This window comes from Vibrio methylphosphonaticus (assembly GCF_023634655.1).
In the GTDB taxonomy this organism is placed as follows: domain Bacteria; phylum Pseudomonadota; class Gammaproteobacteria; order Enterobacterales; family Vibrionaceae; genus Vibrio; species Vibrio methylphosphonaticus.
The window spans coordinates 57672-173014 of the sequence record NZ_JAMKMS010000002.1 but is presented as its reverse complement, the minus strand read 5'-3'; the positions used below and the strand labels follow the sequence as shown (position 1 = coordinate 173014).

The 115343-nt window shown below is 44.1% G+C and carries 104 protein-coding genes, 1 pseudogene and 1 riboswitch (2 of these 106 cut by a window edge); of the genes and pseudogenes, 56 read left to right on the top strand and 49 right to left on the bottom strand.

The genetic code is table 11. From position 1 onward, the window contains the following. Positions 1 to 2093, top strand: the 3' portion of a protein-coding gene (locus tag M9196_RS03125) for an HD domain-containing phosphohydrolase (RefSeq protein ID WP_250616069.1). 1081 nt of this gene lie to the left of the window's left edge; only the last 2093 of its 3174 coding nucleotides appear in the window; its start codon lies off the left edge, out of view; it ends in the stop codon at positions 2091 to 2093. 167 nt (positions 2094 to 2260) lie between these two features. Here M9196_RS03125 and M9196_RS03120 read toward each other — a convergent pair whose 3' ends face one another. The 3 genes from M9196_RS03120 to M9196_RS03110 all read right to left on the bottom strand — a co-directional run bounded on the left by M9196_RS03120 (position 2261) and on the right by M9196_RS03110 (position 4947). After that, entirely contained in the window at positions 2261 to 2926 is a 666-nt protein-coding gene (locus tag M9196_RS03120; RefSeq protein ID WP_250616274.1) for a 3-oxoacid CoA-transferase subunit B, read from the bottom strand. A 55-nt stretch (positions 2927 to 2981) separates the two neighbouring features. Beyond that, the gene (locus tag M9196_RS03115) at positions 2982 to 3638 is read right to left on the bottom strand and encodes a CoA transferase subunit A (RefSeq protein WP_250616068.1); all 657 of its coding nucleotides are present in this window, start codon (positions 3636 to 3638) and stop codon (positions 2982 to 2984) included. 97 nt (positions 3639 to 3735) lie between these two features. Next, positions 3736 to 4947, bottom strand: a complete 1212-nt coding sequence (locus tag M9196_RS03110; protein ID WP_250616067.1) for an acetyl-CoA C-acetyltransferase — start codon at positions 4945 to 4947, stop codon at positions 3736 to 3738. 226 nt (positions 4948 to 5173) lie between these two features. Here M9196_RS03110 and M9196_RS03105 point away from each other — a divergent pair, with 226 nt between their 5' ends. Together M9196_RS03105 and M9196_RS03100 are read left to right on the top strand one after the other, a co-directional pair. Further along, positions 5174 to 6052 carry a TIM barrel protein gene (locus M9196_RS03105; protein ID WP_250616066.1) on the top strand — a complete coding sequence of 293 codons (879 nt, stop codon included), beginning with the start codon at positions 5174 to 5176 and terminating at the stop codon, positions 6050 to 6052. A gap of 54 nt (positions 6053 to 6106) precedes the next feature. Beyond that, positions 6107 to 6853, top strand: a complete 747-nt coding sequence (locus M9196_RS03100) for a sulfite exporter TauE/SafE family protein (RefSeq protein ID WP_250616065.1) — start codon at positions 6107 to 6109, stop codon at positions 6851 to 6853. A 31-nt stretch (positions 6854 to 6884) separates the two neighbouring features. On the opposite strand, the gene M9196_RS03095 is transcribed toward M9196_RS03100, so the two are convergent. From M9196_RS03095 to hutC, 7 genes are all read right to left on the bottom strand, one after another. Further along, a complete protein-coding gene (locus tag M9196_RS03095; protein ID WP_250616064.1) occupies positions 6885 to 7508 on the bottom strand; it encodes an HAD family hydrolase in 624 nt (207 codons plus the stop codon). Positions 7509 to 7653: 145 nt separating this feature from the next. After that, positions 7654 to 8196, bottom strand: coding sequence for an outer membrane beta-barrel protein (locus M9196_RS03090; RefSeq protein ID WP_250616063.1), 543 nt, complete (start codon positions 8194 to 8196; stop codon positions 7654 to 7656). A 274-nt stretch (positions 8197 to 8470) separates the two neighbouring features. Continuing rightward, the gene (gene hutH, locus M9196_RS03085; protein ID WP_250616062.1) at positions 8471 to 10003 is read right to left on the bottom strand and encodes a histidine ammonia-lyase; all 1533 of its coding nucleotides are present in this window, start codon (positions 10001 to 10003) and stop codon (positions 8471 to 8473) included. 10 nt (positions 10004 to 10013) lie between these two features. Then, positions 10014 to 11723 (bottom strand): urocanate hydratase, encoded by a 1710-nt coding sequence (gene hutU / locus M9196_RS03080; RefSeq protein ID WP_250616061.1) that lies wholly within the window; start codon positions 11721 to 11723, stop codon positions 10014 to 10016. Between the two features lie 206 nt (positions 11724 to 11929). Further along, positions 11930 to 12961: a formimidoylglutamase gene (hutG, locus tag M9196_RS03075; protein ID WP_250616060.1), complete on the bottom strand. Its 1032-nt coding sequence runs from the start codon at positions 12959 to 12961 to the stop codon at positions 11930 to 11932. Beyond that, the gene (hutI, locus tag M9196_RS03070; RefSeq protein ID WP_250616059.1) at positions 12951 to 14171 is read right to left on the bottom strand and encodes an imidazolonepropionase; all 1221 of its coding nucleotides are present in this window, start codon (positions 14169 to 14171) and stop codon (positions 12951 to 12953) included. Before hutI ends, hutG begins: the two co-directional genes overlap by 11 nt. Before the next feature lie 233 nt (positions 14172 to 14404). Continuing rightward, complete coding sequence (hutC, locus tag M9196_RS03065) at positions 14405 to 15115, bottom strand: histidine utilization repressor (RefSeq protein WP_250616058.1); 711 nt, start codon at positions 15113 to 15115, stop codon at positions 14405 to 14407. 311 nt (positions 15116 to 15426) lie between these two features. Here hutC and M9196_RS03060 point away from each other — a divergent pair, with 311 nt between their 5' ends. Beyond that, a complete protein-coding gene (locus M9196_RS03060) occupies positions 15427 to 16041 on the top strand; it encodes a fumarylacetoacetate hydrolase family protein (protein WP_250616057.1) in 615 nt (204 codons plus the stop codon). Positions 16042 to 16050: 9 nt separating this feature from the next. Here M9196_RS03060 and M9196_RS23460 read toward each other — a convergent pair whose 3' ends face one another. After that, a complete protein-coding gene (locus M9196_RS23460) occupies positions 16051 to 16185 on the bottom strand; it encodes a hypothetical protein (protein ID WP_284677072.1) in 135 nt (44 codons plus the stop codon). 105 nt (positions 16186 to 16290) lie between these two features. Between M9196_RS23460 and M9196_RS03055 the strand changes: the two genes are divergently transcribed. Continuing rightward, positions 16291 to 16557 (top strand): DUF5062 family protein, encoded by a 267-nt coding sequence (locus tag M9196_RS03055; protein ID WP_250616056.1) that lies wholly within the window; start codon positions 16291 to 16293, stop codon positions 16555 to 16557. A gap of 2 nt (positions 16558 to 16559) precedes the next feature. Here the strand turns inward: M9196_RS03055 and M9196_RS03050 are convergent, their stop codons facing one another. Next, positions 16560 to 17438, bottom strand: a complete 879-nt coding sequence (locus M9196_RS03050; RefSeq protein WP_284677071.1) for a DMT family transporter — start codon at positions 17436 to 17438, stop codon at positions 16560 to 16562. Between the two features lie 429 nt (positions 17439 to 17867). On the opposite strand from M9196_RS03050, the gene M9196_RS03045 reads away from it, so the two are divergent. The 5 genes from M9196_RS03045 to M9196_RS03025 all read left to right on the top strand — a co-directional run bounded on the left by M9196_RS03045 (position 17868) and on the right by M9196_RS03025 (position 23553). After that, entirely contained in the window at positions 17868 to 18461 is a 594-nt protein-coding gene (locus M9196_RS03045; protein ID WP_250616055.1) for a GNAT family N-acetyltransferase, read from the top strand. Between the two features lie 649 nt (positions 18462 to 19110). Next, entirely contained in the window at positions 19111 to 20283 is a 1173-nt protein-coding gene (gene coxB, locus M9196_RS03040; RefSeq protein ID WP_455152723.1) for a cytochrome c oxidase subunit II, read from the top strand. Then, positions 20283 to 21950: a cytochrome c oxidase subunit I gene (gene ctaD, locus M9196_RS03035; protein ID WP_250616054.1), complete on the top strand. Its 1668-nt coding sequence runs from the start codon at positions 20283 to 20285 to the stop codon at positions 21948 to 21950. The genes coxB and ctaD overlap by 1 nt, the downstream gene beginning before the upstream one ends. An 81-nt stretch (positions 21951 to 22031) precedes the next feature. Beyond that, positions 22032 to 22679, top strand: a complete 648-nt coding sequence (locus M9196_RS03030; RefSeq protein WP_250616271.1) for a cytochrome c oxidase assembly protein — start codon at positions 22032 to 22034, stop codon at positions 22677 to 22679. Next, positions 22672 to 23553 carry a cytochrome c oxidase subunit 3 gene (locus M9196_RS03025; RefSeq protein WP_250616053.1) on the top strand — a complete coding sequence of 294 codons (882 nt, stop codon included), beginning with the start codon at positions 22672 to 22674 and terminating at the stop codon, positions 23551 to 23553. The genes M9196_RS03030 and M9196_RS03025 overlap by 8 nt, the downstream gene beginning before the upstream one ends. A 69-nt stretch (positions 23554 to 23622) precedes the next feature. Here M9196_RS03025 and M9196_RS03020 read toward each other — a convergent pair whose 3' ends face one another. Further along, positions 23623 to 23847, bottom strand: coding sequence for a DUF2909 domain-containing protein (locus M9196_RS03020; RefSeq protein ID WP_250616052.1), 225 nt, complete (start codon positions 23845 to 23847; stop codon positions 23623 to 23625). A gap of 13 nt (positions 23848 to 23860) precedes the next feature. On the opposite strand from M9196_RS03020, the gene M9196_RS03015 reads away from it, so the two are divergent. The 4 genes from M9196_RS03015 to cyoE all read left to right on the top strand — a co-directional run bounded on the left by M9196_RS03015 (position 23861) and on the right by cyoE (position 27562). Further along, on the top strand, positions 23861 to 24649 hold the full coding sequence (locus tag M9196_RS03015) for an SURF1 family protein (RefSeq protein WP_250616051.1): 789 nt from the start codon (positions 23861 to 23863) through the stop codon (positions 24647 to 24649). Beyond that, positions 24646 to 25266: a hypothetical protein gene (locus M9196_RS03010; RefSeq protein ID WP_250616050.1), complete on the top strand. Its 621-nt coding sequence runs from the start codon at positions 24646 to 24648 to the stop codon at positions 25264 to 25266. The genes M9196_RS03015 and M9196_RS03010 overlap by 4 nt, the downstream gene beginning before the upstream one ends. 89 nt (positions 25267 to 25355) lie before the next feature. Then, on the top strand, positions 25356 to 26549 hold the full coding sequence (locus M9196_RS03005) for a COX15/CtaA family protein (protein ID WP_250616049.1): 1194 nt from the start codon (positions 25356 to 25358) through the stop codon (positions 26547 to 26549). After that, positions 26546 to 27562 (top strand): heme o synthase, encoded by a 1017-nt coding sequence (cyoE, locus tag M9196_RS03000; protein ID WP_250616048.1) that lies wholly within the window; start codon positions 26546 to 26548, stop codon positions 27560 to 27562. Before M9196_RS03005 ends, cyoE begins: the two co-directional genes overlap by 4 nt. 83 nt (positions 27563 to 27645) lie before the next feature. Here cyoE and M9196_RS02995 read toward each other — a convergent pair whose 3' ends face one another. From M9196_RS02995 to M9196_RS02980, 4 genes are read right to left on the bottom strand one after another with little or no spacing between them, the layout of a single operon-like run. Then, positions 27646 to 28557, bottom strand: coding sequence for an amino acid ABC transporter permease (locus tag M9196_RS02995; RefSeq protein WP_250616047.1), 912 nt, complete (start codon positions 28555 to 28557; stop codon positions 27646 to 27648). Between the two features lie 3 nt (positions 28558 to 28560). After that, on the bottom strand, positions 28561 to 29385 hold the full coding sequence (locus M9196_RS02990; RefSeq protein WP_250616046.1) for a transporter substrate-binding domain-containing protein: 825 nt from the start codon (positions 29383 to 29385) through the stop codon (positions 28561 to 28563). 27 nt (positions 29386 to 29412) lie between these two features. After that, a complete protein-coding gene (locus M9196_RS02985) occupies positions 29413 to 30234 on the bottom strand; it encodes an amino acid ABC transporter permease (RefSeq protein WP_250616270.1) in 822 nt (273 codons plus the stop codon). Continuing rightward, on the bottom strand, positions 30234 to 30956 hold the full coding sequence (locus M9196_RS02980; RefSeq protein WP_250616045.1) for an amino acid ABC transporter ATP-binding protein: 723 nt from the start codon (positions 30954 to 30956) through the stop codon (positions 30234 to 30236). Before M9196_RS02980 ends, M9196_RS02985 begins: the two co-directional genes overlap by 1 nt. A 298-nt stretch (positions 30957 to 31254) precedes the next feature. Between M9196_RS02980 and hcp the strand changes: the two genes are divergently transcribed. Both hcp and M9196_RS02970 read left to right on the top strand, forming a co-directional pair. Further along, positions 31255 to 32916 (top strand): hydroxylamine reductase, encoded by a 1662-nt coding sequence (gene hcp, locus M9196_RS02975; protein WP_250616044.1) that lies wholly within the window; start codon positions 31255 to 31257, stop codon positions 32914 to 32916. A gap of 92 nt (positions 32917 to 33008) precedes the next feature. After that, positions 33009 to 34055: a hybrid-cluster NAD(P)-dependent oxidoreductase gene (locus M9196_RS02970; protein WP_250616043.1), complete on the top strand. Its 1047-nt coding sequence runs from the start codon at positions 33009 to 33011 to the stop codon at positions 34053 to 34055. 91 nt (positions 34056 to 34146) lie between these two features. Here M9196_RS02970 and M9196_RS02965 read toward each other — a convergent pair whose 3' ends face one another. Together M9196_RS02965 and M9196_RS02960 are read right to left on the bottom strand one after the other, a co-directional pair. Continuing rightward, the gene (locus M9196_RS02965; RefSeq protein WP_250616042.1) at positions 34147 to 34494 is read right to left on the bottom strand and encodes a hypothetical protein; all 348 of its coding nucleotides are present in this window, start codon (positions 34492 to 34494) and stop codon (positions 34147 to 34149) included. 182 nt (positions 34495 to 34676) lie between these two features. Further along, complete coding sequence (locus M9196_RS02960; RefSeq protein WP_250616041.1) at positions 34677 to 35567, bottom strand: LysR family transcriptional regulator; 891 nt, start codon at positions 35565 to 35567, stop codon at positions 34677 to 34679. Between the two features lie 87 nt (positions 35568 to 35654). Between M9196_RS02960 and M9196_RS02955 the strand changes: the two genes are divergently transcribed. Beyond that, a complete protein-coding gene (locus M9196_RS02955) occupies positions 35655 to 36872 on the top strand; it encodes a multidrug effflux MFS transporter (protein WP_250616040.1) in 1218 nt (405 codons plus the stop codon). 10 nt (positions 36873 to 36882) lie between these two features. Here M9196_RS02955 and mtgA read toward each other — a convergent pair whose 3' ends face one another. Continuing rightward, a complete protein-coding gene (mtgA, locus tag M9196_RS02950; RefSeq protein WP_250616039.1) occupies positions 36883 to 37548 on the bottom strand; it encodes a monofunctional biosynthetic peptidoglycan transglycosylase in 666 nt (221 codons plus the stop codon). A gap of 176 nt (positions 37549 to 37724) precedes the next feature. Here mtgA and M9196_RS02945 point away from each other — a divergent pair, with 176 nt between their 5' ends. Continuing rightward, complete coding sequence (locus M9196_RS02945; protein ID WP_250616038.1) at positions 37725 to 38405, top strand: lipid-binding SYLF domain-containing protein; 681 nt, start codon at positions 37725 to 37727, stop codon at positions 38403 to 38405. A 93-nt stretch (positions 38406 to 38498) separates the two neighbouring features. On the opposite strand, the gene M9196_RS02940 is transcribed toward M9196_RS02945, so the two are convergent. Further along, positions 38499 to 39845: an MATE family efflux transporter gene (locus M9196_RS02940; RefSeq protein WP_250616269.1), complete on the bottom strand. Its 1347-nt coding sequence runs from the start codon at positions 39843 to 39845 to the stop codon at positions 38499 to 38501. A gap of 100 nt (positions 39846 to 39945) precedes the next feature. Here M9196_RS02940 and M9196_RS02935 point away from each other — a divergent pair, with 100 nt between their 5' ends. Together M9196_RS02935 and M9196_RS02930 are read left to right on the top strand one after the other, a co-directional pair. Then, positions 39946 to 40914, top strand: a complete 969-nt coding sequence (locus M9196_RS02935) for a LysR family transcriptional regulator (protein WP_250616037.1) — start codon at positions 39946 to 39948, stop codon at positions 40912 to 40914. A 107-nt stretch (positions 40915 to 41021) separates the two neighbouring features. Continuing rightward, on the top strand, positions 41022 to 41264 hold the full coding sequence (locus M9196_RS02930; protein ID WP_250616036.1) for a hypothetical protein: 243 nt from the start codon (positions 41022 to 41024) through the stop codon (positions 41262 to 41264). A gap of 212 nt (positions 41265 to 41476) precedes the next feature. On the opposite strand, the gene M9196_RS02925 is transcribed toward M9196_RS02930, so the two are convergent. Then, positions 41477 to 41656 carry a hypothetical protein gene (locus M9196_RS02925; protein ID WP_250616035.1) on the bottom strand — a complete coding sequence of 60 codons (180 nt, stop codon included), beginning with the start codon at positions 41654 to 41656 and terminating at the stop codon, positions 41477 to 41479. 444 nt (positions 41657 to 42100) lie between these two features. Continuing rightward, complete coding sequence (locus M9196_RS02920; RefSeq protein WP_250616034.1) at positions 42101 to 43819, bottom strand: ArnT family glycosyltransferase; 1719 nt, start codon at positions 43817 to 43819, stop codon at positions 42101 to 42103. A 310-nt stretch (positions 43820 to 44129) separates the two neighbouring features. After that, positions 44130 to 44193, top strand: a riboswitch (Fluoride riboswitch). Between the two features lie 99 nt (positions 44194 to 44292). On the opposite strand from M9196_RS02920, the gene M9196_RS02915 reads away from it, so the two are divergent. After that, entirely contained in the window at positions 44293 to 44985 is a 693-nt protein-coding gene (locus M9196_RS02915) for an iron-sulfur cluster assembly scaffold protein (protein WP_250616033.1), read from the top strand. A gap of 15 nt (positions 44986 to 45000) precedes the next feature. Next, positions 45001 to 45975 (top strand): GGGtGRT protein, encoded by a 975-nt coding sequence (locus M9196_RS02910; protein ID WP_250616032.1) that lies wholly within the window; start codon positions 45001 to 45003, stop codon positions 45973 to 45975. A 124-nt stretch (positions 45976 to 46099) separates the two neighbouring features. Here M9196_RS02910 and M9196_RS02905 read toward each other — a convergent pair whose 3' ends face one another. Both M9196_RS02905 and M9196_RS02900 read right to left on the bottom strand, forming a co-directional pair. Further along, positions 46100 to 48286: a putative bifunctional diguanylate cyclase/phosphodiesterase gene (locus M9196_RS02905; protein WP_250616031.1), complete on the bottom strand. Its 2187-nt coding sequence runs from the start codon at positions 48284 to 48286 to the stop codon at positions 46100 to 46102. Then, the gene (locus tag M9196_RS02900) at positions 48286 to 48468 is read right to left on the bottom strand and encodes a hypothetical protein (protein ID WP_250616030.1); all 183 of its coding nucleotides are present in this window, start codon (positions 48466 to 48468) and stop codon (positions 48286 to 48288) included. Before M9196_RS02900 ends, M9196_RS02905 begins: the two co-directional genes overlap by 1 nt. A gap of 392 nt (positions 48469 to 48860) precedes the next feature. Here M9196_RS02900 and M9196_RS02895 point away from each other — a divergent pair, with 392 nt between their 5' ends. Beyond that, on the top strand, positions 48861 to 49568 hold the full coding sequence (locus M9196_RS02895; RefSeq protein ID WP_250616029.1) for a hypothetical protein: 708 nt from the start codon (positions 48861 to 48863) through the stop codon (positions 49566 to 49568). A gap of 199 nt (positions 49569 to 49767) precedes the next feature. Here the strand turns inward: M9196_RS02895 and M9196_RS02890 are convergent, their stop codons facing one another. From M9196_RS02890 to napF, 6 genes are all read right to left on the bottom strand, one after another. Further along, complete coding sequence (locus M9196_RS02890; protein WP_250616028.1) at positions 49768 to 49902, bottom strand: TIGR02808 family protein; 135 nt, start codon at positions 49900 to 49902, stop codon at positions 49768 to 49770. A gap of 10 nt (positions 49903 to 49912) precedes the next feature. Beyond that, a complete protein-coding gene (locus M9196_RS02885) occupies positions 49913 to 50491 on the bottom strand; it encodes a NapC/NirT family cytochrome c (RefSeq protein WP_250616027.1) in 579 nt (192 codons plus the stop codon). Between the two features lie 25 nt (positions 50492 to 50516). Next, positions 50517 to 50978, bottom strand: a complete 462-nt coding sequence (locus tag M9196_RS02880) for a nitrate reductase cytochrome c-type subunit (RefSeq protein ID WP_250616026.1) — start codon at positions 50976 to 50978, stop codon at positions 50517 to 50519. Between the two features lie 83 nt (positions 50979 to 51061). Beyond that, complete coding sequence (napA, locus tag M9196_RS02875; RefSeq protein WP_250616025.1) at positions 51062 to 53551, bottom strand: periplasmic nitrate reductase subunit alpha; 2490 nt, start codon at positions 53549 to 53551, stop codon at positions 51062 to 51064. Next, positions 53548 to 53856, bottom strand: a complete 309-nt coding sequence (locus tag M9196_RS02870) for a chaperone NapD (RefSeq protein WP_250616024.1) — start codon at positions 53854 to 53856, stop codon at positions 53548 to 53550. The genes napA and M9196_RS02870 overlap by 4 nt, the downstream gene beginning before the upstream one ends. A 21-nt stretch (positions 53857 to 53877) precedes the next feature. Then, the gene (napF, locus tag M9196_RS02865; RefSeq protein ID WP_250616023.1) at positions 53878 to 54357 is read right to left on the bottom strand and encodes a ferredoxin-type protein NapF; all 480 of its coding nucleotides are present in this window, start codon (positions 54355 to 54357) and stop codon (positions 53878 to 53880) included. 257 nt (positions 54358 to 54614) lie between these two features. Between napF and narQ the strand changes: the two genes are divergently transcribed. Next, on the top strand, positions 54615 to 56333 hold the full coding sequence (gene narQ, locus M9196_RS02860; protein WP_250616022.1) for a nitrate/nitrite two-component system sensor histidine kinase NarQ: 1719 nt from the start codon (positions 54615 to 54617) through the stop codon (positions 56331 to 56333). Further along, positions 56326 to 56958, top strand: a complete 633-nt coding sequence (locus M9196_RS02855) for a response regulator (protein WP_250616021.1) — start codon at positions 56326 to 56328, stop codon at positions 56956 to 56958. The genes narQ and M9196_RS02855 overlap by 8 nt, the downstream gene beginning before the upstream one ends. A 192-nt stretch (positions 56959 to 57150) precedes the next feature. On the opposite strand, the gene M9196_RS02850 is transcribed toward M9196_RS02855, so the two are convergent. Next, a complete protein-coding gene (locus tag M9196_RS02850; RefSeq protein ID WP_250616020.1) occupies positions 57151 to 59022 on the bottom strand; it encodes a methyl-accepting chemotaxis protein in 1872 nt (623 codons plus the stop codon). Positions 59023 to 59355: 333 nt separating this feature from the next. Between M9196_RS02850 and M9196_RS02845 the strand changes: the two genes are divergently transcribed. From M9196_RS02845 to M9196_RS02820, 6 genes are all read left to right on the top strand, one after another. Continuing rightward, on the top strand, positions 59356 to 60048 hold the full coding sequence (locus tag M9196_RS02845; RefSeq protein ID WP_250616019.1) for an aspartate/glutamate racemase family protein: 693 nt from the start codon (positions 59356 to 59358) through the stop codon (positions 60046 to 60048). A 272-nt stretch (positions 60049 to 60320) separates the two neighbouring features. Further along, on the top strand, positions 60321 to 61721 hold the full coding sequence (locus M9196_RS02840) for a sensor domain-containing diguanylate cyclase (RefSeq protein WP_250616018.1): 1401 nt from the start codon (positions 60321 to 60323) through the stop codon (positions 61719 to 61721). Between the two features lie 148 nt (positions 61722 to 61869). Further along, entirely contained in the window at positions 61870 to 62484 is a 615-nt protein-coding gene (locus M9196_RS02835; protein ID WP_250616017.1) for a LysE family translocator, read from the top strand. A 147-nt stretch (positions 62485 to 62631) separates the two neighbouring features. Further along, on the top strand, positions 62632 to 63348 hold the full coding sequence (locus tag M9196_RS02830; RefSeq protein ID WP_250616016.1) for a hypothetical protein: 717 nt from the start codon (positions 62632 to 62634) through the stop codon (positions 63346 to 63348). 94 nt (positions 63349 to 63442) lie between these two features. Beyond that, positions 63443 to 64513, top strand: coding sequence for a polyamine ABC transporter substrate-binding protein (locus tag M9196_RS02825; protein WP_250616015.1), 1071 nt, complete (start codon positions 63443 to 63445; stop codon positions 64511 to 64513). A 116-nt stretch (positions 64514 to 64629) separates the two neighbouring features. Then, positions 64630 to 66942, top strand: a complete 2313-nt coding sequence (locus tag M9196_RS02820; protein ID WP_250616014.1) for an EAL domain-containing protein — start codon at positions 64630 to 64632, stop codon at positions 66940 to 66942. A gap of 20 nt (positions 66943 to 66962) precedes the next feature. Here M9196_RS02820 and M9196_RS02815 read toward each other — a convergent pair whose 3' ends face one another. The 4 genes from M9196_RS02815 to tal form a co-directional block, all read right to left on the bottom strand. Next, positions 66963 to 68024: a diguanylate cyclase domain-containing protein gene (locus M9196_RS02815; RefSeq protein ID WP_250616013.1), complete on the bottom strand. Its 1062-nt coding sequence runs from the start codon at positions 68022 to 68024 to the stop codon at positions 66963 to 66965. A 4-nt stretch (positions 68025 to 68028) separates the two neighbouring features. After that, positions 68029 to 68481: a hypothetical protein gene (locus M9196_RS02810; protein WP_250616012.1), complete on the bottom strand. Its 453-nt coding sequence runs from the start codon at positions 68479 to 68481 to the stop codon at positions 68029 to 68031. Between the two features lie 327 nt (positions 68482 to 68808). After that, positions 68809 to 70815 carry a transketolase gene (tkt, locus tag M9196_RS02805; protein ID WP_250616011.1) on the bottom strand — a complete coding sequence of 669 codons (2007 nt, stop codon included), beginning with the start codon at positions 70813 to 70815 and terminating at the stop codon, positions 68809 to 68811. An 86-nt stretch (positions 70816 to 70901) separates the two neighbouring features. Further along, entirely contained in the window at positions 70902 to 71852 is a 951-nt protein-coding gene (gene tal / locus M9196_RS02800; RefSeq protein WP_009845571.1) for a transaldolase, read from the bottom strand. A gap of 459 nt (positions 71853 to 72311) precedes the next feature. Here tal and M9196_RS02795 point away from each other — a divergent pair, with 459 nt between their 5' ends. Continuing rightward, positions 72312 to 73325 (top strand): sugar-binding transcriptional regulator, encoded by a 1014-nt coding sequence (locus M9196_RS02795; RefSeq protein ID WP_250616010.1) that lies wholly within the window; start codon positions 72312 to 72314, stop codon positions 73323 to 73325. Between the two features lie 15 nt (positions 73326 to 73340). Here the strand turns inward: M9196_RS02795 and M9196_RS02790 are convergent, their stop codons facing one another. From M9196_RS02790 to moeA, 5 genes are all read right to left on the bottom strand, one after another. Then, positions 73341 to 74231, bottom strand: coding sequence for a LysR family transcriptional regulator (locus tag M9196_RS02790; protein WP_250616009.1), 891 nt, complete (start codon positions 74229 to 74231; stop codon positions 73341 to 73343). Between the two features lie 152 nt (positions 74232 to 74383). Continuing rightward, entirely contained in the window at positions 74384 to 75217 is an 834-nt protein-coding gene (locus tag M9196_RS02785; protein WP_250616008.1) for a sulfurtransferase, read from the bottom strand. 13 nt (positions 75218 to 75230) lie between these two features. After that, positions 75231 to 75539, bottom strand: a complete 309-nt coding sequence (locus tag M9196_RS02780) for a hypothetical protein (protein WP_250616007.1) — start codon at positions 75537 to 75539, stop codon at positions 75231 to 75233. Between the two features lie 82 nt (positions 75540 to 75621). Next, positions 75622 to 76371 carry a molybdopterin-synthase adenylyltransferase MoeB gene (moeB, locus tag M9196_RS02775; protein ID WP_250616006.1) on the bottom strand — a complete coding sequence of 250 codons (750 nt, stop codon included), beginning with the start codon at positions 76369 to 76371 and terminating at the stop codon, positions 75622 to 75624. A 9-nt stretch (positions 76372 to 76380) separates the two neighbouring features. Then, entirely contained in the window at positions 76381 to 77616 is a 1236-nt protein-coding gene (moeA, locus tag M9196_RS02770) for a molybdopterin molybdotransferase MoeA (RefSeq protein WP_250616005.1), read from the bottom strand. A gap of 174 nt (positions 77617 to 77790) precedes the next feature. On the opposite strand from moeA, the gene folE reads away from it, so the two are divergent. Then, entirely contained in the window at positions 77791 to 78444 is a 654-nt protein-coding gene (gene folE, locus M9196_RS02765; protein ID WP_250616004.1) for a GTP cyclohydrolase I FolE, read from the top strand. Between the two features lie 481 nt (positions 78445 to 78925). After that, positions 78926 to 80698, top strand: coding sequence for a hybrid sensor histidine kinase/response regulator (locus M9196_RS02760; RefSeq protein ID WP_319946318.1), 1773 nt, complete (start codon positions 78926 to 78928; stop codon positions 80696 to 80698). A gap of 236 nt (positions 80699 to 80934) precedes the next feature. Here the strand turns inward: M9196_RS02760 and cqsA are convergent, their stop codons facing one another. The 3 genes from cqsA to clcA all read right to left on the bottom strand — a co-directional run bounded on the left by cqsA (position 80935) and on the right by clcA (position 84810). After that, entirely contained in the window at positions 80935 to 82116 is a 1182-nt protein-coding gene (gene cqsA / locus M9196_RS02755) for an alpha-hydroxyketone-type quorum-sensing autoinducer synthase (RefSeq protein WP_250616002.1), read from the bottom strand. 214 nt (positions 82117 to 82330) lie between these two features. Beyond that, positions 82331 to 83299: a TDT family transporter gene (locus tag M9196_RS02750; RefSeq protein ID WP_250616001.1), complete on the bottom strand. Its 969-nt coding sequence runs from the start codon at positions 83297 to 83299 to the stop codon at positions 82331 to 82333. Between the two features lie 110 nt (positions 83300 to 83409). Next, positions 83410 to 84810, bottom strand: coding sequence for a H(+)/Cl(-) exchange transporter ClcA (gene clcA / locus M9196_RS02745; RefSeq protein WP_250616000.1), 1401 nt, complete (start codon positions 84808 to 84810; stop codon positions 83410 to 83412). 537 nt (positions 84811 to 85347) lie between these two features. Here clcA and M9196_RS02740 point away from each other — a divergent pair. After that, positions 85348 to 86343, top strand: a complete 996-nt coding sequence (locus M9196_RS02740) for a CobW family GTP-binding protein (protein ID WP_250615999.1) — start codon at positions 85348 to 85350, stop codon at positions 86341 to 86343. A gap of 250 nt (positions 86344 to 86593) precedes the next feature. Here M9196_RS02740 and M9196_RS02735 read toward each other — a convergent pair whose 3' ends face one another. Further along, positions 86594 to 87541 carry a LysR family transcriptional regulator gene (locus M9196_RS02735; protein WP_250615998.1) on the bottom strand — a complete coding sequence of 316 codons (948 nt, stop codon included), beginning with the start codon at positions 87539 to 87541 and terminating at the stop codon, positions 86594 to 86596. Between the two features lie 263 nt (positions 87542 to 87804). Here M9196_RS02735 and gltS point away from each other — a divergent pair, with 263 nt between their 5' ends. The 10 genes from gltS (at position 87805) to M9196_RS02685 (ending at position 98854) form a co-directional block, all read left to right on the top strand. After that, positions 87805 to 89031, top strand: coding sequence for a sodium/glutamate symporter (gltS, locus tag M9196_RS02730; RefSeq protein ID WP_250615997.1), 1227 nt, complete (start codon positions 87805 to 87807; stop codon positions 89029 to 89031). A gap of 109 nt (positions 89032 to 89140) precedes the next feature. Beyond that, positions 89141 to 89824 carry a type 1 glutamine amidotransferase domain-containing protein gene (locus M9196_RS02725; protein ID WP_250615996.1) on the top strand — a complete coding sequence of 228 codons (684 nt, stop codon included), beginning with the start codon at positions 89141 to 89143 and terminating at the stop codon, positions 89822 to 89824. Between the two features lie 241 nt (positions 89825 to 90065). Further along, positions 90066 to 90629: a sugar O-acetyltransferase gene (locus M9196_RS02720; RefSeq protein WP_250615995.1), complete on the top strand. Its 564-nt coding sequence runs from the start codon at positions 90066 to 90068 to the stop codon at positions 90627 to 90629. 202 nt (positions 90630 to 90831) lie between these two features. Then, positions 90832 to 92469, top strand: a complete 1638-nt coding sequence (locus tag M9196_RS02715; protein ID WP_250615994.1) for a sensor domain-containing protein — start codon at positions 90832 to 90834, stop codon at positions 92467 to 92469. Positions 92470 to 92700: 231 nt separating this feature from the next. Next, entirely contained in the window at positions 92701 to 93120 is a 420-nt protein-coding gene (rbsD, locus tag M9196_RS02710) for a D-ribose pyranase (protein ID WP_250615993.1), read from the top strand. Positions 93121 to 93152: 32 nt separating this feature from the next. Further along, complete coding sequence (gene rbsA / locus M9196_RS02705) at positions 93153 to 94658, top strand: ribose ABC transporter ATP-binding protein RbsA (protein WP_250615992.1); 1506 nt, start codon at positions 93153 to 93155, stop codon at positions 94656 to 94658. Beyond that, positions 94655 to 95635 (top strand): ribose ABC transporter permease, encoded by a 981-nt coding sequence (gene rbsC / locus M9196_RS02700; protein WP_250615991.1) that lies wholly within the window; start codon positions 94655 to 94657, stop codon positions 95633 to 95635. The genes rbsA and rbsC overlap by 4 nt, the downstream gene beginning before the upstream one ends. A gap of 160 nt (positions 95636 to 95795) precedes the next feature. Beyond that, positions 95796 to 96674 carry a ribose ABC transporter substrate-binding protein RbsB gene (gene rbsB / locus M9196_RS02695; protein WP_250615990.1) on the top strand — a complete coding sequence of 293 codons (879 nt, stop codon included), beginning with the start codon at positions 95796 to 95798 and terminating at the stop codon, positions 96672 to 96674. A gap of 239 nt (positions 96675 to 96913) precedes the next feature. Further along, positions 96914 to 97834, top strand: a complete 921-nt coding sequence (gene rbsK, locus M9196_RS02690) for a ribokinase (protein ID WP_250615989.1) — start codon at positions 96914 to 96916, stop codon at positions 97832 to 97834. Positions 97835 to 97852: 18 nt separating this feature from the next. Beyond that, entirely contained in the window at positions 97853 to 98854 is a 1002-nt protein-coding gene (locus M9196_RS02685; protein ID WP_250615988.1) for a substrate-binding domain-containing protein, read from the top strand. 177 nt (positions 98855 to 99031) lie between these two features. On the opposite strand, the gene M9196_RS02680 is transcribed toward M9196_RS02685, so the two are convergent. Together M9196_RS02680 and M9196_RS02675 are read right to left on the bottom strand one after the other, a co-directional pair. After that, the gene (locus tag M9196_RS02680; protein ID WP_250615987.1) at positions 99032 to 100174 is read right to left on the bottom strand and encodes an iron-containing alcohol dehydrogenase; all 1143 of its coding nucleotides are present in this window, start codon (positions 100172 to 100174) and stop codon (positions 99032 to 99034) included. Between the two features lie 183 nt (positions 100175 to 100357). Beyond that, on the bottom strand, positions 100358 to 100966 hold the full coding sequence (locus tag M9196_RS02675; RefSeq protein WP_250615986.1) for a hypothetical protein: 609 nt from the start codon (positions 100964 to 100966) through the stop codon (positions 100358 to 100360). Positions 100967 to 101504: 538 nt separating this feature from the next. Here M9196_RS02675 and M9196_RS02670 point away from each other — a divergent pair. Continuing rightward, positions 101505 to 103085: a BCCT family transporter gene (locus tag M9196_RS02670; protein ID WP_250615985.1), complete on the top strand. Its 1581-nt coding sequence runs from the start codon at positions 101505 to 101507 to the stop codon at positions 103083 to 103085. Positions 103086 to 103201: 116 nt separating this feature from the next. Here the strand turns inward: M9196_RS02670 and M9196_RS02665 are convergent, their stop codons facing one another. Both M9196_RS02665 and M9196_RS02660 read right to left on the bottom strand, forming a co-directional pair. Continuing rightward, a complete protein-coding gene (locus tag M9196_RS02665; RefSeq protein WP_250615984.1) occupies positions 103202 to 103834 on the bottom strand; it encodes a response regulator in 633 nt (210 codons plus the stop codon). A 2-nt stretch (positions 103835 to 103836) separates the two neighbouring features. Next, the gene (locus tag M9196_RS02660) at positions 103837 to 105210 is read right to left on the bottom strand and encodes a sensor histidine kinase (protein WP_250615983.1); all 1374 of its coding nucleotides are present in this window, start codon (positions 105208 to 105210) and stop codon (positions 103837 to 103839) included. Between the two features lie 666 nt (positions 105211 to 105876). Here M9196_RS02660 and M9196_RS02655 point away from each other — a divergent pair. The 10 genes and pseudogenes from M9196_RS02655 to M9196_RS02610 all read left to right on the top strand — a co-directional run. Continuing rightward, complete coding sequence (locus M9196_RS02655) at positions 105877 to 106272, top strand: ATP synthase subunit I (protein ID WP_250615982.1); 396 nt, start codon at positions 105877 to 105879, stop codon at positions 106270 to 106272. Beyond that, positions 106272 to 107042 (top strand): F0F1 ATP synthase subunit A, encoded by a 771-nt coding sequence (gene atpB, locus M9196_RS02650; RefSeq protein WP_250615981.1) that lies wholly within the window; start codon positions 106272 to 106274, stop codon positions 107040 to 107042. Before M9196_RS02655 ends, atpB begins: the two co-directional genes overlap by 1 nt. 115 nt (positions 107043 to 107157) lie before the next feature. Beyond that, the gene (gene atpE / locus M9196_RS02645; protein WP_005306237.1) at positions 107158 to 107394 is read left to right on the top strand and encodes a F0F1 ATP synthase subunit C; all 237 of its coding nucleotides are present in this window, start codon (positions 107158 to 107160) and stop codon (positions 107392 to 107394) included. 42 nt (positions 107395 to 107436) lie between these two features. Then, a complete protein-coding gene (locus M9196_RS02640) occupies positions 107437 to 107907 on the top strand; it encodes a F0F1 ATP synthase subunit B (protein ID WP_250615980.1) in 471 nt (156 codons plus the stop codon). A gap of 11 nt (positions 107908 to 107918) precedes the next feature. Further along, on the top strand, positions 107919 to 108461 hold the full coding sequence (locus tag M9196_RS02635) for a F0F1 ATP synthase subunit delta (RefSeq protein ID WP_250615979.1): 543 nt from the start codon (positions 107919 to 107921) through the stop codon (positions 108459 to 108461). A gap of 12 nt (positions 108462 to 108473) precedes the next feature. After that, positions 108474 to 110012: a F0F1 ATP synthase subunit alpha gene (atpA, locus tag M9196_RS02630; protein WP_250615978.1), complete on the top strand. Its 1539-nt coding sequence runs from the start codon at positions 108474 to 108476 to the stop codon at positions 110010 to 110012. Positions 110013 to 110038: 26 nt separating this feature from the next. Continuing rightward, the gene (gene atpG / locus M9196_RS02625) at positions 110039 to 110893 is read left to right on the top strand and encodes a F0F1 ATP synthase subunit gamma (RefSeq protein WP_250615977.1); all 855 of its coding nucleotides are present in this window, start codon (positions 110039 to 110041) and stop codon (positions 110891 to 110893) included. 20 nt (positions 110894 to 110913) lie between these two features. Further along, complete coding sequence (gene atpD, locus M9196_RS02620; protein ID WP_250615976.1) at positions 110914 to 112299, top strand: F0F1 ATP synthase subunit beta; 1386 nt, start codon at positions 110914 to 110916, stop codon at positions 112297 to 112299. 12 nt (positions 112300 to 112311) lie between these two features. Further along, positions 112312 to 112755 (top strand): F0F1 ATP synthase subunit epsilon, encoded by a 444-nt coding sequence (locus M9196_RS02615; protein ID WP_250615975.1) that lies wholly within the window; start codon positions 112312 to 112314, stop codon positions 112753 to 112755. 593 nt (positions 112756 to 113348) lie between these two features. Then, a pseudogene (locus tag M9196_RS02610) lies at positions 113349 to 115343 on the top strand (chitinase C-terminal domain-containing protein) (its annotated part continues 336 nt past the right edge of the window); the annotation flags it as partial.

Here is a 115343-nt window from a genome sequence, read left to right as displayed (position 1 = left end):
AGCAGCGGGGAAGCGTTGTTGATGACACGAAAGGTATTTATACACTTTCTATTTATGAACTGCCATTTTCCGTGGTAACCAAAATGGGATCCGAGAGCATTGCTCACTATACAGAGTTGGAAGGGAAGAAGGTCGCCATACTTGCTGGGTGGTCGATATCTCCTACATTAAGGCAAGATTTTCCAAATATTGAGCTTATTGAATTTGACTCGCTGCAAGCGGCGTTTGACTCCGTTGAGAACGGAGATTGTTTTGCGGTGATAGATTCAAAGCCAGTCCTTTCGTTTATTTTGGATAGACTATTTTACACCGATCTAAAGGTTAACGAAAACTTGAAAGACTTGAGTGAAAAGTACTCAATGGATTTTCATATTGTCGTCAATCGCGAGCTCGCTGATCTTGTGCCAATACTTGACCTGGCGATAAATAATATTACTCAAGCGCAGAGATTGGCTCTCGCAGGCAAGTGGTTTCATAGTAAAGGGGAGAAAAGCGATAATACTGTGCCATATACCGAGCTTTATGAACTGGTACAGTCTTCAACGTTGAGCGATGACATCATGATGATGACCTTAAATGGTGAAGAGAAGCACGTCTATCTAAAAGAGATCGAGACAGGGAAGCACTACTCTGAGTATTTTGCTGTTGTCATACCTGAGCGAGAGATCTTTGAGACGGTTCGATCTCGAGTGATTACCTCTATATTTATTACCTTGTTGTTAATGTGTTTAACGCTACCGCTTACGTGGGTGTTTGGGGCACCTATTGTCAGACCGATTAAGCAGTTGATCGTAGAGGCCGAAAAGATACAGGATAGGCATTATGAAGAGGTGGCGGTTGTTAACACGCCAATAAAAGAAGTGTGGGAATTGTCGGTTGCCATTAAAGATATGGCTAAAGAGCTAAAGCAACATGAAAAGACGCAAGAAGAGTTCGTAGAATCTTTTATTAAGCTGATTGCACAAGCTATTGATGACAAGTCACCATACACAGGGGGACATTGTCATCGTGTTCCGGAATTGGGCATATTGTTAGCGGACGCGGCTGAGAAATCTCAACTTAGCCATTTCGCACAGTTTAGATTTGAAAATGATGATGCAAAACGGGAGTTTCGTATCGCGGCATGGTTGCATGACTGCGGTAAAATAACCACGCCTGAACATATTGTCGATAAAGGCACCAAGCTTGAAGCGAACTACAACCGTATTCATGAGATTCGTACCCGTTTTGAAGTACTCTGGCGTGATGCTGAAATTGCAGCGTTACAACAGCGATTAAGTGGTCATCACAATACCGAACAAATCGAGTCTGAGTTGTATGAAGTTCAGCAGAAACTTAAGCAAGATTTCGAGTTTGTTGCTAACGCTAACGTCGGCGGTGAGTTTATGAGCGAGGAAAAAGTGGCGCGAATTAGGGAGATTGCGTCAACGGTTTGGGTGCGCCATTTTGATGACACGATAGGTTTGTCGCCTGCAGAGGAGAGCAATAGGGGAGAGGGCGCATCACTTCCATTTGAAGAGAGGCTTCTTTCTGATAAGCCTGAACATATTATTAAACGTGAGCAACCTATTTCGTTTGACCCTAAACATCAGATAGACATGATAGTCCCCGAACATCTATACAATCTTGGTGAAGTGTATAATTTAACGATTACACGCGGCACATTAACCGCTGAAGACCGATTTAAGATTAATGAGCACATGATAGGCACCATAAAAATCTTAGAGAGTATCCCTTTCCCTCAAGAACTCAGTCGTGTGCCACGGTATGCCTCAACTCATCATGAAACCATGAAGGGGACAGGATACCCAAGAAAACTCAAAGGTGAAGAGCTGTCGATACCTGAGAGGATTTTGGTTGTTTCCGATATATTCGAAGCACTAACCGCAAGTGATCGCCCATATAAGACGGCGAAGCCGATCAGTGTGGCGGTTGATATTATGTATAAAATGGCATTGGACGAGCACATAGATATAGAAACATTCAAGCTGCTGTTAAGTAGTAACGCTTATCTCATATACGCACAGAAGTACCTGAAGCCAGAGCAGATTGATGTCGTCGATGTCGCGAAGTATTTTCCTGACTTGGAATAGTGGTAGGGAACAGAGGAACGAATAGTTTCTAGTTAAATAAAAAAGCCCATACTGCCGACTTTTTCAAGCTGGTCAATATGGGCAACAATGACGTGGAGCGTCATAACGGTTTATAACGTTATAGCAGTACGTAGCGTAATTACGGTTGCTAACGTAATAAGCTACCGCTAGGGCTGCGGCATAATAGGTAACGGATTGGGGATCACAAGTGTTGCTTCTGTAGCTTGCTGGACTTCCTCTGGGCTGTAACCTGGGGCTATTTCGGTCAATATCATTTGTGAGCCGCAAATAGTAATAACGCCCATTTCTGTGACAACCATATCCACTTGATTGAGAGCGGTTAATGGCAATGAGCAGGTTTTTAGTAGCTTATGTTTACCTTTTGCTGTGTGTTCCATTGCCACAATGACTTTCTTAGTACCGACGACCAAATCCATCGCACCGCCCATGCCTGGGACCATTTTTCCAGGTATGATCCAGTTCGCGAGGTTCCCTTGCTCATCAACTTGCAATGCGCCCAGCACGGTGACGTCCACATGCCCACCACGAATAATGGTAAAAGAGTCTGCACTATCAAAATAGCTGGCACCGATACTTGCGGTAATGGGTTGACCACCGGCATTGACTAAATCGGCGTCACGATTACGTTCATTAGCGATGGCATCAATGCCCAGTAAACCATTTTCCGATTGAAGAAGCAGCTCAATATCGCTATTGATTTCGTTAGCGACAAGTGAGGGCAAACCAATCCCTAAATTGACCACATCGCCATCGTTTAACTCTTGTGCAACGCGCCAGGCTATGTTTCGGCGAATGGCGGCTTTATCAGTAATTTTTCACCGATAGGGGCGTTACCATAAAGTGACAGAGTTGAGAGGAAATTCGTCATTATTTTGCCTCCGTTTGATAAACATAATCGACGTAAAGTCCTGGAGTGTGGACACTTTCCGGCTCTATATCGCCAAGCGGCACCAAAGATTCGGCTTCAACAATGACGAGATCAGCGGCGGTTGCCATTAATGGGTTAAAATTTTGCGTTGTCTTGTTGTAGAAAACGTTGCCTTTTACGTCCACACGCGAACCCCGAATAAAGGCGAGATCGGCACGTAGTGGTTTTTCTAACAAGTAATCTTTCCCATCTATGTTGAGGACTTGCTTTCCTTCCGCCACCATGGTGCCTAAGCCTGTAGGGGTGAGAATTCCGCCTAATCCTGCGCCTCCCGCTCGAATACGCTCCGCTAACGTGCCTTGAGGAACAAGCTCAACGTCTAATGTGCCAGCGTTCATTTGGTTGCCAGTTTCTGGGTTTGTCCCTATGTGAGAGGCAAAGAGTTTTTTAATACGCTTGGCTGCAATTAAGCGACCTGAACCAGATGTTTGCGTGCCTGTATCGGTGGAGATTAGCGTGATGTCTTTAATGTTGTGCTCAAGTAACAGGTCGATAAGACCTTCTGGTGCACCATTTGCCATAAAACCACCAATCATGATGGTCATGCCATCATGCAGTTTTTCGGCAATGTCGTTGGCGGTGATTTTCTTTCTCATAATTTGCCCTTATACAGAGTTGGCTTAGCACTAGGCGTTGTTAGCGTAATTTCTTGTTATCATTTTATTCTTATTTACAAGGTTAAGAAGTGGGCCGCTAAGCAACACATCGCTTAACGATCACGGCGGTACCCATTCCTCCACCAATACAAAGTGACGCAAGTCCATAGTCTTTGTCTTGACCTTCTAGCTCATACACGAGGCTGACCAAAATTCGGATACCGGATGCACCGAGTGGATGGCCTAATGCAATGGCGCCACCATTATGGTTGGTGCGGTCGAGAATCCAGCTTTGGTCGACATTGTGTTGTTCAGCTAATTGCTTGGTCACACCAAGCGCTTGAGCGGCAAAGGCTTCGTTGAGCTCAAAAACCTCGATGTCTTGCAGTGATAACGCGGTTCTTTCAAGTGCATTGGCGATGGCCGGAACGGGCCCCAATCCCATCACTTCGGGAGATAACCCAGCTTGAGCATAACCAATAATTTCCGCTATCGGTTGCAGCTGATATCGTTCTACGGCTGACTTTGATGCCAAAATAATCGCAGCGGCGCCGTCGTTAATGCCAGAAGCATTGCCTGCAGTCACGGTTCCCTCTTTTTTAAACGCAGGACGCAAGCGAGCTAGGCTATCTGATGTGGTGTTCGCCTTTGGATACTCATCCATTTCAACGGTATATTGCTGACGACGTAACGACACATCTATTGGTTCGATTTCGCTTCTGAAACCGTGAGTCTCCAATGCATTTGCGGCTTTCAATTGGCTGTGTAAAGCGAATTCATCTTGCTCTTCACGCGAGATAGAGAGCGACTCAGCGATGTTTTCTGCGGTTATGCCCATGTGGTATTGATTAAAGGCATCGGTTAGACCGTCAGTGATAATGCTATCTTCTAAAGAAATATTGCCCATGCGAACGCCGCTTCGGACTTGGTGAGTCTGGACAAATGGCGCTTGCGACATACTTTCCATACCGCACGCGACAACAATCTCTGCATCCCCTGCTTTAATATGACTGGCCGCATCCATGACCGTTTTCATACCACTGCCACAAATCATGTTGAGGGTGTAGGCCGGTATCGTTTCTGGAATGCCAGCTTGCATTGCTGCTTGACGACCGGGGCCCATGCCAATGCCCGCGCTAAGGACATTACCGACGATCACTTCATCAATCAGGGTGGGGTTGATATGACATTGGCTTAGCGCACCTTTAATAGCCGCCGCGCCCAGTGCTGGGGCGGAAACCGGAGATAGGGCACCGTTAAAACTGCCTATTGGCGTGCGTTTTGCTGCGACAATATAGATAGGTTCCATGGTTATATCCTGTAATCAATGTACGCCGAAAGTAGCGGCTAAATGTTTAGTGATGAATCCATTCTAAAAGACGCAGTGACAGGTGTGTTATAGCCATTGGCAGAAACGCGGTTTGCATAAATGCAAAATGAAGCAAGAGGGGTTTAGAGTATATTGATTAGGTGAGAGCGCCACCATAACCGCACTGATTAAATGCCGGTATCAACCCATCACAAAGAGGATAGTCATGAATAACTTTATCGCGTGTGCACCCTGTTGTTGGGGAGTCGAATCGGCGACAAATGTGAACAACCCGCTCTGGACCACCGTCGTAACGGAAGGAAAATCAGCGGGGTATCAAGGGTTATACGGCTATATGCCTCTTGAAGGCGATGGTGTCAGTACCGCGATGTTAGAAAGTGGCTTAACAATTTGCGCGGGGACTATCTTTGAGCCACTTTCATCGATTGAAGATAAAGAAAGTATATTGGCTAGAGCCCATGACTTATGCTCGATGCTAAAACGTATTGGCAGTAAAAAAGTTGTGGTGATTGATTGTGTTAATGACTGTCGCAGCGCCTGCGCAGGGCTAAGCAATGAAGCACCGCGGCTTGATGATCAGCATTGGGACACCATGATGCAGACGATTCGCGAAATTGCGATCATTGCCGCTCACTATGGTATTCGACCTGTTGTTCACCCTCATGCGGGGGGCTACATTGAATACCGTGATGAAATTGACCGGATGCTGGCTGATCTTACCCATCATGAGGTAGGCCTTTGCTTGGATACGGGGCACTTGCATTATGCCGGCATGGATCCGGCTCAAAGCTTAATTGACTACGCTTCTCGCTTGGAATACGTACATTTCAAAGATATTAATCAGGCAGTGTTTGCCCAGGTTATTCAAAATAAAGTCGGTTTTTGGCAAGCGTGTGCACAAGGCGTGATGTGCCCCATTGGTGAGGGGGTCGTAGACTATGCGGCGGTGCACTTGGCGCTAAAGGAAATTGGTTACTCTGATTGGATCACTATCGAGCAAGAGCGAGACCCGAAAAACGCCGCTGGAACGTTAACCGATATTAAACAAAGCCGTGATTTTTTGTTTGCCAAAGGATTTGGCTAGTGGTTTCTCTCTTAATGGAAAGGGCGCAGATAAACGCGGGTCAGGGAGCGGGTTATGTTATTGGTGACTGACCCGTGGTTTTACATCACCGCGATTCCTGCTGTGCTGATTTATGGCATTGGTAAAGGCGGATTAGGCGGAGCATTAGGTATTATCGCAGTGCCCTTGATGGCGATGACCATTGCTCCGACACAAGCCGCTGCAATTCTGTTGCCGATACTATGCGTAATGGATGTGTTTGCTGTGAAGCATCATTACCGCAATGCAGATTATTCTGTGATTAAGCGGATGCTTCCTGGGGCGATTCTTGGGGTTGTGTTGGCTGGGTTGTTCTTGAGCGTTACCCCAGAAGCTGGCCTTAAATTACTGATCGGTACACTTTCATTGCTATTTTTCGGGCAATACTGGTTGGTGGACGCGAATAAGCAAAAACCAGCAGGAAAGTTGGGCGCGTGGTTCTGGAGTTTATGGAGTGGCTTTTCTAGTACCGCTATTCATGCGGGCGGCGGACCTGCGAGTATTTATATGTTGCCACTGAGACTGGAAAAAGTGGTACTGGTCGCGACAATGGCCGTGTTGTTTGGGTTAGTTAATCTCGTTAAGCTTGTTCCTTATACCGCCCTTGGTGAGTTCGATAGAGTCAACATATTCACCGCGCTTATTTTGATGCCACTTGCCCCAGTCGGAGTACAACTAGGGGTGTGGTTATTACATCGTGTTAGCCAGCAATGGATATACCGATTGTGCTATCTATTTTTGTTACTCTCAGGGATAAAACTTACCATCGATGGGCTTTCGTGATGGCCACCACTGGCTGGCTTTATTAAATAGATTACCGAATAATATTGAGCAACTGAGACATATGCTGGATATGAGTAGAACCAAACACGTCAATCTCTTCCAAGTGCGGGGCGTAGTAAACACTGGTCATTCCTGCTCGGTGCGTCGCTTGCAAACCCACTAAGCTATCTTCAACGACACAACAATGTTCTGGGGCAAACCCCATCGCGTGTGCAGCATGTAAAAATAACTCAGGTTCTGGCTTCCATGAGCCCACCTCATGAGCGCTGAATATTGTGTTGTCGAAGTATTTTTCCAGCCCGGTAACGTGTAAAGCATGTTCTATTTTGGCGCGTGGTGCTGATGAGGCTATGCAAAAAGGGATAGTGAGAGACTCTAGCACTTCGGCAACCCCCTCATTGGCGGTTAATTGTAGGTCGAAGAGATCACGAACTTTAAGGCGATACTCTGCCTCAAACGACTTGGGAAGCGTCAGTTGGCGTTCAGATTGAATACTGGACAAGATTTCAGTGAATTTAACGCCACGGTAATGGGTGATGAGCTGTTCCGCACTGTAGCGAACACCAACTTCAGCAAGTTGACGCTCCAAGGCAAGATTACAAAGACGTTCGCTATCGACTAACGTACCGTCACAATCAAAAATAATAAGCTGCATTCTAGGTGTCATAGTCTTGTAAAGTCTCTTTGTCGTATAAAAATTATGTCTAGTTATCATAAGATTAATAGAAAATATAACACTATAGCGCCATCACGTTTAGGTTATTTTGTGATCGGGGATCAGAGAATCTCCAATCATCTTTTTAAAATGCAAAACCTACGTTGAAAAATGTTAGGCCTTGTACACCAAGCTGTCCGCCGAAGGGGATGATGTCATGAGATACCTGTAGTGACAATGAATTCATATTGGCCGCTAAAAATAACCCAATGGTAAGATCTAACGGGTTGTTTGATTGCTGGGGGACCATGGACATCTCTGAATTTGAATAAGATGTGGAAGAGTAACTTAGTCCTCCTTTGGCTCCAACATAAAATGGGCCGGATACCTGATAACGTAAGGTAGAGCGCAGAGAGGCAGAATGAGTATGCCATTTTTCTTGGTAGTTGCTGTTCCAAAGGCTACCATTTTGTTCACCGCTCCAGTCTAGATAGGAAGCTTCAATCCCTACATGGTTATTAATTTGATAGCCTAATGCTAAGGTGGGTCCAAATTCAGCACTGTTGCCGCCTAATCCAGCGTTAAGGTAAAAATGAGTTGGAATGTAGGCAAAGGATAATGTTGGAACTAGGGTAACAAGTAAAAGGAAGGCCCTAACTATTACAGGTTTTATGTATAAATCGTTCATGCGAAAGTTATTCATTGGAGAGTAAGCGCTAAGTAAACAATAGATTGGACGGCATTATAGGTAGGGTTTAATGTGCTGCAACAATACTATGCTGATCACCTATCGGAAGGGGGTATGGGTTCTATTTGGTATTCGAATTGATTTGTGCGTCTCAAACAAAATTATCCGCTGTGGTTTTCTTATAAAGCTAGTTTTGGATTACAAAAAATAAACCGCGCAGAAAACGAGTATTCATGCACGGTTTTTGTAGAGATAGCCCTGTTAGAAAAAGAATCTAGATACTTGGTAAGATATTTTCCGGCATTAGCTGGTGATGCAGCGCCAGTTTAATAATGTCGTTTGCTTTGGCGATATCAGGAGCAAAGTAGCGATCCTTATCGTAAAACGCGACGGACTCCCTAAGTAGCTGTTTGCCTTGCTCAATTCTTGGAGATGAGAGCAATGGCGCTCTAAAATCTAATCCTTGAGCTGCGGCTAAATATTCAACGGCGAGAATGCCTCGGGTATTTTCTGCCATGTAACGCAGTCTGCGAGCGGCAAAGGTGGCCATCGATACGTGATCTTCTTGGTTTGCTGAAGTGGGTAAGCTGTCTATCGATGCCGGGTGCGCGAGGGTTTTATTTTCACTCGCCAGTGCGGCCGAGGTCACTTGCGCGATCATAAAACCTGAGTTTACCCCGCCGTTATCAACCAAAAATGGCGGGAGCTTACTTAGCGCATTGTCTATGAGTAGCGCCATTCTTCGCTCTGACAAACTGCCAATTTCAGCGATGGCCAGTGCCAGATTATCCGCTGCCATTGCGACGGGCTCTGCGTGAAAGTTGCCGCCAGAAATAATATCACCGTCGTCTGCAAATACGAGGGGGTTATCAGACACGGCGTTGGCTTCTACTTCCAGTGTTTCCGCTGAATTTCGTATTTGCTGTAAGCAGGCGCCCATGACTTGTGGCTGGCACCGCAGGGAGTACGGATCTTGAACCTTTTCGCAGACTTGGTGAGAGTCGCCGATATCACTCGATTGATCTAAAAGATGTCGGTAGGCGAGGGCGGCATCCATTTGTGCGCGATGTCCTCGTACACGATGAATACGAGGATCGAACGGTCGTCGGCTACCAAGAGCGGCTTCAACGGACATGGCGCCGCACAGAGTGGCCGAAGCAAAGAGGTCTTCAGCAACAAACAACCCTTCTAGCGCAAAGGCGGTGGAAGCCTGCGTACCATTAAGTAAGGCGAGCCCTTCTTTCGGTGCGAGGGTGATTGGCGTCAATCCAGCAATTTGTAGCGCTTCAAGGCCACTGATGATTTTGCCATTATGTCTGGCTTCGCCTTCTCCCAACAAAATGGTGCTCATATGGGCTAGTGGTGCGAGGTCACCTGATGCGCCCACGGATCCTTTCTGAGGGACACAAGGGTAAACCTGAGAATTAACCAGTTCCATTAATGCTTGAATGACGGGTAAACGGATACCTGAGTAGCCTCGGGCTAAGCTATTGATTTTTAGCAACATCATTAAACGTACGGTTTCGTCGCTCATGAGTTTGCCGATGCCCGCTGCGTGAGAGAGTACGATGCTTTTTTGAAGGACTTCGAGGTCTTCTGGTTCGATTCGGGTGTTGGCAAGCAACCCAAAACCGGTGTTAATGCCATACACGGTTCGATCCTCGGCAATGACTTGCTCGACAACACGCGTACTGGCCTCGATACCTTCAAAGGCATCGGGGTGAAGTGACAAATTAACTGGTGAACGGCTGATTTGACGCAATTGTTTCAGTGACAACTGACCTGGTTCTAGAACGAGTTTTAACATGATAGGCTCCTTAACCATTGTTGTGCTGAGAGTGGCTGCTGGTAGACTGAGTATCGAGCATCGGCAAATCAAGCCCTTGCTCGGTTGCGCATGTTTTGGCAATGTCATAACCGGCATCCGCATGACGCATGACACCAGTGGCGGGGTCATTATGAAGTACACGACCGATTCTGCGAGAGGCATCCTCGCTGCCATCACAGCAGATCACCATGCCACTATGCTGTGAAAAGCCCATACCGACGCCGCCGCCATGATGAAGTGATACCCATGTTGCCCCTCCTGCTGTGTTGAGCAGAGCGTTTAATAAAGGCCAGTCTGAAACCGCATCGGAACCATCCATCATGCCTTCTGTTTCTCGGTTAGGGCTGGCAACAGAGCCTGAATCGAGGTGATCTCTACCAATGACAATCGGCGCAGATAATTCGCCATTTTTCACCATTTCATTAAAGGCTTGCCCAAGTCGTTCACGGTCTTTCAAACCGACCCAACAGATCCTGGCTGGTAAGCCTTGGAATTGAATGCGCTCTCTGGCCATGTCTAACCAATTGTGAAGATGAGGGTTGTCGGGGATCAGCTCTTTCACTTTTTGGTCGGTTTTATAGATGTCTTCTGGATCGCCAGACAGGGCAGCCCAACGGAAGGGGCCGATGCCTTCACAAAATAGCGGTCGTATGTAAGCCGGGACAAATCCTGGGAAATCAAAAGCATTATCGACGCCTTCTTCTAGCGCCATTTGGCGGATGTTGTTGCCATAATCGGTGGCGACCGCGCCTTTAGCCTGCATTTCTAAAATGGCACGAACCTGTACAGCCATAGAGGCTTTCGCCGCTCTGACGACTTCCTCTGGGTGCTGTTCTCTTTGAGACTTGGCGTGCTCCATGCTCCAACCTTGGGGTAAGTAACCGTTTAATGGGTCGTGAGCAGATGTTTGGTCAGTGACCACATCTGGGGTGATATTTTTCGCGACCATTTCAGCGTAAACATCGGCGGCATTGCCCAGTAATCCAACAGAGATTGGCGTATCACTTTGCTCGATAATAGACAGCGCTTCGCTAATGGAATGCGCTTTGGTGTCGACATAACCCGTGTTTAATCGGTAATCGATGCGCGATTCATCACATTCAACGGCGATCATTGAAAAGCCTGCCATGGTGGCAGCAAGTGGCTGTGCTCCGCCCATGCCACCTAAGCCACCGGTGAGAATCCATTTATTTTTTGGATCACCAGAAAAATGTTGTTTTGCCATGGCGACAAAGGTTTCGTAGGTCCCTTGCACAATGCCTTGAGAGCCTATATAGATCCATGAGCCAGCGGTCATCTGCCCATACATCATAAGACCTTCTTTATCGAGCTCATTAAAATGCTCCCAAGTTGCCCAGTGCGGCACAAGATTTGAGTTGGCGATGAGTACGCGAGGTGCATCTTTGTGAGTAGGGAACACACCGACAGGTTTACCCGACTGCACTAGAAGGGTTTGGTCTTCTTCGAGACGCTTTAGTACTTCAACAATTTTGTCATAACAAGCCCAGTCCCTCGCCGCGCGGCCAATTCCGCCGTAGACCACAAGTGAATGAGGGTGCTCTGCCACCTCTGCATCAAGGTTATTCATCAACATACGCAGCGGCGCTTCTGTTAACCAAGATTTGGCATTCAGTGTTGTGCCACGTGGTGCTTGGATGGAGCGCTCTGTGTCTAAGCGAGGGTTACATCTGTGTGTCATGGTTCTTTTCCTTTTGATGGCTAACCAGAAGCTCTTTTATCGTCGTCCCTTCATTAAAGTGACAACGCCAGCCTCTTTATTGGTAGCGTTTAGAGTTATTGGGTTTACTTTTTTTAAGGTTTTAAGGTTTTAAGGTTTTAAGGTTTTAAGGTTTTAAAGCTTTATCGTTTGTAATGCGTGTGTTCTAGTCTGTCTTTTGAGGAGCGCTATTTTGTCTCAGATAGCGCGGTCATAATTTGCCAAACTAGACGAGCCGCCAGTTTGGCGGTGCGACCATCGATATCAAAGTTTGGGTTGTACTCGGCGACATCCGCGAGGCGAAGTTTGTCTTTGTGCTTTAATATGGTTTTGAAATATGGGTAAAAAATCTCTGGAGACAGACCTAACGCGGCTGGCGCACTGACCCCCGGTGCATGAGCGGCACTAAATACGTCAAGATCGATGGTTAAATAGAGGTGATCGACGTTGTCCATGAACTGTTCTAGCGCTTGTAAATGAGGCGGAGTGACCTCAAATAGCATGTCTTCATCAAGCAGAGTGTGTACATTGAGCTGCTCGGCACGCTCAAATAGCGCCTTAGTATTGCTGGCTTTGCTGACGCCGATACACAGGTAATTAAACGCTAGCTGATGCGATTGACAGTAGTCAGCAATTTGAGAAAAAGGTGTCCCCGAGCTAGGTTGTAAAGTTTGGCTATCCGTACGCGATCGATATTCTCTGAGATCAAAATGGGCATCGAAGTTTATGATACCGATGCGTGGCGTCTTATCGTGCTTGGTTAAGTTCTGAGCAAGCCCAAGAAACGAAGACCACGCAATTTCATGACCGCCACCCAGTACTATAAGGGGGGCATGGTCAAGTTCACGACTAATAATCTCTGCGGTCAGAGCTTGGTTTTCTTCTAGTGCTTTTGATGTTGTAGACACGTTTGTGGTCACATTGCCTAAGTCATACAGCGTGGATGCTTCATGCCAAGCTAAGTTGCAAAGGGCTTGACGAATACGATCCGGAGCCTGACTGGCACCAATGCGCCCTTTGTTTCTTTGTACGCCCTCGTCGGTTTCAAAGCCCAGTAAGGCAATACTTGGCGGCGTTCCGGGTGCTGGATTGGCGAGTGCAGTTAATGTCTCGACTGACTTTACCACATGGTGAAGACGATAGCGTTTTTCACCATCTTCTTGGTCATCTCGTCCTTGCCAATGGAAGCGATGGTTGGTTTTTGCACGATCATTGGACATCTTCAACAACTCCACTAACGACTCGATGTTTAAGCTCACCCATGCCTAGTTGATAGCTAAGCTCACTTGGATGCGCGATGTCCCAAATCGCTAGATCTGCGGTGAAACCGACCGCAATTTTTCCGAGGGTATCTTGTTGCCCGATGGCTCTCGCAGCGTGGCAGGTCACGCCACGTAAGGCTTCTTCAGGGGTGAGGCGAAATAGGATACAAGCCATATTCATGGTCAAGCGAAGGTCTGCAAATGGTGAGGTGCCGGGATTGAGATCTGATCCAAGAGCCATAGGCACTTTATGCGATCTGAGTGCTTGAATTGGCGGTAATTGTGTTTCACGCAAAAAGTAGAAGGCGCCGGGCAACAAAGTGGCGACCGTGCCGCTTTGCGCTATCGCTAACACGCCAGTTTCATCAAGATACTCAATATGATCAGCGGAAAGCGCGTGATATTGCGCGGCAAGTTGCGTTCCCCCTAAATTACTCAGTTGTTCAGTATGTCCTTTAATCGCCAAGCCATGGTCTACGGCTGCTTTAAATACGCGCTCTGTTTGCTGTAAGTCGAAGCCGATTGATTCACAGAAAACGTCCACTGCATCGGCGAGTTTGTGCTTGGCTACGTAAGGAATGATAGTACTGACAACGTATTCAATGTAGCCATCGGCATCATTTCGAAATTCTATCGGCACGGCATGAGCCGCAAGCAGCGTGGTGGTGATTCGTATGCGTCGATGTTGTTCTAATGACTTCGCCGCAATAAGCATTTTCGCTTCATCTTCCAGTGTCAGACCATAACCGGACTTAATTTCTACGCTGGTACAACCGCTTTTGATGAGGCTGTCTAGACGAGGTAAGGCGAGCGCAATAAGTGACTCTACATTCGCTGCACGCGTTGCTATTACGGTGGTGTTTATACCGCCGCCACGCTGTGCGATGGACTCATAGGACTCGCCTTGCAGTCTTGCTTCAAACTCTTCAGCGCGGTTGCCCCCGAACACAAGATGAGTATGCGGATCGATAAAACCAGGTGTAACGATAGCGCCTTTGCAATCCAAGTGAGGAAAGCTTGCGTAGGTATCTAAGGCAAGTTCGCACTCAGGCAATAGACGAGTAATCACGCCGTTCTCAATGACGACGGAGGAAGGCTTGGATGGGACATATCCGCTTGTACCGTCTACCATGGAGATCAGTTTGGCATTGGTTAGAATCAGGTTCATATTGGTTCGCTCATTATTGTATATACAAATATTTAGTTTAATCTATACAATTGATCAAGAGGATCGATAATAAAACGTGATCGTTGAGGAATTATTGAGCAGGAAATTTAAAGAGTAGGTGGGGTGTGGGACGGTAAATCCATGCATTTTCCGCCAGCGTTGGTTCGATCTATTTAACGGTTCTATTTAGCTATTTAGCTATCTACTTAACGGATCATTAGAGTAACGGGTCATTAGAGCGTGATTTTTGAACTCAGTTGGTAACGGCTGCCTGGATGATAGAGTAGGGCACTGCTGATTAACTTATCACCACTCCATGTTCTGCGGTGGAGAAGTAGGCAAGGCTCGTGCGCACTCATGCCAAGCAGAGACGCAAGGTTAGCGTCACAGGTAATCGCTTCGACGGTATGTTCAACGGCACTCATTGGGCAATTTTTACTAAGGTATTCATTAGGCGTAACAGTAGTGAAGTCTTGCTGGTGGTAATCGGGCGCATATTTCGCGTTCACCCAGCGGCATTCGAGTTGGATGGGCTGTTCGTCTTCTTTATGCAGAATTTCACTGTAAAAAACGAGGCTGTCTAACATGATGCCGAGTTTAATCGCGATTGCTTGATCAGCATTGATCGCCATATGTTGGATTACTTGGCTTGAGTATGCTTTGCCTCGCTGCTGTACTTCTTCGGCAATGTTTCGAGTATCCAGCAGGGGCGATTCTGCTTTTGTTGCCGGTGCTTTTACAAAGGTGCCTAGGCGAGGTTTTCGTTCTAGCTTACCTTCTCCAACCAAATCTCGGATGGCTTTGTTCACCGTCATTCGACTGACAGAAAACTGCTTGGTCAGTTCCATTTCTGTTGTGATCTGATGACCCACAGCCCAGTGACCGCTTTCGATATTACTTTCGATGAAACGTTTGATTTGGATATACAGTGGTTCAGATGACATACAGTGGCTACTTCGCTTATTCAATTGAATATACAAATGGTCATGTAAAATGACTCAAATTGCAAGGTTCAATAAGGATTGGTGGCAGATAGTCAGACAAAGACCAAGTTGTGGTGTGTATTTGACTCGAAACACAAACCTCGATCTTCACCTCAACTTTACAAAAATAGTGATAAAATCATCAAGTTGTCATTGATGTTCCGTTATTATACGTGGCTAGCATTGCTGGTTGGCGCTTGTCGCAGAATACACTCTCTGTATGACCGCGATGCGTTCTTGATATGAATTGCCGGTATGTCTAAGGAAGGATGATGAAAACAGTTTTAGTCGACAATGAGCAGCACACCCCATCTAAAATACTGTGTGTTGGGCGCAATTATGTTGAACATATTGAAGAACTTGGTAACGAAGTGCCAGAGAATATGGTGGTTTTTAACAAGCCCAATTCAAGCATTGCGACAGAACTTTTTTCTTTTATCGATGAGCCACTTCATTATGAAGCTGAAATCTGTTTTTTAGTTAAAAACCAATGCTTTTATGGGGTTGGTTTTGGGTTAGATTTAACCAAGCGCGCACTGCAGTCGAAGCTAAAATCAAAAGGTCTACCGTGGGAGCGGGCAAAAGCGTTTCACCACTCTGCTAAATTCAGCCGTTTTGTGCCACTGGACGGTATTGATATTAATGAACTGGAAGTCGAACTATTTATTAATAGCATGCGGATGCAGCTTGGTGGTACTAAGCAAATGATCTATAAACCTGATGTGATTTTGTCCGAGTTATTGTCGTACACGGATTTAGAAGATGGTGATATTGTCATGACAGGTACGCCTAAAGGCGTTGGTGAAATTATGGCAGGGGATCGCTTTCTTGGTCGTATTAAGCACCATGATGCCACCTTGATTGAAATAGAATGGGTGGCGGTTTAAACCAAACCGCTATTCGTTGCCGTTGTCCTTGCCGTCGTTAGAGAATACCGCTTGCTCTTTGATGTATTGTGGTACATCGCGAAAGACGCTTGATTTTATCGTTTTATGAGTCGATGGATTCATATTCTTGTACGATTTATTCATAAAACCAAGCAATTAAGTCTCGGAATTGCTACTGACTTAAAAGCGAGCCGCGGCGTTTTTGATTTATAATTATCAATTAGTGTATTCATGAAAGATGGTGACTTAATGTCAAAAACAACGAAGATTGAAAACGAAGATAAGCTGTTCAAAAAAGCATTAGAGCTTGGTGCTAAGATTGCAAAAATGCAAGGTTATCAACTATCTAACCAAGGCACGACTCAAGCCATGAAGGCGAAAGCTATTTACCTTTTTCTAGTCGAAGTTAAACAAATAACGCCACTTCCTGCCGACAAGTCTGATCTTAAGAATATTAAAAAGCGATTAGCGCTATGGCTTCATAGCGCTTTACCTGAGGATGACCCTCTAAAGTAACCTCATTCTTTAACCGTTTGCCGTTGCTTGGCAGGTAGCCATTTCCGCCACTGAATGGGCATGATTGGGATGACAATCAAGCCAATGCCAAGCAGCGTCAGTAAATCTGGTATCTCATCAAACCACATTACCCCAAACAAGGTCACGAAGACCAATCCTGAATATTCAGCCAGCGCGATTTGATTAGCTGGGGCTTTCTTATAGGCCATGACGACTAATGCGTGATAACCCAGAACGAATAGGTTGATTGCCATGATCCAACCGACATGTCGCCACTCGATGTCTGCCCATTGAGGCAAAGCAAGTGCGAGTGCTAGTGGGAGAGTCATTAATCCAGTCCAAAAAAGTGTGGCGATAATGTGCTGATCGTCAGGAAGACGTTTGATCAGAATGTTGCCCACACCCATCGCAAGTGCGCTGCCTAAGCCAGCAATGGCTGCCCAATGAAATTGCTCGGGGCGCAGTACGATCAATACCCCGATAAAGCCAATCAATGTGGCGATAATTTTGGTTGAATTGGGTTTTTCTTTTAGTAACACGACAGATAACGGAAGCATCAGAATAGGACCGACATAAAACATCGCATTGGCGGTGGCGAGTGTTAAATGCGTGATGGCAATCATTGCGCAACCACTGCCCATGAGAATGAATTGCGCCCGCAAAAAATTGATACGACATCCACCCTGCATGCGACGTGCTGTAGGAAGCTTGAGCCAAAAGGGAAGCAGCAAGAGTACGCTTAGTAATTGCCTAATAAAAACGTATTGAAACGTTGGCACTTCTCCATTCAGAACTTTCAAAGATACGTCGGAAAATGATGCGAGTAAGTTGGCAATAATAAGAAGAAATAGTGCTTGATTGGTAGTGTTACTTATCGGCATAGGGCAGTAGTGCTGCGTCACATAAAAGGTGGCGAATCATATACTGGAATAGAGAGAAATAGAACTAAAATCCACACTAAACAGGGTGTTAATTTCATGTTGTGCCAAGGATGCTGACATGGAACGTCCCGATTATCCTCTTAAGGTATCGGTGAGGAAAACGAAAAGTTAGGCTAAACAATGCGTTGGATACTTACCGTGGGCGCATTTCTCTATCCTTTAGGTGGCAGTGTAAGAACTTTCAGCGTTCTATTGCAATTAAGTAGTTGATATTGACAAGATGCTCAACTCCTGTTTTATTGAGGATTACGTATAAATGAAAGTACGGTCAATTAATTTTAGCAAGTACCCTTTTGGGTAGTGATGGCGCCATGAGTGTTTGGCGTTAGTTGATGGACTAGTCATTTGGATCCATTTTGAGGAAGTAATATGTCTGAACTAAAAATTATAAAAGCTGACTATTCTGCTGTGCCAGCACTGAGTGAAATGTTTATTGATGCATACGCAAATAACGAAGCCATGCAAGCGGCTTTACGACAAGATGAAGCTAGCGACTTTGCGCATGCTTCATACTGGCGTTGGGCACTTGGAGAGTGGGGCCTAGCGGGTGGTGAGGTATACACCACACCTGAAAATGAAGGCTGTGTGATCATGCGATCTCCGGGTAAACATGAAGCCGATATTATGCAGAAGATGGAGTTGCTTGCGATTGTGACGCGCATGATGGGTTCGACGAAAATTGAATTGGCGAAGGAAGTTTGCGAGCAAATGTTGGCCGTTCCTCCTCTTCAAGATTGTTATTGGTTATGGGGATTGGGTGTTTCTCCGAAAGCCGCTGGTAAGGGGTTAGCGGGCGCGCTGATAAAAACGGTGACCGACCAAGCCGATGAAACGGGTAAGGCAACGTATGTGGTTGCGTCAAGTGAGACCGTAGTGAAGACGTTCGAGCGCAGAGGCTTTAAAGTGTTATCGAAAAGTGAGAACTTCCCCTATTGGTTCATGCTTCGACCGGTTCAAGCTTAATCACGAATTACGAATTACGAATTACGAATCACGAATAACTAAGGGCCAATGACATCCATTCGCCCTGCAAGTTAGACTCGATTATCAGAGCGCTAGACTTTTCGTCTAGCGCTTTTTTTATACGGTACCGGTCGATGGAATTGAATCTACTGAGGGCATCGATTGATAAATTCGAATCGAGATTCTATTTTGGTATTTGTCAAAATTTTTCGAAAATCCAATCAGCCTTCATCACAAAATCAAGCCTTTTATTTTTCTTCTTGCAGAACTCGACTTCTCTAACTAGCATTTAATTAACAAAAATATAACAAATGCTTACGTTATATTGATTGACACTAAACCTAATAAGTAAGTGGTTCGTTGTTTGCTTTGAGTATTTACCTGTTGGGTTTGTTTGAGTCTTTTGGCTCACCTTGCTTCGCTAATTTTTAGTGAAGCGTGCTAGAACTCAATCCTCTTTTCGTTGGCTATTTTACTGGTTACCTGCATATTGCGGGTACAAAGATGAAATGGTTTTCAACGGCAAGACGAAGTGGGTTTGATTACGTCATCACCATCCTAATCAGTTTGATCACTGCTTGGACGTGCTTGGTAGATGCTTAAGGGGAACCACATCAGGACAGGTGTGGCTAGGCAAAGGAGAAATCTTTTGAAAAGATTGCTGCCCGTTTGCTCATGGATTGCGATGACGGCGATGCTCGCCAGTCAGCCTGTGAGTGCTGAATCAAACAACTACAACCTCACCCGTGGGGTGACGGACATTAGTAACAAGGTCTATGACCTTCACATGCTTATCTTCTACATATGCTGCGCCATCGCATTTTTAGTCTTTGGTGTGATGTTTTATTCCATCATCAAACATCGAAAATCGAAAGGCGCTGTCGCCGCCAACTTCCACGAAAGTACCAAAGTCGAAATTCTGTGGACAGTGATTCCTGTCATTATCCTCATCGCAATGGCGATTCCCGCGACTAAAACGCTAATCGCCATGGAAGACACGTCTCAGTCAGATATCACGATAAAGATCACCGGCTCACAGTGGAAATGGCACTACGAGTATTTTGGCGAAGATGTCGGTTTCTATTCACTACTTGCAACCAGTCAAAAGCAAATCGATGGCATTGAAGAAAAAGGCGCTCATTATTTACTTGAAGTAGATAACCCGCTTGTGCTTCCAATCAATAAAAAGATTCGCTTTCTCATGACGTCAGATGATGTGATTCACTCATGGTGGGTACCAGATTTTGCGGTCAAAAAAGACACGATACCGGGCTTCATTAATGAAGCATGGACTAAGATCGATCAGCCAGGTGTCTATCGAGGGCAATGTGCTGAACTATGTGGTAAGGCTCATGGATTCATGCCGATTGTTGTGCATGCGATGTCGCAAGAGGATTACGACATGTGGCTAAGTGACAAAAAACAAGAAATGGCATTGGCGAAAGAGGAAGCGGCGAAATCGTTGGATGCAACCTTATCAATGGAGACGCTGATGGTGTTAGGTGAAGAGGTATACACCGCTCGTTGTGCCGTATGTCATCAGGCAAATGGAAGCGGAATTACGGGTGCATTTCCTGCGATAGCGGGGAGTGCAGTGGCAACAACTGGAGAGGTATCGGTGCACCTGGCTAAAATTGTCGATGGTGTGAATGGTACAGCGATGCAATCTTTTGCCAATCAGCTTAGCGATAAAGAAATCGCAGCTGTCGTGACTTATCAACGAAATGCTTGGGGCAATGATACCGGTGATACGGTGCAGGCGTCAGATGTAAATGCGTACAAAACTCAAGGAATGGAGCCCGTTAGCTCCGAGGAGCAGTGATGAAGATGGATCCTATGGAAACAACAAAATCGTCAGCTGCGACAGATGCTGAATTGAGCCGTGCGGAAAGTGGTGCACTCTCCGAGGGGCTATTACACGACGAGAGTGAACATGATGAGCATCACGCGACACCAACGGGTTGGGCACGCTGGGTGTATTCCACGAATCATAAAGATATAGGTACTCTCTATCTTTGGTTCAGTTTCATCATGTTTTTGACGGGTGGTGCGATGGCGATGGTCATTCGCGCAGAGTTATTTCAGCCCGGTTTGCAGTTGATTGATCCGCATTTCTTCAATCAGATGACAACGGTTCACGGTTTGGTGATGGTATTTGGTGCCGTCATGCCCGCCTTTACTGGACTCGCAAACTGGATGATTCCGATGATGATCGGGGCGCCTGATATGGCGCTGCCTCGTATGAATAACTTGAGCTTTTGGATTCTACCTTTTGCGTTCCTTATCCTTCTATCTTCGTTGTTTATGCCCGGTGGTGGGCCAGATTTTGGGTGGACATTTTACGCCCCATTGTCCACAACCTATGGCCCAGACAGTACTGCGTTGTTTGTCTTTTCAGTCCACATCATGGGTATCAGTTCTATCATGGGTGCCATCAACGTCATTGTGACTATTTTCAATATGCGTGCTCCGGGTATGAAGTTGATGAAAATGCCGCTTTTTGTGTGGACATGGCTAATAACCGCGTTTCTGTTGATTGCCGTCATGCCGGTACTGGCAGGAGCGGTAACCATGGTGTTGACAGACAAGTACTTCGGAACCAGTTTCTTTGACGCGGCTGGTGGCGGTGATCCTGTGATGTTCCAACACATCTTTTGGTTCTTTGGGCATCCAGAAGTTTACATTATGATTTTGCCATCATTTGGCATCATTTCCGCCATTGTGCCTGCATTTAGTGGCAAGAAGTTATTCGGCTACCACTCTATGGTTTATGCCACATGCAGTATTGCTTTACTGTCCTTTTTAGTGTGGGCGCATCATATGTTTACCACAGGAATGCCCGTGTTTGCCGAGCTGTTCTTTATGTATTGCACCATGCTGATCGCGGTTCCTACAGGAGTCAAAGTCTTTAACTGGGTCGCAACGATGTGGCGTGGGGCGCTGACCTTTGAAACGCCAATGCTGTTTGCCATTGCTTTTATTATCTTGTTTACCATTGGTGGCTTTTCGGGGCTGATGCTAGCGATCGTGCCTGCGGACTTTCAGTATCATGATACATACTTTGTGGTGGCGCATTTCCATTATGTTCTCGTCACTGGGGCTGTCTTCTCGATTATGGCTGCAGCATATTATTGGTTACCTAAATGGACGGGACACATGTATGACCATAGGTTGAGCTTGTGGCATTTTTGGTGTTCGGTTATCTCCGTTAATGTGTTGTTTTTTCCTATGCATTTCTTAGGGTTAGCAGGTATGCCAAGACGGATCCCTGATTACGCCATTCAGTTTGCCGATGTGAACCAGATAGTGTCCATCGGAGGCTTTGCCTTTGGTCTATCTCAACTTATTTTCTTATGGTTGGTGATTAAGTGCATTCGCGGTGGTGAGAAAGCGCAAGCGAAACCATGGGAACGAGCTGAAGGCCTAGAGTGGACAGTGCCCAGCCCAGCACCGCATCACACATTCTCTACGCCACCACGTATCGATTAATAGGCGGGTATCTTGATCGAAGGTAAACCTAAGTCGTCCAATAAAAAACTGATAGCCATCCTATGTGCTGCGGTACTTGGCATGTTTGGATTTGGGTTTGCACTTGTCCCTTTGTATGACGTGATGTGCGATGTATTGGGCATCAACGGCAAGACGAACAGTGTATCTGTGGTGCAGCCAGTTGGTATGCAGGTCGATACATCAAGAACCGTTCGTATTGAGTTTATGTCACATATCAACCCAGATATGCCTTGGGCGTTTACGCCTGAAAAGGTTTCTATGGATGTCCATCCAGGTCAGGTTATACAAACTGCTTATATCGCAACAAATAACGCAACACAATCATTAGTAGGACAGGCAGTTCCTTCGGTCTCTCCTGGGACGGGAGCGGCGTACTTTAATAAAATAGAGTGTTTTTGCTTTAATCAACAGCCACTAGAAGCAAACGCTCAGGCAGAAATGCCGCTCATTTTTTACATAGAGCCTGATGTGCCTGAGTCGATACATACTCTGACTTTGTCATACACGCTTTTTAACATTACTAAAACGACCAATGTTACTAATACGACCAATAGTACTAACAGAACCGATAGTACTAACACAACCAACATTACCAATAGTGCCAGCAATAGTGACTCAAATAGCGTTAATTCGCAGGAGATCGTTGATGTTACTCAAAGCAGTACAGGCCGTAAAAGCGCACTAAACAGGGAGTTAAGCAATGAGTAAACCTCAATCTTATTACGTTCCAGCGCAAAGTAGCTGGCCCATTGTTGGCGCCATAGCGCTTTTCTTAGTGGCCGTAGGTGCGGGCTTAACTGTGCAACATTTAGAGGCTGGAGGGGCAGGGAGCGTCATTGGTAATGTGATCTTGGCGCTAGGCTTCGTTATTTTACTTTATATGCTGTCAGGTTGGTTTAGTAACGTCGTGACCGAGTCTTTATCAGGCCTCTACTCCGAACAAATTACTCGCTCATTCAAGCAAGGGATGAGTTGGTTTATTTTTTCAGAAGTGATGTTCTTTGGCGCTTTTTTCGGTGCACTGTTTTACGCGCGAATGATTTCTGTGCCATGGCTCGGTGGTGCGGACAACAATGTGATGACCCATGAAGTATTATGGCCAGCATTTGAAGCTATGTGGCCGTTGACTCTGACGCCTGGTGGAACGGAAACAGAAGCGATGCCTTGGCAAGGTTTACCGCTCAAAAACACCGTTCTCCTGCTGTTGTCTTCCATTACCTTACACATGGCTCATGTCAGTTTAGAAAAAAACAAACGTACTGCCCTTATTGTGTGGCTGGAAATTACTATCGTATTGGCGGTGTTCTTTCTCTATTTTCAAACCGTAGAGTACGCGCATGCCTATCAAGATATGGGATTGACGCTGCAATCGGGCGTGTATGGGAATACTTTCTTCATGCTCACGGGATTTCACGGCTTACATGTCTGCTTGGGAACCATCTTTTTAATCGTATTGCTATTTCGAATTGCTAAAGACCACTTCACTCCCAAGAATCATTTTGCTTTCCAAGCGGGTAGTTGGTATTGGCATTTTGTCGATGTGGTGTGGTTATGTTTGTTTGTCTTCGTGTATGTGTTGTAGAAGGCCAGCTTACAAGGATTAGGATTTGAAACGGTCGAACGAACGATTGAAGAGCCGATGGCTGAGATTCTAATAAGGTCTGACATTGGGGACTAAAATACCGCTTTTGAGGGCAATAATTAGCAAAATAACCACTATAGCAGAGAAAATTACGCGTCGTCCAAGGTAGTAGCTCATCGGTTTTCCAGAGGTTGTGTCGTCTTTTACCATTCGAATCAGAGCAAGGGCTAAATTGAAAATAATGAAGAGTAGCAGCAGTACTAAAACAACTTTAAATACTAACGGGGTCAACATAGGGGCTCCTAGTATGCTGTCAGGTTGGTTTTGGGCAGCGTTGATTTTAACTGTGGTCGTGTTTTCGTTATTGGTCAAATTGGGTTTCTGGCAATGGGAGCGTGGGGTAGAAAAACAAGATATTGAATCCATGCTTGTAGAGCGCGCTCAGCAACTGCCTGCGCAACTCTCAGAGCTGGACATCCCTACAGCGGCTGCCACCGGGAACACGGATGATCCCCAATATGACTATTACGCTTTTCTTGGTTTTCCTGTACTCGCAAACTTGCAACCTGAACCAATTTTATTTTATTTAGATAATCAGACAGTTGATGGCAAAGTCGGCTATTTGGTGTACCAGCTCATGCGAGATTCTGTGGGCCGTCGTATTCTGATTGAATTAGGTTTCGCTCCGGTGGTGGGCAGTCGAGATGTACTGCCTTTTGTTTCTCCCTTTACTGGTAATAAGAAAGTAAGGGGGCGCTTGTATCAAAAGCAACCCAATCCATTAGGAAACATGCTGTATTTAGAAACATTGTCTACGTTGCAAGAAGTTAAGGCAGGCGTCTATACCTACCATAGGATTCAAAATTTAAATTTAGCTGATTTAGCTGAGTGGTTGTCACAACCTTTGCTTAGTTGGGTCATCCAGCCCACCGATGGATCAACGGGTAATGTGCACCCTTGGAAGCCGATATCGATGAATTCGAACAAGCATTTTGGTTATTCAATGCAATGGTTTTCTATGGCGGTGGTGTTTGCATTAATCATGCTTGTTGTCGTAAGAAGAATGTTTAAGTCATCGCGCAAGGAGGCGTTATGAGCAAAGAGAATACGTTACAGCACCAATATAAAAATCCCTCACGCTCGTTAGGAAAGCATGATAAAGCGGGGCCCAATCGTCGTGCTCAATGGAAAGGTCGGCTGACTTTGCTTGTGCTTATTTTGTTCTTTACCCTGCCTTTTATTTTCGCCAAAACTATTTTGTCTAATCATTGGTATCAATCTGGTGTGACAAACCACGGAGTACTTGTTGAGCCAAGAATGACCTTTGAAGATCTTGGCTTAAATAACCCTTTACAACGCGACACCTGGCAACTTGGTTATGTACTTCCTAGCGTCTGCCAAGTCGAGTGTCAGAATCGTTTATATGTCTTGGGACAGACGTATATTGCGTTGGGACGTCACCAAGAGCGAGTGACGCCTGTGGTTTATGTGTTACCCGGTCAAACGTTGCCTGAATTGCCTGACTCGGTGATGTTGATAGAGGTTAATCCCCAGTTTGTAAGCGTGGTTCCAGAAGAAGGGTATGTGATCGTTGATACATTAGGGCAGCTCGTTATGTCTTTTGAAGCGTCAAACGCTGAGAATGAGGCGTCACACAGTAAAGGATTGCTAACGGATTTTCGAAAGTTACTTAAGCTGTCGCGTGTCGGGTGAAACATGGCGTGACTGAATTCAGGGTTTATTGGCATTAGCGCTGACGTTTCGCTACTTGGATGCAGAAAATGAGATAACAAGGAGTCGCTATGAAGTTGATTCATTTAATCAGATTAAGTTTAGTGCTGACTGTGATTGTCATTGCGATGGGGGCTTATACGCGTTTGGCAGATGCGGGGCTTGGTTGTCCAGACTGGCCAGGTTGTTATGGTCAGTTGATGGTGCCTACGGATAAAGTAGCGGTGCAAGTGGCTAACACGCTTTATCCAGAAAGGGCAGTGGAGCAAGACAAAGCATGGCTTGAAATGATACATCGTTACCTAGCGGGCGGTTTGGGGTTGCTGGTGTTTATGATCACCGTGGTTGGCATTGCTAAAGAACGTCACAAACTTGGCTGGTTGTTACCTTTGTCTTTGTCGGTTGTTATCGTTTTTCAAGCAGCTCTGGGTATGTGGACGGTAACATTGAAACTCATGCCGATTGTCGTAATGGGGCACTTACTGGGTGGCTTTACCATGTTCTCATTGCTGTTTTTTAGTTATCTAAGGTTGCGACCTAGTGTGGAAGTTGATAGGCAAATAGGCAACAGCGATGTGTCGGTGTCACCACCACGCAGGCCTTTCCTACCAAAAGTGATTCCGCCGAGTCACGTGCCAGAGCCTACGTCACTTTCCAGACAAGCGTCTGCACCAGAGTTGCCCAAAACACTTAAATATCTAGCTGCAGCTGCACTCGTCGTCACCATCATACAAATTATGCTTGGCGGGTGGACATCCTCCAATTACGCAGCCGTAGTTTGCACAAGCTTACCGATATGTGAAGGGCGTTGGTTTGAATCCTTGGACTTTATTACCGCGTTTACCCCCGCACATTTAGGGGTAGAAAGCTATGAGTTTGGGATTTTAGATTATGCCGCACGCATGACGATTCATGTTACGCATCGTATAGGCGCAATGCTGGTTACGGTTGTAGTGGGTGTGCTTATTCTTCAGTTAATACGCCAGCCACACAATGCCTTTAAGCGTTTAGGTAGAGCATTAGCCACGATGTTAGTGGTGCAATTATTACTTGGTGTAAGCAATGTCGTGTTTCATTTGCCATTGGGTGTTGCTGTGCTTCATAACCTTGGAGCAGCGTTGCTTTTATTAACGTTGATTCACACGAATTACGTCATTCGCACTGTGCGGGTGACGACGCATAGCAAGCCTACGTTTAGTGTTATCGAATCCTATGATGAGATCCCACATGCGCAAGCTTCTGGAGATAAGGAGAGTTCTCTATGAATAAAGTAACGGCAGTATCCTCAGTGGCTGGTACCTCAGCGGCTGGCTCCTCAGTGACAGTAGCCCCAGCGGCGGCTTCCACGCAGGCTGGTGGTGTTTCGCTTATTCCTTCTTCGCGTAGCGCAACAGTTAAAGTTGCTACAACTCACCAATCTGACTGGAGAGTTTATCTCACGCTTACCAAACCTAAAGTCGTGGCGCTCATGATCCTGACCGCGCTAGTTGGGATGTGCTTGGCGGTTCCAGGGTCATTACCTTTACAGCAAACGATCATGGGATTGGCTGGGATTGCATTGATGGCAGGTTCCGCAGCGGCGTTTAACCATCTGATTGACCGTCGAATTGATGGGATTATGGCTCGTACCCATAAACGTCCATTACCGTCGGGTGATTTGAGTGTATTTAAAGTGTCGGTGTTTGCCTCAGGGATTGGAGTGGCGGGTTTTGTCATTCTAGCCGCAACCGTCAATTGGCTAACGGCATGGCTTACCTTTGCTAGTTTATTGGGTTATGCGGTGGTGTATACCTTGTACCTGAAACGAGCGACGCCGCAAAACATTGTTATTGCAGGGATTGCGGGGGCGATGCCGCCACTGCTTGGTTGGACTGCGGTTACCGGCGAACTTCATGCCAATGCTTGGTTATTGGTCATGATCATCTTTATTTGGACACCGCCTCACTTTTGGGCGCTGGCGATTCACAGAAAGGACGATTATGCGAAAGCGGACATTCCAATGTTACCTGTGACCCATGGCGTCGAGTACACGAAAACCTCCATTTTGCTCTATACCATTTTATTGGCGTTAGTGTGTCTGATGCCAGCGCTGGTGGGAATGACCGGGCTGCTCTATCTCATCGGCTCAACAGCTTTAAGTGCTGGCTTTATTTATTATGCGTGGAAATTAAAATACGCAGCGGATGACAAAACAGCGATGGACACCTTTAAGTTCTCAATTATTCACTTAATGGTATTGTTTGTTATTCTGCTTGTGGATCACTATTTGCCTATTTAATGATAGGAATGAAAGTCAATGATAGGTATGAAAGTCAATCTCAATAATTAAGACTCAGTAACGCTCTCAAAGTCTGCCGTCCTTTATGTTAGGGGACGGTGAGATGATTCAAGGCGTTTAAAGAGTAGTGAAAGTGACAAGCATAAAATAAAGTAACACAAGCCAACGATCAGCCAAATTTCGAAGATCAGACCGGAAGAGTTAGCGATTTCGGTGCCAACAAATGTCATTTCTTGGATTGAGATTAAAGAAACAATCGAGGTGTCTTTTACTAAAGAAATAGCCTGTCCTGCGAGCGCTGCACTGATCATGGTTAGGACTTGCGGGGCAATAACCTGTTTATATTGACTCCAAGTCGATAACCCCAACGTCTTGCCTGCTTCCCATTGTCCTTTTGGTATTGCCGCCAACCCGGAACGAACGATCTCCGCTACGTACGCCGATGACAGTAGCCCAATGCAAATCACCCCAGACAGTAAATTCTCCCATAAGGCACTAGGACCAAATAGAAAAGATTGAATGCCATTGATAGCCCCTGAATGTTCTCTAAGAATGGCGGTTAGTCCAAGCAGTGGAATCAATTGGTTCGAAACAAAAAAGTAAAAAATAAAGATGAATACGAGTGGCGGTATATTCCTGACTAACTGAATGAATAAATTAGCAGGGATCGCCAATGCTTTAATCGCTGAGTGTTTGGCTAGCCCGAGAAATGTACCCAAAGATAAGGCTAGCAGCATTCCCCATAGACTAAGTCGAAGTGTTGAAAGAATACCTTGAACAAAATAGGGCAGACTGCCATCTGCCCTTGGAGTGAAAACCAACGCGAATGCTTCGCTCCAGCGCCACTGGTAGTGGATACCAATAGATGAGCGATAACCAAGCCACACAGCCAACATCGCCACGAGAGTTAACAAGACAACATCGAGCATGTTTAGGCGCCAACGTAATACGCGTGGTTGGCGAGACTTGGTTGCAAGTGCGTTGGGTTTGCTCATTATTTATTGTCCACTTGCAACTTGGTTTTGCCAGTCGAGGGTAGAAAACCAGTACTCGTAGCGTTCTTTTAACCAACCATCATCTGTACGTGCTTGGATCCATTGGTCAAAAAATGCTGTTTTATCATCTTCGCCTAAACGCACAGCAAACGCTTCATTACCTTTAGAGAGACGATCGTCAAACGGGATAAACAGAGCGTCTGAGTGTTTCACCGCTTCATGTTCAGGTTTTGGGCTAGAGGCAATAACAGCATGAGCATTGCCATTGAGGACTTCTTGGAACGCTTGTGCGTCGTCATCAAATTGGAGTACTTTCGCTTTTGGAAAGGTCTCGCGAGCGACTTGTACCGTATGGGCACCTCTACGGGCTGCAATTTTAATGCGTCGTGAGTTAAAGTCTTCAATGGTTGAAAAATCGCCAGCAAGCTTTTTACTTGCCGCAATTTGAACACCCGAGTGAGAGTATGGTTGCGTGAAGAGTACACTTTTGGAACGCTCAGGCGTGATGGATAGCCCGCCTATGATGACATCAAACTTTTGCGATAGTAGCGCTGGAATGATTCCGTCCCATGCTGTGGGTACAAACTCAACTTTCCAGCCTGAGTCTGCCGCTAATCGTTTTGCTACGTCGATTTCAAAGCCGACTAGATCGCCTTGCTTATCACGCATCGCCCATGGAACGAAGGTAGACATACCGACGCGTAAGGTACCTCGTTCATTAATCTTATCGAGATTGGGTGTGTCGCTGGCATAAGCACCAATGGAAGCGCTTAGCCCCAAAAGTAAAACGGTGGCCGCCTTGGTTATTGTCGTTAATGTCCTTTTCATCGTGTGGCTCCTTGAGTACAAATGAGGTTAGGTCTGTTTTTCGGTGTTTAGTCTATGCTCTAGCCAAGCTGAAACAGCCGATAGCGAGAGCGTTAATACTAGATATATTGCCGCAACGGTAAACCATATTTCAAAAGGCATTGCCGTTTCCGCAACGATATTTCGCCCTTCGGTAGTGAGGTCAAAAATCGCCATAACACTAACAATAGAAGAGTTTTTAATGAGTGAAACAACCTCATTGGTGAGAGGTGGCAGGGTACGGCGCACAACTTGAGGCAATATCACATCGTAATAGGTGAAGAAGGGTGACAGCCCGACGCTCTTACACGCTTCTTGTTGACCCTTTGGAATACTCATCAATCCCGCTCGGAGTATCTCCGCTGTGTACGCCCCCTGAAATAGAGCGAGAGCGAGAACAGCGGTCGAGAAGCGATCGAGCCCAATGATTGGACCGAAAACGAAGTATAGGAGGTAAATTTGTACGAGTAGAGGGGTGTTTCGAATTCCCTCAACGTAACCGTGCGCAATGCCTCGCCCCACTACTGAGTCTGAACGTTTGAGCAGAGCGGTGACCAAACCAAAGATGAGGGTGAAGATAAGTGCGACAGCACTAATTTGTATGGTCACTAACAAACCATCAAGTAGCTCAGCAGGCCACCATGTGCCATCTTCATAAAAGGCAAGGTAATCAGGTACTCGCTCCCATTGCCATCGGTATCCCATGTTTTGGGCACCACTATCTAGTAGCCATATTAGGCCACAGATAATAATAGCTATCTGCAATGTTGCTGAAGCGACTGGTTTAAGTATCTTTACCAGGGCTGATTGAGTTACGGCTTTTGATGTCATCAATGGTTAAGGATCTTATCTAAAAATGCTTTAGTACGAGGATGGGCGGGGGCGTCAAAGATAGTGCTCGGTGACGCTGATTCGATAATACGACCTTCATCCATAAAGACCACTTTGTCGGCGACCCGTTTAGCAAATCCCATTTCATGCGTGACACACAGCATCGTCATGCCTTCTTCAGCAAGCTCGATCATCACGTTGAGTACTTCACTAATCATTTCAGGATCGAGCGCGGAAGTGGGTTCGTCAAACAATAATATGGTGGGCTTCATGCATAGAGAACGAGCGATTGCAACGCGTTGCTGCTGTCCTCCAGAAAGCTGAGAGGGGTACTTGTGTGCTTGTTCGGCTATTTTAACTCGAGCAAGCATTTCTAGCCCGCGTTCATTTGCGGCGGCTTTTGATAATTTGAGCGTGCGAATAGGCGCTAATGTAAGGTTTTCAAGTACGGTCAGATGCGGGAAAAGATTAAAATGCTGAAACACCATTCCGACTTGTCCAGGAGCAATATCCTTGGCGTTATTGGGGTGGCCAAGAACGGTAATAGCACCACAATCGTGCTGTTCTAGCCCGTTAACGCAGCGAATGAGCGTCGATTTTCCAGAACCAGACGGCCCGCAAATAACGACGATTTCACCCTGTTTAACGCTCAGGTTGATAGCGTTGAGTGCTTGGAATTCACCAAACCATTTATCGACATTGTCAAAAACTACTGCGTTCACTAGAACTCATTTTCTTGTTATTTTTTGATACCTTACCAACAACGCTAACGGCTAACAATCCTTTAAATCTTGTTGATAGATTGAATATAGTGTCATTTTGACTGCAAAGTGTCTTTTGTTTATGGTGGTAGGTTGTCTAAATGACACAGTTACATTGTGGTTATATTGTTAAATTTCATTAAAATCAATGAATTATATTTTTATCTCTCTTGGCACGGTAAGTGCAATTAACCAGTAGCTAATAAATGGCTTTGGCAATGTACCAGAGCAAGGAATTTAAAACACTGGAGTTCAAAATATGTTCTGTATTCAATGCGAACAAACTATCCAAACCCCTGTATCTAAGGGCTGTTCATACACTCAAGGCATGTGTGGTAAAACATCTGAAGTATCTGATTTGCAAGATGTATTGGTTTATACGTTACAAGGTGTTTCTTTTTGGGCTGAGCAGGGCCGCAAAGTAGGCATTATTGATCAAGAGATTGACCAATGGGCACCTCGTGCATTTTTCTCAACATTAACCAATGTAAACTTCGATCCTGAGCGTATCATCGAGCTCGCTAACCTAGCGGCGACTTATAAACAGCGACTGCAAGAACAAGTTACGGCGGCGGCAACCCTGCTAGGTATTCAGCTTGATCCTTTGTCACCAGCGGCATTATTCGACCTACCTATCACAAAAGAAGCGCTGTTAGCGTTTGCACCAATAGCGGCAGTAAACCGTGGCCACGATAGTTTACATGAAGACGTCATTGGGCTTCGTTTGTTGTGTCTTTACGGCTTAAAAGGGGCAGCTGCTTATCTAGAGCATGCTCGAGTGCTGTCACAAACCGATGAGGCCGTCTATGCAGAATACCATCAGATCATGTCTTGGTTAGGCACTGACCCAACTGAACTTGAAGCCTTACTCAATACTTCTATGCAGATTGGTTTGATGAACTACAAGATAATGGAGATGCTGGATAAAGGCGAAACAGATACCTTTGGTCACCCAGAGCCAAGCCAGGTGAATGTTAAGACCATTCAAGGTAAGTGTATTCTCGTCTCTGGACATGACCTACATGATTTGGAAAAAATTCTGCAACAAACGGAAGGCAAAGGCATTAATGTGTACACCAATGGTGAAATGCTTCCTGCACATGCCTATCCTGAACTTAAAAAATACCCTCATTTAGCGGGTAACTACGGCAGCGCTTGGCAAAATCAGCAAAAGGAATTTGCAAACTTCCCTGGTGCTATTGTTATGACCTCTAATTGTCTATTGAACCCAGATGTAGGTCAATATGCTGATCGCCTGTTTACTCGTAGCATTGTTGGTTGGCCGGGTGTCGTGCATCTTGAAGGTGACGATTTTAGTGCCGTGATTGAGTGCGCACTTGCATTAGAAGGCTTTAAGCACAACGAAATTGAACACATGATTACGGTTGGATTTGGTCGCAATGCGCTGATGCAAGCGGCGCCTGCTGTAGTTGAGCAAGTGAAAGCTGGCGCGATCAAGCACTTCTTCTTAGTCGGCGGTTGTGATGGCGATAAGTCTGAGCGTAGTTACTACACCGATTTCACCGCTCAGGCTCCAGAGGACAGTGTTATCTTAACATTAGCCTGCGGTAAATTCCGTTTCAATAAGAATGAGTTCGGCAGTATTAACGGTATTCCGCGCTTACTGGATGTAGGGCAATGTAATGATGCGTATTCAGCGATTCAATTGGCGTTAGCACTTGCAGACGAGTTTGACTGTGGCATCAACGAATTGCCATTGACACTTGTGTTGTCTTGGTTTGAGCAAAAAGCGATCGTTATTTTGTTGACGCTTTTTGCACTAGGCGTGAAAGGTATTTATACCGGACCAACCGCTCCCGCTTTCTTAACGGATAACCTACTGAAAATCATGCAAGACAAGTTTGATATGCGTGGTATTACAACGGTTGAAGAAGATCTTAAAACTATCTTAGCGGCGTAGTGAATATCCAGCGAGCTGAATTTGATCGCAATGTAGTGGAGTAAATGGTAATGGTGCCTTAAGGCACCATTACCGATTGTTAGGAGAGTAATATGGCATGGTCTCAGTCGGGGGCAGTGGAACTTACGTGCACGAAAAAATGGGTTGAAACACCAGATTCAGTCACATTTGAGTTGTCGCCAAATCGTCACAACGTCACGTTTCAGTTTAAGCCTGGTCAGTTTTCATCATTAGGTTTTGACATCGAGGGCGATAAACATTTTCGAGCTTACTCTATTAGTTCAAAGCCCGGAGATAGCAAATTACGTTTTACAGTGAAACGCGTAGCGAATGGCTTGGTGTCCAATCATGTTGTTGAACAGCTAGAGGTTGGTCAGTTGGTTGAGGCAATGGCGCCCATAGGCAAATTCAACAATGTAGACTGTTCACCTCAAGACAAGGTGCTCATGATTAGCGCCGGATGTGGTATCACACCAGTAATGTCGATGGTCGATGATTGGTTAGCTAGTGATACTTGTGTAGATATCGAATTTTTGCATTTAGCGAAAAGTAAACAAGATGCGATCTATTTCAATAAAATCAGTCGATTGAATGATTCCGTAGAACACTTCAATCTTAAAATGTTGCTCGAAGATAGCAGTGGGACTGATTACCCACAGGGCTTAATTAGCCTAGAGTGGTTGCAAACATTAGTAGCGGACTTTCACGATCGCACGATTTATTTGTGTGGACCAACTGGGTTTATGCAAGTGGTTAAATCAGCATTAGAGCAAGCTGATTTCGACATGTCGAATTTCCATCAAGAGAGCTTTACTCCTGCAGAACCCGAGCCTGTTGTGCAAGATACGGCACCGGAGATTAGCCAACATGTTGCCTCGGTGAAAGTCATGGTTCCCGACTTTGGTGTCGAGCTGGATGCAGAGGCGGGCAGTTTGCTACTGGATGCGTTAGAAAAAGGTGGAGTGCCTGTCATTGCGGCTTGTCGCAGCGGTATTTGTGGGTCTTGTAAATGTAAAGTGAAAGTAGGCCAAGTACTGTCTTCAAGTAAAGAGACATTAACGGAGCAAGACATTGAAAATGGTTTTGTATTAGCCTGCTCTAGCCAAATACAGTCAGACGTTGAAGTGGCGCTAACTTAGTGTTTCATGCTAACCGTTGATAGAAGGTGGCGATTGTCGTCACCTTTTTGTTTGAGATATAACTATCTATACTGACTCACCTTAACGCTATTCATTCCATCATTAATGGGGAGGATAGGCGAATCGTGATAGTGATAACAAGAACGATGATATAAATAGATCGTCTCGTCAGTATTGTTTTATTTGAGTTTGAAATGGCGAGATAGACGCGGGCATTATAGAGCACACTGGCAATAAATAGCAGTAACGGAAGCTCTATGAGGTTACCAAGACTTTGCTGCCCAACACCAAAAGCGGCGAGCAATGACCAGCATCCGATCACCCAAATAGGAAGTAATGTATCAATCAGATGGAGTTGTTGATGCTGGTATGCTTTAAATCCAGCGAATCCTGTCAGTAAAAAGTAGCTGAGTAAGCAGGTAAAAAAGAAAACAGTCAACGCGAGACTCCAAGTGGACCTGAACACTCATTATTGCATAACGCTTCGCCAGTAACTGCGTGGAATTGTATAGAAAGTGTATGAGGTCATCATATTGTCATTGATGGATAACACCCTCCGAAGCTCGAGGTATCAAGGATCTCGTGAGCAAATTTAGTCGACAAACTAGGGGATAATCGGCGCTAAAGGGAGTCATTTGATTGGGCAAGTCGAGAGCGAATGTAATCCAAGAACAGCTTAGTTCGAGTGTGTTCATAGTCCAATGCCGGATAATAGGCGTATACAGTGGAATCCTCGGCTTGTATCTCGGGTAGTATCGGAGTAAGAGCGCCAGACTTGATATCTTCTTTGATCATAATATCGTTACTAATTAACACGCCCATGCCACTTTTTGCTGCGAAAAAGAGTGCTTCTGGGTTAGTCGTGGCAAAGTTGCCCGATAACATCACCCTTTGAGTTTTATTGATTTTGTATTCTCTTTGCGGGCGCTCGCCCCATATTAGGATGTTATGTGTTTTTAGCTGTTCAATTGATGTGGGCTCCCCATGTTGCTTAATATAGGAAGGGGCAGCATAAAAGCCTACTCTTTGCTCGAACAGCTTGGTCTGCTTCATACTCAAAGAGTTCATTTGCTCTATTTCACGGCTAATAAAAACATCGAGATTGGAGTCGGGTAATTGTCCCGGTGCGGTGGTGGTAAGCTGGATGCGAATTTCCGGGTATTGAGTGAGGAAGTCATGAAAGTACTGAACAAGAAACTTCGATCCTACCGCGATTGTCGCGCCAATCTTTAATAGACCTGCCGGAGTTTGATTGACCGAACGAGTTTCGTCGATGATTGATTGAAATCGATCCATCGAATCTTTTGCCCGCTGATAAAAGAGCGCGCCAGCTTCGGTTTGGGTGACTGAACGGGTTGTTCGTTTGAGCAGTTGGACGCCAATGACTTCTTCTAGCCAGTGAATCCGCTTACTGATCGCTGAGTTTGTGGTGTTCATTCGTCTAGCTGCACCATTGAAGCTGCCTTCCTCTACGACTTTGATGTAGCTATTGATACTTTGAATCCAATCCATAACTGCGCCTATTGTTTCCTATGAAGATATAATCTATTTCCATCATACTCTATTATCATAAACTAATACGCAATATAGAATGTGTATATGAATAGAGAACAGTCAACGTCATTTAATAAAACCCCGATGCTTTTGGCAATGATGATCATTGCGACAGGGCAGGTCGGTGTGAGTATTTATCTACCATCATTGCCTTTGATTAGTGAAACGCTGTCTCTCACGCAGGCGGATGCGCAAATGCTCGTCACATTATTTTTAGTTGGCTTTGGTCTATCGCAGCTATTTTATGGACCGTTATCAGATTCGATTGGCAGACGACCGGTATTTTTGCTTGGGCAGGGTATTTACATACTCGGTACACTGGTGTGCATCGTCTTTTCCGACCATCAAATCGCGTTGGAATCAGGTCGCTTGTTACAAGGGCTTGGCGCTGGCAGTGCATCGGTGCTTGGACGAAGCGTGCTGAGAGACAGCTATGATGGCAAGCAATTGACAAAAGCCCTGTCGTACATTTCGATGACCGCTTCTATTATGCCGATTGTCGCACCAGTGTTTGGCGGTTGGGTAGCATTTCAACTGGGTTGGCATGCTGTCTTTGTTTGTGTCCTTGCATACCTTATCGCAATCTACGTGCTTGGTTGGTTTATTTTGCCAGAAACCTTGCCGTATCGACCTAAACGTTTTGAGGTGAGAGGAATTGTACAAACCTATTCTAAGCTTATCGTTAACCCTCAGGTGATAGGCAGTGCTAGCTATAACTGGATCAGTTACTTAGGGGCTGTTGTCTCGTTGAGTATTTTTCCATTTCTAATGCAGCACGAGCTTGGTTTAACGGTTGCTGAGTACGGCACAATAATGATCATCCCCTCTGCCGGTTTATTGATGGGAAGCGTCTCGCTCAACATACTTAACCGCTACTTTTCAAACGCATGGCTGTTATTACTTGCGATTACTATTATGGCGCTTTCGGGCTTGTGGCTACTTATGACATCAATGTCCGTAATGAATCTAATATTTGCATTTACCTTGCTTACCGTTGCTCAGGGTTTGTCATTTCCAATTTCAATTAGCTTGCTTTTAGGGCCGCATAAATCTCAAGCTGGCGCTGTGTCAGCGCTGTCGGGATCGATTCAGATGATGGTTGCTGGAGTATTAGGGGCGTACCTGGTGGAGCATTGGATAGCCGGCTCTAAAAGCTTAGGCAGCTTCTATATTGTTTCTGCCGTTCTTATGGCATTGGTGTTATTGGTTAGCCAAGTTAAGCGTTATTCTTCACAAGCTGTTATTGAAGATAGTAAGGCGTAATTATGAAGGTTTACAATTGGATAGCTCCCAGATTACGCATTTGCTTTATAACCCATTGAGTTCGCTGCTGCACATAGGGCGTGGCAGGTACTGGGCTAATGCGATAGGGGTTGGGAAGCACAACCGCAAGCTGTGCACATTGTACGCGCGATAGCTGACTTGCAGGGGTGCCAAAGTAGAACTGACTGGCGGCTTCAACGCCATAAATTCCGGGCCCGAACTCAATGACATTGAGATAAAGTTCCATAATACGCTGTTTGCCTAAAATCAATTCCATTAAAATCGCAATATAGAGTTCATATGCTTTTCTAACGTACGTCTGACTCGGAAACAACAAGACATTTTTAGCCGTTTGTTGCGTGATGGTGCTCGCTCCCCGTCTAGATGAAGTGCTATTTTCACTTAACGCACTCAACGTTGAGTCTATATCGACACCATAATGGTGAGCAAATTGTTGGTCTTCTGATGCAATGACCGCCAACGTCATATCTGATGGTATCTGGTCAATGGGCAGCCAATTGTGAAGCACAGTATCTGGATAGCTTTCTGGTGGAAAAAAGGTACGGTTAATTTGCCAGCCCCAGACAGGAGGGTTAATAAATTTTAGCGATGTAACAAGTAAGATAGGTACACCGAAAAGAATAAGTAGTGTATTGATTAATATCTTCTTTATCATAAAATTTAAAAGGTTACTCTATGTCTGTATGTAGGGTATTGTAGATTGAACTTATCGCGGCGGCTAGTTTCAAGTGCCTTCCTCGTCGCTCTTTTTGCATTAATTTGAACTATCCACAGACATACTCGTCTATATCATCAGTGATGTTCAGCAGTAATGGTTTATTAAGGAACGATATGTTAGTTAACTTTGGGCGATACGCGACGCTAGTGGCTTGTTTAGCTGTAACACCATCGGTGTGGGCGCAGGGCAGTGAGTCAGCACCAGTGAGAGATGTCAGTGACACGTCACCAATTGCTGAAACGACAGCGATACCAGCAGAAAATCATGACACGGTTTCAAATTCATCGACGAGTAAAATTGACGCGACGATGAATCGCTTTAAAGAGGCGCAAGCTACCCACTCTTTTTTTGATAATGCTTACGGATACGCTGTCTTCCCAACTGTCGGGAAAGGTGGGTTTGGGCTTGGGGGCTCTTATGGAGAAGGGCAGGTGTTTCGTCAAGGTGTGCATGTTGGTGAAACGACCTTAGCTCAGTTAAGCTTTGGTTTACAGCTTGGGGCCCAAGCGTATAGTGAGATTATATTTTTTGAAACAAAAGCGGACTACTACGCCTTTACGAGTGGGAGTTTTGAGTTTGGCGCGCAAGCTTCTGCGGTCGCAATTACTTTAGGAGCGAGTGCTCAAGCAGGCTCCACCGGAGCTGGTGCTCAAGCGGGTGATAAGCAAAGCAAAGCCGCTTATATTAATGGGATGTCAGTGTTTACATTAACCAAAGGTGGGCTGATGTATGAGGCTGCCATCGGTGGGCAAGGATTTACCTTTGCCCCAAATGATAATTACGATAATCAATAAGAATGAATTGAAAAGCCTCCAAATTGAAATTTGGAGGCTTTGTGTCTCACGATAATCAAGCCCTGTTAATTAAGTCAATCTCTACTGTTGACGCTAACCGTTAGATGATGGCTGTAGTGGCTGGTTAATGTTTAGCTTCGCAACTAAATGTATAAGAAGCATGATGCCAGTGACGGCGAGTCCAACTAGAATACCGCCCCAAATCCCCGCCATTTGATAATGCTGCATGAGAAACCAAGCCGAAGGCAAGCCAAAGACCCAATATCCTATTCCACTCATAATGGTCGGTACAATCACGATCTTCATTCCGCGCAGGAGATTCATAGCAAGCAGTTGCCATGCGTCTACCACAAAACATAACGCTACAACCCACATTAGTGATGACAACATTTGCGTTAGGTGAGAATCCCCTTGTTCATCGAGCTGGAATAAGCTTGCGATAGCGTCTGGCCAAAGGAGAAACACTACCGCTAACACTGCGCTAAGTAAGGTAACGAGGGTAAAGCTGCGTTTTGCGGTGGCTTTAATACCCGTAAAATCGTCATTACCGAAATCTTTACCGACTAGAATAGCCGCAGCCTGTGAGAATCCAAAGTTTATGTTCCAAGTAAAACTGAGACACTGTAACAAAATTTGTTGGAGCGCTAACGCGGCCACTCCAATCATGCCAGACATCAGAGTTCCGCCGTAAATTAACCCCATTTCAAGCGCTGCTGCAACAGCGATAGGCAAGCCCATTGAAATCAGTGGCAATACCAGTTTCCATGTGTATTCTTCAAGATGCAGCCACGGGGCATATTTATAATAGACTGGGCGTTTAAACACCCAAACTCCATAGCCGATGAGCACAATAGATGCGGCGAGTACAGTACCAATACCTAAACCCGCAATCCCCATACCAAAACTAAATGCGAGCCAATAGCTAAGCGGTACATTGAGTATAACGGTCACAAGAGACATCACCATTACCGACTTTGCATCGCCAAAGTTGCTGGTGAGTCCGCGCAAGATCAATAGCAAAAGGGTAGGAAGCATTGCCCATTTAAGCGTATCCAAATACACCATGGCAATACTAATAGTGCTGTGAGGTTGCTTGGCAAGAACCAGAAACTGAGGCGCAAAAGCAAAGAGTAGTGTTAACGACACACTCAAGACAACGGACAGTATCACCGCGCCTTTGATGGCGAGTCGAATTTGTTTGTGTCCAAACTCAGGCCTAGCAACGGCTTGACCGTAGGCAATGGCAATTAAATTGGCTACACACCCTACTGTACTACCAGCAACTAAGAAAACAAACGTGTAAACGGACGCCCCCAATCCACCGCCTGCTAGGTCGGCAACGCTAAGTTTCGCCATCATCCAAACGTCGGTAAGAACTAACGCCATGGATATAAGTTGAGAAATAATAAGTGGGGTCGCAAGGGACAGGATTTTCTTCATGATAGCCTCAGGTGATAGTTGGGCTATTTTATATTGAAGCTGGTGGTGTTCAAGCAACATTTGTGTCACTCTGGCATGACTTAAACTCATGTGAGTAAATATGAACCCATATTCAACTATTCCCTATTCACACAATAGCCTTAAAGTGTTTGAGGTTGTCGCAAGGCATATGAGCTTTACGCTAGCGGCTAATGAGCTTCATGTCACTCAAAGTGCGGTTAGTCGCCAGGTTAAACAACTTGAGGATGAGTTAAACGCATCTTTAATTATAAGAGGTCATCGCAGCATACAGTTAACGTTAAAGGGCAAGGAGCTTTATGATGTATTGGGGCGTAACTATCTGGCATTGCAGTCATTACTGGATTCTTGGCGTATGCTGCCAAATCAAAAAATAGTCATTAGAGCCGCGTTAAGTTTCGCAACTCGAGCTCTGTTACCAAAGATACATCAGCTTAGTGAACGTTATCCTAACAATGAAATTGTCGTTATTCCCGTCATTGACGAAGAAGAGGGGCGACGCGCTGGGGATTATGATCTGTTTGTCTTTACCACGCGTTATGGAAAGCAATTTGAAGATGACCCTGACATACTATTTCTACGCGAGGAATACATGGCGCCGGTTTGTACTAAACCGTTAATGAACAATCATGGGGATATGAATACCTTATTATCGTTACCGAGACTTCACCCAACACTGGATCACCACGACTGGCAAGTATGGCTAAAGAAAATTGGTCATATTGATAACGAACCAGTAAGGAATTCAACGTTTTATACCCTTGATTTAACGCTTAGTGCGTGTTTGTCTGGTCAGGGCGTAGCCGTGACAGATTTGTTGCTGGCGTTGCCGGAACTTGAGCGAGAGTACCTTTTTTGTCCTCAAGAAGCTCCCGTCCACTATAGTGCATGGCGCTATTATTGCCACAAGCGAACCGACTCACCTATCGTTGATGAGTTGGTGGAGTGGCTAAAGCAGGAAACGCAGCATGAAATAGAACGGCTCACTCGTCTATCCCAACGACATAATTGGGGATTACCGATTGAGCTATTACCAAAAACTAGCGACTAATCACTGAAATCGTTGGCTGGACTTGGTAGGTTGCAAGTAGAAGTTAGCATGATCGGGACGTGTTGGTTATACAATCAAACACACCCAAGTAATATAGGTTTAACGACATGAGAAGCGGGATATTTTTATTAGCGTGTATTGCTATTACAGTTTGGATGATATTTGATTCAGGCAAATCTGAGCAGGTGTTGTCATTACTGAGCGAACTTAGCCTAGGTGATGTGACCATGCCAAGTATAGATGAGCTTGGGCAGTACATTAGTGAAGGGTTTTACTACATTGCACTATTGATTGGTGTTGTTTATCTAGGGCGAAAATTTAAAAGTCAGCGTCGTCGTCAAGGTTCATAGTGTCATGACAAGTGTGGTGTCACGGTAAGTATAGTGTCACGGTAAGTATCAAAAATTTGCCAACGAATGAGCAACAACTACGGAATACAAAAAAAGGCGTTAACGATTGCTATCGTTGACGCCTTTTTTTAGCAATGTCGTGGATAAGCCAGACTCGTATCGAAAACGATGCCGTCATTAGTCTGACGTGACACTGCTTACTTAATTAGCATCTAAGCTTTGCTAATTAGCCTGAGAATCGCTTTATTGATGCCGATCAGGTCATTGATAGACGCGGCACTGTTTAGCGCTTCTATAAGTGACTCTTTGCTACAACAAGGGATCATATCGATATTTTTAACCTTTCCAATGAGCGTACTTTGCATCAATTGAAACGTTTTTTCGTCAAACATGTAAGTAGTCAGCCTCTAATGTTGTTTGTATTAATGTTGGAACAATGAGTATTGCTTTATTAGATAGCAACGACTCAAACACCAATGAATCTTTATCGTTATAGTTTTTATGGGTAAGCCAATTTCCCGCCGAGCATGTTAATCGTTTGCGAATGCCGAATCAAATCGAAAGATGATATAGATGGCCGGAGAGCATTACTTACTTGGATTGTTAAATGTGAAAATGGATGTTTTATCCTATAAAACATAGGGTTGTTCATTAACGTTGTTCATCAAAATTTAACGTTACAAATTGCTAAGCGACGCAATAGGTTGCGCAATCACAAAGAATGAGATCTATAGCACATAGATGTGCCTTATTAGAAACATAGGTCGAGGAGGGAAGGATAAAAAACGAGCGTCTCCGCTCGTTCAATTTAAAGCTTTTCGCAATTCAGCTGCGAATTAGTCAGCAGATAGCCAAAACACAGCATCGTTGACTTTATCACTTCTTGGGGTGCCTTTAGCAAGAATCGTAAATTGAGTATTATCACGTAGACCAGTAAATTTTCGAATTTCAGTAATCGAATTACTGCGGTCTAAAAGAATATAATCATAATCTGGGTCAACCCCGTCAAGGATATCTTGCGCTCGAGATAGATCCACTTGAGGAACGGCCCAATCGTGATAGAGGAAGAAGATGGATGTCATTGTTTCCGAGAAACGCAGACTAGCGGTACGATCTCTTTTCTCTTCCGGAATTTGATTCACAAATGCTTGTAAATCAGGCTTCATATCTTTAGCAATATCAACGGCCGGAAATAGGTAAGTAAAGGCACTAGAAAAGAATAACGCAGTGATGATGGCAAGCTTACTCCATTGAGGCCACGGCTTACGTTCAACGACAATCATTAGCACAATGGCAGCAAGTGGAAGTAGAGCTATCCAGTGCCAAGAGGTTAACCATGCCATTAGTGCTGGCGGGATTTTATGCTCAGGAAGTAGACCTGCCCAAAGAGGCACCACAGCAAAAGCGACCAATACAAACGACATCAGTGCCAGCCAGCCGCGTCGGTACCAATCTAACCATTTACCAGCGAAAGTTTGCAGTGCGTCCGCAATAATAAGCGCAAAAAGAGGCATTAATGGCGCTAAATACATAGAGCGTTTTGTCACTGAGTAAGACAACACGAAGATTGCTAGGGTGAACCAGAAGATCAAAAAACCATCAATCCAGTTAAGCTGTTTAGGTTGGCGAAGCTTATAGAAAAAATGCCCAAGCCAAAGAATCAACAACGGTGTCCATGGTGCGCCGTACTCCATCACGCCCTTGATATAATAGAACGGTTTCCCTGAATGATTATGACCAAGCTTATTTGTCGCTTCTCCGGTTAAACGGCCTACTTGGTTATCCCAAAACCATGCTTTCCACAGTTCTGGTGATGCCGTTTTGTAAAATGGGTAGATCCAACTAGCAGCAACGAGGCACATGACGGCGATACCGACAATATGCATAACCACAAATCGACTCATAGAAGCGGATTCATCAGGAAACTGCTTACGCAACGAGAGTGCTCTAAGCACTAATGGGACCCAGGCTAATCCGATACATAATACAATTGCGACAGGACCTTTGCTTAAAAATGCCAGACCAGTGAACGCCCCTGCAATAATTAAATAGCCGAGCTTTTGACGCAAATAGGCTTCAGAAAATGCCCATACCGCAGCAATGGTGGTGAACATGAGCGCAGCATCTACGCGTAGCCAGTGAAAGTTGAGAACAAACCCTTCCAACGTGCCCAAAACCGCAAGCGCCGTCCAGGCGAAGTTTTCACCCTTGAAAAGAAACGCAATGCGATACGTGGCAGCGAGTGAGCCTAAACATAGTAGCGCAAGTGCTAACCGTCCTGCCAAGATCGCATCGAGACCAGTAACTTGCATAAGCAACGTGGACATGATGAAGAAAACTGGCGGTTTTTCAACAAAAGAAATGCCAGCAAATTGAGGAATAATGTAATCCCCAGTTAAGTACATGCTGTGAATAATCGCTGCCACGCGCGGTTCATCTGGTGTCCAGACATCGTGGTCAAATAATCCACTGAATACGACCGCGACTATGGCAAGCAACAAACATACTTTCCAATGGGTAGCATTGGTCTGCTGGCTTGATGGTGTTATCGACACTTTTCTTCTCCTTCAAAGCAGCCTTGTGAGAATGCGACCACTTTAAATTGTTAACAAATTTAAACTAAAAGGGGTAATACTAAAGAGCAGTTGGCAATTCAGCAACGCTTACTTGCTGATAAATGGCAAAAATATCATTATTTATCGATATTCTGACATCACTATATCTTACCATTGATGTTATTAATGTCTGCAGTTTGTAACGAAAGATACCGTTATAGTTATTCTTTAATGAGTATTAATGGACCTATTAATATGAAAAATGGTTATTGAAAAGTGTGTTGCATAAAAGTGTGATTTTGATCTACTATTTGCATCAGGTGATGGGGTTCCACCTACTTAACCGCCGTTCGGCTGATGACTCCTACAGTTTTTGAAAACAGGTGGTTCTGTTTAGCCAATCTAGTGATAGGTTGCGAACTGTAGTGGTGTTTTTTCCCTAGCCCCTGTTTTCCTTGATCAAGGAAAACATCATGCAATATGCTCAAGAAATCCAATCAATGTGCCCGATCCAACGGGGCGATCTTCATGCTTCAGCACCGATTCCTGTCGAAGGGCGTTGGGTAAACCCAAAAGAGGTGATCGCGATCTCTGGGCTTAGCCACGGTGTCGGGGCTTGTGCTCCGCAACAAGGCGCTGCAAAACTTACCCTCAATGTCAAAAAAGGCATTATCCAAGAAGTGCTTATTGAAACAATAGGCTGTTCAGGCATGACGCATTCTGCCGCAATGGCGTCAGAAATCCTCACAGGTAAAACTCTTCTAGAAGCGATGAATACGGATCTTGTTTGTGACGCAATTAACGTTGCAATGAGGGAGATATTTTTACAGTTTGCCTATGGGCGCACGCAATCTGCATTTTCGTTAGATGGACTAGAGATTGGTGCCGCGTTGGAAGACCTAGGTAAAACACAACGCAGTCAAGTGGGCACCAGCTATTCAACATCACTTAAAGGACCTCGTTACATGGAGGTGGCGGAAGGCTATGTGACCACCCTTGCATTAGATGAAAACGGCGAAATTATAGGTTATGAGTATCTCAATTTAGGAAAGATGATGGCTGAGGTTAACAGCGGTTCCTCTGGAGATCAGGCAATGAAGTCAGCGAAGGGGACGTATGGACGCTTCGATGAAGCCACGACAACTGTTAACCCACGTCAAGACTAAATTGAGGACACTATTATGACTACTACTAAACAAATGCTACTAACTGAAATGAATCTTACCTCGACTGATGAGGCGTACCAGTACTGTCTTGAAAGACAGATTGATCCCAAAAAATTGGTATTAGACACGCAGCCAATCGCTTTTGATAACGCCTGTGAAGCCTATACGTTAGGCACAGCGTTAGCCATTTATAGACAGGCAAATAGTGCCGCGAGCGCGGCAACGATAATTGGCGAAGGTTTACAGGCTTTCTGTAAACCGGGCAGTGTCGCTGAGCAAAGATTAGTTGGGTTGGGCCATGGTGCGTTGGCTGCTCGCTTATTAAATGATGACACACAATGTTTTGCTTTTCTGGCGGGGCATGAATCGTTTGCCGCGGCTGAAGGTGCGATAAAAATAGCGTTGAATGCCAATAAATCACGTCAAACCCCGTTACGAGTGATCCTCAATGGTTTAGGAAAAGATGCAGCGTACTTGATCTCTCGCATCAACGGTTTTACTTACGTACGTACTCAGTTTGACTATACGACGGGCGAGTTAGCAGAGGTGAGCCGTAAACGTTTTTCAAAAGGGGAGCGTGGAGAGATTTTATGCTACGGCGCTGACGATGTTCGTGAAGGTGTGGCTATTATGCATGCGGCAGGTGTAGACGTGAGTATTACAGGCAATTCAACGAATCCAACGCGATTCCAGCACCCGGTTGCGGGAATATATAAATCAGAACGGTTGGCTCAAGGTAACCCCTATTTTTCAGTTGCATCGGGTGGTGGTACTGGTCGTACACTACACCCAGATAACGTCGCGGCAGGCCCAGCAAGTTATGGTATGACTGATACGATGGGACGAATGCATGCGGATGCACAATTTGCAGGTAGCTCATCAGTACCCGCACACGTCGCTATGATGGGTTTTATTGGTATGGGAAATAACCCTATGGTAGGAGCATCGGTCGCTCTTGCGGTTGAAGTCGATATGCGACTCAATCGTTAATACGGCAAGCGCCGTTATGTATTTGTATGTTTGATTGCGAAGTGATGGAAGCGTTATAGTTAGTCTCTGTTTAGTAGCAAATTCGTCAGTATGACGAATTTGCTTGAAAGCACTGGGGCTGGGCTTAAAGCTTTATGACGTTGGATTCACTTTCGTTGATTAAGCGATTGACGAATTGATCGACAGGTATCGGACGATCATAGTAATAGCCTTGTCCAATCTGACAGCCAAACTGGGCGAGTTTTCTTGCCTGCTCTCGTGTTTCAATGCCCTCCGCAACAACCAATAGATCTAAGTTTTTTGCCATTGCAATCATTGCCTGAACCAACTGCTGGTCTTTAACGTCAGTGGTAATGTCCTTGATGAAAGATTGATCAATTTTGATGCCGTCAACGGTAAAGCGACGTAAGTAGCTTAACGACGAGTAACCGGTACCGAAGTCATCTAGCCAAATCTCTATACCACTTTTCCGAATGGCTTTGAGAGATTTTTCAGCTTCGTCTTCGTCTTGTAATAGTAAGCTTTCCGTTATTTCCATACGGATGATATGCGGAGGAACTTGATATTTTTCCATATAGAAGGCGAACATTTCAACAAGGTTTTGTCGATATAGCTGTTTTGACGAAATATTAATTGAGGCATGAAAGTTACTGTCGAAATAAGGCATCCATTGTTGAATTTGGAAGCATAGGCTTTCAATTAGCCACTGTCCAAGCGGAAGAATCATTGCGGTTTCTTCTGCAATTGAAATGAAATCTAACGGAGAAATGAGCCCGATTGTAGGGTGATTCCAGCGCACGAGAGATTCTGCACCAACCGTTTTTCCAGTCTTTAAGCAAACAAGTGGTTGGAACCACAGTTCGAATTGCTTTAGATCCGCAAGCGAGCGGCGTAATTCTCGCTCCATGTTAGCTCTGTGCACCACAGATTTGAACATCTTGGGAGTAAACAGTTTGTGCGTGTTTTTACCATCAGACTTAGCGCGATACATGGCAATGTCGGCGTGCTTTATTAGTTCATCTGCTGATTTACCGTTATATGGGTAGCGTGCAACACCAATACTGCCGCCAACGACTAACTCTTCGTTTTCCATGAGAATAGGAGACCGCACCGCAACGAAAATTTTGCGCACCACCGAATCCACATCCTGTATTGATTTTAGGTGTGGAATGAGCATTAAAAATTCGTCACCACCAATACGTGAAATCATCGTCAGGGGATGGTTATTGGTTAGTTCTTTCGCGCAAAGAGTAAGCTTTTCAGCGAGTCGGATGAGCAGAAAGTCACCACTATCATGGCCATAATTATCGTTCACGACTTTGAATTCATCGAGATCCAAAAAGAGTACCGAAAAAGAGGTCGCAGGGTAAGATTTAATCGTATTTTGTAGGTGTTGAATGAATTGTGTTCGGTTTGGTAAGTCAGTCAAAGCATCATGATAAGCAAGGTGAGTGATTTTTTGTGTTCGTTGTTCTAATTTTGCTGCCATCACGCGAATTGCTGTGCTTAGTTCGCCAATTTCATCATTACGTTCGATCGTGGCAATATCTTCTGTCGAGCCGAAGTCACCTCTTCCAATGGCGTTAGTGTGTTGAGTTAGGCTGGAAATAGGGGCGCTCCAACGCTTTGAGATGATAGAGGCGGCAATGGCCGAAAACATCAGCATAACCGCAGACACAGCGATTAAGATAACCGATAGCTGCTGATTTATCTTGTCGTTGATCGTTGATACGACCGTATCCGACGCTTCAACATGATGATGAATGCTGTCTGTGGTCATGCTGATATAAAGCGCTGCGATGACCGTTTCATCGACGATGATAGGCTGAATACGCGTAAAGGTGTTTTTTTGAAACTCTGTTACTGCTGTGCGTTGAGAAAACACCGTTTCCACATGTTGTTTGAATGTATCTTGTTCCAAATTGTACGCATGGGCGACTGCGGATTCACTGCGGGATATCGGTACGTTTTTATCAGACGCTATAGGGTTCGCGGTTTTGTCTAGAACTAAGACGGTCTGAATTTCCGGTAAAGCTTGTAAAGGTGAAAGCACTTGGCTCACTAGAGCCATATTGGATTGTTGCAATGGTTCTACCAATAAATTGGCTAAATAGTCCGAAATTCGCTGGGCGTTTTGTGCCAAATGATTTTTAGTGGCGAATTCGTAACGAGCAGATAGCTCAGTGCGCAGTTGTTCTGACTGTTTTGTAGATAACCAAACGTGAATAGACATGCTAATCAGTATCAGAGTGACTGCTAGCATAAAAGTGACAAACGTGTATTGGCCCTGAAGCTTAAGTTTAAATCTCATTAATTCACTTTGCCTAATAAAGCGGCGAATGGTTGCTGTTTGATCTTTTCAATTTCGTCATTGTTTACATTATAGCCAGTTGTACCTTTAACCGGTTGACGATTAGACACTTCATAGAAACTAATGTGCTTAGTAGTCGAGTACAGTTCTAATAATGATGTGCAGCTATAAGTATTCGACACAGACGTTCCTTTGTAGCTAATCTTTATTTAGACTAGTTGATTTTATCGCAGTAGCGAGAAAATAACTCACGCGTTATGGTAAAGCCTTAATGAGTAAAATAGAGTCGTTGGTTAATGCATAAGTGGCGATAACATAGCTCGTAATTACTAAGTAATTTAATGGGTTACGAATCAAATAGGATGATACATGATAGCTACAAAGCCTAAACATCTAACCGCTATGACAAGGGACCTGTGTTTGTATCATTTGTAATGATTGTTTTTCAAGATAATATTGTCCTGCCGCATGGATTATTGTGTTGAGACTGTGATATTCGTTCTAAACTACGTATTAACTTTGCCCTGATTTGAGCGGTAATATAATAGAGAGTTAAATTTTTGATGAGATGGATGTGAAAAGATTTTTTTGGATTGTTGCAATTATCATTGTGCTTATCGCTACTACGGGTGCGATCTATTGGCTTGGTTTTCGAGGCAATGACGATGAACCCTTAAAGAGCGGAGAGGCAAAGCAAGCAGCAGTTACGGACTTAAAAGCGATCATTCCTACGCCGCAAGACCCTACACTAGATCTTACACAAGAGCTTCTTCAAGAAACAACGCAAGACTCTGCTATTACGTTGCCGAGTTATTATTTTGTTTCCAAAGCGTCTGTTCCTGTTTACGTTCAACCCACAGAGAATGCCTTAGTTGATGGAACCGCGTATTATGGCGAAAAGTTACGAGTGATGGAGCATAGCTCGGAGTGGATTCGTATTGCGCCTATTTATCAAATGGACGAAGGTGAAGAAGAAGTCTCTCAGTGGGTTCGTATGAGTGATTTATCAACGGATGCGGTGAGCTTAACCGGTAAAAAGTGGAATGAAGTCTTATCTGGGTATTTGTTTAAAAGCGACGATTTTAATCAACATCAGGAGCGGTTCATCGAAGCGTCTACGGAGTTACTCGAAAGTAAGCGGTGTCGTTTGTATGATTTTGAGCAAGTTGGTGGTTGGATAAAGTCTTTAAATCATCCTGATGATGTGTACTTTACATACTGCGGTGGGATTGAAGTATCGAATAAAGTCTACCTAAATACCACAACCGGTGTTGTTTTTTAATAGGGTCTCTTCGTTCTATCCGATGGATGATGTACTGCTTAAGTCCGAATATCCACACTAAACAAACTGAAGGAGGGGTAGGGAGCATTGATGACTCGTGATGCCACTTCGAGAGAGTTGATTTATATAAGCTATTTAGGTCAACGCCAACGAAAAAGCAGACGCAATGGCGTCTGCTTTTTTAATTCATACCTATCGCTTATGACTCTTTATCTTTACTTAATGATAAGAACCAAAGTGATACGGCTGCCACAACAGCGAAGCCTGAAAGTATGATAACTGGCATGGCGGCATAGCCAAGTACATGCCATATAACCGACTCTAATGTACTCATTTAATGCTCCTTATTGCCAGCCTTCAACGCCGTGCATGTCTGGTAGTTTGTGCGCGATGCCTTTATGACAATCTACACACGTTTTTTCACCAGATGCTAGCGCTGTCGAGTGCTGTCGCACGCTTCGAGGGCCTTGCTCTGAGAAGTCCATAAATTCAAATTCGTGACAGTTACGACACTCCAATGAGTCATTATTTTTTAAGCGAGCCCATTCCCGTTCTGCGAGGTGTGCTCGGCGTGCTTGGAATTTCTCTGGTGTATCAATGGTTCGGGTTATGAAGTGAGCAAAGAGCTCTTTTGATGCCTGAACCTTACGTACAATCTTGTCTGTCCATTCATGTGGAACGTGGCAATCAGAACAGATAGCACGAACACCCGAGCGGTTAGAGTAATGGATTGTTTCTTGGATCTCTGCGACGATCGGTGCGTGACAACCCGAACAGAACTCTTCTGTATTGGTTGCTTCCATTCCCGTGTTAAAAGCACCCCAGAATAACAAACCACCGGCGAAACCCATGAAGAGTATTACGCCTGCTGCGGCTTTGCTTGGGGACTTTAAACGCATCCAAAATGCTTTTAAAAGTTTCATATATAGCCTCTCTTAACGTCTATGGCTATTTATCACGCAGTGAATCAACGCGTTCAAAATCGTTATTAACTAGTGGTTTTGCATCAGCCTGAGGAACGTGGCACTGCAAACAGAAATAACGACGAGGAGAAACATCAGCGAGTACAGCATCTTCACGGTTCATGTAGTGAGTCACACTGATCTTTGTTGCTCCCATTTCTTTCGCATTTTTCCAGCTATGACAAGCTAGACATTTGTTAGCGTTAAGTGACACTTCGTATCCACGGATTTGATGTGGTACCAATGGAGGTTGGTATACATAATCACTTTCGATGACTTGATCGCGTGGGTATTTTTTGAAATCGTCAGCAGGACGAGTATCTTCCAACTCAGATGCACCGCGCAATGACTCAACACCACCGATGCCACCAGGATTATTCAATTCTGCTTGTGCAAGACCAGTAAGCAATGCGCCAACAGAAAGAACAGCGACTAACAGTTTTTTCATTTTATATTCTCCGCCAAATGGCTAATTCTTCGAAGGCTGCCTAACCCGAGTTAGACAGCTCCACAACATGTTCTCGATTCTAATTACGCAACTTTGGTAATCTTAACTGGACACTTCTTGAAGTCTGTCTGTTTAGACAGAGGATCAGTCGCATCTAAGATCAGTTTATTAATCAAGATTCGTGCATCGAAGAATGGTACAAATACCAATCCTTGAGGCGGACGGTTACGACCACGTGTTTCCACACGAACTCGTACTTCACCACGCTTGTTAGACATTACTACTTCGTCACCACGACGCAGACCGCGCGACTTAGCATCTTCTGGGTGGATGTAACATACCGCATCCGGAACGGCTTTATACAGTTCTGGTACTCGGCGTGTCATTGTGCCTGTATGCCAGTGCTCAAGAACACGGCCAGTACATAACCAAAGGTCAAACTCTTCGTTTGGTACCTCAGGTGGCGCTTCATATGGCGCAGATATAATCCAAGCTTTACCGTCTGGCTTACCATAGAAGTCCCAGCCAGAGCCTTTCTTAGCGTATGGATCTGAACCTTCTTTATAACGCCACAGTGTTTCTTTACCATCAACAACAGGCCAACGTAAGCCGCGAACTTGGTGGTAAGTATCGTATGGGGCTAAATCATGGCCGTGACCACGACCAAATGCTGCGTATTCTTCAAATAGCCCTTTTTGAACGTAGTAGCCAAAGTGATGCGCATCGTCATTCAATTCACGAGCTTCTTCGATAGGGAATTTATCGACTTGACCATTGGCGAATAGCATGTCGTACATGGTTTTACCACGGTACTCTGGTGCTTTTGCAAGTAATTCTTCCGGCCACACATCTTCCATCATGAAGCGCTTAGAGAACTCCATAACTTGCCACAGGTCAGATTTCGCTTCGCCGACTGTGCCAACTTGTTGATACCAAGCTTGTGTACGACGCTCTGCATTACCGTATGCACCTTCTTTTTCAATCCACATTGCAGTAGGAAGGATAAGGTCACCAGCTTGTGCTGTCGCAGTAGGGTATGGGTCTGAGACAATGATGAAGTTTTCTGGATTACGGTAACCAGGTAAACGCTCTTCGTTGATGTTAGGACCCGCTTGCATGTTGTTATTACATTGTACCCAATAACAATTTAAGACACCGTCGTTAAGCATACGGTCTTGCTGTACCGCGTGGAAGCCTGGTTTTGGTGGAATCGTACCTTCAGGTAGTTTCCATTCTTTTTCGGCAATGGCGCGGTGCTTAGGATTTGCGACCACCATGTCAGCTGGTAGACGGTGAGCAAACGTACCCACTTCACGAGCAGTACCACACGCTGAAGGTTGGCCTGTTAGAGAGAATGGGCTGTTACCCGGTGTAGCAATTTTACCCGTTAATAGGTGGATGTTATAAACGAGACCATTCATCCAAACACCACGTGTGTGCTGGTTCATGCCCATTGTCCATAGTGACATCACTTTGACATTTGGATCGGCGTATTGCTTAGCAAGCTGAATCAGTTTCTCTTCTGATACACCTGATATTTCCGACGCTTTTTCAACAGTGTAAGGTGCAACCGAGGCTTTATACTGTTCAAAGTTAATAGCGCTCATCTTACCTGAGTTTGGATTTGCTGCTTCTTTTTGAAGAGGGTTATCGTCTCGCAGGCCGTATCCAATATCAGTGTCTGCTTGTTTGAAGTTGGTGTGCTTGTTAACGAAGTCCCAGTTCACAGCATCGTTTTGAATGATGTAGTTAGCAATGAAGTTCGCGATGGCGAGGTCAGACTGTGGCTCAAAGATGTAACCTTCATCGGCAAGTTCAAAAGAACGATGGTAATAAGTAGAAAGAACGTTCACTTTTACGTGAGGATGGCTTAAGCGACGGTCAGTAATACGAGTCCAAAGTACTGGGTGCATTTCTGCCATGTTAGAGCCCCAAAGTACGAAAGCATCCGCATTTTCGAAGTCGTCGTAACAGCCCATTGGTTCATCGATACCAAATGCACGCATGAAGCCAACTACCGCCGATGCCATACAGTGACGCGCATTTGGGTCGATATTGTTTGAACGGAAGCCTGCTTTCATCATTTTTGCAGCGGCATACCCTTCCATGACTGTCCACTGACCAGAGCCGAACATACCGACACTCGTTGGACCTTTAGCTTTCAGTGAGGCTTTCCATTTCTCAGCCATGATGTCGAAAGCTTGATCCCAAGAAATGGGGGTGAATTCGCCTTCTTTGTCGTATTTACCATCGGTCATGCGAAGCAAAGGTTGTTGCAGACGATCGTTACCATACATAATTTTTGAGAGGAAGTAGCCTTTGATACAGTTCAGGCCTTTGTTCACAGGTGCTTCAGGATCACCTTGCGTCGCCACTACTTTACCATTTTGTGTTCCGACTAAAACTGAACAACCAGTACCACAAAAACGACAAGGCGCCTTATCCCACGTGATTTTAGTTTGATCTGAACTAGCGATCAGATTGGTCGCAGAAGCGGGTAGAGTGATACCAGCTACTGCGGCTGCTGATGCAGCTGCGTTCGCTTTCACGAACGCTCGTCTTGTCATTTTCATACTTCACCCTCAAGTTGGGAATGGTTACTTCCAGTGTTATCGTTTGAATCCTCGTCCAACCCAGTCTCTATTTGGTGATAGACTAAAGCGGTATTAAGGACATTCGGCAAGTTGTTGATAGCATCAATGGTGTCAGTGACGTAACCTTGATTCTCGGTTTCTAAAACGACAATAATCTTGCCGTCTTCACTTTCACCATAAATTTCAGCGTTATCGAATGCTTCGATTTGCGCTTTGATTTCTGCGAGGCATTCCGCCCGACAGTGAACTACTAAACTTGAAATGTGCACTTCATTTAGTGACATAAAGAGTTCTTCTCATTGTTTTTATAAATTGCTCACAGAGATTGATGAAGTGGGGCAGATTGACACGCATGCGCCACAACCACTACATTCACCTAACTCGATTTTTGGTAAAGCGACGCCACCTAATCTTAGCTTGAACTGAATCGCCATTGTTTCACAAGCATCGCCACAACTTCGGCATTCGACATTATGATGCGCTAAACAGCTGTCATTGATACTTGCTTTGGCGTCCCATGGTTGGCTGTCTTCGCTATTAAATATAGGCTCTGGACAAATTTCTGCACACTTATAGCAAAAAGTACATTCATCAATTGTGAAGTCGATACTAGGATATCCACCATCACCCTTTATAATGATGCTTGTCTCACAAGCGTCAATGCAGTGTCCACATCGAGTACACAAATCCGAAAAAGCTTGGATACTGTTAACCCAAGGTAACCGTATTTGTTTGCTATCAATTTTTTTGCGGGTAAAAAAACGACGCTTCGAAATATCAACCATTTGCACCACCAATAAAGACTGTTTTCGCTCGCTTTTTATACGCTTAAAAGGAGCGATATGATCTGTTAACAATCTTTAATTAACATTCATATAAATTGTAGGTTTTGATACATTTGTATAAATACCCCTTAGGAGGTAATTGTAGGCTATCATTGTTTTAGATCAATAAATTACACGCCCTGGATGGACATAGTGTGACCTCCTAAATTCCGATAATTAAGATGTATTTAGAAAGTTATAGATGAGATGAACAAAATATGAAAAAACCGAACAAATCATTGACCGGAACAATAGCCAAAGCCATGATTTGTATTCTACTGTTGTCGGTGGTGACGACCAATTTTGCGATCCTGACCCTAGCGTCAAGTTTGAATGATGCTGAAGCCGTGAACGTTTCGGGATCAATGCGAATGCAAAGTTATCGTCTTGCTCATGATATTCAGTCAGACTCCTCACTCTATATCCTTCATGTCCAACAGTTTGAAGCATCGTTATACTCTCCATCTATGCTTGCGTTACAAGCGTGGGATGTGCCAGAAAGCATCACTAATGAATATTATCAGCTCATATATCGTTGGCATGACTTGAAGAAAGTGCTTGATGGTAACGATAGGGCTGAATACCTACTTTTAGTCGCAGATTTTGTCGATAGAATCGACCATTTTGTGCTTAATTTGCAAGAACACTCAGAAAATAAGCTGATTCGTCTCGCTTGGGCAGGAGGCTTTGGGCTTGGCGGCATATTGATCGTCGCGGTTTATGTCGTATTGTTTGTGAGAAGACAAGTGGTACGTCCACTTGGGCAACTCATATTGGCAAGTGAGCAAATTCAGAATCGTTCTTTTGATGTGTCCGTGGATATTCGATCGGATAATGAGTTGGGTATCTTGTCACGCGCGTTCCAAAATATGGCTGAAGATCTTGGAAAGTTGTATCGAGGTTTAGAATTTGCTGTGAACGAAAAAACACATAAACTACAGCATGCGCACCAATCTCTTCAAGTTCTATATAAATCGTCGCAAGAATTGGCGGCAACAAGAATTTCGCACGAGAACTTTCGTGCCATTCTGGCGTATATTTACAGTGTTGAAGGGGTTGTCGCCGTCGAGCTAAAAGTCGATGAAGTAGAAGGTCGTCCTTGGATAGCGACCGAAGGTAAATTTACTGAACAGCCAATTCATACCAAAGTGCTCTATCTTGATGGGCAGACATTGGGAACCCTTCGTTATCAGCCCGGTATTCCGTGTCCAGATGAAAAATTGATTGATAACTTTGTGTTGATCCTCGCGCGCGCTGTGTATTACAACAAAGCGCAGCGACAAAGTGAGCATATCATTTTAATGGAGGAGCGTGCCACGATTGCCCGTGAATTACATGATTCCTTGGCACAGTCGTTGTCTTACCTAAAAATACAGGTAACACTACTCAACCGCTCTTTATCCAAAGAGATGACAGATCTGCAAAAAAGTCGCTCGCAAGTTGTGTTGAATGACATCCGAGCTGGGTTAGACAATGCGTATACACAGCTTCGAGAATTATTGACGACGTTTAGATTATCTATCAAAGAGGGCACATTTGGTGAGGCAATCGCCGAAATGCTGCACCAATTAGATGAGCGTACCGACGCTGAAATCAATCTGGATAATCAGCTATCCTCATTGGAGTTAGGTGCGAATGAACAAGTGCATTTGTTACAGCTGATTCGTGAAGCCGTACTTAACGCAATTAAACATGCCTATGCCACGACCATTACCGTCTCGTGTATCGAAGAAGATAATGGCTTTGTTACTGTTAAAATTACCGATGATGGTGTAGGGTTCGACCAAAATACTGAAAAGCTAAACCACTATGGTATGAGTATTATGCAAGAACGAGCTGCTCGCTTAAACGCACAGCTAACGGTGAATGCTGAGCACAATGCTGGATGTGAAGTGGTGTTAATGTTTCAAAGAAGTAAGGAGCCACAGAGTGAGTGAATGTAAGGTCCTATTAGTCGATGACCACCCGCTGATGAGGCGTGGTATTGGGCAGTTGTTGAGTTTTGAAGATGAGTTTGATGTCATTGCTGAAGCGAGCAATGGTGCAGATGCGGTTGCTTTGGCAAAAGAGCATAACCCAGACTTGATCTTGCTTGATTTGAACATGAAAGGCATGTCTGGTTTAGATACACTAAAAGCATTGCGCGAAGACGACTTCCAGGGACATATTGTCATTTTAACCGTTTCAGACAGTCCAGCAGACATAGAATCACTCGTTAAGGCAGGAGCAGACGGTTACTTACTTAAAGACACCGAGCCGGATGAGATCATCGATAGGTTGAACGGTTTGTCTAGTGGTGAGAAAGCGTTTAGTAATGTGATTGAAAAATATCTCGAAGAGCGTGGCAATACCGAAGACGTTTTTTCTTCACTTACCGAACGTGAAACGCAAATTCTTCAAGAAGTCGCGAAAGGATTTAGGAATAAGCAGATCGCGGACCGCTTGTTTATTTCAGAATCGACAGTAAAAGTTCATATGAAAAGCCTGTTGAGAAAGCTGCAGGTACCTTCACGGACGGCGGCGACTATTTTGTATCTTGAAAGGTACGGTGAGCTTAAGTAGCTCTGATTAGCTTGATTTGAAACTCGTATTATTAAAAAGGGTCAGCACTGCGTGCTGACCCTTTTTAATTGTGAATAGAGCAGGTCATCAATCGCGACCGAATGCTAGTCCTGAAGGTTGGAGCATTAAAGCGCTACGCTTAACTCTATATTCTAAACCTTAACTCTATATTTTAAACGTTAACTCAACGTTCTAAACTTTAAAGCTTCCTAGCAACTGCTCTTGCTGATGAACATTAGAGGTTTGCTCTTTCATTGCTTCGTTCGCGCCTTTTGCTGAGTCCGCCACTTGTTCGCTTAAGTCTTTAATCTTTATAGTGTTAGAGTTGATCTCTTCTGCGACTAAGCTTTGCTCTTCCGCGGCAGCGGCAATCTGCATGTTCATGTCGGATATTTGTGCAATGGACTGGCGAATTTTTTCAAGTGCATCGTTAGCCTGCTGAGCACGCTCGACAGCTTGAACAGCGCTGCCCTTACTTTGCGTCATTGCATTGGAAACCAGATGCGCGCCGGATTGCAATTGCTCAATCATACTGCGGATTTCTGTGGTTGATTGTTGCGTGCGTTGTGCGAGCGTGCGAACTTCGTCGGCGACTACCGCAAAACCGCGTCCAGACTCTCCCGCTCGAGCTGCCTCAATTGCCGCATTAAGCGCAAGTAAGTTAGTTTGATCGGCAATATCGTTGATCACTTTTAAGATAGTTTCGATATTGTCAGTAGCCACTTCTAACCCTTGAACTTCGTGCACAGCGTCATCGATGCTTGCAGACAGGGTGGTTATTGCTTCGGTCGTATCCATTACTACAGTTGAGCCTTCCAGGGTAGCGTTGTCAGCTTCCTGAGCCGCACTGGCTGCACCTTGTGCGTTATTGGCGACCTCGGCAGAAGTGCTCGCCATTTCATTCATGGCAGTAGCGAGTTGTTCTAGCTCCTGCAGTTGCGTGGTCATCGCACTGGCTGATTGCTTAGAGCCTTCCGTCGTCTGTTGAGTCAACTGCATTATTTTTGAAGAAATGAGTTTTGACTGAATGATTTGCCCCTGCAAGTTCTCTGTAAAGGTATTAAACCCACGAGCAAGCTCAGCAAACTCTTCATCTGTGTTTGTATCTAGACGGTGAGTTAGGTCACCATCACCATTAGCAACATCTTGGATGGCTGAGTTTAATTCGTTTAGTGGCTTCATTAACACGCGAATAAGCAGTGTTAGTAAGATGACGCTAACAATTAGACCTGAAATGATAAAGAAGATGGACTGGTTACGCAGTTCACTAAGCGCTGAGAAAGCGATACCTTTATCAATGATGGCACCTACATACCAGTTTTCTTCAGGAACGAGCACAAGGTTAACTTGATAATCTTTGCCATCAAAGCTTAATTGTTGAGCACCTTCCTTTAAAACAACGTTGGGGAGGAAAGCATTAATAGGCTCACCATTTAAGCTGCTATCAGGGTGAGCGATCGTCATGCCATTGTTGGTCACAACAAACAGGTAGCCCGCGCCGAATAGATCAGTTTGGTTAACCAAATCTGCGAGGGTGGTTAAGGTAACATCAAATACTACACTTCCGATAAACCGACCATTGGCATCATTGAGAGGAGATCCAAGTGAAATAATAACGTTCTTGGTTGAAGAATCGACATAAGGGTCAGTAATAATGGTATCACGAGCGGTTTTGGACTCCGAATACCAAGGGCGCGTGCGCGCGTCATAGCTAGCATCGGGAACCCAACCATCGTTGCTCAATAAATCTCCTGTATCTTCAAAACCAATACCCACAGCCTGAAAAGTGCGCTTAAGGGTAGGAGTAGTAATGACTTCAGTTACGTATTCTCGTTCATTCGGTGCAATTTCAAGAGATTCTGTGACGGCACTGGCTAAATCACGTTTAGCATCTAAATCATATGTAATGGTACTTTTAACACCCGATATTAATTCGTGAATGCTGGTGTCAATGTGAGTTTGTAACTCACTCCTAACGGTCAGCAATTGGGTGACGCCGAGTGTTGATACTGTAACCAGCAGCAAGGCTGCCGAAGCAGAGACTATTTTGTGACTGAATTTCATACATTACCTTAAATTTAAACTAAATTTCAACGATTTAGATTGCACTGTCGTTTTTATTATTATTGTCATTCTGTATGTGTACTCACTATTAAGTACATTGTTTTGTATAACTATATATATTATCGGTGCCGATTTGAGGAACTTTAATATATTTGCGCACTTTTTTACTGGTCAGCGCACTTTGCACTATCACACGCAATAATCACCTTCATGAAAACGATAAATGGAGATAAAGACGGTGCTCATTTAGCAGTAATGAGATCGCTCACTTGAAGAGTTGTAAGGTATTGCATAAGTTAAGATGACATCATTGGTTAAGAGGGAAGCTGACACATGAAAACGATAGGGTTACTTGGTGGCATGAGCTGGGAATCAACAACAAATTACTACAAAGCCATCAATGAGGGAGTTAAATCTGAGCTTGGCGGTTTTCACTCTGCGAAAATTGCGATGTACAGTGTCGATTTTGCAGAAATCGCTGCACTACAACACAATGGCGATTGGCAGCAAGCCGCGACTATCTTAAGCCAGGCTGCGCAAGCGGTGGAGTCAGCAGGGGCTGATTGTTTACTAATCTGCACGAATACCATGCATAAAGTCGCCGATGACGTGGCAAGTAGTGTATCCATCCCGTTGATTCATATTGCCGATGCGACAGCGATCGAGTTAAATCAAGATGAACGTCGAGTAGTAGGGTTGCTCGGCACGACCTTTACTATGGAGCAGAGCTTTTATAAAGAACGTCTTGAAGCTAAAGGAATAAAAGTTCTGGTACCAAATGGTGTTCAAAGAAAGCTTGTCCATGACATCATTTATCGAGAGTTGGTGTTGGGGGAAGTCAAAATGAACTCCCGTCAAGATTACTTAGAAGTCATTGCAGATTTAAGGGAACAAGGTGCAGAAGCGATTATTTTGGGCTGTACGGAAATTGCGATGCTTATTAATGAAGAGGTGACTCAGATACCGTTGTACGATACGACCCAGATTCACTCCGCTGCGGCGGTGAAGTTCGCTATAGACAGCTAATAGTATAAATACAGGTTCGGTGAACATCCACATAATGGCAGCAGGTTGTTCATTGTGAGGTAGGGGACTAGCATGACGTTTTCATGACGTTTTCATGGCGAATTGGCAAAGGGTGACGTTCTACAATGGTGCCCGAATCTTTTTATTAATGATTAATTAGTTATTTATGAGATACAGGTCGTACTTGTTTGATTTTTTGGCAACACATCACATAAATTATGCCTATATATAGATTCTGTGAATGATTATTGTGATCTATATGGAGATTTGTTGTGAGTTTACTTCAATCGGTGGTGCGTCATTTGTCGATGCTCGCTCTGATTTGTTGCACGTTACATGTTCAAGCTGCCCCTGAGACATTAACGATTTCAAACTCAAAGGCGTGGAAACCGTATTCCTATCTTGACGAAGACGGCGAACCTGCTGGTATCTTAATTGACTTATGGAAAAGCTATGGTCAAGCCAATGATGTCGAGGTGGTCTTTCATTTAGTGGACTGGCAATCTTCTATCGATTTGGTTTCAGATAGACAAGCGGATATTCATGCCGGGCTATTACGTTCAGAAGAGCGTGAGCAGTTTTTAGTGTTTGGCATAGACCTTCTACAAATTGATAATCAACTCTATTTTCATCACGACTTGTTGAATTTTGAGGTTAACGACTTTTTGCTCGGTTCCCACAGTTATGAAGTAGGTGTCGTTCATGGGGGGTATGAAGAGACTCACATGCGCAAAAACTACCCGAACATCTCATTAAAAGCGTTTCAAAATAATGAAGAGATGATCAATGCTGCACTTCGAGGTGATATTCTTGCTTTCAGTGCGGACTTACAAGTCGCGAATTACTATCTTTACAGCGAACGGAGTAACCAAGATTTTATCGCCGTTAAGCACTTGTATACTGGGACGCTCTATGCCGCCTCTGAACGGTCGAATACTCAATTACTTACTCAAATTTCCACGCAGTTTCAGAATATTAGCTCAGAGGAAAAACAACGTGTACTGAGTAAGTGGATGCACATAAAAACGGTTTATCCAGAGTATTTATTGCCGATTGCACTGAGTTCATTTGGTCTACTAGTTGGTGGTTATACGGTGTTACTTCGCTACAACGTACGCAAGAAAACCGGCGAGCTAGCAGCGATTAATAAGGATCTTAAATTCTTGTCAGAAACTGATGCGCTGACTGGATTGAGCAATCGCCGTCGTTTCTTTCAATGCCTGGAACAGTTCAGGAATAGCCAATTTACTCTTACTGTGGTCATTATAGATATTGATGACTTTAAATTGGTGAATGATAAATATGGTCATATAAGTGGTGATGTGGCGATTCGAGCGGTAGCAAATGCGATTAAACCCATGATCTCAGACGATCAAATTTTTGGCCGTATCGGTGGAGAAGAGTTTGCTATCTGTTGTTGCGATAGGAGTTTTGAACAATCCACTAAGCAAGCTCAGCGTCTTTGTGAGTTAGTTCGAGAAATTAAGCTCCCGGATATTGGATTCACCCCACTCACGATCAGTGTTGGTTGTGCGGTGTATCAACAGGCAAAAGACTACAAGACACTAGCCGACGCAGATAAGTTGATGTATCAAGCAAAAGAGAACGGTAAAAATCAGGTTGTTTCGGGGCGTATCTTGCCAGTCGAGCAAATTAATGCGGAAGCCTCGTGATGCTCAGGTATTACTGTGTCAGGTAGTCATGTAAGCCCACTGAGGGTATGACTTGCGTAGCGTAGGTATAATATTGATTCTTTAGCAGTTAATCGGTTTTCTGCTTAGACAACTTGGTGTAGAGTTGCTCTGTTAATAAGGAGCAAGCATGACACTAACAACTTGGATTTCGCTTTTTACGATATGTTTACTTGGTGCAATGTCACCCGGACCTAGTTTAGCTATTGTGGCTAAACATAGCCTGTCTGGGGGACGAGTTAACGGCTTTGCCACCGCATGGGCACATGCTGTTGGGATTGGCATTTATGCCTTGGTTACCGTTCTTGGTTTAACCGTTTTACTGCATCAGTTCCCACTTGTATTTAAATCACTTTCACTAATGGGTGCACTTTATCTGGCATGGCTAGGCTACAATGCGTTGCGTTCTAAGGGCGGGATAGTTGAGCGATTAGAGTCGGGTCAGCCCGTATCGGTATTTACGTCGGCGAAAGAAGGTTTATTAATTTCTCTGTTTAGTCCTAAGATTGCCCTCTTTTTTACCGCTCTTTTTAGCCAGTTTGTTGCAGTTGGTAGTGAACTGTCTGACAAGGCGATCATTATTGCGACTCCACTGGTCGTTGATGGGCTTTGGTATACACTTATTACCGTGATGCTTTCCTCACCTTACTTACTCAAATTTTTGAAATCGAAAGCGCGTGTGATTGACCAAATTTCAGGCGTCGTTCTGATTCTTTTGGCGATTCGTGTATTGTTCACTCTTTAACTTTAACTTTAGCTTTAACTACAACTACAACTGCAACTGAAACTGAAACGCTTCACCTGAAGCTATTTGCCTCATCGATTTCTTGTAGCTTGTGATATTGGCAATCTGTTCATACACTTAACCTAAAATAAAATACTAGGAAAAGCTGTGAACCGATTGTCATTTAACAAACAAGCCCCTTTTGCTATTTTCGTTTTCATTGGTTCTTTAACGGGCTGCCAACCGCAAATGATGGACGAACCTTTGCCCGAAAGGTTTGGGCTCGATAACGTCAATATACTGGTCCAGCAAAAAATATTGTTACCAGAAAAGCTCGAAGCGTCCCCACAAGATTTCCAATACAAAGCGGGTGCGATCGATCTGAATTTGGATGGTCGCGATGAAATTATGGTATTAATGCAGGGCTCTTATTTTTGTGGTTCAGGAGGCTGTACCGCTTACCTATTTAATGACGAAGGTGAGCAATTGAACCGTATGACGGTTGTCAGAGAGCCCGTTTTGGTATCTGAACGTCGCTCAAATGGCTGGAAAGACTTTTATGTATGGAGTGAAGAATCACTTCGTACAATGAGTTATGACGGCGTCAGTTACCCTAAAAATCCTTCGTTAGCACCCAAATATGAGCGTCACTTAGAGCAAAAAGCCGCGCGACAGCTTGCAGAAATCCAAGAGATATATGTTCAAGATGGTTACGATCTAGCACTGGTCGATGAAGTTCCATTGTTTTATCCAGTCCATTCTTATCCGTTCCAATTTAAGCATTATGGTGACCCGAAGAGCGAATATAAACTTACAGTTAATATGCTAACTGGTCACTTGGACCTTGAAACGTTTGATATTTCGGAAAAAAAACCGTTACGTTAACGCTCGGCTTTCTCATAAGTGAGATTCATCTCGCTCGAATTCAGTATGCAGGTGTTCTAACCTATTACTAACAATAAGGTTTAGGTTACATATCATGAATAGAATCTTACGCATGGATGCGAGTCGCAGGTTAGCTAAAGTCTTATCACTCTGCGCATTATGTGTTTCCAGTTTTGTGTATGGGGGACAGAGCGTCATTTCCTTATATAACTGGGAAGCATTTTTAGCTGACAGCGTAAAAGAGCGATTAAGAATAAGTCACAACGTGTCTATCGAGGAAACCTATTTTTCTGATGAAGGTATTAGAGATGAAGTGATGTTAAGTGAGCGTCGTCATGCTTTCGACCTTGTAGTTATTGAAAGTGTTAGGCTGCAACTGCTAGCTAATCAAGGGGTTGTCGCAAAGGTACCTCAAACACTTAAAGATGAACTGTCGTCAAACTTTGATAGTAAGTGGAGTGACGCATGTGGTGATTATGGGATCCCGTATGCGTGGGGAACCAGTGGTATTTTGTATCGAGAGTCTGCGTTTGCAACGCCAGTCACCTCTTGGAAAGCGCTGCTAGAACCATCGATGGAATCCACGGGTCGTATTGCCATGTATTATAACCCTGTTGATGCGGTTGCTATCGCGTTACTTTCTGAGGGCAAAGATCCCTTTTCGAGTGTTAAGCAAGATCTCCAACAAGCTTATTCATTGCTTAGTCAGCAACGTCCCTTTTTATATACGTCAGATTACATTCTAAACTTCATAAATTCACCCGAGGAATTGAGCAATATTGATATAGCCTTTGGTTTTTCTGGCGATGAGTTTGTGCTTAATGAAGTCGTTCAGGGAGAGGAAGGCGAGTGGGTATATGTTATACCGAAAGAAGGAACTATCATTTGGTTAGAGTGTTTGGCGATACCGCAAGGTGCCACTATCACACCAGACCTACTTACTACCATTCGTTTTCTTTCTCAGCCCCAAATTGCTGCGTTAAATGCTGAAGAAACTTGGTTTTCGACCCCGAACCCACGTGCTCTAGAGTATGTTGGCCAAGATTATCTCAATGCCCCCTCGCTTAATCTTCCTCCAGCGATATCTGAAAGGAGTGTTCTATATCGGCGCGTGACGGACTTAGGACTGTTGATGAGGCAAAGAATTGTAGAGGATTTGAGATAAACATGACGTTACTTAAACGGTTGCATTTATGGTTAATCCCTATCTTAACTTTTTTGGTGATAATTGCAGGAGTGGCAATATATTATCAACGAATTGAAGGATTCAAGGCGCTTGAAGTGATCAAGTGGCGCGACAAAGTCACCAGCGCTTTCAGTGCGACTAATTATGAACAACACGGCATTTCTTCAATGGCACATGAAATAGCAGGGACCATTCAATTTTTACGCCTTACTCAGAATACCAGAGATATCGCAAGACGTAGCTTCTTAGAAAAATACCTCAATCAGTTAGTTGAAAAGCCAAGGATCAAAGAGCTTGATGGCGCACAGATCTTTGTGATTGATGAGCTGTTTACTGTTGTCGCAACCTCAATAAAACAGGGGCCGTTTTATTTCCCAACCCTCCCTGATGAGATCTATCAGAAGACGTTTGACACCTATGTCGAAATCTCATTAGGAGAACCGTTTATTAGCGATGGATTTATTTATCAATCGGGCAGTGATCAGATAAGGTTTTCATTCGTTGGTGCTTATGACAGTAAACTGTTTCCTGAAGACCCGCGAGCTCAAGTGCAAAAAGAGCGAACGATATTAATTACCGATGCACCTTTAATTCATTTAACGGCATTGTTAAATAGCATTAAATCGATGACTTATGTGAATGCTGATTTTTCTTTAGGAGAGCGTAACGATATTGTCCCTGCGGGAGAAGTTAGAATTTCGCAAGGAGTGGATAGCCTGACTGACGGAACAAAGCTGTCATTCGCAGGTTCAAAAATGACGTTAACACTGAGTATATTGGAAAGCCATTATGATGGTGAAAAACGACGTATAGCGCTGGAAGTGTTTGGCTATATCGTTGCTATTGAAGCAATACTCCTGTTTGTGATAGTTACTATTTTACGGGTAAGAATACTTAAACCCATTTCACACCTTATTGATGACATAAAAGCTGGCGGTCAAGAACTGCGATATTTTAAACGTTCAAAAGGCGATGACGAAATATCCGTGTTGAAAAATGTGTACATCGACACGCTGAGTAAAGTCAAGTTTGAAGCGGAATTTGATTACCTAACTCGACTGGCAAATCGTCGCACATTTACATCACACATAGAAAAAAGGATAGAGTGCTATTCAAATGAGAATGCATTCATTATTGGTTGGGATATTAAAGATTTTAGAAAAATTAATGACCTCTACGGTACGGAAATTGGCGATCGTGTACTGGTAAAAGTTGCGGAATGTTTGAGAACATTTATTCATACTTATCAAGCCGATCTTGGTATGGGGTGCAGCGATTATTCGATTAGCCGCTATGGAGGAAACTGTTTTGTCGCTGTTATTGATGTGAATCATGGCGATAAAATCGACCACTTTATTCGACAGTTTGAATCAAAACGAGGCAATTGTGTCATTGTAGATGGTTATACCTTTAACTTGGACGTGGCGATTGCTATTTTCCCTTTGTCATTAAGTGAGCGAACCGACTTATGGCAGAAAGGGCTTGAGGAAGCTTTTAATAAAGCTAAACAAATTAGAAGTAGCCAAGCGCTTGTCATTTTTGATGAAAATTTGGCGAGTCAACTAGAGCGTCGTGATGAGATTGAAAAAATGCTGCTGTCATGCAGTCAAAGCGGTGACTTTAAGCTTGAATTTATGCCATTGATCGATGCAAAAACTATGCTGATTAAGGGTATGGAAGTGCTAATACGGTGCCCATCCTTGCTCCAGTTTAATACAGGTCCAGATGAATTCATTCAAATCGCAGAACAAGCCAATATTATTTCTGCAATAGACCAGTGGGTAATCGAGAATGCTTTCTCCGCGTATCAACGAATGAGGAATGAATGTAATTATCAAGAAAGTATTTCGATTAATGTGTCTGCATTAGAGTTATACAACCGGATATTTATTGATTTGCTTACTAAGGCGAGCCAAAAATATCAAATACCGCCACAAAAAGTGGTAATCGAAATCACTGAAACTAGTTATGTTAAGAGTACACAAGATACAATAGGCATGGTTGAATCGCTACGAGAGCTAGGCTTTAAAGTCTCTCTAGACGATTTTGGAACGGGATACACCTCGATTAATCAATTGCTACATTATCCGGTCGATGAACTAAAAATAGATAAGAGTTTTGTTGAGCTCATTGGTTCAGGTAGCGGTAATGAGAAAATGCTGAATTCTATCATTAGCTTGGCTCATACATGTGGTGCTAGTGTCGTTGGAGAAGGTGTTGAAGACAGTTATCAAAGCCATTATTTAAGTAACATTGGCTGTGATACGTTGCAGGGCTATGTGTTTAGCCAACCACTTTGCTTTGATGATTTTTGTCAGATGTATCGTACTTATGACGCGGAAGATTATCGAGATCAAGTCAGTGATGTATCACTACTCCATAAACAACGCCCCCCCTTTAATGAGTAGCTAAGAAGGGGGCCAGTGAACTAAGCCCTTGTTGACGCAGCTTTACGGCGAGAAAGTAGTGTTAATCGTTCCAGAAGCATAGAGCGATGGACCTTTTGTTCATGAATGAGTGAAATATCCATGATTAGCTCTAAGTCACCCAAACAAATCGGTTCACTTAAACTATCCCTCATAACTTTCAACGTTTGTTCATTTTGCAAGGATTGGTTATGTGCACCTAGGGCAATTAATGTTGCGCCGCTATAGCGATATAAGTTGAAGTGTTTATCCATGAGTGCGTATGTTTTTTCTGCCGCAGACTTAATTAAAATGTCACCATAATCGATACCATATTTCTGGTTTATTTCATCTAAATTTAGAACTCGAATAGAAAGTATACTGTAATAGGTTTGGGAAAATTGTGGCTTTAAGTCGTGAGTAAGCGCTGAACGATTCATCAGTCGAGTGAGTGGGTCTCGTCGGAAAATAGACTTTCGTATTAAAGATTCTACCCAAAAGACGATTATGATAATAACAAAAAGGGAGACAAGAACCATAGTTGTCATTTTTTGTATTAGTAACAGTCTTTTTAACTCATGGGAGTTTTTCTTAACTAAGGGGCTTTGTAATTTAAAGTTGGAGTTAACGAAATTAATCACTTCATCAAAGTTCAAAATAACACGATGCTCAAGCGCTTCTTTTTTTATTTTACCGGACTCAAAAAGTTTAATAGAGTTTTCCAACGCCTGAAATCGCTCGAATTGGTCTGAAAAGAAATAGTAATAGTTTGCGTCTTGAATAAAGTTGGAGGATTCTCGGCTGTTAAGGATAATATCGAAACGACTCCAAGTTAGATCGAAGTGCAGCCAAAGACTTTTGGTTTCGATAGGGGTAATGCGGATTTCAGTGACAAATTGAGAGTACTCTTTAACCAATTGAAAAACGAACCATGTAGCTTCATTTTTGCGTTCAGAAAAGCCATCATTGATCGTGTTGATCTTCTCAATGGTTATGATGTTAACGGCTATCGCCAACGTGGTAAACAGCGCTAAAAACAGCTTGATTATGTTAAGAGGAACGACTTCGACCAGATATTTAATCATAGACCTACATTTGAATTCGTTTGAGTTGCCAAATCATTTTAGAATGATATTCCGTGTTGTTTAACTCTGGTTTAGCCGCGATTGGAAAAATAACCCAAAACGGCCCTTTGTGCCGGATGGACATCGGCTCACCGTTTTTAAGGATTGCAACGATTGGGGAATACGTTTCAATATCCGACCTCGGTATAACCACCTCATAATTATTTAAAGCAACGAAGGTCAGACTTGGCGGCAGGGTTAGGTTAGATTGCTCGAATAGTGTTTGTAACGTAACGCCCTGAAAGGTCGCCTCTTCTTCCAACCAAGGCAGTGTTGTAGAAATGGACGTTTGCGGCATGTCCAATAACTGACTATCGGAAATCATATACTTAATATTATTGGTGTCGACAATAGTTAGTTGGTTTGCCCAACTCCATTGGCTGAAAAACACCGCTAAGACAGTTATCCAGGTTTTCATTTTGGGATTCCTTCCGCTTCAACGATTTCTTGTCCATATTGATAGTCTAGGAAGCACGGAAGGAGTATCAAGCATGATCCTGTTTCACTTGTGAGACAATTGTTATTGTGCAATTAATTGAAATGAATGCTGCCCCGGCTTGTCTAGATAGGAAAGGGGGGAGGTACGATTCGGGAAGTCTGGATTAATGGGGTGTGGCTCGTGCGAATGGGAATAAAGGGAAAATAAAGAGCCATAACGTATACCGTTATGGCTCTTGAAAAGGCGAGAGTGATATCTCTTTTTACTGACGTGATATCAATCTCTGCTTCCTCGATATTACGTCGATTATTTTAGTAAGGTACGTGCCGTTTCAACAACATTTTCAGTGGTAAAGCCAAACATCTTGAACAGTTCACCCGCAGGCGCAGACTCACCAAATGTCGTCATACCGATGATCTTGCCGCCGAAACCAACATACTTGTACCAGAAGTCAGCGATGCCCGCTTCTACAGCGATACGTGCAGTTACGTCAGATGGAAGTACGGACTCACGGTACTCAGCGTCTTGTTTATCAAACGTGTCAGTTGCTGGCATAGATACAACGCGTACTTTCTTACCTTCAGCCGTTAGTTCAGCGGCAGCGTTAACTGCTAACTCAACTTCAGAGCCAGTAGCGATGATGATTAGGTCAGGCTTGCCAGCGCAATCTTTCAGGATGTAACCACCCTTGGCGATGTTTGCTACTTGCTCGGCGTCACGATCTTGTTGTGCAAGGTTTTGACGAGAGAAAATAAGCGCGGAAGGACCGTCTTTGCGTTCGATTGCCAGTTTCCAGGCAACAGCAGACTCAACTTGGTCACATGGACGCCATGTGCTCATGTTTGGCGTTAGACGTAGAGAAGCGATCTGCTCAACCGGTTGGTGAGTTGGACCATCTTCACCTAGGCCGATGGAGTCGTGTGTGTAAACTTGAATGTTCTGAACTTTCATCAGAGCAGCCATACGCATTGCGTTACGCGCGTATTCCATGAACATTAAGAACGTTGCACCGTATGGTACAAAACCGCCGTGTAGAGCGATACCGTTCATGATAGCCGTCATACCGAATTCACGTACACCGTAGTGGATGTAGTTACCAGAGAAGTCAGCTGCTTCAAGAGACTTAGAACCAGACCACATAGTCAAGTTAGAAGGCGCAAGGTCAGCAGAGCCGCCCATGAATTCTGGCAGCATAGCACCAAACGCTTCTAGTGCATTTTGAGATGCTTTGCGTGAAGCGATGTTTGCAGGGTTAGCTTGAAGATCAGCAATGATTTGGTTTGCTTTCTCTTCCCACTCAGCTGGAAGTTCGCCATTAGTACGACGTTTGAATTCTGCTGCTAGCTCTGGGTAAGCCGCTGCGTATGCGTCAAATTTCTCATTCCAGGCTGCTTCTTTCGCTGCGCCTGCTTCTTGTGCATTCCACTGCGCTGCGATATCCGCTGGGATTTCAAAAGGACCGTGTTCCCAACCCAGTGCCGCTTTAGTTGCTGTGATTTCATCAGCGCCTAGTGGAGCACCGTGACAGTCGTGCGTACCTGCTTTGTTAGGAGAACCAAAGCCAATCACTGTTTTAGTACAGATTAGAGTAGGACGAGGGTCCGCTTTAGCCGCTTCAATCGCTGCGTTGATAGCGTCAGAGTCGTGCCCATCTACCGCTGGAATGACGTGCCAGCCGTAAGCTTCAAAACGCTTAGGTGTATCGTCAGAGAACCAACCTTCAACTTCACCATCGATAGAGATACCGTTGTCATCCCAGAAAGCAACCAGCTTACCAAGACCAAGCGTACCTGCTAGCGAACAGGCTTCGTGAGAGATACCTTCCATCAGACAGCCATCACCCATGAATGCATAAGTGTAGTGGTCTACGATGTCGTGGCCTTCTTTGTTGAACTGAGCAGCAAGCGCTTTCTCAGCCATTGCCATACCAACAGCGTTCGTGATGCCTTGACCTAGAGGACCCGTCGTTGTTTCGATGCCTGGCGCGTAGCCGTACTCTGGGTGACCTGGAGTCTTAGAGTGCAGTTGACGGAAATTTTTAAGGTCTTCAATAGAAAGCTCGTAACCTGCTAGATGAAGCAGAGAGTAAATCAGCATAGAGCCGTGGCCGTTCGATAGGATAAAACGGTCGCGGTCAGCCCACTCTGGGTTTGACGGGTTGTGGTTTAGGTGCGAGCGCCAAAGCACTTCGGCGATATCTGCCATACCCATAGGGGCACCAGGGTGACCAGAGTTGGCTTGTTGCACGCCGTCCATGCTTAGAGCACGAATAGCGTTAGCTAGTTGCTTTCTATTTTGAGGAGATTGATTCATAAGAACTTCCGAATAAAAATTAAGAAAAAAAAATTGATAAAAGTAGGGGAACTGAACGTTCCCCTATTTGAATTTGGTAAGAGTGATTACAGCTTAGCTGCGATCATGTCTTCGAGTTTGCCTTGGTCAACGGCGAAGTTGCGGATGCCTTCAGCCAGTTTCTCAACAGCCATTGCATCTTGGTTGTGGTCCCATAGGAACTCAGCGTGAGTCATCGCTGCTGGACGCTCTTTAGTACCGTTAGAGTCGATAAGCTTCTCTACTACTTCGCCTTCTGCTGCTTCTAGGTCTGCGAGAAGTTGAGGGGCGATAGTTAGACGGTCACAACCAGCAAGTTCAAGGATCTCGCCGATGTTACGGAAGCTTGCGCCCATAACAACAGTCTTGTAACCGTGGTCTTTGTAGTAGTTGTAGATATCTGAAACAGAGATTACACCTGGATCTTCTGAAGCTTCGAAATCACGACCTTCTTTCGCTTTGTACCAGTCCATGATGCGACCAACGAAAGGAGAGATTAGGAATACGCCAGCTTCAGCACAAGCACGAGCTTGAGCGAAAGAGAATAGAAGCGTTAGGTTACAGTTGATGCCTTCTTTCTCTAGGATTTCAGCAGCACGGATGCCTTCCCAAGTAGAAGCCAGTTTAATAAGGATACGGTCGTTAGTGATGCCAGCGTCGTTGTACATTTTGATAAGTTGACGAGCTTTAGCAACGCTGCCTTCCATGTCGTAAGAAAGACGAGCATCGACTTCAGTAGAGATGCGGCCAGGTACAACTTTTAGGATTTCTTTACCGATGTTCACGTTAAGCATGTCGCAAGTATCTTGAACTTGCTGTGCTTTATCACCGCTTTGCGCTTTTGCGTATTCGATAGAAGCATCGATTAGAGGAGCGTACTCAGCAATTTGAGCAGCTTTAAGAATTAGAGAAGGGTTAGTTGTTGCATCTTCAGGAGTGTACTTGCTGATAGCTTCGATATCGCCAGTGTCAGCTACAACAGTTGTTAGTTTACGAAGTTGCTCTAATTTATTGCTCATTTTGATCATCCTATGTATCGCATAACACCTCATTAATGGGAGAGGTGTGGGCATTTGCAAGCTAACTAATGAAGTTCTCAGTGGTTGTACCAGTGAGCCAAACTTACATTAATTTAAATTTTTCTTCGAACGAACATTTGCACAGAACATTTGATCGCTCGATGAGTAAATGATGTAGCCATATTTATCCGATCTAGCATCAAAGTCAACGGTAAATAGTCCTGTATGGTGACTTCAGTCAAATATATTTCGCTCTAGTAATCATGAGGTATGCAAGCAATCGTTTAATGAGCAAAGTGAGGCGAATTAATCAATAACAAAACGATGGTTATCATGGCGATCAAATGTATCTTGCTGTGACATATGCTCAAGGTGTAAACTTGTGTATCACTTGCTTAGGCAACGAACATTTGCGCTCCAGGCAGGTAAAATAATTGTTAAATATTGGTTGGGTGGTATATGAGTAAGAATATCCAAGATGTTTCCGAAGAAAACACTGATCTCCTCACTGAAGTAGCGGTTGCTTATTATCAAGATGGTGCCACGCAAGAAGAGATATCTAAAAAGTACTCTATCTCCCGTGCAAAGGTTGGTCGAATGCTCAAGCAAGCACGGGATGAGGGCATCGTGGAGATCACTGTGAAATACCACCCCGTCTTTAGTGCGAAGATCGAGCAACGTTTGATCGAACGATTTGGTGTAAAGCGTGCTCTTGTGGCACTAGACCAACCGAATGAAGAGAAGCAGCGATTACAGGTTGCTGGTTTGGTGTCTAGCTATTTAACCAGCACCCTAAAAAACGGCATGGTGGTGACAGTAGGACAAGGGCGCAACGTATCGTCTGTTGCTCACTACACTGGCGTAATTACACCACGTGACTGCAAATTTGTATGTGGTATCGGCGGTATTCACCCAAGAGGTGGTATGTTTAATGCCGACCATATATGCAGGCAGCTAGCCAAAAAGTACGGTGGATCTTCTGAAACCTTGTACGCGCCTGCTTATGCAGAGAATAAAGCGCAAAAAACCGCATTCATGGAAAACAGTACGGTTAAGCAGACACTCGATCTCGCTCGAAAAGCCGATGTTGCTTTAGTCGGTATCGGTGATATGAGTGAAAACAGCTATATGGTCGACTTAGGTTGGTTTACGGCAGGTGAGGTCGTTCAATCTCGTTTATTACAAGGGGTCGTCGGCGACTTTGCCGGTTATGACTTTTTCGATGTTCACGGTAAAACAGCAAATACAGTAATGAGTGATCGTGTGATTGGTTTGGCGTTGGAAGAGTTCCGCCCAATAGCGGAAGTCATTGCGATTGCAGCAGAGAACAGTAAACCACTCGCTTTGTTAGGAGCACTCAGAACGGGCGTCATAGACGTTATAGCAACAAGTGTGAGTAATGCATTAACAGTGTTAAACCTCGATGAGCAGATGAGAAACATGGAAGGTAGCCAACATCCTCAAACACGATGAGTATTGGTAAACGGATTAAGAAAAGTCTCGGTCTTTGAGTATGCTTAGCAAAGCTTGATAACGGGCAGGTAGTTCTCTTCGTTTCTTTTTGATGAGATATAAAGGTTCGCTGATAACATTAGGCGTTGGAGTGACGCTTACTTGATGTTGATAGGCCGAGTGGTTGATAGCAACTTTAGGTAAAACGGTTAAACCAATCCCCATAGAAACCGGTTGAAGAATTTGGCTCAATTGGTTGATATACGTCACTTTGGTTAGCTTTGACCAGTCCAAGTCTTGCAGTGCACTATCACCGCTATGTTCAAAAAACTGTTCAAAATAGTGTTGTGCATCTGGATGGGCGACGACGCCTAAGGACTCAATATCACTTAAAATACTAGTGCTTGGGACATGATTTTTTGGCATTACAAGGCTAATTTCCAAGCGCCCAATCGATTCACAGGCGAGCTCCGACTGGTTAGGTATGTAAGTAACAATGCCTATATCAACGTTCCCAGATAAGACATCTTGAATGATTTTCCGGTTGGGACCGGCTTCTAGATGCGTTGATAGCCCTTTGTGCTTGGTTTGCAGTGATAGAAGCTCCGGGTAGATGGCGGTGGCGATGGCACCAGGCGCCGCAATATGAAAAGCACCTTGATGTGGGTCATCGAAACTGAGTTGTTCTTTTAACACTTGTTCATGCTTGGCAAGGTTTACCGCATATTGATATACGATGTGTCCCTGCTCAGTCAGTTCGAATGTTTTTCCTTCACGACGAAGAAGCTCAGATCCCAAATCGCGTTCTAATTTTTGAATGTGCTGGCTGACTCCGGGTTGAGTCATGAATAATTTTTCTGCCGTTTGCGTAAAGTGACCGACTTCGACAAGCGTTCTAAAAGTATGTAGCCAAGTAGCGTTTACCACAAGTTAACCCATAACAAAATGTTATCATGCAGTTAGTATACGATAAAATAGTGATTTATAAACACTCGAATAGATAAGTCCTTGGCTGCGTTATCGCAGCCAAGGATTTTTACCAGATTCACGCTTAATTTATAAGAGTTAATCTAGATAGATTAGCATTCGATTGATAAGTCGTGTCTCTGTCCCCACTCAGTCCAAGAACCGTCATAAACCGCCAAGTTTTGATACCCGCACATCGAGGCAGCAAGCGCCAAAATACAAGCGGTAACACCAGAGCCGCAGCTAAACACTAATGGTGTGTTTTTATCTTCATTAATAGATGAGAATAAAGTTTGAAGTTCATTCACAGGCTTTAATGTGCCATTACGCATGAGCTCTAAAAATGGCAGACAAACAGAGGAGGGGATGTGTCCACTGCGTACGCCTTCGCGAGGCTCTTTTACTTCACCGTTAAACCTTGCGAGCGAGCGAGCATCTACTATGGTTCGAGATTGTTGACTGGCGATCGTTAAGACTTGTTCTGAATTGAGAAAATGTCTGGGATCAACGGGCTGTTCAAGTGTAGTTGGTCGTGGAGCAACAAATGCTGTGTCAACGGGGTACTGATGCGCTTTCCATGCAGGCAGTCCACCTGATAATACATAGACATGTTCTAACCCTAGGGCTTTTAGCATCCACCACGCGCGGGGGGAGGCGAATGTACCAGAATTGTCATACACTACAACGGTAGATGTTGGGGTGATACCAAGTAGTGAGGCTCGTTGATTAAATACCGATTCTGATGGCATCATATGTGGTAGGGGGTTGTTGGAATCACAAAAGACGTTGTCATAGTCGAAGCGTTGAGATTGCGGAATTACTCCATCGGTATCCTTTGTCGGCTCCATTGGAATTTGAAACTCAATACTCGCATCTAGAATGACAAGCGAGTCATCTACACCCAGCTTTTCATATAACCATTTGGGTGTGACGAGTGGTAATGTCATAGCATTTATCCTTTTATTGCTGCTGACAAGAAACCAACTGATAGGTGCTTGTCGAAGAAAGTGGACTTTGTAACTGATCCAGGGTGGCAAGTGTGCCGATTTGGCAGCGACGTGCAGAATCAGTGGTGACTCTTACCGTCGATTTATCGGGTAGTTCAACGGTTAAATAATGACGGTTGCCATCTAAAGACTGTGTCAGTGTTTGACTGAGTACTTGGCCTTGTATTGTGGCGACTGAGAGCGTTAAAGGAAACCAAAGGAGAGCGACTAACAGGCCTAGACCTGCGCTTAGAAGGATAATAGCGGCTTTTAAAGATTTCAAAGTGCACTCCTTAAGCATTAAATTCGGTTTAGCACTACAGGTGCTGGCTTACTAAACCGAAGAATTTAAAGCGTTTAACGCGCTAGCCGCAAGTTGGGCAGGTTGGTGATTTAGGTAAGCCCAACTCTCGCCAAGTTAAGGTCAAGGCATCAAACAACAATAGTTTGCCTTTTTTGACTTGACCATAATTAGTAATAACTTTAATGGCTTCTAGGGCTTGCATCGCTCCAATAATGCCGACAACGGGTGACATCACACCCGCTTCTACGCACGTTAGAGATGTCTCTCCAAACAGTGCGCTTAAACACTGATAACAGGGAAGCTTCTCGTCATCATAGGTAAATACTGATATTTGCCCTTCCATTCGAATAGCGGCACCACAAACGAGGGGCGTTTTGTTCGTAAAGCAAAGTCGGTTGAGTTGATTACGTGTATCGACGTTATCAGTGGCATCCAGGACAAGCGAGTGCTGCTGTATTAATTCAGATAGCACTGAGTCATCTAAACGTTCTTGAATAGCAACAATTTTTGAGTTGGGGTTTAGCGCTTGTAGGGATGCCTTCGCTGACTCGACCTTCGCTGTGCCAATATCACCATCAGTGTGGAGTATTTGGCGCTGCAAGTTAGAAAGCTCTACGTGATCGTCATCGACGATAGTGAGTTGACCCACCCCGGCCGCAACTAAGTATTGGCTGGCAGCGCAGCCTAACCCGCCCGCGCCAATCATCAAGATTGATGATTGTTTAAGCGTCTCTTGTCCTTCGAAGTCAAAATTCTTCAATATGATTTGACGGTTGTAGCGAAGCATTTCCTTATCGGAGAGAATATCCACAACGCCCACCTAGTATAGTGTTGGATTGAGAAGTTGGATTTGCACTGTCTCTCCAACAGATACATTTCCGCGGTCTTGCTCAAGAACCACAAAACAGTTTGCCAAGCTCATTGAACGGAACGCGCCGGAGCTTTGGTTGCCTGTTGATTCTACTTCAAACTTGCCATCTACAATGGAGTAAATGCCCCGTTGGTAGTCAGTTCGACCGGGTCCCTTTTTAAATGCGGTTTTAGTGATTGCAGGGATCGACTCGGGTGCCTTCCATTGTGTGTGTCCAGCCAGTTTTGCAATAAGGGGCTGAACTAAGACATACATGGTTAAGACAGCAGAAACAGGATTGCCAGGGAGTCCACAGAACCAAGCATGGTCAAGCTCGCCAAAAGCAAAGGGTTTACCTGGTTTGATCGCAAGTTTCCAAAAGCCAATTTGACCTAACTCTTCTAGAATGTCTTTGGTGTAATCCGCTTCACCAACACTAACACCACCTGAGGTAATAACAACGTCCGCCTCTTGTTGGGCGCGAATAAAGGTGTTGCGTAGCGTCTCTTGGCAATCTGGGATAATACCAAGGTCAATGGCTTCACAGCCAAAGTTATCGATGAGAGGTTTGATACCGTAGCGATTACTATCGTATATCTGACCATCTTGCAATGTGCTGCCTAATGGTCTGAGTTCATCACCCGTTGAGAAAAATGCCACTTTGGGTTTTCTAAAAACTTTGATGTGGCTAAAGCCCAGTGTTGCGATCATCGGAATATCACGAGCTGTCAGGCGAGCGCCTTTCGCCAGTACAACGTTACCTTGCTGTATGTCATCGCCAGTTGGGCGGATATTCATATTGTGTTTGATATTGTCTTGCGTGAAAGTAATGGTATTACCATCGACCTGCGTATTTTCTTGCATGATCACGGCATCGCAACCGGAAGGGATTTTTGCCCCAGTCATAATTCGAATACAGGTTTGTTCTGGCCAGTCGCCTTCAAAGGGTTGACCTGCAAAAGACTTACCGGCAAGTGGCAATGTAGTACTTTGCTCTAAATCGGCAATACGAACGGCGTATCCGTCCATAGCAGAGTTGTCAAAAGGAGGTACATTCATTGGGGAGCGTAGGTCTTCAGCAAGGACAAACCCTAATGCCTCAGGAAGCGAGCGTTCAATGATGTCTGTAACTGGTTTGATTGGTGTGAGCATTTTTGATAATGCTTCTTCTATTGGCATTAAGCCCGGAGCGTCGCAGCAACCCATAAAATATGTATTCCTAATTCATTGCTAATATCAGACTAACTTTACCATATTTTTAGCTTGTAGCCCCTAAGTAAAGAAGGGCGGTACGACAAAACTAACGATAAAATGGGGGTGTAATTCAAATGGATTCCGAGTATCCTGTCGTCCCTTGCGGGACTAGTAAGAGGTATGCAAATGTCAGAGTTAAGCGAATCAGCACAATTGGTCAAGGAAGCTCTCTCGAAGCGCGGTTTAGAGACACCAATGTTGCCAAACACCGTCAGTCGAGAAGAAAAAAAAGAACGCATTGAACATCATATGCGGGAAATTCTTACGTTACTGCAACTCGATTTAGCTGATGATAGCTTAATGGAAACGCCGCAACGTATCGCAAAAATGTATGTAGATGAGATCTTTTCAGGATTAGACTACGAGCGTTTTCCTAAGATCACGGTCATTGAAAATAAAATGAATGTCAGTGAAATGGTGCGCGTAAAAGATATTACAGTCACGAGTACATGTGAGCATCATCTAGTAACCATAGATGGTAAAGCAGCAGTGGCTTATATTCCACGCGGTAAAATCATCGGGCTGTCTAAAATTAACCGTATTGTAAGATTCTTTGCTCAACGACCTCAAGTACAGGAACGAATGACGCAACAAATCCTAGTCGCGTTGCAAACCTTACTTGAAACCGATGATGTTGCGGTGACGATTGATGCGGTGCATTACTGTGTTAAGTCTCGAGGCGTGATGGATGCGACGAGTGAGACAACCACCACAGCATTAGGGGGAATATTCAAATCTATCCCCGCGACCCGCCATGAATTTCTGCATGGCCTGCGATAATGTGAAGTTTATTCACTAGCCTATGACTATTTTCACAACAACGCCTTCTAGATATGAAGGCGTTGTTGTATTTACTATCCGTTTTCAGCCATACTATTGAAAATCGAAGAAAATTATAAGACAGTGTTGGCATATTTCTCTAAGCAATGGGTTTGAGTCGTGAATCTCGCCTGTTACGCTAATGCCAGTCTCTTGGACGAGTTGGATGAGTAGACTTCAAAAAATCTATAATTATGCAGAACCAAACCTATTTCTAGTAGTGATAATGGGTGGGTTGGGCTATCCGCTGTATTATTGGGTATGGGAGTTTCTATTTCCTCAGCCATACGAAAACGTATGGTTAAGACTTTTTTGCAGTGCGTCGGCGTTGCTGCTGGCTTTTCGTCATTCGCTTCCAAGATACTTCAAGGCCTACCTTCCTCATTACTATCTTTTTGCGATTGGACTTTGTTTACCTTTTTTCTTTTTTTATATGATGTTAATGAATAATTGGTCAGATGTGTGGGTACTGTCCTTTATGTCATCAATATTCATTCATATTCTTTTGGTTCACGATACACGTGTGATGTTCATGCAAGTCGTGATATCGCTGTTGCTTGCCACTGGGGCGGCGTATATTGCCTCAAATGGAGCCATTGAGTTTGCCCATAAAGCCAGTTTTATCCCTGTATTCGGTTTTACCTATGTCTTCGGAAATCTATTTTACTTTCGAAATCAAACCGAACATGAGGCGAAAGTATCTATTGCTAAATCGTTTGGTGCTGGTATCGCCCATGAAATGAGAAACCCCTTGAGCGCGCTTTTATCGTCGTTTGAAGTGATGCGCTCTATTGTGCCTAATAGCAACTCATCTTATCGACACTCCTATCACCTAAACGCGCAAGAAATCCAAACCATGAATGACATTATTGATGATTCAATGAAGGTGATTTGGGCTGGAAATGAAACTATCGATCTGCTGTTAACGTCAATAGACAAAAATAGGGTATCTACCTCAACATTTTGTAAGCACCGTGCTAAGGCGGTACTAGAAAATGCTGTGACAAGCTACGCATATAAAAATGAGTCCGAGCGTCGAGCCGTTCAATTAGAGCTCGATGAAGATTTTGAGTATTTAGGTAGCGATACGCTGTTGAAATACGTGGTATACAACCTGCTAAAGAATGCGTTCCGTCACCGAGGTAAAGAAAAGTTTACTATTTCAATACGCTCTAAGAAAACCAGTGATGGGTTTAGCTTATTGTTCAAAGACACTGGGCAAGGCATTGAACCTGAATTAATTAAAAATATTTTTGAAGACTTCTATACAACAGGAACAAACGGCACGTTTGGGTTGGGTCTATCATTTTGTAAAAAGGTAATGACATCATTTGGTGGCAAAATCAAATGTAGCTCTATACAGGGAAAGTGGACAGAGTTCGAATTGCAGTTTCCTTATTATACCTCTACCAAAATTACTCATATTAAGCGCGAGTTAATGAAATCGAAATCTCTCCTATACATTGGGCAAGAACAGTCGTTGATCCAGCAAAAACTAAGTGAAGTGAGTACTCAAACTGAACTAACACTTAAAACAGCCTCGATGGAAGAAGCCTCAGAGTACGAAGAACATCAATTTGAATACAATCTCATTGTGATTGACGGTCGTCTTGACCGTCAAGGGTGGGCATTTATGTCACGTTTGGAAGGGAAGTTGACCTTTACTGAAGCAAGGATCGCATTCTTACATGATCCGACAGACACGCGTAATTTATATTTTCAGCGTTATGTTGCTATAGAGTTATTCGAGTGGCAGCAATTTTTTGAAAAGACTGCTGACTCGCTTGACTATTTGATGTTTGATCAGCTCAAACAAATTGAAAATGTGTCGTCGTACAATGAAATCTCGACTCAAAGAACGGTCATGATCGTTGATGATAACCATTCCCTTCGTTCTATCACATCGATTATGTTGGAGAAGCAAGGGCTCCACGTGTTACAGGCTGAGAATGGGCAAGTTGCTTTAGATAAGTTAAAGCAGGAAACGGTAGACTTAATACTGATGGATATTGAGATGCCAGTACTCGATGGCTTGACGACGACCCGGATGATTAGACAGTCTAACGAAGAGTATGCGTCTATTCCAATTTTGGGGTATACCGGAGATAAAAGTGAAGAAACCATTCTCAAAATTAATGAGTTTGGCATGAACGACTATATTGTTAAGCCTACGCCGAAAGATGAGTTAATCGATAAGGTTGCGTCTTGGGTTTAATGCTAAATCCATATTCTATGCTTCAACGTATTACTTATACACGCACAGCACCATGCGTCATGTTGCCTCATGGAGCTGTGCGTTTAGATAGTTATACGAGGAACCACTTCATAATAACGAAGCAGCAATTAGTGTGATAACGAAGCAGTAATTAATGTCACTTTTCAAATCCATGCTCGGTAAGAAACCTTTCCCGAACTTGGTTTCTACGTGCTACTAATGTTGTGTATTCACCATTAGTCAAAACTTAGCTCGGGGTTATCCCAAGCTTGCTTGCATACGTTGATGACACGCTCTAACTCATCTCTAGTGTGCTCTGCGTTGATCGAAAATCTTAATATGTGCTTACCATTAGGAGTGGCTGGTGGGCAGAATATCGAACCGAAAACGCCATTGCTCTCAAAGAAATTACGAATTTTAAGTGTATTTTGTGCATCGCCTGTATCAAGCCCAAATATTTGAGATTCACTACGAATATCGAAACCAATTTTTCGTAGTGCGCGATTTAAGTATTCGGCACTACTTTGCAACGTTGCACGGCGCTCGTCCGCTTTGATGATGACATCAAGTGTTGCTTCTAAACGTTTCATTTCATAGGGAAGCATAGCGGAACTAAAAATCGCCGGATACGCGACCATAGGAATACAGTATGCTGTTTTTTTGTTGGTAAGTATTGCTCCAGCGCGGTAAGAAAATGTCTTTGCTAAACTGGCGGTTATAAAGTCAACATGCGCAGTCAGGCCAAGTTCTGCAACAAGTCCTGCGCCTTTTGGACCATGTGTTCCCAGGGAGTGCGACTCATCAACCACCAACGCACATTCGTGTTCATAAGAAAGTGAGACCAAGTCTACGAGAGGCGCAATCGTCCCGATCGTACTGTAAATGGAATCAACTAATATAATACCAGGCCCGTTTCGTTTTATCTGTCTTGCTAAATGGCGGGTATTGTTATGCATAAATGGGTAAACTTTCGCCCCAGCAATTCTTGCCCCTTCCCATAGCGATGCATGGGCAAAAAAGTCAATGTAAACATTGGTGTCCTTATTACAAATAGCTTGTAGTAAATTGACATTTGCGGTCCACCCCGACTGGGATACTACGCAACTTTCAAACCCTGTGAGTTGTGCGAGTTTGGTTTCAAAAGCCGGTTTTTTTTCGTTGCCTAATAGGAATACACCGGACATTAATAGACTTTCATCATTTTCTTGAATAGCTCGAATGTGGGCATTTTTAATGCTTTCATTGCTATTGAGACTCAGGTAATCGTTGGTCTGCATGACGACATCACCGCGCTTTGGCTGCATTCCACAGATAATCGGCTTTCTATCGGCATTAGAATGAATACGATCTTCAATGAAAAAATCATGTTTTTGGGTAATAAAATCAGGGAGAGCCTTTTTAATCTGAGTTAAATGCATAACAGTATTCTCTGAGTAATTGAAATTATATGTCGGCCGATGCCCTTATTTATTGCCGATAATAGAATGACTGTCACTACCCAAAAACTCATTCCTTGGTTATGGTTGCAGAATGAACTATAACTTATATTAATATATTGATTTTACGTATACCTATTGGAGGTCTGCACAAAGCAAAGACCTCTTTTTCATTTCGGCTTTTGGATGAAAATTATTACTTTTTTGTAGAGTATTTCAGTTCAGGCCAGTACATGATAATAAATCCGACGCTTACCCAGATGACGGCAAACGTCGCGATAGTGAGCTCAAGAAACCCAAACTTATGAAGCCAGTGCCAATGAGGATACTCTACTTCGAAAAAAGCGGTCAGTCTGTGCATGGCAATTGAGCTGATCACAGAAGGGAAGGTGATGGCAGCGATAGAAGGTTGAAACTTGAGTTTAAGGAGCCGAAAATAACACAAATAAATCATCAGAGTCATCGTGATAGCAATGCCAGCAAGAGCACCTGTGAGTATCGGATCGGGTTCATTAAAGTTCACCAGATAGGCGGCTAATGTGAGGTTGATAGGGGCCGCCATAATTGCAATAGTGGGTCTTGCTCGTTTCTTCAACATACCTTCGAACACTAACCGATACAAAACCAATGGCAGCATAAAAAAGTACATTCCAATACAGAAGCTCGCGATAGTTTCAGAGTAGACGGTGTGTCCAAATTGAGTGCCTGCCAGAGAGCTACTAATTAAACCTACAGGGTATAAAAACCAACTTGGCACAATATTCGCAATTTTAAAGTTACGTAATTGGTAGAAGAAAAATAACACCGCGAGTGACAAATGTAGCGTTAATGCAGCAAACCAAAGTGGATAGGCAATAAGTGGTAAAACTGCGGCCAAGTAGTCACAAAGAATAAGTAAAGCCATACTCATCGGTGCCATTAAGCTACCGGTAATAGAGTGTTTTATATCGGCTGAAAAGATATGTTTATTTAATAGATATTTTAATAAAACGGGGAGCAGTAATAGAGCCCCAATGCTGGCCAAAACAGGCTGTATCTGCGTGCCTAAATCAGGTAAGTACAATGCCCATGCATGGCCTAGTCCTACAACGCCAAGCGCTAATGAGGCTTGTGATGTTGGTACATTGTGAAACTGAGTCAGTCGTTTTATAGCGGCTCTATTCATTGTTACCTAATCAATTCGTTATGATCATATAGTAAAAACGACCAGTGCTGAGCAATGAGCACTAGAAGTCTAGCCGTCTGATTGTATCGTAATTTCTGATAAATTGCGCTCTAGTTTTCGCGAGCGGGCAGATCCTCTTGCTTCAACTTCGTGTTCTTTAACGTTCGATGAAGGAGTTGGCTATATATTGGTTGGCCACCAAGCATTTGTGCAACGATAGTTGCGCCTAACGCAGTAATAATCAAAGGAAGAATGAGATGATAGTTATTTGTCATTTCAATCACCAATAAAATACCGGTGATCGGAGCACGCACGGTCGCGGAGAACAAAGCTCCCATCCCAGCGATAGCGAAAACGCCGGGCTCAATGGGGAGTTCAGGAAATAGCAGTTGTGCCATCAAGCCGAATGCGTAACCAAAAGAGGTACCTAAGGCAAGCATTGGAGCAAATATGCCTCCGGGCGCCCCAGATCCAAAACAGACAAGTGTTGTCAGTACACGGCCAATAAAGAGGATGAATAGAAAACCAGCGCCGAAGTCCCCATTAGTGATTTCAGGTATTAAGCCAATACCACCACCTGTTAACTCAGGTACATAAAGCAATAGAAGCCCAAAAATACCACCAATGACAGAGCCGGTTAATAGGAATCGTTTTAGATCATTTTTATGGATTTTTACAAACAAATCTTGAAATAGCGTCACCAGCCGATTGAAAACCACACCAAAAATGCCAAACAAAGCGCCGAGTACCAAGAATAGCCACAATACTTGCATATTCGGCGAGTCATACTGTGGCATGGTGATCACCGCCCCTTGTCCATTGATTGAGCGAAAGACAATCGTGGCAGAAACAGCAGAAATCAGCACCGCTTTAATAGAGATTAATGAATAACGAAAGTGTGGGCGCATTTCTTCGACGACAAACATAATTCCTGCAAGCGGAGCATTAAATGCAGCGGCTAAACCGCCTGCTGCACCTGAGGCTAGTAGTGTATGGCGGCTATCATCGTCTTTCACACGAAATATGTCCGTGACCATTCGACCGAGGTTACCGCCCATTTGTACCGTAGGCCCTTCTCGTCCAAGAACCATACCTGAACCAAGCGCACCTAATCCTCCAAAGAATTTAACGGGCAGTACTCGCCACCAACGTACTGGCCTCATGTTATCCATTGCCCCTTCTATTTCGGGGATACCAGATCCCGCGGCTTCAGGAGCGAATTTATGGACAAGAAAATAACCGATGAAAGCTAGGACGGCACTGATTATAAACGCAGACGCCCAAAGAGGGAGGACAGACCCGATTTCATCTTTAAGCCACTCTGTTCGAGTATCCGTAACAAAATGAACGCCAAGTTCGAACAAAGTACCTATAAATCCAGCTAAAATACCCACAACGCAAGAAAGAAAAAGAACAGAAACTGGCGTTTTATCTCTAGAAAGAAACTGGTTGAAGGTTTCTCGAGGTACACGAACGAGCAGAGACTGTTTAAACTTCTCTCTTTTGGTCATAAAGAATGAGCCTTTCTAGATTAAGGGTTGTAAGGTAAATTATACGGGTTCTAAATTAGACAAACAGTAACAAGTTTGCAAAGTAGCATTGCAATAAAAGTAGTATTGCAATATTAGTGAACTGAGAAATGCGATAAATCTGACATAAATTATTGAGTGATAAACTTGTAATTAACGGATTATGGTCCATAGTTAGAGTGTAGGGTATGTATTCGACAAGCACGGAGGATTTGAAGCCCCTACATACAATTTGGATGTGAAAATATACACATACTACTTCCTCGTAAATAATCTCAGCATCTCGTATGGCTTAGAGATTCGCAAACTCACGATTGAGTAACGAGGGTCGAGGCGCACGCAAAGTGCGCCTTTTGTCGTTTGTTACTTTTGTTTTTCTATCATTACTTATGCAAACGGTGTACAGGTGATAGCTTAGCTAATTTTTGTATCGGTAGAGTGATTTCTGCATAGAGCACCCTTTGATCGAGAATAAATACGTTTATACTGGTGACATCATTTCGTTTCACTGGATTCAATATGTCAATTCAAGTTCCTACTACTATCATCACCGGTTTTCTTGGTGTTGGAAAAACCACAACCATCCTTAATCTGCTTAAAAATAAGCCTGCTAATGAGCATTGGGCTGTGCTCGTAAACGAGTTCGGTGAAGTGGGTATTGATGGGGCAATGTTGGCTGATGGTGGGGCGATGATCAAAGAAGTGCCAGGCGGCTGTATGTGCTGTACAGCGGGTGTTCCCATGTCGGTGGGTATTAATGCACTGCTGCGTCAAAAACCTGATCGCCTAATCATTGAACCCACTGGCTTAGGGCACCCCAAGCAAGTGATTAAGACGCTGACCTCCGAGCAATATCAAAACTATGTTGACTTGAGAGCCACCATTGCATTGGTTGACCCAAGGAATCTATCTGACAGTAAATATCTGTCAAATAACAACTTCAATGACCAGCTGGCTGCCGCTGATGTTGTGATTGGCAATAAGGTCGATCAATGTACTTCAGAAGATGTTGATGCATTTAATGATTGGGTGAGTGAGCAAGAGCCAGCGGTGATTTATCACCAATTGGTTAAGCAGGGTAACCTTCCCATTGAGTTGCTTGACATTGAACGCAGAGAAAATACAACATCGAGTAAGAATGGACACTTAGAGCATGAATTGCATGACCACAGTGATATGGATCCAGTGTTCGAGTTGCCTCCCGAAAAATCGTATATTCGTCGAGAAAATAAAGGTCAAGGTTACTTTAGCTGCGGCTGGATAGTCGGGGCTGAGTACTTATTCGATTTTGATCAGTTGTTTTCTATGTTAAGTGATTTGACCGCTGAGCGTGTAAAAGCGGTGGTGAACACCAACAAAGGTTGTTTTGCTTTTAATGTCTCGAATCAAGTGGTCTCTGTCAATGAGGTGTCATTGCAAGGGTATGAATCTAGAATTGAAGTGATCGATAGTCAATTACTTCCATGGGCGGATTTAGAAGGCATTTTACTCGCGTTATGTGGTTTGAAAGGCTAAGTGAGCGTCTATTCGGTCGCTTGATTTGTCTTCTCATCGCTTGGTCATGGTGACGGTTGACTGCTAGTTAAGATACGGCTGAGTAATGGTTTAGATACGGCTAAGTAATAGTTAAGATACGGCTGACTATTAGCTAAGACACGGCTTAGTATTAGTTAAGATAAAGCCGCCATGAGGTGATATTTCACTGATATGGCGGCTAATCCTTCGTTGTAATTACAAAGCCATATTGGTTTCTAAAACTGCATTCTTAACGATACATTAAATGATAGTCGGAGATATGCTGCTCCCAAAACGCGGGCTCACCAATATGTTCTTGGACAGCTTTAATAAATTCTTTAACCAGCAATGTATGTTTTCGATGAGGATAGATGGCGTAAATACCGGTTTCTTTGGTTGATAGTAAGTAGTTGGTCAACATAGGTGTTAACCCCATTGATTCGATTGGGGCTTCCAAATTAAAAAGATCGATCAGAGCATACCCAAGGCCATCACGGACGGCGTCAAGCATGGTTCTTACATCACTTACTTTATAGTTACCTTGCATCTTATAGCTTTTCATTACATTGCTATTCGGGCTTTCACTCATGTCGAAGCTATCGAGACTGACATCCCCGTTACTGTATATAACCGCGGGCAATGATAATAAACCTTCAGGTGAGGAAGGGAGACCGTACTGTTCAATAAATTGGTGTGAAGCAACTAACGCGAAATTAGTATTGGCGATTTTTTTAGCAATTAAGTTAGAGGTTGTCAGTTTTCCAATTCTGAATGCCACATCAAAATGGTCGGCAATAATATCCGAACGCTTATCATCAAGAATCAAGGTGACTTTGACTTCAGGATACAGTTTCATGAATTTTGATATGACAGGCTGCAAATATTGTTGGCCAAAGAATATAGCCGAAGTAATGCGAATCAGTCCTTTCGGTGTTGATTGGTAAGAATCTGCTATTGCTTGAACGTTTTGTAGGGTTCCTCTGAGAATGTGTGCCTGTGAGAGGATCTCCTCTCCTGCTGCTGTTAATGAGAATGAGCGAGTCGAGCGGTTAAGGAGTTGTACGCCAAGCACGAGTTCCAATTTTTTGATCTGCTTTGATAGTGCGGAATTATCCATATCGTGCAACGCGGCCGCTTTAGCAAATGACCCCTGCTGAACAACATCAATAAAAAGCTCCAGTTGGTGAGTGATGGACATGATTTTTCCTTATTACTGGAACGGTATCAAACATATAATAGATAAGCTCTAGGTAATTAGCTATGAACTTAGTGGTTTCGAATCATAGCCATTGAAAAGCCGCTTTTATTATACAGTGTCGTGCGCCTCTTTAACTTAAGTGCTGGCCGCAACTTTTGGATAATGCTTGAGATATGCTGAAAAAATCTAGTAAAACTAGTTGGATAGAGACAAAAATACAGGCATGCTATTCGGTAACAAGATTCTAACACGGAGTAAGAATAATGATTTTTGAGGACGGCGCTGTTCATATTGATTCGTTTATGGCAGTAACGATGGGGATTATTGTCCTTTTTGTCGGCAGGCGACTTAACCAAGTCGTAGGTTTTTTAAAAGAATTTAGTATCCCTGAACCTGTTTCGGGTGGCATTGTTTTTTCTGTACTATTTGCGTTACTTCATGTTGTGACCTCAATCGAAGTGAGTTTCGACCTGATGGCTCGTGATGTCTTATTAGTTTACTTTTTTACCACGATTGGTATTAATGCCAGCTTGGGTGACTTAATGAAAGGGGGGAAACCTCTGATCATTTTATTGGTCATCACAATTGGTTATATGTTGATTCAAAATATTACGGGCATCACCGTTGCGACTCTCTTCGGACTAGAGCCTGTTGCAGGACTTCTAAGTGGTACGGTCTCTCTTATTGGTGGGCATGGTACTGCGATTGCTTGGGCACCAAAGATACAAGAGCAATTTGGTCTTGAGACCGCGATGGAATTAGGGATCGCGAGCGCAACGTTCGGACTGATTCTCGCCAGTATCATGGGCGGTCCGATCGCTAAGTTTCTTATCAAGCGCTATGATCTAAAACCAAATGAAGAAGAAGCGATGGATGTGGGTATTTCAGACTCCGCGTCTGATACAAAAATCACTTCTTATGACTTTCTTGATGCCATGTTGGCGATTCATACCTGTATCATTGTTGGTGTGTTTTTAAATGAAGGTGTTGAATATTTAGGGTTGCAACTGCCGTTGTTTGTTACCTGCTTGTTTGCCGGTATTATCCTGTCGAACTTAGTGCCACATAATTACCCGAGAATTACAGGCACTAGATGGCCTGCGAATAAGCCCGCGGTAGCGCTGATAGCGGATATTTCATTGGGCGCGTTTTTAGCCATGTCGTTAATGAGTATGCAACTCTGGACGTTGGTTGATTTAGCTGGGCCAATTTTCGCAATCTTAGGGGCTCAGTTTATTGTGGCCATTCTTGTTAACTTGTTCATCATTTTCCCAGCGATGGGCAAGAACTACGACGCCGCCGTCATTTGTTCAGGGTTCGGCGGTATTTCTCTTGGTTCGACACCGACAGCAATGGCCAACATGTCTGCGGTTGCACAAAAATATGGCAACTCCCATCAGGCCTTTATTGTTGTGCCGTTGGTGTGCGCATTCTTCATCGATTTAGCTAACGCGTTGATCATCCCTTACTTTATGGGTTTGCTTGCTTAGCTATTGAAGGAGTAACGAGATGTAATGAGAAGCCACCAGGCTTCTCATTTTTTTTTGATAAATGGAGCGAGTTAACTAGGATTAAGTAATGCGTGTCTGGGAGGGCAACATGTCATCATACCAAGTACTCTTAATGCTCACATCCCATAGCCGATTAGGTTATACCAATCAAATAACTGGCGTTGACTTAAGTCAATTTGAAACATGTTATCGAGCTCTCGTGTCTAAGGACATTAAGATAACCTTGTGCTCGGTCAAAGGGGGAGCTCTGCCGATTGATCCCGCTTATGATATTGATTTACGCGATAATCAACAACAGGCTAGCCGTGACTCATTAATGGAGGTCTTAGCGTCGTCCAAGACCATTACTCATGTTGATGCTACAAAGTATGATGCCATCATTATATGCGGTGGTTATGGGGTGCTTTGGGATTTGACCTGTGACCCTGACGCGGTTTCTTTACTCGATAGCTTTCATAGTTCAGATAAATATATTTGCGCTTTGAGTCATGCATCAGGCGCTCTAATTCATGTTACCCGAGAAGATGATTCTTCTGTTTTGGAGGGAAAAAGAGTGACCGGTTATAGCAATGCGGAAGAGTTGATGGGCAACAGGGCGGCGATGATTCCGTTTTTTGTAGAAGAAGAATTAGTACGGTGTGGTGCGATATATACCGCAGAAGAGGCGTCCCAAGTGCATGTCGAAATTGATGGTAAGCTAATCACAGGACAAAACCCTGCTAGTGTTGCTTTAGCGGTTGATACATTGTTAGCCGCACTTAACGAAAGCTAACCTAGAATAGGACTACGGTTATCTAAGTCCGTTCTGCAGCGGCCCTTTCTTGACGTTATCACAGCTTGCTCAAAATGTGCTCACCAATATCTATTTATTGCATATTTCCACAAAACCATTCGTTACGATCAATGCTATTCCCAATAGCGAGGGGTTACGGTATTTAGATGGACATTTAATTCGTCTATTATACGATTGATAGATTGTTGGAAGTAAACGATATTTTTTGAGTTGGAAAGTAATGAAAACAGAAAAGCAAAAAATGCTTGCGGGAGAACCCTATCTTGCTTGGGACACGGAGTTGTATCAAGCAAGGATAAAGTGCAGAGAAGTTCTGAAACAACTGAATGATAGTATTCCTGACTCCCCACAATGGAATGACGCCAAAGAAGCACTTATCGAGAACAATGGCGGAGGGTTATATCTCGAGCCTCCATTTAGGTGTGATTATGGCAGTAACATTCAAGTCGGCAAAAACTTCTACGCAAATTTTAATTGTGTGATTCTAGATGTAAATCGCGTCGAAATAGGTGATAACGTGCTTTTTGCTCCAAACGTTCAAATCTACACTGCGGGTCACCCATTGGAGGCCAAAGCACGCGTAGATGATGGTGTTGAATTCGGCTTGCCAATCAAAATTGGCAATAATGTATGGATTGGTGGCGGGGCGATAATTTGTCCGGGAGTGAGTATTGGCGATAACGCAGTTATTGGTGCGGGGAGTGTCGTAACAAAAGATATTCCAAGTGATAGGCTAGCGGTAGGCAATCCATGCAAAGTGATCAAAGAGATTAATAACAAATAATGAAAGTGTTAGTGACCACATGTGATTATTGATGGTAAGTACAGGTTGTTATAATTACGATATGTTGTTACTGGCAATTTGATTACTATAAAAAAAAGCGTCAAAAAACTGTTATCTTACCAACGAAAACTTGACGTTTTATTTGATGTTAATTCCATAAATATTTATGATGTAGCGCTTAGTATCATTGGGTTTATCATTAGTGGATCATATATCGCCAAATTCAACTCTAGAATTGTCGTTCGGCTTGATAGCAAACGCGCTGCAAAGTTGCGCCGCGGCAATTTTGATAACCGATGCTAAGGCGAGCATTAAGTATGCAAATGACCAGTTTTATCAGCTCACTGGCTATTCCGCAGAAGACGTGGCCAACCGAAACCCTAACATTTTAAAGTCGGGAAAAACCAGCCCCGATACTTATCGTGAAATGTGGTCTGCGCTTTGCAGTGGAAATTCGTGGTACGGTGAACTCATTAATCGCAAAAAAAATGGCGATTTATTTATAGAGAAGGCGCAAATTAGCCCTTTTACTCATCAAGGTGAAACGTACTATATTGCTGTTAAACGTGATATTACATTAGAAAAAGATACGACAGATAAACTGAGTGATTTAGCCTATTTCGACACGCTGACTCGCTTGCCCAACCGCACATCATTCTTTGAACAATTACAGCGTTTTCTCAGTACGAACCCTCACGCATTAGAAGCGTACTCGCTATTACTTATCGATCTCAATGAATTTAAGTCAATCAATGACAGTAAAGGTCATGATTACGGTGATCTATTCTTGCAGGCGGTGGCGAGACGCTTTAAATCCGTAGTAAGTGAGCACGGTATGGTGGCTAGGCTCGGTGGGGATGAATTTGTAGTCCTGCTTCCTTCGTGTAATTGTGAGGGTGCCGCCAACTATGCACAGCGACTTATTGACTCTATTGCCTATATAGAAATTGGTAATAAGTATGAGCGCGGTTCTGCCGCGATTGGCATAACCACGAAGTCATCAAAAAATATAGAATCAAGCTTGTTGTTAAAACAAGCTGATCTCGCGATGTACCGTGCAAAACAATGTCAGGCGAATTGGGTGTGTTATACAGAAGAGATGGGTGAGCAGTGGGGTAGGAAGAAGGCCCTGGCTCAAAGACTTTCTGAAGCGATAGAGCAACATCGTTTAGAGGTGGGCTTTATGCCCGTTGTTGACCTTTCTAATCACGAAGTGGTCAGCTTTAAAAGCCGTCTTTCGTGGCACGATCAAGTGTTTGGTGAAGTAAATCGCTTTGAATTTATTCCCATTGCAGAAGAAAGCCAACTCATCCGGAAGTTGAACCTATTTACTATCGAACAAGCCTGTAAATATGCCTCTGTCGGTGCGCTACGAAAAGTCGCCGTTAAAGTTTCTTCGAAAAACTTTGGGCACGGTTCATTTGTGGACGAAGTTGCTCAAATACTTCAACACTATAGCCTATCAGCGGATTGCTTAATTTTAGAAGTGTTTGAAGAATCCTTATCTAAAAAGCGCAGTGTGGATGAACTGTATCAGCTTGTTGAGCATGGTTGCCAAATCACCGTCGCGGATTTTGGTATGGGTCATATCTCAATTTCAGATCTTCGTGATTTACCGATTCAGAAGATAAAAATCAGTGCACTATTAACAACAGAAATCGCCGAGGATGACTCCGTTAAACAAGTGGCTAAAGCCATTGTTGGGCTAGCAAACTTACTGGATATAGACACTATTGCAGAGGGAGTGGAATCTGAGGAGCAACTCTTGTCATTGAAAGCGATAGGTTGTCACTTTGCCTCTGGAGAATACATTTCTACCCTTATGCAATATGGCGCTTAGCAGCGTCATTCTTCTCTAATTATCCTGCCCCAAACCTGATATTCACAATTTGAAACTATTCACGTTTAACGCATCGATACGTTTCGATGTGGTGATAATGATCACGTTTACTTCAGTTCTCACTCGAATTTTTCAATATTGGCGTTAGGATTATCGCCATCGAAACGTATCGATGGTGATTGTATATTTTGGACGCTCATCGATGATCTCAAGAACCGAGCAGGTACAAAAATGAAAAAAAGTGCACTAATTAACTCAGAGCTTTCATATTTAGTTTCCACTCTTGGACATACTGATGAAGTCACTATCTGCGACGCGGGTTTACCTATCCCTGAAGAAACACTACGAATTGACCTTGCACTCACATTAGGCGTGCCATCATTTTTGCAAACGGTCAAAGTTTATTTATCTGAAGTGCAAATCGAAGGTGTACTTTTAGCTGAAGAGTTTAAACGCGTTTCCCCACAAGCTCACGACGCTTTGATGGCGTTGATCGATAACGAAGCAAGAGTAACGGGTAAGGACATTTCAGTATCGTACATTTCTCATGAAGAATTCAAAGTTAGAACGCAAGACTCCAAAGCAGTCGTGCGTACCGGTGAATGCACACCGTACGCGAACGTAATCTTTCAATCTGGTGTCGTATTTTAGGCCACAAAATTATGTACGAGCAGGACAGCCCTATGTTGCAACCCATACTACAACTTAGTGAGATAGAAAAAGCCTTTCCGGGTGTCAAAGCCTTAGATAAGGCGAGTCTAAACGTGTATCCAGGCAAGGTTATGGCGCTACTTGGTGAAAATGGCGCAGGTAAATCAACGCTGATGAAAGTGTTGACGGGCATTTATTCTAAAGATGCGGGTGAATTACGCTATCAAGACAACGACGTATCATTTGCAGGACCAAGAGATTCGCAGCAAGCCGGTATAAGTATTATTCACCAAGAGCTCAATTTAATTCCAGAGCTGACGATTGCCGAGAATATTTACCTTGGACGCGAAAAAACCAACGCGTTTGGTCGCATTATGTGGAACGAAATGTATTCAGATGCTGATGCATTGTTATCTCGTTTAAACGTAAAACACAGCTCTAAAACCTTGCTTGGTGCGCTCAGTCTCGGTGAGCAACAGATGGTAGAGATTGCGAAAGCACTGTCATTTGAATCGAAGGTTATCATCATGGATGAGCCGACGGATGCATTAACGGACACCGAAACGGCTTCTTTGTTTAAAGTGATCAATGAGCTTCGCCAACAAGGCTGTGGCATTGTTTACATTTCCCATCGTTTGAAAGAAATCTTTGAAATTTGTGATGATATTACCGTCTTAAGAGATGGCAAGTTCATTGGTCAAACGGTGGTCGCAGACACAAACGAAGACGCGTTAATTGAAATGATGGTAGGTCGAAAGCTGGATGAACAATATCCGCGTATTCATGCGGTACACGGCAAACGTAGTTTAGAAGTAACGGGTGTTTCTGGTCTTGGTGTTAGTGAAGTGAGCTTTCATGTGGATCAGGGTGAAATCCTTGGCGTATCAGGGTTGATGGGTGCTGGTCGCACAGAGTTAATGAAGATTGTCTATGGCGCTCAAAAAAGAGAGTCCGGTGATGTGACGCTTTATGGCAAAACGATCAACCCAGACAGTCCTCAGGAAGGATTAGCCAATGGTATCGCCTATATTTCTGAAGATCGTAAAGGCGACGGCTTAGTATTAGGTTTGTCGGTTAAGGAGAATATGTCGCTGTGCGCATTAGAGGCTTTATCAAAAGGATTGCAGCTTCAACATGGTGATGAAGTCATCGCTGTGGAAGATTTTATTAAGTTATTCAATATCAAAACGCCTTCTAGAAATCAGATCATTGGTAACTTATCTGGAGGTAATCAACAAAAAGTGGCGATTGCTAAAGGGCTAATGACTAAGCCTAAAGTGCTTATTCTTGATGAGCCAACACGCGGTGTGGATGTTGGTGCTAAAAAAGAAATTTATCAGCTGATCAATAAGTTTAAGGCAGATGGCATGAGCATCATTTTAGTGTCATCGGAAATGCCAGAAGTGCTTGGGATGAGCGACCGAATTATGGTCATGCATGAAGGCCGCGTAAGTGGCGAATTTATGGCAAACGAAGCCGACCAAGAAAAACTATTGGCGTGCGCAGTGGGTAAAAAGGTAAACGAGGAAGCAGCATGAGCAACAAATCAATGAGTGTAGCAACAGAAAAGAAAACGACGTTGTTCAATAAGGAATGGCTAATCGAGCAAAAATCACTGATAGCATTGGTTTTTCTTATTGTCGTGGTGTCTTTTTTAAACCCAAACTTTTTTACTGTCGACAACATCCTTAATATTCTTCGTCAAACATCGGTCAACGCCATTATTGCAGTGGGTATGACACTGGTCATTTTGACGGCGGGCATCGACTTGAGTGTTGGGTCTGTCTTGGCATTGTGTGGCGCGTTTGCTGCTAGCTTAGTTGGCTTGGAAGTGCCAGTCATGATCGCCGTGCCAACCGCACTTGTTGCCGGTGCAGCATTAGGGGCAATCAGTGGCATCATTATCGCCAAAGGTAAAGTGCAAGCCTTTATCGCTACCTTGGTCACAATGACTTTGTTACGTGGTGTCACCATGGTTTATACCGACGGACGCCCAATTTCTACAGGGTTTACAGAAACAGCGGATGCCTTTGCTTGGTTCGGTACCGGTTATGCTTTGGGCATTCCAGTACCGGTGTGGCTAATGGTGTTGGTGTTCGCTTCGGTTTGGTATTTATTAAATCACACACGTTTTGGCCGTTATGTTTACGCATTAGGTGGTAATGAATCGGCGACACGCCTATCAGGTATTGATGTCGATAAAGTCAAAATTGGCGTGTATGCGATTTGTGGTTTGTTGGCGGCGTTGGCGGGCATTATTGTCACCTCTCGTCTTTCTTCAGCGCAACCTACAGCCGGAATGGGCTATGAACTTGATGCTATTGCCGCGGTAGTATTAGGCGGAACCAGTTTAATGGGCGGGCGCGGTCGAATTATGGGCACATTAATTGGTGCGTTAATTATCGGCTTCCTGAACAATGCACTGAACTTGCTTGATGTATCGTCTTATTACCAAATGATTGCAAAAGCGGTGGTTATTCTGCTGGCTGTCTTGGTTGATAACAAAAACAAATAGAACACCGATTACTTAGGAGCGAGATGAAAGCTGGTGTCGCTCCTTGTGAAACGCAAGCACAACTGTACATGGTACTTTGTCGTGAGGTACCCAGAACTATTAGAACCATTTTACATTTATTAGTCACACCCCCTACATACAATATATAAAGGAATAGACCATGAAAAAATTGGCAACGCTTATCTCTGCAGCTGTACTGTCAGCTTCTATGTCTGCGACCGCAACAGCACAAGATACAATGGCGATCGTTGTGTCGACACTGAATAACCCGTTCTTCGTAACAATGAAAGATGGTGCGGAAGCAAAAGCTAAAGAACTTGGCTATAACCTTATCGTTTTAGATTCACAAAATGATCCAAGTAAAGAACTTTCCAACGTGGAAGACTTAACGGTTCGTGGTGTGAAAGCGATCCTAATTAACCCGACTGACTCTGATGCGGTATCGAATGCCATCCGTATGGCGAATCGATCCAATATCCCAGTACTGACTTTAGACCGTGGTGCCAGCCGAGGAGATGTCGCGAGCCATATCGCGTCTGACAACGTTGTTGGTGGTGAAATGGCGGGTCATTTCATTATGGAAAAAGTGGGCGAAAAGGCAAAAGTAATCCAACTTGAAGGTATTGCTGGTACGTCTGCAGCGCGTGAGCGTGGTGAAGGTTTCATGAATGCGGTTAAAGGCTCTGATATGGAGCTACTGGCGAGCCAACCCGCCGACTTTGACCGCACTAAAGGTCTCAATGTTATGGAGAACTTACTTGCAGCAAATCCAGATGTCCAAGCGGTCTTTGCACAGAATGATGAAATGGCATTGGGCGCAATGCGTGCAGTGCAAGCTGCGGGCAAAGATGTGATGATCGTTGGTTTCGATGGCACTGACGATGGTATCGCGGCGGTTAAACGTGGCAAGTTGGCTGCAACTGTTGCACAGCAGCCCGATATGATTGGTGCGCTGGGTGTGGAAACCGCTGCAAAAGTCTTAAAAGGCGAAGTGGTAGAAACGTATATTCCAGTACCTCTTAAGATCATCAACGAATAATTTTCGCTGACCGGACAATAGACGCCCACACTCTGGGCGTCTATTGGAGTCCCTGTTTTAGATAATCAAATTAGAGAAGCAAGATAAAAACACGTTAGATGCTTGATTGGTTGGATTGGTTGAGTGCGCTTCCATTGTCCGGTGTGAGGAGATTATCTAACGCGGCAGGTCGAACAAGAGTATTTTGGCTTAAACGATTAATCCAAAGTTTTCTTATTCCTAGTTACAAGGAACATTATATGAATCAGCTCATTGTTTTGGGTAGCGTCAACGCTGACCATGTTTTACAGGTGCCTTCTTTTCCAAGACCTGGTGAAACGTTACACGGTCACCGTTATCAGGTTATCCCCGGCGGAAAAGGCGCAAATCAAGCGGTCGCTGCCGCGCGATTAGGGGCGGATATTGGGTTTATTGCATGTGTTGGTGATGATCCGTTTGGTGTTAATATCCGTGATGCTTTTCAAGTTGATGGCATAAACGTGGAAGGCGTGTCAGTAGAAGCAGAGACGCCTACCGGAATCGCGATGATACAAGTCTCTGATAGTGGTGAAAATAGCATCTGTATTTCAGCGGAAGCGAATGCAAAGCTGTTGAAAACGCAGGTGGAAAAGCATCGGAAGTTGATCGACGGAGCCAGTTATTTGCTCACGCAATTGGAAACGCCACTGGAAGGTATAAAGTACGCGGTCACACTCGCTAAGCAGTCAAAAACTAATGTTATCTTAAATCCGGCACCAGCCCGAGAATTGCCAGACACCATACTGTCGTGTATCGATGTAATAACACCCAACGAAACCGAAGCCGAAGTGTTAACGGGCGTGACGGTTACTGATGATGAATCCGCCCAACGAGCAGCCAGTTTATTGCATCAAAAAGGCATTGAAATTGTTATGATTACGCTGGGTTCACAAGGGGTGTGGCTGAGCCAAAATGGGCGTGGTAATCGTATTCCTGGATTTAACGTTGACGTGACAGACACTACAGCGGCAGGCGACACCTTTAATGGCGCACTTGTCACCGCACTCATTCGTGGTGAAAGCATTGAAGACGCTATTGTTTTTTCTCATGCGGCAGCGGCGATTTCAGTGACACGATTTGGTGCGCAAACGTCGATCCCAACCTTAGATGAAGTGAACGAGTTTATTTCGCAGCAAAGCTAGAATGGAGAGTTAAGCTAAATGGCTTCGATGAAGGATATTGCAAGGCATGCTGGCGTTTCAACCTCAACGGTCAGCCATGTCATCAATAAAACACGATTTGTTAGCGAAGAGATATCAGAGCGCGTCAACAGGGTGGCAAAAGAGCTAAATTATGCGCCATCTGCGCTTGCTCGAAGTTTGAAAATGAATCGAACAAGAACCATTGGTATGTTAGTGACCACGTCGACTAACCCTTTCTTTGGTGAGGTCGTAAAAGGCGTCGAGCGCAGCTGCTATCAGGAAAATTACAACTTAATCCTCTGTAACACAGAGGGAGATTCTGAGCGAATGCGCGCATCCATCGATACATTGATGCAGAAACGCGTCGATGGGTTAATATTGATGTGCTCGACGGTAGAAGGGGAGCACATCGATATTTTCCAACAGTATCCGACGATTCCGGTGGTCGTGATGGATTGGGGACCGATACATTTTGAAAGTGATAAAATTCAAGATAATTCATTTTTTGGCGGTTACCTTGCTACTAAGCATTTAATTGAATCCGGTCACCAGGAAATTGGTTGCATTACAGGCCCGTTAAACAGACAGCAAGCACAAATGCGCTACGATGGCTATAAAAAAGCCCTTGAGGAAGCCGAACTTGAGCTTAATCCAGACTGGGTTATCGAAGCTGACTTTGAGTGTGAAGGTGGCGCGCAGGCGCTTAATGCGCTCGTAGAGCGTGGTCGTTTACCAACCGCATTATTTGTTTGTAATGACATGATGGCGATGGGGGTTATTAATGTCGCTGACCGACGGAATATCCAGATTCCAGATGAGCTATCAATTATCGGTTACGATGATATTCACATTGCCAAATACATGACACCGTCTTTAACAACGATCCACCAACCTAAATATCGCTTAGGGAAAGCGGCGGTCGAAACGCTGCTCGATAAAATTGAAAAGCGTGTTGAGCAGCCTGATCTGATTCAATTAGAGCCGACATTGGTAGAGCGAGAAAGTGTCAAAGCCCTCTAGCGCAGTAGAATGGGTAATCGGTTTATTTATGATACTTCGCGACGAGTCGACGGCTTATTAGTAATGATGTCGTGATAAAAAAGGCGTTAAACTGGGCTCATACAGAGCTTCCGTTTAACGCCTTTTTAGTGTTCAGAGTTGAGCCATTAACACGTAAGTGCCATGCATGATTTTATTTTATAGAGCGTTCTCTAAGATGGTACGAGTGACATCAAGGGTGATGGCTTTATTTTCGCCCATTTCTAGATAACCATTTTGTTTGAGCTTAGTAATGACTTGCTCAATCGCGTCACTTTTATCTCCCGGTACTTCCGACAATACAAGGTCGACGTTTAATCCTTGGTAGAAGCTTTCAATGGCGGCGATGGTATCTTCAGCTAATGAAGGACCATCGGTAAATCCGAAGACATTTCGACCCATTTGTTCAAGCTTGGCGCGTTTCGCTTCAATTTGAACACGCAGTAAAGAAGGCTGAATAATGGCAAGTGAGCGCGCGTGGTCAACATGCCACAAAGCTGTTAACTCATGGCCAATCATATGTGTCGCCCAGTCTTGGGGCATGCCTGCGCCAATGAGACCGTTGAGTGATTGGTTGGCGGTCCACATTAAATTTTCCCGCCAAGCGTCATCTTGCTGTTCAAATTGATGCCCTAGTGTCAGGAGGTTTTTTAACAGAACTTCAGCGTAGCCATCTTGAACCATATTGCCAGTAGGATAGGTGATGTACTGCTCACAGACGTGGACCCAAGCGTCGACAAGACCATTCACGAGTTGCCTTTCTGGCAGAGTTTTCATTGCGCTAGGATCTAAAACAGCAAATACCGGTCGTACCGCTGGAGACATGAAGCCCAACTTTTCATTGGTGGATTTCTTTGTCACAACCGCGCCCATGTTGGACTCCGACCCTGTAGCGGGTAGCGTTAGGATAGCGCCAAGTGGGATTGCACTCTCTACAGTATATTTACGCGTCACTAAATCCCAGCTATCGCCATCATGCAGTGCAGCTGCGGCAATGTATTTAGCGCCATCAATGACCGATCCGCCACCAACGGCAAGGATGAAGTCGATGGATTCAGATTTAGCAATGGCAATGGCTTTGTCTAATGTTTCTTTGGTGGGATTCGCTTCGATGCCCGAAAACTCCATCCAGCGATGATCGCTCAGTGCGGCGACAACTTGGTCATAAACGCCATTTTTTTTGATGGAACCACCACCATAGACAACGAGCACATTGGCATCGGAGGGTACATTGGCGGCTAACGTACTGATTTGTCCAACACCAAAATGAATGACCGTAGTATTAACGTAACTAAACTTCATGAAAATTGCCCCTTGTGACTCAAAGTACTATGCGAGACATCTGTGCTTATGAACAAAGAAAGCTGATGCGCAGAGATGCTAATGCATAGAGAAATAATAGGTTGAGTATATAAGATAGATTAACACTATGGTTGGGGTGTATTTTTGGGGTTCAAGGGAAACCCCAAAAATAGATGAAAATAACTAGCTACAAGTCGGTGGCTTTCCAGCGATTTGGCGCTCTTGTTGAAGTTCTTTATGTAGAGATTGCAGCTGTGTTTTTGCTTCTTGAGTGGAGCTAACAGATTGGCTTAATTTGATGAAACGATTGACGGCATTATCAACGCCTTGAGAGTTGTTTCTATCGTAGTCAATCAGTGCCTGCATTGCCACGCCTGCCTCTTGATAAGATTGCTGAGAAGCTTGCTCTGCTGCCAGGGCCGAACGAAATGCGGTGTCATATTGACAGGCTATTAGGGCGTTAACTGAGGCGTCTATATCCGGTCCAAAATCTAGCGTCGGCTTAGATTTTGTGGCTTGTTGCGCCGCTTGTTTAGCTTCTTCTTTTTGGTCCTTTGAGTAACCATCGACCGCGCCTGCCGTCCCTCCAGCTAAAGCGCCCGCCGTGACATTTCGGCTAAGACGATACGTATTCACTTCCCCGTCAACAATAAGGTCGGTGAGGGCGCCTAGCATGCCGGCTGATACCGCACCAGCAGCGGCACCTTCGGCTGCACCTTGTGTCGTATTGGCCCCACAGCCGAAGAGAAAGGTAGACAAAATAGTGATGGCAATAATGGAAGGTTTCTTCATGGCTTAATCCCTAGGTAACTTATTGTTATTGAAAATCTTGTTGTTGAAAATTGTACTCTTGAACAAGTATAGGGCAACTGTTTTTGTTCGATCAATTTATAACGGCGAAAGCGAAACTTTTGTGAACTGACACCAGACGGGTTGATAGGCTCTTTCGTTATGTATTGATGAAAGCTATTTTAGGTTGGGGGCGGGTGTGTTGATGAAAGTTATATGGGCTGGTGAATGTTAAATGTGGAGGGCATGGTTTATCAATGTGAAGCCTTAATCCACGCTGGGGTTGTGTGCGGTTAGTGATTGGCGTAGCTAGTACGGGGAAAAAATACAGGTTAAGTTACTTAGAGCACGTAACGATTTGTTATGCTCTTGTATCAGTGTACATATGGTTTTTTACGCTATAAAGGCATGGGTTTGAACCATTTTTAAACATGTGATAGCATTTGCGCCGAATTATTGATTAGAACTCTAAACAAATGGAGGGCGGTTTTTTTGTTTTCTCACCAGAGTAAAACAAGTAGGAAGCGTATTAGTTGTATTTATGGAAAAAGCATTAAAGAAATATAGTATTGAGACGACGGACTATCAGGTCGGTCAGGACAATGTACAAAAATGGGGGTTCGATATACACAACCCGGTATTCGGGACGAGTGCTGCACTGGTCATCCTATGTTTACTTTCACTTCTCATCGTTGAACCTTCCACGGCGCTTAGCGCATTAAACAGTGTTAAAAATGGCATCATCCAAGACTTTGACGTCTTCTTCATGTGGGTGACCAACTTCTTTATATTTTTTGCTTTAGCACTGCTTGTTTCGCCGTTAGGCAAAATTCGAATCGGTGGTAAAGAGGCTAAATCAGAACATTCCACGATTTCTTGGCTTGCGATGTTATTCGCGGCTGGCATGGGTATAGGCTTGCTCTTCTGGGGAGTAGCAGAACCTACCGCTTACTTCACGGATTGGTGGGGCACCCCATTGAATGTTGAACCTAATACGGAAGCAGCAAAGTCACTTGCTATGGGTGCGACGTTATTCCACTGGGGTTTTCATGGTTGGAGTATTTACGCCATTGTGGCGCTCTCGTTAGCCTTCTTTACTTATAATAAAGGACTGCCGCTTTCAATCCGCTCTGCGTTTTATCCTGTTTTTGGTGACCGAGCTTGGGGTTGGTTAGGTCATATCATTGATATCATGGCGGTGCTTGCGACACTATTTGGTCTGGCGACCTCTCTTGGCTTAGGCGCACAGCAAGCCACGAGTGGCATCAATTACGTATTTGGCCTAGATGGCGGGATTGGAATGCAGCTTGGCGTTATTGTTTTCGTCACAATGATTGCTGTTGTTTCTGTTATTCGCGGTATTCACGGCGGGGTTAAAGTTCTTAGTAACGTCAACATGATCTTAGCGTTTTTGTTGTTGGTGTTTGTCACTGCTGTCAGCTTCGACGTAGCCGTGTCATCGTTGTGGACCACGACGTCAGGGTACTTGGGAAACATCGTTGAATTGAGTATCCCTCATGGCCGTGACGATACGGTTTGGATGCATGGTTGGACGGTGTTTTACTGGGCTTGGTGGATCTCATGGTCACCATTTGTCGGTATGTTTATCGCTCGTGTATCTAAAGGCCGCACGGTTAGAGAGTTTCTATTAGCGGTTATCTGTATTCCAACCGTGGTAACGGTAATTTGGATGTCGGTGTTTGGTGGTATCGCCATCGATCAGGTTATGAACAATATTGGCGAACTTGGCGCGACAGGTTTAACCGACATTTCACTGACTTTATTTCACGTCTATGATGCTCTGCCGTATGGTGAAGTCCTTTCAGTGATCTCCATCGTGTTGATTTTAGTCTTCTTCATTACGTCATCTGACTCGGGTTCTTTGGTCATCGACAGCATTACAGCAGGTGGCAAGATTGATGCGCCAGTACCACAGAGAATATTTTGGGCTTGTATCGAAGGTGCAATTGCGGGTGTGATGCTGTGGGTTGGTGGGAAAGAAGCCTTGCAAGCATTGCAATCTGGGGTTGTGGCGACAGCGCTTCCGTTCGTATTTGTATTACTGTTGATGTGTTTTAGTTTGGTCAAAGGACTAAAAACAGAGCTTTCTGACTATAGATAATCGAATACTGTTGTGGAGTATTAAAAGGGGCCGATAGGCCCCTTTTTCGTTGCGTACATCATGTTGGCTTCGATATGCTTTTTATAATCAGAGCGGCAGCACTAATGGATACTTTGCTACTGAAGCATACTGGTATAAACCTGTCGACCGAAGTCCGTTAACGTGTAAACACGATTATCTCCTTTTGTGACTAACCCGGAGTTAAGTAATTGCCTTAAGTGAAAGTTGAATTTAGTGTGGTCTTCAATACCTACGAGTCGGCAAAGGTCCATAAATTTGATTTTGTGGTGAATTTTTAGCTGGCGGACAACAGCGCGACGGATTGGATTAGAGAGGGCACTAAATACTTGATCGCGAGATTCAACATTGGGATTTTCTTTCGGAGAGCGTGCGGCATGCACCCGTTTTAGTGTTACTGATAGCGCGGAAAGGTTAAAGGGTTTGGTGAGAAATTCATCGGCCCCTTTTTTCATAGCATCAACTGCGATATCGACGGTAGCAAAGGCGGTAGTAATAATGACACCGATATTGGGCTGGAAGCGTCGTAATGTAATGAGCGCATCAATACCTGTCATGCCGCTCATGACTACATCTAAAAGCGCCAAATCAAACGGTTGTGCTTTGGCTGTGTCAAGAGCATCTTCTGCGTTTTCGCAGGATGTGACATCAAAGCCTTCGGCTATTAGCGCTTCGGTAAGCACTTCTCGCAGGTCTGTATCATCTTCAGCTAAGAGTAATCGTAGTTTCATCTTTATGCTCCTGGTAATGTGAGTTCAACAATTAATCCGGGGCAAGCATTGGAAAATTGAATTGACCCGTTGTGTTGTGTTGCCGCTTGTTTGACTAAAGCGAGGCCCATCCCAGTACCTTGACCAATAGGCTTAGTCGTGAAAAAAGGCTGGGTTGCTTTACTGAGTGTTGCTGGTGTCATGCCTGTTCCCCAGTCACGAACCTTAATGATCACTTTGTCTTTGTGTTGGATGGCGTAAACGGCCAACCTTCTATTTTTCGAACTCGCGTCGATTGCGTTCGATATAAGATTAACTAACGCCTCTTCAAGTAATGCTTTGTCACCAGAGACAAAAATGTTTTTTGAAGTATCAAGGTTAAGTTCATAGCTGGAAAGTCGATATTGAAGTAAGTCAATTGCAGAAAGAATCAGTTCTTCAACAGCGATTCTTTCATGTGCGATTGTTCGTTGGTGAGAATATCGCAATACTTCTTGGCTGATATGGGCTGCGCGTTCAAGACCGCGACGAATACGGTTCACATTGCGCTTGGTCGCTTCGCTATCGTGTAAACTTTGCTCTAGTAAGTCACAACTCATTAGTGCACTGCTGATGGGGGTCTTAATTTCGTGAGCAACCGCGGATGATAACTCACCTAACTCTTTAAGCTTCTGGTTTTGAAGGGATAAAGAGAGGGCCTCTTCGATCTGTTGTTTTCTTTCGATATCAAATACTTTAAGCGCTTGCCATAAGGCCGCGAGAAGCGCGACCGCGCCAACACAACGAAATATCAACACCCAATGACCAACATGCTCAACCATGAGACCGCTTCCGATGCCATAGATAAAGAACGCAACGCCGGATAAGAAGAAATAGCCGTGCTTGGGAATTTGTTTCTGACGCATAACGCGTGAGTATTGGATGAGTGCGCTACCCGCAATGGCGCTAGCCACAAACCCAAACACGATACGCGTAAAATGTAGGAGGTCAGCGTAATAAGCGAGTGGGTCGCCGTTTACGTATTGATAAACAAAGTTCACAATGTAAATGACAACGACCACGCACCAACTTTGACGAATCGCTCGCACATAGGGCCAGTCAATAATATCTAACATTTTCCAAGCAAACACACTGAGAGGCAAAAGGGCGATCAGGAGTTTACCTATCAACAGTAACCTTAAAGGATCGGTGATGATGGATTCTTGCTGATAGATGACGAGGTAGAGTTCCGACCACTCATGAAAACCTAATATTAAACCGGCGGCGCCAAGGTAAGGCAACACTCTCGCGATCCGAATCGTGCTTTTGGATGTGTCTCTAAATAGAATAGAAAAAAATAGAGTGATGAACGCTAGTCCGTACACGAGGTAAATTTTAAATACGAAGAGAGTGCTCATTGATGACATTTTTTATAAAAAACGAATAGCGTTGTTATAGCATTCATCAATGTGATCTTGATCACTGATAACTTACTTTCTATTTTTGGGTTTTAGTGAAATTAGATGAAGATAAAAAATGCGCTATGTAAACAGAAACTTAAAGGTTAGGGGTAAAACCTAAAGTTTTGATTTCTTGAGTTAATAGACATGTGTTACCTAATGATTGCTAAGAGTTGGTCGTTAAGGTTGGCAATCGAAATGAATGATAATCACCCTTTTATTAACCGCGTACATAAACAGATAATAAAAGGGTGAGAATTAAATTTAACCTAAATGCTGTAAAGGTGAATTTAAATTATCATATTACACTAATTATATTTAACTACTTTTTAATCGCCATTTCTAATGGAGTTACATCCTTGTTTTTTACTTTACCAGTAAAAATTGTTCCTACCAGGTGAATTTAAATCCTAATAAATAAAAATACAACAAAATAATGATTACCAAAAATGGAATTATAAGTTTCGCATATTTTCAATTTTATTGGTTAGAAGTTATGTGTATATTTTGTCTCATTGGAAGCACAAGGTGATTATGTTTCTCAATGTTGTGGAATGAAATTATCAATTATTAATATTACTTGTTAATTTTATTTATCATGTTAAAAACCATTAAGGGTAAATTATGGAAGCTAATATGACTGGAGATGACATAATGTTAGCTGGAAAAAGGATATTATATAGCCAGTTGATAATCGGCTCGATATTCATTCTCTATGAGACATTCTTTAAAGATAAAATAAATCTAGAGTCAGCGTTAACTGGGATGGTTATCGCGATAGTACCGTCATTGATTGGAATGATTTTCGCTTCATTTAAAGCGAAATATAAACCAAAACAAAACCTGAACGATTTAATGCAGTTGAGTCGAAATATCAAGATCATATATACAATAGTGATGTTTGTTTTGACATTTCGATTCATGGCATTGAGAAATGTGACAGTATTAGCTGCTTATTGCATAACGGTGTTGGGGTTCTTTATTAGTCCTCTATTCAAAGATAAGCAGGAGAACTTTTAATGGAACATGTTCAATCAACACATGATTATATCGAACATCATTTAACCTTTTTGACCGTAGGTGAAGGATGGAGTGCGATCAATCTAGATTCGATGATTATGGTATGGTTGTTGGGTTTGACCTTTATCATAGGCTTTCGCTATGCCGTTTCTAAGGGAACGAGTGGTGTACCTAGTCGATTCCAATGTTTGGTAGAATTGGTGTTCGAGTTTGTTGAAGGGCTAGTAAAAGAAATCTTCCAAGCACAAGATAAGATTATTGGTCCCTTGGCCTTAACGATATTTGTTTGGGTGTTCTTAATGAATGCCATTGACCTTATACCAATCGACTTTATTCCTGCTTTTACGCGAGCAATTGGTGTGCCTCACTTTAGAGATTTGCCTTCTGCGGATGTGAATGTTGCTATGTCCATGGCATTAGGTGTGTTTATATTAGTATTAGGGTACTCATTCAAATACAAAGGAATAATAGGATTCTTTAAAGAATTAACAACGCAACCATTTTCTCATCCATTATTATATCCGGTTAACTTATTGCTCGAGTTAATAACCTTGATATCCAAGCCTATTTCCTTAGGGTTGAGATTGTTCGGTAATATGTATGCCGGTGAAATGATATTTCTACTAATTGCACTGATGCCATGGTGGATGCAATGGGCACTTAGCGTTCCTTGGGCTCTGTTCCATATACTGGTTGTTGTGTTGCAAGCGTTTGTTTTTATGGTCCTTACTATCGTATATATGGGTATGGCGGTTGAAGAGCATCATTAGTTTTCAGTTTAAGTTTAGTTTTAAGTTTAGTTTTAAGTTTAAGTTTAAGTTTAAGTTTTAATGTTTTGGCATTCTATTGCCACGTGTTTATTGTTTTTTATTGTTAGGAGTTGTTATGGATATTGTTAGTGCTGTTCTATACGTTGCAGGTGCACTATTAATCGGTCTTGGAGCTGCTGGTGCGGCAACAGGTATTGGTAACCTTGCGGGTAAATATCTAGAAGGTGTTGCTCGTCAGCCGGATCTTACTCCGATGTTGCGCACTCAGTTCTTTATTATGATGGGCCTAGTTGATGCGGTCCCAATGATCGGTGTTGGTATTGGCCTTTATATCATCTTCGCCGTTGCTTAATTCAGAGTCAGTATTTGAACTAATTAACTAGGTGAGGATGTTATGAACCTTAATGCAACTATGTTAGGTCAAGCAATCTCTTTCGTTATCTTTGTTTGGCTGTGTATGAAATATGTATGGCCACCATTGGTAATATTGCTTGATGAACGCAGAGAAGAAATAGCGGTAGGTCTTCGAAACACAGAAGCGGCAGCAAAAGAGTTGGAACTCTCAAAAGCGAACGGTGAATCTTTAATTGCGGAAGCAAGAGAAAAGGCCCAAGCCATTATTGATTTAGGTCAGCAACGTCAGAACTTACTGGTCGAGCAGGCTGCGGAAATGGCGAATCAGGAAAAGAATCGAATAATCGCTGAAGGTCGAGCTGAAGTAGAGAATGAAAAAACTCGCTTACGCCAAGAACTAAAAGCAGAGATGGCTGATTTGGTGATTGAAAGCGCAAGCAAGCTTATTCGTAAGAATCTTGACTCAAAAAGTAACCGTGAGCTTGTTGACCATATGATTAACGAAATATAGAGGTAGGTCTAATGAACGATTTTACTTCTATTGCTCAACCGTATTCCAAAGCAGCTTTTGACTTTGCCATACAAGAAGGATTGCTTGATGAGTGGGGACAAGCATTTGGCTTGCTAAAGCTTGTTGCTAATCAACCAGCAGTGATCGCAGTGATAAATGACCTTGAAGAGCAAGGCTCAGAGCAGGTGTTGTTGGACATGCTCCTAACCACTTGCGATGAGTGGCTGAGTCAATACGTGAAAAACTTTCTTAAAGTGATGGCAGAGAATAAGCGCCTGAAATTACTTGCGACTGTGATTACTGTGTTTTTTGAGCTCAAGGCTGAGCATGAAAAAACCATGGAAGTGACAGTCTACAGTGCAGAGGTTGTAGAGCCAACTCAGCTTGACGCGATGAAGCATGCTCTTGAGGCCAAATACGGTAAAGCGGTTCGAATCGCGCAAGAAATTGAGCCATCGCTAGTAGGCGGTGTTGTGATTAAAGCAGGTGAGCAGGTGTTAGATGGCAGTATTCACTCGTCTCTAAGCCGCCTCGCTATCAACCTACATACGTAGTAGGGGAAAAATATGCAATTAAATTCAAATGAAATTAGTGAACTGATCAGAGAGCGTATTGCCAATTTTGATATGGCAAGTGAAGCGAGAAATGAAGGCACTATCATTTCTGTCAGTGACGGTATTATTACCATTCACGGACTTGCCGATGCAATGCAAGGTGAAATGATCGAGCTTCCAGACAATCGCTACGCATTGGCACTTAACCTAGAACGTCACTCTGTTGGTGCCGTGGTAATGGGTCCTTATGCCGATTTGTGTGAAGGGATGAAGGTTCGAGGTACCGGCCGTATTTTAGAGGTACCGGTAGGCCCTGCGTTACTTGGTCGTGTTGTTAACACGTTAGGGCAACCGATTGATGGTAAAGGTGATATTAAGGCTGAGCGTCATGATCCTATCGAGGTGATAGCGCCGGGTGTTATCGAGCGTAAATCCGTGGATCAACCGATTCAGACCGGGTACAAGGCCGTTGATGCCATGGTACCTATTGGTCGTGGACAACGTGAACTGATTATCGGTGACCGTCAAACCGGTAAAACCGCCATGGCAATCGATGCCATCATCAACCAACGCTCGACAGGCGTGAAATGTATCTATGTAGCGATTGGGCAAAAAGCCTCCACCATCTCTAACGTGGTTCGTAAACTGGAAGAGCATAACGCGCTAGAAAACACCATTGTGGTTGTCGCGTCGGCGTCGGAGTCGGCCGCGCTGCAATACCTTTCCCCTTACTCTGGGTGCACGATGGGCGAGTATTTTCGTGACCGTGGTGAAGACGCATTGATTATCTATGATGATCTTTCTAAACAAGCGGTGGCGTACCGTCAGATATCATTGCTGCTAAAGCGCCCACCGGGTCGAGAAGCTTTCCCTGGCGATGTGTTCTACCTTCACTCACGTCTATTAGAACGAGCAGCGCGAGTCAATCAAAGCTATGTCGAGCACTTTACTAATGGTGAAGTCAAAGGCAAAACCGGTTCACTGACTGCATTACCTATTATTGAAACCCAAGCAGGGGATGTGTCTGCGTTTGTTCCTACCAATGTAATTTCAATTACAGATGGTCAAATATTCTTGCAAACTCAGTTGTTTAACTCAGGGTTACGACCTGCGGTTGACCCAGGTATCTCGGTATCTCGAGTCGGTGGTGCTGCGCAAACCAAGATCATTAAGAAGCTATCTGGTGGTATTCGTACTGCATTGGCTCAATACCGAGAGTTAGCTGCGTTTGCGCAATTCTCATCAGATCTTGATGAAACAACACGCAAGCAGCTTAATCATGGTGAAAAAGTCACTGAGCTGATGAAACAAAAGCAATACGCACCTATGTCCGTTGCTGAGCAATCATTGGTTATTTTTGCTGCAGAGCAGGGCTACCTAGAAGACGTAACCATTAAGAAGGTTGCAGAGTTTGAAGAAGGGCTGATTGCCTTCGCTAAACAAACGGCACCGAAACTTATTGAAGAGATAGATCGTAGTGGTGATTACAACAAGGACATCGAGACTCAACTTCGACATGTTCTTGAAGAATTCTCGTCGCTGCAATCGTAATTCCATCAACGAAGTAGGAGTCAGCAATGGCAAATACCAAAGAGATACGCACCAAGATCTTGAGTATACAAAGTACTCAGAAGATCACCAGTGCGATGGAAATGGTGGCAGCAAGCAAAATGCGTAAGGTTCAGGACAATATGGAAGCGTCACGACCTTATGCACAGAACATGAGAAAAGTGATCAGTCATGTGTCATCGGGCACCTTGGAATACAGTCACCCGTATTTACAAGAAAGAGACGTAAAACGCGTGGCGTACATCATTATTTCTTCTGACCGTGGTCTTTGTGGCGGGCTTAATACAAATTTATTTCGCAAAGTATTAGGTGAAATGCAGCAATGGCGAACACAAGGCGTTGAGGTGGACACGACTCTGATTGGCTCGAAAGCCATTAGCTTTTTTCAAGCTTCTGGTCATGTCATTGCGCAAACCTCTGGGCTTGGTGATCACCCACAACTGAAAGATATGCTCGGTACCGTGCACGCCATGATGGAGCATTATTCCGAAGGGCAGATAGACCGACTATATCTCGTCTATAGCCAGTTTGTTAATACCATGACGCAGCAACCTACGGTGACGCAACTTCTGCCGTTCCCAATGGAGCAAGAGAAAACAGAGACGCGCTGGGATTACATCTATGAACAAGCGCCACGAGACATACTGGATCACTTGATGCTTCGTTATGTTGAGTCATTAGTTTATCAAGGAGTGGTCGAGAGTATCGCTTGTGAGCAGGCCGCGCGGATGATTGCGATGAGGTCGGCGTCAGATAACGCCGTGCAACTTATCGATGATCTGCAACTGGTCTTTAACAAAGCGCGCCAGGCAGCTATCACACAAGAGCTCAGCGAGATTACCGCTGGCGCCCAAGCGGTATAACAGAATTTAGAGGTTTGATTATGAGTATTGGCAAAATTGTCAAAGTTATCGGCGCGGTCGTTGATGTAGAGTTTGAACAAAACCACAGCCCGCGAGTTTACGACGCACTGAGGTTGATTGGTGAAGAACATTCATCTTTGGTGTTAGAGGTACAACAGCAAATGGGAGGGGGCGTCGTTCGTTGTATCGCCATGGGAACGTCGGATGGACTGAAACGTGGACTTAACGTTGAAACGACGGGCAGTGCTATTACCGTTCCTGTAGGTGAGGAAACCCTTGGGCGGATTATGAACGTTCTAGGTGAGCCCATCGACGAATGCGGTCCTATTGGTGAAAAACAGAATTATGAGATCCACCGTAGTGCGCCAAGCTATGAAGAACAAGCGAACAGTAATGAGTTACTAGAAACCGGCGTTAAGGTGATCGACCTAATTTGTCCTTTTGCTAAGGGCGGTAAGATCGGTCTCTTTGGTGGCGCGGGGGTAGGCAAAACAGTCAACATGATGGAGCTTATTAATAATATCGCGAAGGCGCACTCCGGGCTGTCTGTTTTTACAGGCGTAGGCGAACGTACTCGTGAGGGAAACGACTTTTATTATGAAATGAAAGATGCGGGCGTTCTCGATAAAGTGGCCATGGTCTACGGGCAAATGAATGAGCCCCCTGGTAACCGACTTCGTGTTGCGTTAACGGGTTTAACAATGGCAGAGCGCTTTCGTGATGAAGGTCGTGACGTGCTGCTGTTCATTGATAATATCTACCGCTATACACTGGCCGGAACGGAAGTGTCAGCCTTGCTTGGACGCATGCCTTCAGCCGTAGGTTATCAACCGACACTAGCCGAAGAAATGGGCGTACTTCAAGAGCGAATTACGTCTACAAAATCGGGTTCGATTACGTCTATTCAAGCGGTTTATGTGCCTGCTGATGATCTAACCGATCCGTCACCTGCGACGACGTTTGCTCACTTGGATGCCACTGTTGTGTTGTCTCGTAACATCGCTGCATTGGGTTTGTATCCAGCGATCGATCCGTTGGACTCTACGTCTCGCCAACTTGACCCGCTCGTTGTTGGTCACGAACATTATGACATTGCCCAGTCAGTACAGAAAACGTTACAACGTTACAAAGAGCTTAAAGACATCATTGCGATCTTGGGAATGGACGAGTTGTCTGAAGAGGATAAACGTTTGGTGTCTCGTGCTCGTAAAGTAGAGCGTTTCTTGACACAACCGTATCACGTGGCAGAGGTGTTTACTGGTCAACCTGGTGTCTTTGTACCGTTAAAAGATACCTTAGCCGGATTCAAAGGTCTCTTAAATGGTCAATATGACGACATCCCAGAACAAGCATTTATGTATTGCGGTTCTATTGATGAAGTCTTAGAAAAAGCGAAGACGCTTTAGTGAGGTAGCACGATGGCAATTGGAGTTTCGCAACGAACCTTCCAGCTTAATGTCGTGAGCGCTGAAGGCACGTTATATTCAGGCCCCGCTCATGCTATTGCTGTGACGGGTGAAGATGGTGAGTTAGGTATCCGTCCGGGACACTCGCCGCTCATCAGCAAGATCAAACCCGGAGTGGCTAGGATATTGGGGGACATTAAAGAATCAGAGACGATTTTATACGTGTCAGGTGGATTGATTGAGGTTCAGCCCGATGTGGTGACGGTCCTTGCAGATACAGCTCTACATGGTAAAGAAATCGATAAGGCGAGGGCAGAGACCGCAAGGCGAGCTGCAGAAGAGAATATCAATAAGTACACGGATGATATTAATTTTGCGCAAGCCCAACTTGAATTAGCAAAAGCAATAGCTCAGCTAAGAGCGGTTGAACTGACGATGCAGCAGCGACGTCGTTAATTGGTAACGACTACTGCTATTTCGCCGTGGCGGCCGTTAAGCTATAGCACTAATGGTAGCTGAGAAGAATAAAGGCCTTGTGCCTTCCTCGGAGAGTGAAGGCAGAAGGTCTTTTTTGATTTTATTACGTGAGTTACTGTGGTTTAAGGGCTAACGATTAAGAATGCTGCGATTTATTCTGACGCGGTCTCAATATGGAGTGTCGAGATAAAAGGTAGATAAAGAAGAAAAGCAGCACATTGTGCGCTAGAAGTAATACGTTCTCGATGCAAAATAAGTGATGTCTAATTGCATTGAAGTGGCATTTTATTGCGAGTCATTCTTGTTATTTAGTCAATAAAAATATCAGTAAGGTTAAAAAAGAGACACTTTATTTTCTCTAGAGCTAAAGTGATGTTGTGATGTAAAGGGCATGTTACCAGGTTGTTTCCTGTTTTTTGTTAGCAAACTGCCAATAACATCAGCATGACCAACTACTTATGGAGAAAATATAAATGGAATTCACTAATAGTCTTCAACGTACTAGAAAGTGGGGCAAAGTCAGCATTTTAGCGGCTATCTGCTCTACTTCTTTCCACATTCAAGCGAATTCGGTACCGGTTGTTCACTCAGAATGTCGCCCAGACGGGCTTTACAAAACGACGGACATCGATGTGCCATATTGTACGGCTTATGATACTGAAGGGCGCGAAATTATGGGTGCGGATCACCCTAGACGTGTGATCGGTTATTTTACTAGCTGGCGCTCAGGTGATGATCCTCAATCATCCTATTTAGTGAATGATATTCCTTGGGAGCAATTGACTCATATTAACTACGCATTTGTTAGCATTGGCTCCGACGGTAAAGTGAATGTGGGTGATGTGAATGATCCTAATAATGTGGCAGTAAATAAAGAGTGGCCCGAGGTAGACGTTGATCCAACGTTAGGCTTTAAAGGTCACTTTGGTGCGTTAGCAACCGCGAAGAAGAAGCATGGCGTAAAAACCCTTATTTCCATTGGTGGCTGGGCGGAGACCGGTGGTCACTTTGCTACTGACGGTAGCCGAGTTGCTGATGGTGGTTTCTATACGATGACGACTAACGCAGATGGTTCGATTAACCAACAGGGTATCGAAACGTTTGCCACTTCCGCGGTAGAAATGATGCGTACCTACCAGTTTGATGGGCTAGACATTGATTATGAATATCCAACGTCGATGGCTGGAGCTGGCAATCCGGACGATGTCGCCTTTTCGGAATCAAGACGCGCCTACCTAATGAATTCTTATCATGTTTTGATGAAAGTACTACGTGAAAAATTGGATGCAGCCAGTGCGCAAGATGGTATCCATTATATGTTGACGATTGCGGCGCCATCTTCTGGCTACTTGCTCAGAGGAATGGAAACGATGTCGGTAACCAAGTATTTGGATTACGTCAACATCATGTCTTACGACTTGCATGGCGCGTGGAATGATCACGTCGGTCATAATGCAGCCTTGTATGATACGGGAAATGACTCTGAATTGGCACAATGGAATGTCTATGGAACCGCAGCGTATGGGGGGATTGGCTACCTTAACACTGACTGGGCTTATCATTATTTCCGTGGCTCAATGCCTGCCGGGCGGATTAATATTGGTGTGCCGTACTATACGCGTGGATGGCAAAATGTAACGGGTGGAACAAATGGGCTGTGGGGTCGAGCGCCCTTACCCAATCAAGCAGAATGTGCAGCGGGTACCGGTGAAGGTGAAAAGAACAATTGTGGCTATGGTGCCTTAGGCATCGATAATATGTGGCATGACAAAGATGCTAACGGTGAAGAAATGGGCGCAGGCTCAAACCCAATGTGGCATGCAAAGAACTTAGAAAAAGGCATTATGGGCTCCTATGCCGCAGCTTATGGGCTTGATCCTGTTAATGACCCTGCCGATGGTTTATTTGGAAAGTATACTCGCCATTATGACAGTGTCGCTGTTGCGCCATGGTTATGGAACGCCGATAAAAATGTCTTCCTCTCAACAGAAGATGTTGATTCAATTAATGCAAAAGCTAACTACGTTATCGATAAAGAGATCGGCGGCATCATGTTTTGGGAACTGGCAGGGGACTACAATTGCTACACTTTTGACGCCAATGGCAATCGTGGTGCGATTGACTTGAGTGAGCAAGCCTGCGCAACGGGTAACGGCGAATATCACATGGGTAATAGCATGACCAAAGCCATGTACGATAAATTCTTAAGTGCTACTCCATACGGAAATACCGTTGCAACAGGGGCAATTCCAACCGAAGCGGTGGATATCTCAGTCGCGATTGGTGGCTTTAAAGTCGGGGACCAAAACTACCCTATCAACCCCAAAATCACCTTTACCAATAATACTGGCAGTGATATTCCAGGTGGGACAGAGTTTCAGTTCGACATCCCAGTTTCTGCTCCAGATAATGCCAAAGATCAATCGGGTGGTGGCTTGAAGGTTATTGCTTCTGGGCATACACGCGCCAATAACATTGGCGGATTAGATGGTCCAATGCATCGCGTAGCCTTTACGTTGCCAAATTGGAAAAACTTACCAGCCGGAGCCACTTACGAATTAGACATG

Bases quoted from the DNA above. Each gene is read 5' to 3' on its own strand.
- napF (WP_250616023.1), bottom strand. From the start codon at position 54,357: ATGGTTGATATTTCGAAGCGTCGTTTTTTTACCCGCAAAAAAATTGAT.
- M9196_RS02995 (WP_250616047.1), bottom strand. From the start codon at position 28,557: ATGAGCAAACCCAACGCACTTGCAACCAAGTCTCGCCAACCACGCGTA.
- M9196_RS03030 (WP_250616271.1), top strand. From the start codon at position 22,032: ATGTTTGGATTTGGGTTTGCACTTGTCCCTTTGTATGACGTGATGTGC.
- M9196_RS03060 (WP_250616057.1), top strand. From the start codon at position 15,427: ATGAAAACAGTTTTAGTCGACAATGAGCAGCACACCCCATCTAAAATA.
- M9196_RS03115 (WP_250616068.1), bottom strand. From the start codon at position 3,638: ATGAGAAAGAAAATCACCGCCAACGACATTGCCGAAAAACTGCATGAT.
- napA (WP_250616025.1), bottom strand. From the start codon at position 53,551: ATGAAAATGACAAGACGAGCGTTCGTGAAAGCGAACGCAGCTGCATCA.
- M9196_RS02660 (WP_250615983.1), bottom strand. From the start codon at position 105,210: ATGAGCACTCTCTTCGTATTTAAAATTTACCTCGTGTACGGACTAGCG.
- M9196_RS02890 (WP_250616028.1), bottom strand. From the start codon at position 49,902: ATGAGTACATTAGAGTCGGTTATATGGCATGTACTTGGCTATGCCGCC.
- M9196_RS02985 (WP_250616270.1), bottom strand. From the start codon at position 30,234: ATGACATCAAAAGCCGTAACTCAATCAGCCCTGGTAAAGATACTTAAA.
- M9196_RS02785 (WP_250616008.1), bottom strand. From the start codon at position 75,217: ATGACATTACCACTCGTCACACCCAAATGGTTATATGAAAAGCTGGGT.
- M9196_RS02910 (WP_250616032.1), top strand. From the start codon at position 45,001: ATGACTACTACTAAACAAATGCTACTAACTGAAATGAATCTTACCTCG.
- tal (WP_009845571.1), bottom strand. From the start codon at position 71,852: ATGAGCAATAAATTAGAGCAACTTCGTAAACTAACAACTGTTGTAGCT.
- rbsC (WP_250615991.1), top strand. From the start codon at position 94,655: ATGAGCAACAAATCAATGAGTGTAGCAACAGAAAAGAAAACGACGTTG.
- atpB (WP_250615981.1), top strand. From the start codon at position 106,272: ATGGAACATGTTCAATCAACACATGATTATATCGAACATCATTTAACC.
- rbsA (WP_250615992.1), top strand. From the start codon at position 93,153: ATGTTGCAACCCATACTACAACTTAGTGAGATAGAAAAAGCCTTTCCG.
- M9196_RS02740 (WP_250615999.1), top strand. From the start codon at position 85,348: ATGTCAATTCAAGTTCCTACTACTATCATCACCGGTTTTCTTGGTGTT.
- mtgA (WP_250616039.1), bottom strand. From the start codon at position 37,548: ATGATAAAGAAGATATTAATCAATACACTACTTATTCTTTTCGGTGTA.
- M9196_RS03105 (WP_250616066.1), top strand. From the start codon at position 5,174: ATGAATAACTTTATCGCGTGTGCACCCTGTTGTTGGGGAGTCGAATCG.
- M9196_RS03005 (WP_250616049.1), top strand. From the start codon at position 25,356: ATGAAGTTGATTCATTTAATCAGATTAAGTTTAGTGCTGACTGTGATT.
- M9196_RS02870 (WP_250616024.1), bottom strand. From the start codon at position 53,856: ATGTCACTAAATGAAGTGCACATTTCAAGTTTAGTAGTTCACTGTCGG.
- M9196_RS02945 (WP_250616038.1), top strand. From the start codon at position 37,725: ATGTTAGTTAACTTTGGGCGATACGCGACGCTAGTGGCTTGTTTAGCT.
- gltS (WP_250615997.1), top strand. From the start codon at position 87,805: ATGATTTTTGAGGACGGCGCTGTTCATATTGATTCGTTTATGGCAGTA.
- M9196_RS23460 (WP_284677072.1), bottom strand. From the start codon at position 16,185: ATGAATAAATCGTACAAGAATATGAATCCATCGACTCATAAAACGATA.
- M9196_RS03010 (WP_250616050.1), top strand. From the start codon at position 24,646: ATGAGCAAAGAGAATACGTTACAGCACCAATATAAAAATCCCTCACGC.
- ctaD (WP_250616054.1), top strand. From the start codon at position 20,283: ATGAAGATGGATCCTATGGAAACAACAAAATCGTCAGCTGCGACAGAT.
- M9196_RS03045 (WP_250616055.1), top strand. From the start codon at position 17,868: ATGTCTGAACTAAAAATTATAAAAGCTGACTATTCTGCTGTGCCAGCA.
- atpE (WP_005306237.1), top strand. From the start codon at position 107,158: ATGGATATTGTTAGTGCTGTTCTATACGTTGCAGGTGCACTATTAATC.
- M9196_RS02955 (WP_250616040.1), top strand. From the start codon at position 35,655: ATGAATAGAGAACAGTCAACGTCATTTAATAAAACCCCGATGCTTTTG.
- M9196_RS02665 (WP_250615984.1), bottom strand. From the start codon at position 103,834: ATGAAACTACGATTACTCTTAGCTGAAGATGATACAGACCTGCGAGAA.
- rbsK (WP_250615989.1), top strand. From the start codon at position 96,914: ATGAATCAGCTCATTGTTTTGGGTAGCGTCAACGCTGACCATGTTTTA.
- cqsA (WP_250616002.1), bottom strand. From the start codon at position 82,116: ATGCATTTAACTCAGATTAAAAAGGCTCTCCCTGATTTTATTACCCAA.
- cyoE (WP_250616048.1), top strand. From the start codon at position 26,546: ATGAATAAAGTAACGGCAGTATCCTCAGTGGCTGGTACCTCAGCGGCT.
- M9196_RS02905 (WP_250616031.1), bottom strand. From the start codon at position 48,286: ATGAGATTTAAACTTAAGCTTCAGGGCCAATACACGTTTGTCACTTTT.
- tkt (WP_250616011.1), bottom strand. From the start codon at position 70,815: ATGAATCAATCTCCTCAAAATAGAAAGCAACTAGCTAACGCTATTCGT.
- moeA (WP_250616005.1), bottom strand. From the start codon at position 77,616: ATGGGTTGCTGCGACGCTCCGGGCTTAATGCCAATAGAAGAAGCATTA.
- M9196_RS02615 (WP_250615975.1), top strand. From the start codon at position 112,312: ATGGCAATTGGAGTTTCGCAACGAACCTTCCAGCTTAATGTCGTGAGC.
- M9196_RS02885 (WP_250616027.1), bottom strand. From the start codon at position 50,491: ATGAAACTTTTAAAAGCATTTTGGATGCGTTTAAAGTCCCCAAGCAAA.
- M9196_RS02835 (WP_250616017.1), top strand. From the start codon at position 61,870: ATGACACTAACAACTTGGATTTCGCTTTTTACGATATGTTTACTTGGT.
- M9196_RS03050 (WP_284677071.1), bottom strand. From the start codon at position 17,438: ATGCCGATAAGTAACACTACCAATCAAGCACTATTTCTTCTTATTATT.
- M9196_RS02810 (WP_250616012.1), bottom strand. From the start codon at position 68,481: ATGAAAACCTGGATAACTGTCTTAGCGGTGTTTTTCAGCCAATGGAGT.
- hutG (WP_250616060.1), bottom strand. From the start codon at position 12,961: ATGTCCAATGATCGTGCAAAAACCAACCATCGCTTCCATTGGCAAGGA.
- M9196_RS03110 (WP_250616067.1), bottom strand. From the start codon at position 4,947: ATGGAACCTATCTATATTGTCGCAGCAAAACGCACGCCAATAGGCAGT.
- M9196_RS02825 (WP_250616015.1), top strand. From the start codon at position 63,443: ATGAATAGAATCTTACGCATGGATGCGAGTCGCAGGTTAGCTAAAGTC.
- M9196_RS02795 (WP_250616010.1), top strand. From the start codon at position 72,312: ATGAGTAAGAATATCCAAGATGTTTCCGAAGAAAACACTGATCTCCTC.
- M9196_RS02960 (WP_250616041.1), bottom strand. From the start codon at position 35,567: ATGGATTGGATTCAAAGTATCAATAGCTACATCAAAGTCGTAGAGGAA.
- M9196_RS02845 (WP_250616019.1), top strand. From the start codon at position 59,356: ATGAAAACGATAGGGTTACTTGGTGGCATGAGCTGGGAATCAACAACA.
- rbsB (WP_250615990.1), top strand. From the start codon at position 95,796: ATGAAAAAATTGGCAACGCTTATCTCTGCAGCTGTACTGTCAGCTTCT.
- folE (WP_250616004.1), top strand. From the start codon at position 77,791: ATGTCAGAGTTAAGCGAATCAGCACAATTGGTCAAGGAAGCTCTCTCG.
- M9196_RS03100 (WP_250616065.1), top strand. From the start codon at position 6,107: ATGTTATTGGTGACTGACCCGTGGTTTTACATCACCGCGATTCCTGCT.
- M9196_RS03015 (WP_250616051.1), top strand. From the start codon at position 23,861: ATGCTGTCAGGTTGGTTTTGGGCAGCGTTGATTTTAACTGTGGTCGTG.
- hutC (WP_250616058.1), bottom strand. From the start codon at position 15,115: ATGTCATCTGAACCACTGTATATCCAAATCAAACGTTTCATCGAAAGT.
- M9196_RS02850 (WP_250616020.1), bottom strand. From the start codon at position 59,022: ATGAAATTCAGTCACAAAATAGTCTCTGCTTCGGCAGCCTTGCTGCTG.
- M9196_RS02725 (WP_250615996.1), top strand. From the start codon at position 89,141: ATGTCATCATACCAAGTACTCTTAATGCTCACATCCCATAGCCGATTA.
- narQ (WP_250616022.1), top strand. From the start codon at position 54,615: ATGAAAAAACCGAACAAATCATTGACCGGAACAATAGCCAAAGCCATG.
- M9196_RS02735 (WP_250615998.1), bottom strand. From the start codon at position 87,541: ATGTCCATCACTCACCAACTGGAGCTTTTTATTGATGTTGTTCAGCAG.
- M9196_RS03025 (WP_250616053.1), top strand. From the start codon at position 22,672: ATGAGTAAACCTCAATCTTATTACGTTCCAGCGCAAAGTAGCTGGCCC.
- M9196_RS02685 (WP_250615988.1), top strand. From the start codon at position 97,853: ATGGCTTCGATGAAGGATATTGCAAGGCATGCTGGCGTTTCAACCTCA.
- atpG (WP_250615977.1), top strand. From the start codon at position 110,039: ATGGCAAATACCAAAGAGATACGCACCAAGATCTTGAGTATACAAAGT.
- M9196_RS02990 (WP_250616046.1), bottom strand. From the start codon at position 29,385: ATGAAAAGGACATTAACGACAATAACCAAGGCGGCCACCGTTTTACTT.
- M9196_RS02635 (WP_250615979.1), top strand. From the start codon at position 107,919: ATGAACGATTTTACTTCTATTGCTCAACCGTATTCCAAAGCAGCTTTT.
- hutH (WP_250616062.1), bottom strand. From the start codon at position 10,003: ATGTTAAAACTCGTTCTAGAACCAGGTCAGTTGTCACTGAAACAATTG.
- M9196_RS03090 (WP_250616063.1), bottom strand. From the start codon at position 8,196: ATGAACGATTTATACATAAAACCTGTAATAGTTAGGGCCTTCCTTTTA.
- M9196_RS02640 (WP_250615980.1), top strand. From the start codon at position 107,437: ATGAACCTTAATGCAACTATGTTAGGTCAAGCAATCTCTTTCGTTATC.
- M9196_RS02675 (WP_250615986.1), bottom strand. From the start codon at position 100,966: ATGAAGAAACCTTCCATTATTGCCATCACTATTTTGTCTACCTTTCTC.
- M9196_RS02720 (WP_250615995.1), top strand. From the start codon at position 90,066: ATGAAAACAGAAAAGCAAAAAATGCTTGCGGGAGAACCCTATCTTGCT.
- M9196_RS02670 (WP_250615985.1), top strand. From the start codon at position 101,505: ATGGAAAAAGCATTAAAGAAATATAGTATTGAGACGACGGACTATCAG.
- rbsD (WP_250615993.1), top strand. From the start codon at position 92,701: ATGAAAAAAAGTGCACTAATTAACTCAGAGCTTTCATATTTAGTTTCC.
- M9196_RS02970 (WP_250616043.1), top strand. From the start codon at position 33,009: ATGGCATGGTCTCAGTCGGGGGCAGTGGAACTTACGTGCACGAAAAAA.
- M9196_RS02750 (WP_250616001.1), bottom strand. From the start codon at position 83,299: ATGAATAGAGCCGCTATAAAACGACTGACTCAGTTTCACAATGTACCA.
- M9196_RS02935 (WP_250616037.1), top strand. From the start codon at position 39,946: ATGAACCCATATTCAACTATTCCCTATTCACACAATAGCCTTAAAGTG.
- M9196_RS02915 (WP_250616033.1), top strand. From the start codon at position 44,293: ATGCAATATGCTCAAGAAATCCAATCAATGTGCCCGATCCAACGGGGC.
- M9196_RS03055 (WP_250616056.1), top strand. From the start codon at position 16,291: ATGTCAAAAACAACGAAGATTGAAAACGAAGATAAGCTGTTCAAAAAA.
- M9196_RS02925 (WP_250616035.1), bottom strand. From the start codon at position 41,656: ATGTTTGACGAAAAAACGTTTCAATTGATGCAAAGTACGCTCATTGGA.
- hutI (WP_250616059.1), bottom strand. From the start codon at position 14,171: ATGAACCTGATTCTAACCAATGCCAAACTGATCTCCATGGTAGACGGT.
- M9196_RS03020 (WP_250616052.1), bottom strand. From the start codon at position 23,847: ATGTTGACCCCGTTAGTATTTAAAGTTGTTTTAGTACTGCTGCTACTC.
- clcA (WP_250616000.1), bottom strand. From the start codon at position 84,810: ATGACCAAAAGAGAGAAGTTTAAACAGTCTCTGCTCGTTCGTGTACCT.
- M9196_RS02815 (WP_250616013.1), bottom strand. From the start codon at position 68,024: ATGATTAAATATCTGGTCGAAGTCGTTCCTCTTAACATAATCAAGCTG.
- M9196_RS02680 (WP_250615987.1), bottom strand. From the start codon at position 100,174: ATGAAGTTTAGTTACGTTAATACTACGGTCATTCATTTTGGTGTTGGA.
- M9196_RS02930 (WP_250616036.1), top strand. From the start codon at position 41,022: ATGAGAAGCGGGATATTTTTATTAGCGTGTATTGCTATTACAGTTTGG.
- atpD (WP_250615976.1), top strand. From the start codon at position 110,914: ATGAGTATTGGCAAAATTGTCAAAGTTATCGGCGCGGTCGTTGATGTA.
- atpA (WP_250615978.1), top strand. From the start codon at position 108,474: ATGCAATTAAATTCAAATGAAATTAGTGAACTGATCAGAGAGCGTATT.
- M9196_RS02880 (WP_250616026.1), bottom strand. From the start codon at position 50,978: ATGAAAAAACTGTTAGTCGCTGTTCTTTCTGTTGGCGCATTGCTTACT.
- M9196_RS02655 (WP_250615982.1), top strand. From the start codon at position 105,877: ATGGAAGCTAATATGACTGGAGATGACATAATGTTAGCTGGAAAAAGG.
- hutU (WP_250616061.1), bottom strand. From the start codon at position 11,723: ATGACACACAGATGTAACCCTCGCTTAGACACAGAGCGCTCCATCCAA.
- M9196_RS02940 (WP_250616269.1), bottom strand. From the start codon at position 39,845: ATGAAGAAAATCCTGTCCCTTGCGACCCCACTTATTATTTCTCAACTT.
- M9196_RS03095 (WP_250616064.1), bottom strand. From the start codon at position 7,508: ATGCAGCTTATTATTTTTGATTGTGACGGTACGTTAGTCGATAGCGAA.
- M9196_RS02760 (WP_319946318.1), top strand. From the start codon at position 78,926: ATGAATAATTGGTCAGATGTGTGGGTACTGTCCTTTATGTCATCAATA.
- hcp (WP_250616044.1), top strand. From the start codon at position 31,255: ATGTTCTGTATTCAATGCGAACAAACTATCCAAACCCCTGTATCTAAG.